Raw genomic sequence first — 115,343 nt, 5'->3', positions numbered from 1 at the left:
GCAGGACAAGACACTTGCTACATCTCTGATCATACAGACATTGGCCTTGGCATCAATTCAGCATCCAAGAATGTGAAAGCAGCCGAAACCTTCCTAAGCTGGATGGCATCTGCTGAAGCTGGCTCCATTTTCTCGAATGCCCTACCTGGATTCTATGCCCTGTCAAAGCACGAACTAACCATCAGCGACCCTGTTGCTCAGGAATTCGTGAGCTGGCGTGGCAAGTGTGAATCTTCTATCCGTAATTCCTATCAGATCCTTTCACGCGGCACACCAAACCTTGAAAACGATCTCTGGAATACCTCTGTTGGCGTTATTAACGGCAGCATGACGGCAGAAGAAGCAGCCAAAAAGGCACAGGACGGACTTGCTAGCTGGTATAAACCACAGCAATAAAAAGTCTGCTATAATAAAACGCCGGTGCCTTATCGGTACCGGCGTTTTGCATATAAATTACGTCCCAATCGAAGTGAGTACCTATCCATATGGCCTTAAAAAACCAAAGGGGATCGTTCTTTCGAACACATGTCTTAGTGTTCCTTTTGCCTGCGGCCCTGATCTATACCCTGTTTATGATCATCCCCCTGATCGATACAGTCAGATACAGTTTTTATGACGAAACGGCCGAGGGCATAACATCCTTTGTCGGTTGGGATAACTATGTTCTCATTCTCACCGATGAACGTTGGTGGACAGACTTCAGTAATGCACTAGAGAATAACTTTATCTTCTTTGTCATTCATATGTTTGTTCAAAATCCAATCGGGCTGCTTCTAGCCGCCTTGCTAAGCCTTCCAAGATTAAAGATGGCAAACAGCTATCGCACACTGATCTTTATGCCCACAATGCTATCAGTTGTAATCATTGGCTTTATATGGAAGTTAATTCTCAGTCCACTTTGGGGTGTTGGCGATACCCTTGTAGGCTTTGTCGGAATGACTGATGGACTGCCCTCTCTACTTGGCGAAGAGTCCACGGCTCTGATCACTCTGTCATTTATTTCCGTATGGCAATTCGTTGGTATTCCGATGATGCTGATCTACGCCGCCCTGCTTAATGTCCCTGATGATCTTGTCGACGCAGCCATTGTTGATGGCGCGAACCAGTGGACGGCTTTCTGGCGTATTAAATTACCCTTGATTTTGCCAACAATCGCAATGGTTTCTGTTTTAACCTTTGTAGCAAACTTTAACGCATTTGATCTCATTTATGCCGTCAAAGGCGCCCTTGCAGGTCCAAACTTCGAGACTGACATTATGGGCACAATGTTCTACCGCACGTTCTTTGGTTACCAGCTACAACCCGGCAGTGCCACATTGGGAGCCACTGTTGCCAGCTTGATGTTCCTGGTCATCCTTTGCGGTGTCATGCTCTATCTTTTTGTTATTCAACGTCGCTTACAGCGCTATCAACTTTAGGAGGACGGACAGATGAAACTCTCAAAACGCGTTGGCCCGTTAGGCGTTCATGCCGTCCTTATGTGTTACACACTCATTGCGCTGTTCCCTATTTACCTCGTGATCATGAATTCCTTCAAAAGCAAAAAAGGAATTTTCAGAGATCCACTCGCTTTTCCAACAGGAACGACTTTTGATCTTGTTGGTTTTGAAAAGGTTATCGCCAGATCATCATTTGACGTCTATTTCACCAACTCCATATCGGTGACAGTCATAAGTCTGATTTTTGTATTGCTACTGGGTGCAATGGCTGCATGGGCCTTGGCTGAATACGACTTCCCCGGTAGTAATATGATGGCACTTTACCTTGCTATCGGCATTATGATCCCCATACGCTTGGGCAGTGTTAGCTTGTTGAAGATGATTGTCGGCATGGGACTGGTGAACACGCTTACTGCTCTTGTTCTTGTCTACACGGCCCAGGGTCTGCCCTTGGCCATATTCATACTCAGGGAATTCATTGCGCAAATACCCAATGATCTGAAAGAAGCCGCCCGGTGTGATGGTGTATCCGAATACAGGATTTTCTGGTCAATTATATTGCCCCTTATACGTCCGGCACTGGCAACGGTAGCGGTCTTTACCATGATACCAATCTGGAATGACCTCTGGTTCCCGCTTATCCTCGCCCCAAGTCAGGAAACAGCAACAGTGACACTTGGTATCCAGCAATTCATCGGACAATATGTTACAGACTGGAATGCGGTATTGGCATCACTGACCCTGGCCATTGTCCCTATCCTGATCCTTTACGTTATCTTCTCTCGACAGTTGATACGTGGACTGACATCGGGGGCTGTCAAATGATCCGGACAAAACAAAAAACAAAAAACCTTATAATACTCATGACAACATGCACAGCTGTGCATCAGGAGAGGTAGATTCATGGCTGATATCAAACTTTCAGGTATCAAGAAATCCTATGGCAAAGCTGAAGTTTTGCACGGGATAGATATCGACATCAAAGATGGCGAGTTCGTGGTCTTTGTCGGCCCATCCGGTTGTGGAAAATCAACACTTCTTCGGCTCATTGCGGGTTTGGAAACCATTTCTGATGGCACACTTCAAATTGCCGGAGAAACAGTCAACGACATGACACCTTCTCAGCGCAAGATTGCCATGGTCTTCCAATCATATGCGCTTTACCCTCATATGACTGTATACAAGAACATGGCCTTTGGATTGACCCTTGGCAAGAAAGGTCCGCTTGGGGGACTTCTTGGCGGCGGTGAAAACAAAAAGCTGATTGATGAAAAGGTTCATAAGGCAGCAAAGAGTCTGAAGCTGGAAGATTATCTTCACAGATATCCTCGCGAACTTTCCGGTGGACAACGCCAGAGAGTTGCCATTGGTCGCGCTATTGTTCGCGATCCCAATGTCTTCCTCTTTGATGAGCCACTAAGTAACCTTGATGCTGCATTGCGGGTAAACACCAGACTGGAAATCGCCAAACTCCATCAGGATCTGGAAGCAACAATTATATACGTGACCCACGATCAGGTTGAAGCCATGACGCTGGCTGATAAAATCGTTGTCGTAAACGGTGGCCACGTCGCACAATGCGGCTCTCCGCTTGAACTTTATCACCACCCAGCCAATAAGTTTGTCGCAGGCTTTATTGGCTCTCCATCCATGAATTTCCTAGAGGGCACGGTTACTGCCACTCATGCAGGAAGCCTCGATGTGCTTCTGGATTATGATAACAGCACGGCAAGCATTCCGGTTCATCCTGATGAAACCAAAGTTGGTGACAAAGTTACCATCGGCATTCGCCCTGAACACATGAAAGAAGGTAATGATCAATCCTTCAAGCTCTCGGCTAGGGTAAATGTCGTCGAGCGACTTGGCGAAGCCAGCTATCTCTATCTGGAAAATGGAGACAACGATCCTCTTTGTGTGAAAACCGATGGACACAGCACAACAAAGGCAGGAGACAAGATCGAGCTCTGTACTGACTTTTCTGCCGTCCACGTTTTTAATGCCGAGGGTAATGCTTTGCCTCGCACAACCAGCGATGAAAAATATATCGCCCCCAAATTAACTGCCTAAATCAATCAAGTTTACCCTACCTTTAGCCCGGCTCTCTCATAGAGAGCCGGTTTTTCTATGTCCTTAACCCAATTTATGCACCTGCCCTTCATAAGAGGCATACTCAAGGTAAGTTTATTTGATCCATATCAAGGACATCAAATCTCACTTTTATATAATAATTAACATCAGGCGCGAATTAGATCTACTATTGCGTAAGAGATGAGACATAAAACAACTGAAAGGCGAATAGATCAGATCAAATCTGGCATCAAGCTTTTCATCTGTCGGTGGGTAATATTGATATGAAAAAAGAGTCAGAACTCTTCATTTCGAGCCATGTAGCGCAAATATCTCCAGATAATCTGGAAGCAGCGCTTACAGCAATCCTGAAACATCCCTTTGCAGATGTTCCCGTTGTTGATGACAAGGGCAAGGTCGTTGTCCTTATTGATGCCCCCACAAGTAAGGATGCTTTATCAACCATTGAAAGTATCCGATCCGCAGAGGAAATTCTCGCTCTCTCCCCCGTCTATCAGCACCAAGAAGACTAATCCTGGAATTTAGTACAAACTTTACTGTTACATTAAGGATCACGAGTCATGAAACTATCCAGACGTGACTATATCAAGGCAAATGCAGTTGCACTTGCAGCAGGTGTCGCCGGAATAGCCACACCAACAGCCGCCAGTAACCTGGTGACCGACAGCTCTAAAACCGAAATTAAATGGTCCAAGGCACCTTGCCGTTTCTGTGGAACAGGCTGCAGTGTTATGGTCGGAACAAAAGATGGCAGGGTTGTTGCGACCCATGGTGACGTAAAAGCTGAAGTCAATCGCGGTTTGAATTGTGTGAAAGGATATTTCCTGTCCAAAATCATGTACGGTAAAGATCGCCTGGAGCAGCCCTTGCTTCGTATGAGAGATGGCAGGTACCACAAAGAAGGTGAATTCACACCTGTATCATGGGATGTTGCCCTTGATACCATGGCGGATAAGTTCAAAGCGGCCATTAAGGCAAAAGGACCAACTGCGGTTGGTATGTTTGGTTCCGGACAGTGGACTGTTTGGGAAGGTTACGCTGCTTCCAAGTTTATGAAAGCTGGTCTCGCCACCAATAATATCGATCCCAATGCGCGGCACTGTATGGCCTCTGCCGTGGGTGGATTTATGCGTACCTTTGGCATTGATGAGCCAATGGGTTGTTACGATGACATCGAAGCCACAGACACCTTTGTTCTCTGGGGGGCAAACATGGCAGAAATGCACCCCGTTCTCTGGACAAGGGTAACAGATCGCCGCCTTAGCGCACCAAAGACAAAAGTTGCGGTACTCTCCACATTCGAACATCGTTGTTATGATCTTGCCGACATACCAATGATCTTCACCCCGCAAACAGATCTGGCAATCCTAAACTTTATCGCGAACTACATCATTCAGAACGATAAAGTGAACCTTGATTTCGTAAACAAGCACGTCAACTTCAGACGCGGTAATACCGATATCGGTTACGGCCTACGCCCAGAACACGAGCTCCAGAAAAAAGCGAAGAATGCTGATAAAGCTGGCGGTTCTTCCGAAATGACCTTTGAAGAGTTCAAGGCCTTTGTTGCAGACTACACAGTTGAGAAGGTATCCAAACTCTCAGGCGTATCTGAAGCACACCTGATTGAACTGGCTGAACTATATGCTGATCCAGATCGCAAGGTCGTTTCCTTCTGGACCATGGGTGCGAACCAACACACACGTGGTGTTTGGTGTAATAACCTGCTCTACAATGTGCATTTATTGGTTGGCAAGATTGCCACCCCAGGTAACTCTCCTTTCTCTCTCACAGGTCAACCTTCTGCTTGTGGTACTGCACGTGAAGTTGGTACTTTCGCACATAGGCTACCTGCTGACATGGTGGTTAAAAACCCTAAACACCGTGCCTACGCGGAGAAAATTTGGAAAATTCCATCAGGGGTTATTCCACCAAAGCCTGGGTATCACGCAGTTCTTCAAAATCGCATGCTCAAAGACGGTAAGCTAAATGCTTATTGGGTCATGTGTAACAACAACATGCAAGCTGCACCAAACCTGAATGAAGAAGGTTATCCAGGCTACAGAAACCCGGAAAACTTCATTGTCGTTTCTGACCCCTATCCAACAGTAACAGCTGAAGCTGCCGACCTTATTCTACCAACAGCAATGTGGGTAGAGAAAGAAGGAGCTTATGGTAATGCCGAACGCCGGACACAATTCTGGCACCAGCTGGTAGATGCACCAGGTGAAGCAAGATCAGATGTATGGCAGATCATGGAACTTTCCAAGCGTTTTAAAACGGATGAAACCTGGCCTGCTGAAGTTCTAGAAAAAAACCCGCAATACAAAGGCAAAACCCTTTATGAAGTGCTCTTCAAAAACGGTTCTGTTGACAAGTACCCGCTTGAGGAGACTCATGAGGATTACAACAATCAGGAATCAAAAGATTTTGGTTTCTACGTGCAAAAAGGCCTCTTTGAGGAATATGCCCAGTTTGGACGTGGTCACGCTCATGACTTGGCACCTTTTGAGGTCTATCACAATGAACGCGGCTTAAGATGGCCGGTTGTAAACGGCAAAGAAACCAAATGGCGCTTTAAAGAAGGCTCTGATCCCTATGTTAAGCCCGGAACTGGCTACGAGTTCTATGGTAAGCCTGATGGTAAGGCCGTTATCTTTGCCCTTCCATACGAACCACCCGCAGAAAGTCCAGATGAAGAATACGACCTATGGTTGTCAACCGGTCGCGTGTTGGAACACTGGCACTCAGGCTCTATGACACAGCGTGTGCCTGAGCTTTACAAAGCCTTCCCGGATGCTGTTGCCTTTATACACCCTGAAGATGCCACTTCCAGAGGCTTAAGACGAGGCCAGGAAATCAAGGTTATCTCCAGACGTGGTGAGATTGTCACCAGAGTTGAAACACGTGGCCGTAACAAACCACCAAAAGGCTTGATATATGTGCCTTGGTTTGATGCAAGTCAGTTGATCAACAAAGTCACCCTGGATGCGACAGATCCATTGTCTAAGCAGACCGACTTCAAAAAATGTGCTGTGAAAATTGTTGCGACAGGGAGGGCATAAAATGAGACGCTTTCTAGTTCATTTAACAACTGCCTTGGGCTTAATCGCTTTTACCAATGTTGCGCTTTCTGATGGAACAGCAACTTTGCGTCAAGGAGAGCCAATCTCCGTCGAAGCAGAAGCTCCCAAAATGACTAAGGTTGAAAACAACGATGTTAAGCGTGTGAGGAACTATCCAGAACAACCGCCAACAATCCCACACAAAACACGTTCGTATGAAATTTCTTTGAACGCTAACAAGTGCATGTCCTGCCACGCCAGAACACGCACAGGAGAATCACAGGCCCCGATGGTGAGCATTACCCACTATATGGATCGTGATAATCAAGTGTTGGCGACCATTTCTCCACGCCGTTATTTCTGTAACCAGTGTCACGTAACTCAGGTTGAAGCAGCCCCGCTGGTAGAAAATGAGTTTGTTGACGTTGAAGAACTCCTAAAAGGTGAATAGGCAAAACCATGTTGACACCTTTCAAAAAACTTTGGGGATTGGTTTACAGGATCTGGTCCAGCGCCAATCGCCCAGCCAAGCATCTTTCAATTGGCTTTCTGACCATTGGTGGTTTTGTTGCCGGGGTTATGTTCTGGGGTGGTTTCAACACTGCCCTTGAATACACAAATACGGAAGAATTCTGTGTCAGTTGCCATGAAATGGGCGACAACGTTTTTGTTGAGTTAAAACCCACCATTCACTACAGCAACAGATCAGGCGTAAGGGCAACATGCCCGGATTGTCATGTTCCACATAACTGGACAGACAAAATATCTCGTAAAATGCAGGCATCCAAAGAAGTGTGGGGCAAGCTGTTTGGTACGATCAACACCCGTGAAAAGTTCCAGGCAGAACGAAGACGCCTTGCCGGACATGAATGGGATCGCCTGAAAGCCAACAATTCATTGGAGTGCCGGAACTGTCATTCTACCGAATCAATGGACATTACTGCCCAATCGACCCGGGCAGCCGAAGCACATCAGACATTCCTCTTTACTGGCGAAAAAACCTGTATCGATTGTCACAAAGGCATTGCACACGAGCTACCTGATATGACTGGCGTTGAAGGTTGGAAATAAGACACACAACCTATAGCAAATACACTCCTAAAAAACGGGCCTACTAATGGCCCGTTTTTTAGTTCCTCATATAGATCAAATGAAAGACAACAAATATTCTAACGCAAAAGAAAAAAGCTTACTAAGTATTGATTGCAACTATCCGAAATTACACAACCAAAAGGACGCGAACATAAACAAAGTATTCATACTCTCTCATTAAATTGGTTTTATGAATAAAGTTTTCTGAAAATTGGATGCTTTAACAGCAGTATTTTGCGATAGGAAGCCTCAACATAATGTCAGATCCTTCACAAAAATCTCCCCTTTGGATTTTACTATCCACATTAATCATGACGATTATAGGGCTCTGTTGGGTTATCTGGTCTATTTATTCTGTAAACTTTCGTGATGCATCATTACAAAATGCATGGACATTAGAAGTAACAAGTTTACGTGGTGACATAATTTTACTTGATGAAATCCTCTCATCATCTGCGCGTCTTGCGGCAGAAACCGGAAACAAGGATTGGGAGAACAGATACCGAAAGTACGAATCTGAGCTAGGGCAGAAAATTGAACGTGCGATCGAGCTTGTTCCTGAAGTACAGAATATAGAAAATATATCTAATGTTGATGCTGCCAATATTGCCCTGGTTGAAATGGAAGAACAGGCTTTTACTTTCATTAAAAAGGGGCAAATATCAAAGGCTAAAGAACTCCTTTATTCAGAAGAATATGAAGCACAAAAAACAATTTACATCGCAGGCATGATTTCTTTTGAAAGAAGCCTATATAATGCCGTTACCAGAGAAGAAAATCAGCGACAACAAGATAGTCAGATACAAATTCTGGTCATCTCTGGGATAACCATAATTCTTAGCGTTGCCTGGATCATGGTCTTTCATTCATTTAAAAAATGGCAAACTAATATCAAGCGTGCAAATGAAGCTAAAACCAGCTTTCTTTCAACAATGAGTCACGAAATTCGTACACCATTAAATGGAATTTTGGGCGTTACGCAGTTGTTAGCAGATACAAAACTAAACAAGGATCAAAAGAATAAAATACAAACCATACAGTCTTCCGGACAAACTTTACTCGCCATAATCAACGATATCCTTGATATGAGTAAAATTGAAGCCGGTGCTGTGGAACTGGAAAATACTATTTTTAGCCTATCAGATTTTGCGTCAACAACAATGACAGCTGTTGAAAGTCTTGCCACAGAAAAGGGATTAAAATTTAGGCTTAATAAATCAGACGACTGTCCAGACTATTTGATCGGTGATCCGGTTAGAATAAGGCAAATTCTTTGGAACCTGATAAGTAACGCAATTAAGTTTACTGACAAAGGGAGTGTCACAGTAACCCTTACCACCGAGACGCCAGAAGAGCACATTACACCAAAAGATACCGTCATACGTCTCCGGGTTGAAGACACAGGTAAAGGTATAGAACCTGAACGCCTTCAAATGATTTTTGACCCTTTTACACAGGAAGATAGCACAATAACGAGAACACACGGAGGAACAGGATTGGGTCTTTCAATCGTCAGAAAAATGGTTGAATTAATGGGCGGCTACATTCAAGCAGAAAGCATTAAGAATAAAGGATCCTGTTTTGATGTTTATTTGCCGTTTGAAATAGCAACTGCTGCCCAACAACATGTATTTCTGAATCAAAAAGACCCTAATCAAATGGTACATCATCACGATCTTGATATTTTGGTTGCCGAAGACAACCCGGTAAATGCGATGATTGCGCGTGCTTTTTTGGAAAAATTTGGACACAAAGTACGCATTGCAGAAAATGGAAAATTGGCAATAGAGCAAATAGAAAACTCCATACCAGATATGATTTTTATGGACATCCACATGCCAGAGATGAACGGTCTTGAAGCTACCAAAAGTATACGACAACTCGATTTTGGAAGCGATATACCAATTGTGGGGTTAACAGCCGAAGCGTTTACTGAGCGGCATTCACAATTTATAGAAATGGGAATGGATGGCGTTTTATCAAAACCCTTTACCGAACAAGAATTACACTCAGCAATTAGCCAATACAGTAAAGCAAAAACGAAAAAAGCCTCTTAACTTTACATTTTAGCAAATACTTTTTTTGTATTCTATCAATAGATTACTGAGTTGGCGGACCTGAAACAAAAATTTGATACATCCAGATTGAAAAGCCATAGGCACCGACCAAGGCAATAGTTAGTGCAGGAATGAGACCTGCAGCCAAAAACATGAACAATGACACTTCTTGTGCCTTGGTTCTCTCATGTGTTGCAGTTGGAATTTCTTGCACCTTATATCCCTCTGGTTAACAGCGTTTTAGGAAACGTCTTTGCAGACGCATGAAAACGTTAAATCAGTCTCCAATAATACACTCACAGACAAAAGCTGTTTTGATTCATATCAATTTTCACTTAAAAAATCTATCTTTGGCGATAAATCTACCTTGGGCAAAGCTCAAAATCGTCGATAATTCTTACTGTAAAACAAATGCAAATATATAAGGTACACCTGATAAAATTTCTTGAGTCCAGTCATAACTTTCTTGTGTCTCGAAGTGCTATATTTTATAAACTTGAACTTCCTAGGGGTGCCTTTAGTAAAGGGCTGAGATTGCACTGATACTGTGCGGGATTCTTTGAACCTGATCCGGGTTATTCCGGCGAAGGGAAAGGATTTCGAGTTACTTGAGCTCCATTCCCTATAGGCCTTTCCTCTGGATCTGAATAGTTCTTGTCTTATCAAGAGGTCGACATGCAATACTGCAACGGCAAAGGCCGACACTACATAATCCTTGATCACCTACAGCTAGATCTGAGAGTTCAGTAATGCCGTCGATAGAGATTATTGGATCGGGTATTACCGGTCTTTCCTGCGCAGCATTTTTTGCTGAAAGAAACTGTGATGTTACGGTTATTTCATCAAGTAACGGACCAGATGAAAGTTGCTGTTCCTGGTGGGCTGGCGGTATGCTTGCCCCTTGGTGCGAAATGGAGAGTGCAGAACCACTGATAGGTGAGCTCGGCCTGGAAACTATGAAATTCTGGGAAAAGTTTACATCCTCCTACCAGAAAAAGGGCACATTAGTTGTCGCAACACCCCGGGATCTACCAGATCTGAAACGCTTTGGGCGCAGGACAGAAAACTGGCGACAGGTCAAAGAAGATCAAATAACAGCATTGGAACCAGACCTTGCAGGTCGCTTTACCACGGGTCTTTATTACCCGGAAGAAGCGCACTTTGATCCCAGACAGGTATTACCTGAATTGGTAAGCTACCTTGAAAGTAAAGGGGTTAAATTCCAAACGAATATCTCACTTTCAAACCAAGAACTTAATGTTCCTTCAAAAGCAGATCATAGAATTGATTGTCGCGGACTTGCCGCTCAAGATCACTTGAATGAATTACGCGGTGTAAAAGGCGAAATGCTATTGATCAAAAGTAATGAGGTAAAACTCTCTCGCCCTGTTCGTCTATTACACCCCAGAATTCCCCTCTACATCGTTCCTCGGGACAATGGCCTCTTTATGGTTGGTGCAACAATGATCGAAAATGAAAACCGATCTGGTGCAACCGTTCGTTCTGTTCTGGAACTTCTATCAGCCGCCTATGCATTACACCCAGCCCTTGGCGAAGCTGAAATTATTGAAATCGGTGTTGATGCCCGTCCGGCCTTTCCCGACAATCTCCCCCGCATTCTCCACAAGGGAAAAACAACCTATCTGAATGGCATGTATCGACACGGATATCTGGCAGCGCCGGCAATGGCAAAACGTCTTGTGGAACAAGTTCTAGGCGAGAACACAGCACCTGATCATTTCGAACAATTTTGTGAACCTGATCTATCAACAGGAAATATGTGATGAACATTGTAGTAAACGGGCAAAGAATTACGACACAAGCCGCTTCACTTTCCGAGCTTTTGTCTGAACAGGGATACGGAACTGCGAAAGTAGCGACTGCTGTTAATGGCACTCTTGCCCCGGCAAGTATGCGTCATGAACAAAAAATTGCCGATGGAGATCAAATTGAAATCGTCGCCCCCATGCAGGGAGGTTAAGAATGAGCAAGGTGGATAAGGATGACTATTAAATTTTATGACGACGAGATATCTTCACGATTTCTGATCGGCACAGCCCTATACCCCTCACCAGCAATCATGCTTGAAGCCATCAAAGCTTCCCAGGCTGAAATCGTCACAGTTTCATTGCGTAGAGAGTCAGGGACAGAACAATCCGGACAAAACTTCTGGTCTTTTATAAAAGACAGCGGGGCAAAGGTGCTACCCAATACAGCTGGATGCAAAAGCGTCAAAGAAGCTGTTACCACGGCGCACATGGCACGAGAGATATTTGAAACTCCTTGGGTAAAGCTGGAAGTTATCGGCGAAGATGACAGCTTGCAGCCGGATATTTTTGGCTTGGTCGAAGCAGCACGCATTCTAAACGAAGACGGTTTTCAGGTTTTCCCCTATACAACGGAAGATCTAGTTGTTGCAGAAAAACTCATCACGGCAGGGTGTGAAATTTTAATGCCTTGGGGGGCTCCTATTGGTAGCGGGCGGGGTCTCAACAATATCTATGGACTACGATCTTTACGGGCCCACTTCCCGAACATTCCATTGATTGTTGATGCCGGCATCGGCTTGCCATCACATGCCGCCGCCGCAATGGAGCTTGGTTATGATGCAGTCCTGCTAAATACAGCTGTAGCAAAAGCGGGAGATCCCGTTCTTATGGCCAAAGCCTTTGCGCTTGCAATTGAAAGTGGCCTGCAATGCTACCAGGCCGATCCCATTGAAAAGCGGGATATGGCTGCCCCTTCAACTCCGGTTGCCGGACTACCTTTCTGGAATCAAGATCATGCTTAATCCCTTTTATCAAATTGTTGATGATGCCAAGTGGTTGCCAAGATTTTTGCCTCTTGGACTTAAGCTTGTCCAGCTACGTATAAAAGACGCTTCTGAAGAACAGCTCAGAGAGCAAATTACTTATGCACAGGAACAGTGCCATGAGTATGGCGCGCAACTGATCATCAATGACTATTGGGAACTCGCAATTGAACTTGGTTGCGACTTCATTCATTTGGGGCAGGAAGATCTGGATGACGCAGATATCGGGTCTATTCGCAATGCAGGCTTAAAACTTGGCATCAGTACGCATGATGAAGACGAACTGGAACGCGCTCTGGATCTCGACCCGGAATATGTCGCATTAGGCCCCGTTTACCCAACCATCCTGAAAAAAATGCACTGGGCTCCACAGGGCGCTGAAAATGTTAATCGCTGGAAAGAAATGGTTGGCGACATCCCTCTTGTTGCAATCGGCGGACTATCCGTTGAACGTGCGCCGGATATCTATGCTGCAGGTGCTGATATTATCTGTGTCGTCACAGATGTTCTCTATAACGACAGCCCCGAGGAACGTCTTCAGGAATGGCTTGAACTGGGCGCATCACAACTCGAAATAGATTAGCTTTCAAAAATACCCTCATTCACAAACGTGAGTGAGGCTATACTTTCTAACCTTCAGTGATTGGCAATAAATCCTTGGTTTCGACCTTTCATTTCGGCATAACAAAGATCTTGCCCAACTGTACCTGACTTTTCTGCAAGTACAGAGTTTTGCATATTCATAGCCTTAATGAGTATAAAAACATCTCCTGTTCTACCAGGTCCTCTTCGCCAAGAAGATATTGTCACAAGCAAATCAGACATAGGGTCCACAATTGACCAGCATTACCTGAACCCGCTTTTGGGTGAATCTCTTTTGCAAAAGCTCGACGACGATCCAGAACCCTTACATTTCATGGCTGCACATTGAGTTCATAGAAAACAGTGCAAACACCCCGATCATCGGAATCACTGACCGCTCTGAAATGCGTGATCAGGTTTTCCCCTGATCAGCTTCTACAATAGTTCCAAGGATCATGTTTACATTTTGACCATCTGCTGCCAAAGGAAGCAGCAATCGCTTATAACTTTGATGTTCCCTGTTTTCTATGTCCCAGGTTATCTCACTAAAATGCGGGTTTCTCGTTTCGACCACGGCATTAAATGGTTGCTGCACAATTTGTAATTGTTGACCTGTGAAGAGATCATGAGCAAATTTTCCGGTACAATCCTTGCCGACTACTTCAGTCATAACTGATCCCCATAACCGATATTGAAACTGTTTTTCAGTACCAGTGTAGTGGACATCAACCAACGCAATCCGACTCAAAAGATCCGTTATCTCAGCAGGGTTAATATGCTGACGACCAGGCAGCGTCCTGTTGCTTGGGGTAACAGAGCGCCAATAATCATAAAGACGGCAAAAACTTTCCTCTACCGCCACTTCTTTGGGGAGTTCTTTTCCCCTGATTATATTTATCAACTATCTCATCCAATAAGACAGAAGTAACCCCACTACTTTTATAACATAACAAACACTAACAATAACTTACTTTTTGGATCAGCTCATAAAGTCACACAAATTTGTGATTTCAAATATCAAAAAAATCAATTCACACTATGGGAATGAGGCAAAGAATTTTACTGCTATTGATCCTTTTTACTTCGTCGGTATTCTCTTTTGAAAACAGCGCCAAAGCTGATCAAAAAGATAATCGATTACCAGTACTGTTTAACAACCTTCTTCAGGCGCCACCCGGTCCTTACAGTATCATCATTGAAAATAAAATTTGGGAAATTTGGCTGGAAAGCGCAGATCCTAAGATCACAGATTTAATGACACGGGCCTCAAAAGCCACGCAGAGTAAAAAATACACCGAAGCGCTGGATCAATACACTAAAGTCATTCAACACAATCCAAACTACGCTGAGGGCTGGAACAAACGCGCCCTCGTGAACTATCTGATAGGTAACTACGAGAAATCTTTATCAGACATCAACAGAACCCTGACTCTGGAGCCCAGACATTTCGGAGCAATTTCGGGACAAGGACTGATTTATTCTGCTCAGAAAAAATGGACGCTTGCCAAAAAATCCTTTGCAAAAGCGTTGTGCATTCATCCAAACATGGAAGGCCCAAAATTGAACCTGAAGATATTAAGTACCCAGGATATTGAAGCAGAGATCTAGGTTGCAAACAGCGGAATATTGTCAAACAAAATCAAAATCGCAATACCGATAGATACTCCATATGGAACACCACCGTCTCGTCGTAACCATACAGGTAAAACAAGATTAAATTTTGCGAGCAAATATTCTATCTGAGTAGAAAAGCGTCTCAAAATCAGTAGTAAAAGTACTTGCGCTCCTCCCACCAAAGAGAGGATCAATACATAAGAAGGTAACAAACCCAAACCAGTCCACAATGATAAACTTGCTATAAACTTGACGTCTCCCCCACCTAAAATCTTGAATGCGAAAAGTAACACCCCAACCCCAAGGACGACGAACATAGCTATAAGGTGATCCCAAATCACAATTGACGCATCACTTCCCCAATAAGCTACCGGGAAAAGAAGAATCATAGCCAAGGACAATATGTTCGGAATTCTCATCTGAATAAGATCCATTAGCATCGCCAAGACAACAAAAGAAACAAAAACAAGTTTTGTAAGGAAAAGGGGATCCATAATATTCCAAGCAAATAACCACTATCTACAAACCCAAAAGGCTATCCGGGCAAGATTCCTATCATCATATTAAGAAATAAAAGCATTATTAAATTTTTGGAGATTCATCACTTTTATTTTTATTGATTGAACGTCCAATTAAAATAAAATAGGCTTATTCGAGAAACTTAAACTTGTGAGACCCAATAAGATGCCCAAAGTGGGAATGGAAGCTATACGAAAAAAACAGCTTATCGAGGCAACCATCTCCTCAATTCATGAGCGAGGGTACTCGGATACTACCATAAGATTGATTAGCCAGAAAGCAGGTGTTTCAACAGGTATTGTTCACCACTATTTCAAAGATAAAGACGACCTGCTCAGAGCAACGATGCAAAGCATGCTGTCGGATCTCAGGCTTTCAGTTTTAAAATACCTGGAACAGGCAACGACCCCGAAAGAGCAAATAGAGGCCCTTATTTCAGCCTATCTTGATGCTCATTTATTTGAACCAGAGACTGTATCTGCCTGGCTGGCATTCTGGGCACATGTACCACATTCAAAAGATTTATCCCGCTTGCAGAATATATATGAAAAGCGCCAGATCAGTACCTTCAAACATATTTTTAAAAAGCTACTTCAACCTGAAAACGTTGAAAGTGCTTCTTTGGGGCTTGTAGCGTTAATTGATGGCCTGTGGGTCAGAACATCTTTGCTAGATAGTACTCAGGGACGCGAAATCGCCAAAACTGTCGCGCTCGATTACTTTGAGATGCTGCTACAGAAAGAAAACAGATAACAATCCTTTTGGGTCACGGCCCTTTGGACAAAAATGACAACGAAGGGGATTGAAATCCCCTTGATTGACTGGAGTTACGAACAATGTCGAACGATACCTTTGACTATATCATCGTCGGTGCTGGATCAGCGGGCTGTGTCCTTGCCAATCGTCTTAGCGCCGATCCTGACAACTCGGTCTTGCTGATAGAAGCAGGCGGCAGCGATAGTTCCATCTTCATTCAAATGCCGACTGCACTATCGATCCCGATGAATATGCAAAGGTACAACTGGGATTTTGAGTCCGAACCGGAACCCTATATGGACAACAGACGCCTTCACTGTCCACGGGGCAAAGTTCTCGGAGGGTCGTCGTCAATTAACGGCATGGTATATGTTCGCGGCCATGCCTGTGATTTTGACGAATGGGAAGAACACGGCGCAACGGGCTGGGGGTATAAAAACTGTCTCCCCTATTTCCAACGGGCGGAAACCTGGAAGGGCGACAGAGATGAATATCGTGGCAACGATGGTCCTCTGGCCACCTGTAATGGCAACGAGATGAAGAATCCGCTCTACGAAGCCTTCATCAAAGCTGGTGAAGAAGCAGGTTATGGCCCAACAGAAGATTACAATGGCTACCGTCAGGAAGGTTTTGGGCCTATGCATATGACGGTAAAAGATGGTGTGCGCTGGTCAACGGCAAACGCCTATCTCAAACCCGTCATAAAGCGACCAAACCTGAAAGTCATATCAAACGCCCTAACAAAACGCATCCTTATGGAAGGCAAAAAAGCAACAGGTATTGAGATAGAAGTCGGTGGTGTTAGCCAAACGCTTAAAGCTTCAACAGAGGTTATTCTTTCGTCCGGTTCTGTCGGCACGCCTCAACTTCTACAAGTGTCTGGTATTGGCCCGTCCGCCGTACTGAAGAAAGCTGGTGTTGAGGTTGTTCACGATCTACCCGGTGTTGGTGAAAACCTGCAGGACCATCTGGAAGTATATTTCCAGTTCCGGTGTAAAGAGCCCATCACGCTGAACGGTAAGTTGGATCTTTGGAACAAGTTTTTGATCGGCGCCCGTTGGATGCTGTTCAAAGACGGGTTAGGTGCCACAAACCACTTTGAATCCTGTGCTTTTATTCGATCAAAGGCCGGTTTAAAGTGGCCTGACATCCAATATCATTTCCTACCAGCAGCCATGCGATATGACGGACAAGCCGCTTTTGAAGGGCACGGAATTCAGGTCCATGTAGGTCCCAACAAACCCAAGAGTCGCGGCCACATTCGAATCAAATCTGGTGATGTAAATGACAAACCGGAAATCCTGTTCAATTACAACGAGCATGAAGATGACCGGGAAGCTTTCAGAGCCTGCATCCGCCTAAGCCGTGAAATCATGGAACAGCCATCTATGACTCCCTATTGCGAAGACGAAATCCAACCCGGTGCAGCCCTGCAATCGGATGAAGAACTCGACGCATGGATCAGGGAAAATGCCGAAAGTGCCTATCATCCTTCCTGTACTTGTAAGATTGGAGCTGATAACGACCCGATGGCCGTACTGGATAATGAGTGTAAAGTACGCGGCATCGAAAACTTACGCGTCGTGGATAGCTCTGTCTTTCCGACAATCACCAACGGTAATCTCAATGCCCCAACCATCATGGTTGCAGAGAAAGCAGCCGACATAATTCTGGGGATCAATCCACTACCAGCATCAAATGCGCCGACATGGATTCATCCGGAATGGGAAACTAAGCAGAGGTAAAGACCGTTACCCGACAAAGAATAAAGGCGGCCAAGTGCCGCCTTTTTCATATACAGTCCATTCGTAGCTATTATATTTGTAGTTACCTTGGAGCAATCTTGCCCATTACAGCCTGTTTAGCTGTATTAAACACAACCACAATCGGGGGAACCACAGCCCCGTGGTGCTTCATGATGATGTTCGACAACAGCGCCTTTTTGCTCTGTTTCCAAGCCCAATCTGGCAAATAAAGCCATGTCTTCATTTTCTTCCGGATTAGCCGTGGTTAAAAGTTTATCACCATAAAAGATTGAGTTAGCCCCCGCCATAAAGCACATGGCTTGCCCTTCGTCACCCAATGAACGACGGCCAGCAGACAGACGAACGTAAGATATGGGCATCATCAGACGCGCAACGGCAACTGTCCGGATCATCTCAAAGCTATCAATGCGCTGCATGTCACCAAACGGCGTTCCCTTGACAGGTACCAGCATGTTAATCGGCACAGACCCCGGGTGTTTTGGCAGATTGGCCAAAGCCATCAACAAACCAACGCGATCTTTTCGCTCTTCCCCCATACCGATAATACCGCCGGAACAAACGTTCAGCCCGGCATCACGCACATTACCCAGGGTTTCGATGCGATCTTCAAAAGATCGCGTTGTAATAACCTCGGGATAATATTCCGGGGAAGTATCAATGTTGTGGTTATAATAATCCAGACCAGCTTCTTTCAAACTGTCTGCTTGATCCTTATTCAACATGCCCAGCGTCATGCAGGTTTCCATGCCCAGATCTTTAACAGCCGATACAATCTCGGATATCTTGTCAATATCCCGGTCTTTTACATTGCGCCAAGCCGCGCCCATGCAAAAACGTCCAGATCCGTTTGCCTTGGCTTTTTTAGCATATTCAACAACGGTATCTTTATCCATCAGCTTACTGGCGCCGACATCCGTTTTATAACGCGAGGATTGTGAGCAGTATTTGCAATCTTCAGCACAGCCACCTTCTTTGATATTCAAAAGTGTAGAGAGCTGTACTTTATTCGGATCAAAGTACTTTCGGTGCATCGTCTGAGCACGGAACAGCAAATCCATCATAGGCAAATCATAAAGCGCTTCAATTTCCTCACGGGTCCAATTATATCGAACATCCGTAGATTGTGTATCAGCGCTATTATTCGTTCTGACTTCATCAGAAGATCCCTCAACTGAAGCAATCGTCACAGTATGTGGCGTTGCTTCAGGGGCTATAATATCAACTTCATTTTCCATGATGGATTTCACTTCCATATTTTTCTCTGACGCTGTTCTAGCTTGAGCCTGTCGTCTCGGCAAGTGCCCAGGTCTTCGGTCAACTTATTTTATCTTACAACCAATTTCGAACTATTGCCCAAAAGCGCCAACAAGATCTGCAAAAATCCCTGTAAGGCTTTTGACTTTTTCAATACGACTACGATAGTGAATTAAGCTCTTCCATTGCCAATGCCATGGCTTTCCAAGCGTCATCAATCTGTTGATCGGAAATGACATAAGGTGGCAAAAGATAAAGCACATTACCAAGCGGGCGGATCAACATATTACGATCCCAGAACCATTTTTTTAATTCGCCGCCAAGTGAAGACGTATAACCACCGTCATCCACAATCGCATCAAAAGCCCCTATCGTGCCCATTATGCGATGATGGCGTGTCTGCGGCAGCGCCCGGATATAACCCATCCCTTTATGATGGGCAGCTTCTATACGCTTGAAATTGTTCTGTGTTTCCGGGCTTTGCAAAAGCTTAATAGATGCCAAAGCTGCCGCACACCCCAAAGGGTTAGCGGTAAAGGAATGCCCATGACAAAAAGCTTTATCAAAGGTTTCCCCCAAAAAGGATTCATAAAGATGGTCCGTGGCGACTGTTACGGATAATGGCAAGAAACCACCTGTTAGCCCCTTTGAAATACAAATGAGATCAGGTGTTACACCGATCTTCTCACAGGCAAAGTTAGCCCCTGTGCGGCCAAATCCAGTCATGACCTCATCAAAGATAACCAGTATCCCCTGAGCTTGGAGTTTTTCAACAACGGTCTTGATAAATTCGGGGCGAACCATGCGCATTCCCCCTGCCCCTTGCACCAAAGGTTCAAGGATCATTGCGCAGACTTCCCTACCATGTTTTTCCAGATGAAGATCAATAGCTTCAAGTGCTATCGCTTCCTTGCTCTCTATAGCATCATCATTTTCCCAGGTGTGCGGATAGGGCATGATATCAACAGAAAACAATAAATCTTTCCAGGCATCAAACATATGCGAAGAAATACCCGCCGACATGGCCCCCACAGTATCCCCGTGATACGCGCCATCAAAGGTCATAAAGCGTGTGCGCTGTTCCTGCCCTGTATTACGGCAATGCTGGTAAGCGATTTTCATCGCAACTTCGACTGCTGTCGATCCATTATCGGAAAAGAAAACCCGGTTCAAATCCCCCGGTAAAAGGGTGCTGAGTTCTTGGGCTAACTTCACCGCAGGTTCATGGGTAAAGCCAGCAAAAATAACTTGTTCCAGCTTGTTAGCTTGCTCGGAAATCGCATTGGCAATCTTGGGGTTTGCATGTCCAAAAACATTCACCCACCAGGACGAGATATAATCAACAATTTCCCGCCCGTCCTTGGTTCTCAAAAGAACACCTTCGGCAGAATCAATAACCACAGGATCCGGCGCAGTTTGAGCTTGCGTGAAAGGGTGCCAGACGTGACGTTTATCCAGTTCAAGAAAATTGTCAGCCATTATTTCTACCCTTCACACTTTTGATTATACTTTTCATTACTAATCATCTTAATGGCAGCGATCCTAATTATGGCCCAAGCTCTCTGAAAAACGCTGTAATCGAGGCATAAGCTCGGTGATAACTTCAGCTGTTACATGCTCACATCTTGGCAGCTCTGCAACGACAGGTACTTTGCCATATTCTTCAATTGCTTCCCGATTTCCTCTATTCTCAGGCCCATTCATAATGACACCAGCCAGAGTTAACCTCCGATTTTTCAGGGCTTCAATTGTCAAGAGAGTGTGGTTGATCGTTCCCAACCCCGAGCGTGCCACAATAACCACAGGCAAGTTAACTTTGGCCATTAAATCAGTCATCAGAAACGCGTCATTCAAAGGAACCAAAGCACCACCAGCGCCTTCGACAATTAAAAATTCATCCTCAGAAATCGAAGGTAAATTAATGTCATCAAGATTAATTGTCTGACCGACACGTCTTGCCGCTTCATGAGGAGACAAGGGATCTGGAAAGTTGTAAGAACAGGGATAAATATTGCGATCGACTATCCCGGTTAATCGTTGGATTTCAGGCGTATCATGATCCTGATCCGGTCCTGTTTGCACAGGTTTCCAATAAGACGCCGTTAAACTTTTGACCAATGCTGCGGACACAAAAGTCTTACCGACTTCAGTATCGGTACCAGTGACAAACAAACCATTTATCTTAGATTTTTTAATCGAAATATCCTGCATGCCTCACCGGGATCAATGGTAACCTGTCGCAAAAGATGCTGTATCAACCTGTGCTACCTCTGCTGCACAGCACAAAAACCACATCATAATCAGCTTCTATATGGTCGCCTGTAAAGTAATTTTCATATTTTTTTAATAGAGAGCGCAGTTGCCCAACACTAAGTCGAGATCTTCCGATACGGCTTGAGTGCGCCCCGATTTCGCGCAGCGTCCCCAAGAAATCCAATCCGTCTTTATGGCACTGCACAAATTTTTGCTGCAACGTCTCAACATTTACCCCATTCAAGCAACGATGATAAAAAGCTGCATCCGGGAATTCCGGGGCAAGCCTTTCGATACCCAGTTCATTCTGACACTTATGCCATAACTCGAAAGTCCCCTGCGAAAGAGTACTAAAGGCGAGTGTTCCCTTTGAAGTCAAAAGATCATTTAATCTTCCCAATGTTCCTTCCTGGTCATGAAACCACTGAAAAGCCATATTAGAACAAATCAGATCAAATGGGCCGTCCAGATCGACAGCTTCACCATCCATTGTATGGAAATGAATTTTTGAGAGATCAAGATTATGGGGCAATTCGCCTGAACTACAGCCTGATGTATATTCAGGATTTATAATTTCATCTGATAAAGAGCTTTGACACTTCGCTAGCATGTCAGCAGAAATATCAGTAACCCACCACTGTGCGTCTGGATAGAGCTCTAACAGTTCGCGAGTTAAGTATCCTGTTCCGCAACCAATCTCCAAGATCCGAAGAATTTTTTTATTCTGAATTCTAGCTGCAATATGATCTGCCAACGCTTTCGCTGACTTTTGCTGTACTTCAGATTGAGTTTCATAACTTTCCGCAGCTGCGCCGAAACGCTGCGCCAAGTCTTTTTTCCAGGCGACTTCTATCATAGATCTGTAATTGCTCGCTTAATAACAGAATGGCACGCCACAGGATCAGTTAAAGGCAACAAATGTCCCTTGCCTTCTGTCCATTGTGAATTGCTTTTAAACAATTTAACTGTCATCGCCTCAGTAACAACCTGATCATCTTTATCTGCCAAGATATATGAACTTTCCTCGGTAAAATTCAAGCGTTGATCCTGTTCTCGTAAGAAATTAAGACCCCAAATAAGTTTGGATAGATCAGGCGTTTCTATCGCGTGGTAATCTGTTCTGCCACCTGGATCGCACAACTGATGGAAAGATCGCAAAACATCCACTGGGGCCTTGGGTAATTTGCGCAGCATTCGGTCAATGACTCTGGGGTGCATTCCTTCTGGAAAATCATCACAGGCAGAAAAGCGACTAAAGCCGTTTATTAAAACCGACTTTTCCCAGATAATATCAGTCTGGGATAATAGCCACTGGCATCCCATAGAGTGTCCGACTGCAATATCATAATGCCCCGCAGGGATACGTTCGGTTCCAGAAAAACCCAAATCAACCAGATCACACGATATATCGGGTCCCAGTAATCTTATAACCGATTGCCATATATCTGGGCCATATCCCCACCCGTGTACGAAGACAACCCGCATTACACTATGCCCTTTGCATCATTAATCATAGCAACGGCTTCAACAATTGCTCTGCCCAGATTTTCAATCTGTTTTTTTGTATGAACAGCACTTAATGTAACTCTTAATCGTCCAGAACCTTCCGGCACCGTCGGCGGGCGAATAGCACCAACCAGAAATCCTTTTTCTTCAAGCTCATAAGCAACAGCAAGAGTTTTCTTGTCACTTCCAATAATCACAGGAACAATTTGTGTCGATGACAGGCCTGTATCTATCCCCTCATCTTCAAGCATATTTCGGAAACTATTGCTACAATCTGCCAAATGCCTGCGTTCAGCATCCATTTCAGGGACAAGGTCAAGAGCTGCATCAATAGCCCCCAGAACCTGCGGCGGAAGTGCCGTCGCATAGATGAAGCCGCTACAGAAATTAACCAGATATTCTTTCATACTTTGTGAGCAGGCGACATAAGCCCCAAAACTTCCTAACGCCTTACCACATGTGCCCATAATCAACTCATTATCAGAGACCCCACCAGCACAAAGCCCCATGCCTTTTGCCCCTAATACACCTGTAGCATGCGCTTCATCTATATACAGAAAAGCATCGTAACGCTTTGCAAGTGACCTTATTTCAGAAACATGCAACTGATCACCATCCATGGAAAACACACTTTCCGTAACAATGATTTTGGCCTGTTCACTCTCTTTATGCTTTTCCAAAAGTTGAGCAAGATGCTTCAGGTCATTATGACGAAATCGTATTTGTTTTGCATTTGCAGCCTGAATACCAAAATGAAGACTGGCATGGTTTAACTTATCGCAAAAAAGTAATACTTCCGGCTTCCCCACACCACCATGAAGCCGTGTATTTAACAAGGCAGCCAGAACAGATGAATTTGTCTGAAAACCCGAATTCAAAAGCAAGGCAGCTTCTGATCCCTTCAATTGCGCCAGCTTCTTTTCGATAAGATCATAAGTAGAGTGATTACCCGTTATCAATCGCGAGGCACCAGTTCCAGAGCCATAGATCTTTGCCCATTCAGCGGCTCGCTCTCGAAGAGCTATATTTTGTGCTAACCCAAGGTAATCGTTGGATGCAAAATTAAGAAGCTTACGCCCGTTATGTTCGACGTAACCACCTTCCAAGAGGTTAGAGCATTTTAGTCTCCGTAACCTCTGGTTAGGCATAGCCTGAAGATGTGCATCAATTCTTTTGGAAAGGTTTGTCACCTTGAGTTACCTCAACAGGGAATACTCTACCTGGAGGACGGCAATCAAGGCCATAATCCAACCAGCAATGCTTCACCGCTGGTTTTAATATCAAATGCCTTTAAGAGCAACTCTTGTCTTCATCAAGCTCTGTTTTATAAACAACTTGTCTTACTTTTTCTGGCCCCGAAATAACACTCTCTATCAATTTGATATCAGAATGATTTCAGGGCCAGACTAAAAGCTACAAAAGGAAATTAAACACCTTTTTGCGGTCGCATGTCATCCGGGTTAATACCAGCAACTTGAACCGGCTTTGTCATCGCATCACGACGGAAAGGCTCTCCAAGCTCTTGGTTGAGAATAACCTCGATAAAGGTTGTTACCCCATCTTTTTGTGCTGCTGTTGCTTCCTGCAGTGTCGCGGTAAGTTCACTCTGCGTACGAACAGTAACACCTTTCAAACCACAACCCTCGGCAACCTTGGCATAGCTCAGGTGAGGATCCAGCTCTGTACCAACGAAATTGTTGTCGTACCACAAGGTTGTGTTTCGCTTCTCAGCACCCCATTGATAGTTTCGGAAAATAACCATTGTTATCGCAGGCCATTCGTCACGACCAACAGAGGTCATTTCGTTCATACTGATACCAAAGGCACCATCACCGGCAAAACCAACAACAGGTGTATCCGGGCAACCAATCTTGGCACCAATAATTGACGGGAAACCATAACCACAAGGACCAAAAAGCCCCGGCGCCAAATACTTACGACCTTTCTCAAAAGTTGGGTAAGCATTGCCAATCGCACAGTTGTTTCCGATATCACTGGAAATGATGGCATCTTGCGGAAGGCCTTCTTGAATAGCACGCCACGCCATACGTGGAGACATACGGTCTGCATCGCGACGACGAGAATCTTCGTTCCATGTTGTTCCCGGATCATCATCTTCATGATCCATGCTGCTGAGAGCCTGAAGCCATGATGATTTTGTATGATGAATAAGTGCTTTACGCTCTTCACGTCCACTGTCACCGGCTGTAGGGCTTAACTGAGACAGAATTTGCTGTGCGACCTGTTTGGCATCACCACAGATCCCGACATCGACTTTTTTGGTCAGACCAATACGATCTGAATTGATATCTACCTGAATGATACTAGCATCTTTAGGCCAGTAATCAATGCCATACCCCGGCAATGTAGAAAACGGATTAAGACGTGTTCCCAGCGCGAGGACAACGTCTGCCTTTGCAATCAGTTCCATTGCAGCCTTGGAACCATTATATCCAAGAGGTCCTGCTGCCAGAGGATGGCTGCCCGGGAAGCTGTCATTGTGCTGATAACCACTACATACTGGTGCATCAAGGCGTTCTGCCAAAGCCTGACAATCAGGAATAGCATTGCCAATTACGACACCTGCCCCTGAAAGAATAACAGGGAATTTCGCGCCTGATAAAAGCTCGGCAGCTTTAGTGATTGCAGTTGCACCACCTGATGGCAATTCAATATCAACCATCTGTGGAAGTTCAATATCAATGACCTGTGTCCAGAGATCACGTGGCACGTTGATCTGTGCTGGTGCCGACCCTCGTTTTGCTTTTTGGATAACGCGGTTCAAGACCTCGGCCATACGGGATGGATCTCGGACCTCTTCCTGATAACAAACCATGTCTTTAAAGAGAGCCATTTGCTCTACTTCCTGAAAGCCCCCCTGTCCGATTGTTTTATTGGCAGCCTGTGGTGTCACCAGAAGCATTGGTGTGTGATTCCAGTAAGCTGTTTTAATTGGAGTTACAAACCCTGTAATGCCTGGGCCGTTCTGTGCAATACACATACCGATTTTTCCGGTTGTACGTGTATAGCCATCACAAATCATTCCACCATTTGTTTCATGGGCAACGTCCCAAAATTTGATACCCGCTTTCGGGAACAAATCAGAGATTGGCATAAAAGCAGAGCCGATGATTCCAAAACCATGTTCGATACCGTGCATTTGTAAAACTTTTACAAAGGCTTCTTCTGTCGTCATCTTCATTGTTATCTATTCCTTATTTCAAAAATTATTCTCATCATTTAAGAGAAAATTCTCAAAGGGACTGATCAAAATCTTGATCAATTCCAGCCGTTTATATGTTTCGACTTTTGCTTTTAAAGTTCTGCCTTGCCTTCAAGTTTATGATCTTCGAGTTCCACAAACTAAAGGTTCGGGCAAAACGCAGGCTCGTCCTGACAACAGAAAAGCAACTATTTCCTTTTTCACATAGGTCCAGATTTACCCATCAATGATACCAGATTTAAGCGAATCTTTATACGTCTCCATCCTGCCTGGAAAACCTAGAGAAAATTATTTAAAAACAAAGAATTATGATTTTTCGTAAATAGATGGAAACTTTACTGAGATTACAGACAAAACCAGGACATTTTCCTCGAAATTTTCCTCGAAATTTTCGATAAAAAAAGGACTGACCACAAGATCAGTCCCATTAGAGTTTCATTTAGGAGACGTGTTAAATCTATCCACAGATTTTGGATAAAGCATTATCAATCGCTGTGACAATCTCATCCAATTCTGCTGTTGTACAAATCAATGCAGGACTCAAGCAGAGTGTATTATTGAATTCTCTAAAGCTCCGATTGGTTGCCCCGATAATCACCCCTTGGGCCATACATTCACCAACAACAGCCTGAGTAATACTTTCATCAACCGGTTGCTTTGTCTCACGATCAACTACCAACTCCAGTCCACAGAAAAGTCCCTTTCCACGAACATCACCAATAACCTGATGCTTTTCTTTCAACTCATGGAGCTTTCCAAGAAGGTAATCCCCCATCTTGGTGACATTATCAAGCAGGTTCTCTTCTTCGATAATCCGCATGTTTTCAAGAGCAGCTGCAGGACCAGCCGTACATCCACCAAAAGTGGATATATCTCTAAAGAAGCTCATTGGATCAGAAGGGTTGTTTTTGAATTGATCAAAAACCTCTTCTGTTGTCACCGTACAAGAAATCGCTGCATAGCCAGAAGCAACACCTTTTGCCATCGTGACAATGTCCGGCTTGATTCCATAGTGCTGATAACCAAACCATTTACCTGTTCTTCCCAAACCACAAACAACTTCGTCGATATGGAGCAGGATATCGTATTTTTTACATATTTCCTGTACCTTTTCCCAGTAACCTTCGGGAGGTGTAATTACTCCACCACCTGCTGTGATTGGCTCCAGAACCAAGGCACCAACAGTATCCGGTCCTTCACGAAGAATGACTTCTTCAATGGCCAAAGCTGCTTTCACACCATAATCACCATCATTTTCGTATTGGGAGCGATATTCGCAACAGTGGGGAACTTCGACGAAACCGGGGGTAAAGGGACCATACTGATCTTTCCGTTGTAATTGCCCGGTAGAACTCAGCGCTGTGATTGTCGTACCATGATAATCACGATCCCGGTAAAGAATTTTATGTTTCTTTCCACCGTATTTATTGTGTGCGATCTGACGTACAATCTTATAGGCTTTTTCGTTGGCTTCAGAGCCTGAGTTTGAAAAGTAAACCCGGCTCATACCCGGCATTTTATCGATAAGTGCCTTGGCAAAGTTTGCGCCAGGAATAGAGCCAGCCGAATTTGCAAAATAATTCAATTTTACAAGTTGTTCACGTACAGCATCTGCGATTGTTTCCCGACCATAACCAACATTGACAGTCCAGACCCCACCAGATACGGCATCAAGATATTTTTTACCCTTTGCATCCCAAACGTTCATTCCCTTGCCTTCAATAATAACAAGAGGATCAACGGTTTCATAACGTTTGTGCTGGCTGATATGGTGCCATACATGAGCCCGGTCATTTTCAATGACGTCGCTAAAATCGTTCATTTGTTCTGTTAATGTCATGATTCACTTCCAACACTAAAGGGCCTTACTGTCTTATTGCCTTAATTGTCCGGCAAATTGGGCCAATCTGATAACCTGGCCCCAAAAAGCTAGCTGGGCCACTATGTAGATGTTTTCCTTGATCGAAGTGTCACACGCGTTTTCATAACGGCGATAGTTCCAGTTGAACCAAATTGATAAAACCACCTGAACCAGAAACTACAATTTGGTGAGTCCAGATTTTACGATCCATAGAGCCTTATGCACTAACATGATAGGATGTGTCATAAATCGCTGTGATTCTTCCACGGCTTACCTTAGAATTTTAAGCCATAGAATTTAAAGATAGTTCACAAGCATAAAATTCTTGATATGAATGACTGCAGGGGAAAGGCCTATGATGCCAACAACCGTACATAGCATTTCGAAATATACAGTGCAGATTCTGAACACCAAATCTACCGCTGACAAACCAAAATCACAGATAATTATTAGATTACTGAATGAAAAAGGTAAAGACTGTGGACTTGCTGTATTCAAAGACTATGGCGATCAAAACGCCCAGAACCCTTATGGTGACCATAAGAAAGGAACTGCAACTGCTTATTTTGATATAAAGCACTATCAAGCATTTATTGAAATTCTAAGAATGGAAAAAGAACTTTATTGGAAAATTGCCTGGCAGCAAACAGGGCCGACAAAGACAGTTTCTGATGTCTCTCTCGATACAAAGGAAGAGATTATTGGCGAGCATTTTGGCAATGGCGGTGCATAGCTCTTTATATTAAGCGCAATTCAATAAAAATGGCGGTAAAGTTATAACTTTACCGCCATTTCTTTTACCTAGTCATCTAGACTTACTTAAACTGGGGCCATACCTTTATCTGCTGTATGGGCCGCTCTTTTTGCAGCTTCAGCAGCAAGTGCTTCTCGTCTCATTTCTCGACGACGGTAGATTTCATGCGTCACAGCACCGACCAAGGTAATACCAACAATCACAACAGCCAAGGCACTCAAGGACGGATTGGTCCCCAGCCTCACTTTACCAGCAAGAACAGTTGTTAGAGTACTTTCCGCCTGAATGGTAAAGAGTGTTGTATTGTAGTTTTCGAAACTGGTCAGGAAAGCCAGGAACGCAGCAGATCCAATCGCAGGTCTCAAGAAAGGGATCAGAATCTTCCAGAACACCTGAACATTTGTCGCCCCAAGGTCAAGCGCAGCTTCTTCCTGAGTACGATCAAAGCGTTGCAATCTGGAAAGGAAAATCAGCATACAATATGCAGAGATAAAGGTTGATTGCCCGATAACAGACAGGAAAATTCCACTGTAAAAAACAGAGTTATAATCCGCATCAACCCAAACACCCAGTCGATCCCAGAAAACCAATGTCGAGATCCCCAAGATAACACCCGGTGTCAATAGCGGAGACACAACAATCATATAGTAAATTGACTGAGCTTTCTTATGAACCTGTGACATCAGCAAGGCAGCCGCCAAACCAATAGGAACAGCCAGACAAACAACACCTAAACCGATCCAGAGCGAGTTCTTGATGCCCTGTATCATATCCTTGTCGTTGGCAAGTACTGAAAACCACTTCAAGGTCAGCTCATCAATGGGTATTGCTGTCGGAAAAGTAGGAGAGTTAAAAGCAGTCACTCCCATCAGGATCAACGGACCGAAAAGATATAAGAAGAACATCGCAATATAAAATCGCACCATGTACTTCTGAATAAGATCAGAGGTCATTTCGCAAGCTCCCCTAAATTAACCTTGAAGAACTTCATCACTGCCAAAACAAAGATAATGCAGGAGAAGAGCAAGACAAATGCGTAGGCAGATCCGCGCGACCAATCACCACCGGTAAAGAACCAGTCATAAATTATCTGGGTAAACCAGAGACTGCTAGGACCACCCAAGATCTGAGGCACAGCCAAGGCACCAGCCGAGAGCATAAAGACCATGGTACAGCCGGACGCAATACCTGGTTTTGCATAGGGAATAACGACACGATAGTGAATGCGCCACCACGGTGATCCCAAATCTCTGGCCGCCTCAATCTGATTGTGATCCAGGCTTTCAATCGCATTATAAATAGGGAAAACCATAAGCAGGATATAGGCATAACTTAAACCAGCATACATCGCGATATCTGCCTTGATGAAATCAATCGGCTCATCAAGAATTCCCATCCCCATTAAAGAGACATTGATAACACCACTGGATCCAAAAAGAATTCGGAAGGCAAAAGCCCGCAGAATTTCATTGACCCAAAACGGCAAGATCAAGGCGATCAGAAACAACCGCGTAGTTCCACCTTTCGTACTTTGAGCCAAGTAATAGGCAATGGGATAACAAAGCAAAAAAGCTAACAATGTTACACCAACAGATGCCAAGATTGTTTTCAGGAAAATTTGCAGATGGAGTAAATTAAAGAGGTTCTCGTCGCTATCACGCCCAAAAATCAGATAGGAATAATTTTTGAGTGTGTAGGCATCCGGGTCACCGCCAATCGCACCATCTCGGAACGAGAAGTCCACCATGTAAAGCTGGGGTGCGATGATCATTAAAACAACCCAGATAAAAACAGCGCCGATTAAATAGGTAGAAACCAGAACGCCGTTTTTCTTGACGAATGTAACCTGTCGCAAATTTGCCCAAACTGTATAGGTATTCTTTTGTAGCATTGGTGCGACAAGAAGAGCCAAAACAACGGCGAGAAATACGGACAGAAAATCACTCATCGGCCAAATCTCCTTCCGGCAGTACAATGGCCCGATCTACTTCAAAGCAAATCTTTGCAGTATCACCAACTTTCAAGTGCGTCCCCTTACCTTCGTTACTGACGGCAAACGATATGCGCTTTTCGGTTTCACCTTCCATATGAATATGGATAGAAGGTCCCTCAAATTCTTCAGAGAGGATTGTGCTTTCAACAACATTTTCAGCAGGGACATCACCTTCAACCAGAGAAAGCGCTTCAGGACGAACAAAAAGAATAGCAGCATCGCCCTCATTCAAACCTTGCGTATTTCGCCCTCTAAGTAAGCCGAATTTGTTTTGAATTTGTGCGTAATCACCATCAACCTTGACGACCTTGCCATAGAAAGGATTGTTTTCGCCGACAAATGAAGCAACAAATGCTGTTTCTGGTTCATTATAAATTGTGCTGCCATCGCCCACCTGCTCAATAACACCCGCAGACATAACAGCAATCCGATCAGACATTGTCAGGGCTTCGCCTTGATCATGTGTAATATAAATAAATGTAATGCCAACACGTTGCTGGATGTTTCTCAACTCACTGCGCATATGTTGACGCAATTTTAAATCCAACGCTGATAACGGCTCATCAAGTAATAACACTTCAGGCTCGACAGCTAACGCACGCGCAATAGCTACACGCTGTTTTTGGCCACCGGACAATTCCGAGACCATTTTGTCCCCTTGCCCGGACAGAGCGATGAGATCAAGCAGTTCTTCTGCCCTGCGGCGGCGCTCAACATATTTGATGCCTTCAACTTCCAAACCAAAGGCAATGTTGTCAGCCACTGACATCAATGGAAAAAGGGCCAAGTTCTGAAAGATCAATGCTGTCGGACGTTTGTTGGGTCCAATACCACGCATATCACTTCCGTTAATACGGATCGTTCCCTCTGTTGGTTCGTTGAAACCCGATACGGCACGAAGAATCGTCGTTTTCCCGCAACCAGAGGGGCCAAGAAAACTAAAAAACTCGCCCTTTCGGATTGCCAAATTAGCATCGTCTACGGCAGTAAAATCGCCGAAACGAATTGTTACATGTTCTAAATCTACACCTGAGCTCATGAGGACCCCACGACCACTCTCTCGGGTAAGAAAACCCGAAATTTATTATTTATAAGGATGAAGAGGAGCACAGAGAATTCTGTGCTCCCTTACCGAACTCAATTACAGATTATGCGGCGACGAATTTATCGCGGAATTCTGTACGAAGCTGTGCATACCATGTTGGCTCTGCAGGCCAAGCAAAGAGGTTATCCAAAGCATCACCCGGATAAGCTTCGGCAAAGTTCTTCTTGGATTGCTCGGTCAGATGAGCATCAGCACCGATCACAGCAGAGTTATACCCTGTCAGGTTCGCGGTCAGTCCGCCGTTTTCAGGACGGAATGAGAACTCAAGGAAGGCATAGATTTGATCAATGTTCTTCGCACCTTTCGGCATTGCAAGACCATCAACCCAAGCCAGTGCACCTTCTTTTGGTGCCTGATATTGGACCGGATTTCCTTCACCTTTCAGCGCCAGAATTGGTCCATCCCAAGTCTGTCCCAAAATAACATCTTCCTGCATCAAGCCATTTTTCTGACCATCCGCATCGTTCCAGAACTTTTTGACATTTGCTTTACGATCAATACAGAACTTAGTGATCTTGGACCATACGTCCTTCATATCATCTTCGCTGTTATAGGCTCGTTTCATATCGCCTGGCGCAAGTTCACCGATGGTTTCCATATAAAGGCCAGCACCAAGCATCATTGAATGCGGGCGGCCCATCATGGTGTTTTCGCCACCATCTTTCCAAAGATCCCCGTAGCTAGGAACGCCACCTTCAGGGGTCCACTTATCTGTGCGCCACGCAACAGCTTCTGTTCCCCAGAGTTGAGGCAGCCAATGAGATCCTTTACCAGCAAAGTTCCAATCAGTTTCACCGACCTCTGCCATTGCTGCATTAACACGATCAATTTTGACTTTGTTCATGTCAAAAGGTTGCAGCAGGTTCAGTGGTTCCCATTGTTGCGCACGCATATTTGTTGGCGAGATAACGTCAAACCCACGACCGCGTGTTGCACGAAGTTTATTGATAATTTCTTCGTTGGAGCCGATACCAGTGTGATTAATTGTAATTCCGGTTTCTTTTTTGAACGCTTCCTTGAATTCTTCAGGAAGGTAATCAGACCACATCATCACATTTAGCTCTCCGGAAGAGGAAAGCGCATTTTTGATAAATGCAGGCGCAGCCAATGTTGAAGCACCTGCAATTGCAGCACCTTTTAGAACTTTACGACGGCTTACTGTAGTTTTCTTAAGTATTGTCATTTTTTTCTCCCATGCTCCTTCATTTTGTCAACGAGGAGGGTCCCTGTTCACAGACCTGAACTTGCAACATAAGGCAATTCATGGCTGTTCTTAATGTTTATGACTTTGACTTCAGTTAAGATTAGTTTTAAAGGACAAACTTTCCTCGGCACCTCCCTGATATAGAGTTGATAAATTCGTTAAATAACTGGCTTTTTTTTCAAAACGGAAAAACTGATCGTATGTTGGAGAAGGCAAAAGCCATACAGGCGCTGAGAAGAAACGGATACACCTAAAAACTGGGTGAGTATTTTTCTTGATAAAGCACTCGCCTGCATCAAGAATATCCCCGAATGATATTTTGCTTTCTGGCAAAACCCATTTCTTGCTCCCCATACATAATCATTCACTTTAAAGCGGAATGACTAGTTGTACTTATCAATCAAAAGAATTGATTTCAGACTTGCCATCAAAATCAATTCAAACGCTGAATTATTCTTATCATTCGATGAACCAGCATTGCATACTTAAGGTATTGATACTGGCTCTCAAAACAACAAAACAGTTAAAGTACTCATTCTATTTCAATTGGTTACACAAGCTGAAACAGAACATAAAAGAAGTATTCTTAATAAGAGCCACAAAATCTAAAATACACTATTTTGATGATTATTCCTAAATTTATTTATATTAGCGATATATTTTCATCTAAATAAATTTAGGAAATTACCCTGTAACTATATCTAATTTTCTTTGTTTAGATTAATTACCTCACCAGTTTTTTTGCATTCTTCTCCTGAACTCTAAATCCCCAAACACTCCTCAATAATTCATAAATAATACGGTAAATGAATTAACCGTGGTTTATAGTACCAACGGGAAAAACTATATGAGTCCAAGCACTAGAAGGGCAAAATGCTGCTGAAGAGAACAAAGTCGTTAAATTTACTTGCGTATCTCAAGCATAAAATCATCAACTTCTTTTGATAGAGACAAAAGCTCTGCCGTCAACTGCTCGGAAGAATTAAGCACCACGCCTGCTGCCTGGCCTGTTTCCTCTGACGCACGCATCACATCGTTGATATTCTTGGAAACTTTGTTTGTACCATCTGCGGCCAACCTGACATTACGAGACATCTCGCCAGTCGCAGAGGTTTGCTCAGTTACTGCAGCGGCAATTCCTGCTGTAATTTCATCAACATTACCAACTGCCTTGGTAACTTTGGTTATTGCTTCTGCAGCAACGTTTACGGTGTCCCTAATTGTTATAACTTGGGATGAAATATCGTCCGTCGCAATTCCGGTTTGTGTTGCCAGATTTTTCACTTCTGACGCAACAACAGCAAACCCCTTACCTGCATCTCCGGCTCTTGCGGCCTCGATTGTCGCATTCAATGCCAACAAATTAGTTTGATCTGCGATCTCACTAATAAGGTCAACCACAGCGCCAATCTTTTCAGCGGCTTCGGAAAGACTGTCCACGGCTCTGTTTGTTGCCTGGGCATCAGCACTCACTTCTCTTGAAGCAGTTGCAGCCATTGATGTCTGTCGACTAATCTCTTCTATCGACGATGTTAATTCTTCTGAAGCGGCCGCCACAGATTCTACATTCACAGAAACATCAGAAGACGCTTCTGATGCCTGGGACGACTGATTTTGTGCCTGACTTGCCGTCGCATTCATTTCCTGCGCGGTTTGACCAAGCTGTGAAACAGAAGCCTGCACACTGGAAACAATTCCTTTAACCCGAACATTAAACTGATCAGCAAGCGCATCCATCTCTTCTTTGCGTTTCTGTTCAGCAAGCGCTTTTGCTTCTTCACGTTCTTTACGCAAACGCTCTACCTGTTGCGCATTTTCCTTAAAGACATTCAGCGCATTAGCCATATCCCCAATTTCATCTGCCTGCCCTGTTGGAACTTCAATCGAAAGATCTCCTTCGGAAATCTCTTTCATTGCTTCTGACAGAGATACCAATCGCGAGATAATCATTCTACTAACCACAAAATACATAACAGCAGCAGCAAGAGCGATAGAAATACCCAGAATAATCAAAAGCCATAATTTACCTTCTGTAATAGCATTACTGGATAATGAAACAGACGAAATTGCACCATCTTCTGCAGAAGCTGCAACCTGATGCACTAAATCTATTAATTTCAGGGATAGTTCTTCATTCTTCCTGAGCAGATCATTCGAGATATTATTCTCGGTTAATTGAGCTATTCTCAGGGAATATACATTTTCGTCACCCAATAACAGAGAATTCAGCTCTTTTGTTAACTGTCTTATCGCAATAGCTTCTTTTGAGACATCATCATCAATCAGAGAGACATTATCCTTATTGCGCAGAGCAGCTTCTTTGATACTTTTTTCTGCAGCAAGAATAAGGTCATTTTCTTGGAAAGTCGCAATTTCAGCCAATAAAGAGAAAATCTGATTTGTATCGACCTGCAAAGAAGAAGAGACTTGGCTTCTGGTGACTGATATCAAAATTTCGATAAGTTGATTAGTGACATCTGCACTCCCGAAAGAGGCATCGATCGTGTCTTCAACTGTTTTACGTGCCGCAGCCTGATAAGGCCCCACAATCCCATCAAATTCACGTTTGGTTGTCAGAAGCTCATTCATAAGTGCAAAGCTACGGGCGCTAAGATCCAATTGCTGCGCAACAGAGTTATTCAATGAAGACAAATTATTTTTAACATCTTCTGATGTTGCCGCTAGCTGCTTGCTAATTTCCTGATCAAAGCCACTTTCATCCAACGCACTAATCAAACTATCAAGTGAAGCTTCTTTTTCCTGGAGAGATATATAAAGCTTATTCTTTTCCTCTATCGACTTAACTGTAATCAATGCCGGAGCTGAAGATGCTATATCCGTTGCAATCTCGGAAAGCGTAAGCGCACTCGACATTTGGGGAACACTTTTCTTTGATATTTGATCAAAAGCACTGCTTACACCATCAAAGGAAAGCCATCCAACCAAACTGGCCAATAGCGTCGTGGAAACAATACTTCCAACAGCCAGCATCAGTTTGGTTTTTACACTTAAAGCTTTTTTGTCACTCGTGGCTTCTTCGTTATTCACTGACAGGTCTTCAACGATATCGTCTTCTTCGATTTGGTTATTAACATCCGTATCAGACACATCTCTCTCCTGTCAGGATTTATAAACCACTAAAAGGCAACATTATTTTGGGGTTATCACACTCTAAATAGGGCCAATTCAATATATTAATGAGTCCAATTCAGAAGCATGCTATGCTTTCGAAAAAGATAGCCTAGATTAGCATCCAACGATTCTAAAGATGCTTAATCAAAAGCATGACTTCAGGGAGAACGAGAGTTGGCGAGTGATATCCTTTTCCATCTAGAAAAAAAGAGTAGAGAATCTCTTCAAAGTCAGCTTCGCCGCGCTATCTTGAACGCTATTTTAAACAGCACATTACCTGCCGGGTTCAAGTTACCTTCCAGCAGAAAATTGGCCAATGATCTGGGGATTTCCCGCAACACAGCGATTTTGGTGTATCAAGGCCTGACAGATGACGGCTATCTCGTCACTCGGGAACGCAGTGGCATTTTTGTTAATGAAGAGTTTGTCGAGGGGTTGGAACAATCCAAGCTCTCTCAAAAAGAAACCCAAGCCATTGATAATAGCGAACTTGAAAAGCCGGATTGGACCAATCGCTTTTTTATGCGCCCGTCAGAGCGTCATTACCTCAATCTCCCCAAGAATTGGCGTGATATACCTTTTCCCTTTGTTTATGGGCAACCGGATAAACGACTATTTCCTCTTACGGCATGGCGGGAATGCAGCAGGTTAGCCCTAAGCACAAGGGACATGGCCGACTGGATCCATGATGATAAAATTTATGATGATCCTCAGCTTATCGAACAGATAAGAACCAGATTGCTTCCTGCCCGTGGTATCCATGTATCAAGTGATCAGATCCTGGTCACACTTGGGGGACAGAACGCGCTTTACCTTCTTGCCGGACTACTTGTTCGACAGCATACACGCGTTGGCATAGAAAACCCCGGTTATCCCGATGCCAAAAACATCATGCAGCTATTCACCAAGAATATTGCCCCGATCCCCCTAGATGAAAAGGGGATGGTTGTTGATAATAACCTGCGTGATTGTGACTATGTTTTTGTAACACCAAGCCATCAATGCCCGACGACAATCACAATGCCGCTTTCAAGACGAAACCGTCTGTTAGAGAAAGCCAATGAACAGGACTTTCTCATTATCGAGGATGATTATGAGAACGAGATTAATTACTTCAAATCAGCAAGCCCTGCCCTGAAGGCTCTGGATACAAGCGACCGGGTTATTTATACCAGTAGTCTCTCTAAAACCCTTTTCCCGGGGTTACGCATAGGATATATCGTCGCGGCCCCGGAACTGATAGAAGAATTAAAGTTTTATCGAAGACTGGTTGTCCGTTATACCCCAAGTAACAATCAGCGAACCGTCGCGCTTTTTCTATCCCTTGGATATTACGACAGCCTCATCTACAGCCTGCGTCGCAAATGGCATAACAGATGGAATTCAGTTCACAAAGCCTTGAAAACCTTTATTCCCGAATGCAGTTACTCTCACTCTTCCGGGGGAACATCTTATTGGATCAAAATACCCGAAGGCATAAGTGCTAATCAGCTCGTCAAAGAGGCTTATAAAGATGGCGTGTTAATTGAATCTGGTATGCCTTTCTTTCTGGAATCACCGGCACCAGATACACATATTCGTATCGGATTTACATCTATTGAAAACGCTAAAATCGAACTTGGCATCAAGCGATTGGGCAAAACAATTGATCGAATGCTCAAAGAGAAAAACACTCTCGGAAAGTAAAGTTAACCACCATATTACAAGCGACAAATCTTTGGACTCCTGCTGGACTCATCGAATGGGTCCAAATGGAGCTATCCCCTCTCCCTAAGACTATAAAGAATTACCTCGGAACCTTTTCATTCGATTAATGATCATACCTGCGCGGAATTTCGTCAGAGTATAAATCTCTTAATTGGCTGAAATTATTTAACAAACGAGGAATGTTTCATGTTGAGTCAGCAGCCAATAGAATGCCCCAATGCATTGCTTCATAACGCTGCTCAATATGCACCCGCCAGGACTGCGATTGTCAATGCGACCAGTGACATCGCGATGGAAAGCGCTTATCTGGCACAAGAAGCCGGGTTAGTAGAGCCTGTGCTTGTCGGCGACAAAACAATAATTTCTCAGTTATCCAAAGATCTTGGATGGGATTTGTCAGAGGTTGAAATTCACCACGCTGATGATGAAGAAACTGCTGCACAGAAATCAGTCCACCTCGCCCGGACAGGGAAAGTTAATGCAATCATGAAAGGGCAAATTCACACCGATACTTTCATGAAAGCCATCGTCAATCGCGACACAGGTCTTAGAACTGGTCGACGTTTATCGCATGCCTTTTACATGTCGGTTCCGGGATCTGATCGTACAATGATTATCACAGATGCTGCGGTTAACATTGCCCCGGACCTGAAAACCAAACAGGCGATCATTCAAAATTCAGTGGAAATGATGCACGCACTTGGCAATGAAAAGCCAAAAGTCGCGATACTTTCCGCGACTGAAGAAGTAAATCCGCAAATGCCATCCAGCACAGATGCTGCGACCCTTACTGATTGGGCAAAAGAAGAAATACTGGATGCTTTTGTCTTTGGTCCCATGGCTTTGGACAATGCGATATCTCCTGAAGCCGCTCGCATAAAAGGCATCGACAATCCTGTAGCCGGAAAGGCTGATATTCTAGTGGTTCCCAATATTGAAACCGGCAACGCGATGTTCAAGCAACTTGTCTATTGCGACAGTGCTTGCGCAGCTGGAATTGTATTGGGAGCAAGTGTCCCGATTGTATTGACCAGCCGGGCAGATCCACCCGCGGCCAGACTTGCATCCATGGCGTTAGCTGCCATTGTTGCCCATACTACGTAAAAAATATGTAGATTTAATAAAATATAACAATCTATAGTTAACCTAAAAACCAAATAAATAAAAAAATCACAACAGGATAGCGTCAAATTGGAGATGATTTATGGGCTTCTTTCCCACGTCCAAGCAAGAGGAAGTTGACACTTCCCCACACGTATCGGACGAAGTTAAGACCACAACATGTTACATGTGTGCCTGCCGCTGCGGCATCAAGGTACACCTGCGTGGCGATCAGATCCGCTATATTGAAGGCAATCCTGATCATCCGGTGAACAAAGGCGTTCTTTGCGCCAAAGGTTCAGCCGGAATTATGCAGCATAATTCCCCTGCCCGTTTGCAAAAGCCACTTCTTAGAATCGGTGAGCGTGGTTCTGGCGAGTTCAAGGAAATTGAATGGGATGAAGCTCTGGAACTTGCCGGGGTATGGCTTGGCGAGATCAGAGCAAAAGATCCATCAAAGCTTGCCTTCTTTACTGGTCGTGACCAATCACAAAGCCTGACTGGTTGGTGGGCCGGAAAATTTGGAACTAGAAATTTTGCCGCCCATGGTGGTTTTTGCTCCGTTAACATGGCTGCTGCTGGCTTATACAGCGCCGGGGGATCTTTTTGGGAGTTCGGTGAGCCTGATTGGGACCATACAAAATACCTGCTGATGTTCGGTGTCGCCGAAGACCATGATTCCAACCCGATCAAAATTGGACTGGGTAAATTAAAAACCAGAAAAGGCACCAAGTTCGTTTCAGTAAATCCGGTTCGCACAGGCTATTCGGGTATTGCCGATGAATGGATTGGCATTCGCCCCGGTACAGATGGTCTCTTTGTCTTTGCACTCATTCACGAACTCCTCAAGGCTGAGAAGATCGACTGGACTTACTTAACCCGTTACACCAATGCCCCTTGGCTTGTCATACAAGACACCGGTGCTGCAGATGACGGTCTGTTTGCCCGTGATGCAGAGGGAAATCCGCTTTGTTATGATGCAGAGACAAAAAAGCTCGTCTCGTCAACAAATGTAGAAGCCAAACCTGCATTGGCTGGAGAATATATTCTTCCGGATGGCCGTAAGGCTGTTCCGGCATTTCACCTGATGGCTGATCGTTATCTGGATCCTCAATATGCACCAGAAGTCGTTGCTGATCAGATTGGATATAGTGCTGCAAATATTCGCCGTATTGCCGCAGAGATCGCTCATGTTGCTTTCGAAGAAACAATCGAACTCAATGTATCCTGGACAGATTGGGCAGGACGTAAACAGGATAAAATGATCGGGCGCCCCGTTTCCATGCACGCAATGCGCGGAATCTCAGCCCATTCAAACGGTTTCCATACCTGTCGGGCAATTCATGTTCTGCAAATGCTCTTGGGCTCTATAGACGTCCCCGGCGGTTTCAGACACAAACCTCCTTTTCCACGCCCCTGCCCTCCGGGGCCAAAGCCTGCTGGGCATGAGTCCATCGCCAATACACCGTTACCCGGCATGCCGCTTGGCTTCCCAACTGGGCCGGAAGATCTACTGGTTGAACCTGATGGCACCCCAAAACGTATAGATAAAGCTTACAGCTGGGAATATCCACTGGCCTCTCACGGCCTGATGCACATGGTCATTCACAATGCCTGGAAAGGTGATCCCTATCCTGTGGATTTGCTTTTCATGTACATGGCGAATATGAGCTGGAACAGCTCTATGAATGTACCTGGAACGATTAAATATCTTACAGACAAAAACGAAGACGGTAGTTACAAAATTCCCAAGATCATCTATTCGGATGCCTACCATTCCGAGATGGTTCCCTATGCCGATCTTGTTCTGCCAGATACGACCTACCTTGAACGCTGGGATGCGATTTCTCTGCTTGATCGCCCAATATGCAGCGCACATGGCCCTGCTGATTCCATCAGGCAACCGGTTATAAAGCCAGATAGAGACGTGCGTCCGTTTCAGGATGTTCTGCTGGATCTCGGCGCACGGCTCGGCTTGCCCGGTATGATCAAAGAAGATGGCAGTGCCATGTACCCCGGGGGCTATTCTGACTACATCACAAACCACGAACGAACACGGGGTGTTGGCCCGCTGGCAGGTTGGCGTGGTAAAGATGGCAACAGCCACGGCAAAGGAGATCCCAATCCGGATCAGTTGCAAAAATACATTGATAACGGATGTTTCTGGTCAGATGAATTCACTCCGGAACAGTCCTATTATAAATTTGCCAATCGCTCTTATCTTGATCGATCTCATGAAATGGGATGGATCCCCAATGCGGAACGCATTGTGATGCACATCTATTCAGAACACATGCAAAAATTCCGCCTCGCGGCTCAGGGACATGGTGATATTCAACCGCCTGATGATCTGCGCAGTCGGATTAATGAAACTTTTGATCCTCTTCCAATCTGGTACATGCCTCTGGAAGAAAAAGCAGTGGATGGCAAAAAGTATCCTTTGCACGCTGTAACCCAGCGGCCAATGCACATGTATCACAGTTGGGGATCACAAAACGCCTGGTTAAGACAGATCACGGCCCAAAACCGTCTGTTCATCAACGAAGAAACTGCCCGGCAACATGGTATCGTCAATGAGGACTGGATTTGGGTTATATCGCCTCATGGGCGGGTGAAAACCCAAGTCAAGTTGATGAGCGGGGTTAATCCCCACACTATCTGGACATGGAATGCGATAGGTAAGCGTAAAGGTGCTTGGGGACTGGATGATAAAGCACCGGAATCTAACCGTGGCTTCTTGCTAAACCACATCATATCGGAACTGCTTCCCCCCAGAAAAGATGGCTATCGTTATTCAAATTCGGATCCCGTCACGGGTCAGGCAGCGTGGTATGATCTCAGGGTACGGATAGAGAAGTGCGATGCCATGGAAGAAGGTGCAACAGAACCGATGTTTGAGGCTTTTGCTCCTTTGCCCAATGCACCGGAACAAATGGCTGTTCTTCGTTATGGCGCAGACTTTGGGGATGACACCTCAAAATCACAAGATCCGACAGCTAAAGAGAAAAAAACATTTGTACCGGATGATACCTTGGCAGGAGAGAAATCATGACCTGTCTTCCACAAAATGGTGCACAAAAAAAGCTGGGTCTGGTTATTGACCTTGATATCTGTGTCGGCTGTCACGCCTGTGCAGTGAATTGTAAAGAATGGAATACTGGCGGTCACTCTGCCCCCCTGACGGATATGGATCCTTATGGTGCCGATCCCAATGGTGTCTGGTTTAATCGTATCCATAGCTTCGAAGTCGTTGATGACGACAACGACAGCCGAACCGTCCATTTCCCTAAAAGTTGTCTTCATTGTGATGATGCCCCTTGCGTTACGGTTTGTCCAACAGGCGCATCCTATAAACGCGAAGAAGACGGCATCGTTCTTGTGGACGCAGATAAGTGCATTGGTTGTAAACTTTGTTCATGGGCCTGTGCCTATGGCGCCAGAGAATACGATGAAGACGCAGGCATCATGAAAAAGTGTACGCTCTGTGTTGACCGAATTTACAATGAAAATCTGCCCGAAGCATCCAGAGTGCCTGCCTGTGTCGCAACTTGCCCAGCAGGCGCAAGATCTTTTGGCGATCTGGGTGATCCAAACTCTGATGTCAGTAAGCTTGTGTCAGAACGCGAAGGTTTTGATTTGATGGCAGAGCTTGATTACAAACCAACCAATAAATATTTACCACCACGCCCTAAACAAAATGAGAATACTGTTTCGGATAAACCCGTTAGCCTCGCCCCTGTTGAAACTGAAAAAGCTGGCCTGTTAGCACGATGGGCTGACAAAGTCTTATCGCTCTAGAAAGAAAGGAGTTTTCAAATGCATCCGGCAAAATCAGTCATTCTTTTCACTACCGCTTCAGGCGCAGGTTACGGACTTCTTTTCCTTCTTATCACCGGGCACATGCTTGGCATTATTCCAACCGATCAAACCTTGGCTCTCAGCGGGTTTGGCACGGCCTTCGCTCTTATTGTATTGGGGCTTCTGTCTTCAACATTTCACCTCGGTAGGCCAGAACGAGCCTGGCGCGCCCTGACACAATGGCGATCATCATGGCTAAGTCGCGAAGGTATTCTGGCAATTGTTACCTTCCTGCCCACAGGAATTTACGGTCTCTGGTGGGCATTTTTCTCTGGTAGCCAATTTGCCCTTCTGCCACTTATCGGCATCGCTGCGTTATTCTTATGCGCCGCAACAGTCTACTGTACATCAATGATTTATGCCTGTCTGAAACCTGTTGCTGCATGGCATAACAAGTTTGTACCCACGGGCTATCTGGTGCTATCTCTTTCTACAGGCGCTTTGCTCTTAAACGCCATTTTGCATTTACAAGGCAAAAACGATCAGCTGTTTGATATGATCACCATCGCTCTGATTATCCTTGCTGTTGTACACAAGTTTTATTACTGGCAGTACATCAATGAAAATGCAGGTCAAAGTACTGTTGAAAGTGCAACAGGGCTTGGACCAATGGGTAAAGTTCGCCTGTTGGAAGCCGCCCATACCGAGGCAAATTACCTGATGAAAGAAATGGGATTTAAAATTGCCAGAAAACATAGACAAAAGTTGAGAAATATCACCTTCATCTTTGGCTTTATTCTTCCCATATTTCTGATTTCACTTTCTGGAATGATATCAAGTGACGCTCTAAGTAACCTTGCAATCATAGTATCGATATTGTCTGGCGCACTGGGGATTGTCACCGAAAGATGGCTCTTTTTTGCAGAAGCCAAACATACTGTAAGTCTCTATTACGGCGCAGAGAAGGTTTAAACTGCATAAGCCCTGGATCATATCAAAGAGCTCCAGGGCTTGATAGTTGGAATGTTCAAGCTTTATATCTAGGCTACGATATCTTTTTTCAACTCAAGCCTTCCAGCCTTAGATGCCTTTGCAATTTTTTCTTGTGCAATAAGATCAGATATCATGCTTGTTGCGCCCTGTTCCTGATCAGCGCGCTTAAAAATATCCAATAGCACGTCGTAAATAGCAGCGACTTTTTCATCAACCCATTTACGATCATACTTTCCATCAATTTCTGCAGCCACGTTGATGATCCCGCCAGCATTAATCACGTAATCCGGCGCATAAAGAATATTATGGTCTCGTAGCAACATACCATCAGTATCTTTGGCAAGTTGATTGTTCGCAGCCCCGGCAATGATCTTCGCCTTCAACTTGGGGATAGATGTTTTGTTCAAAACTGCCCCCAATGCACAGGGGGCAACGACATCGACATCGGCAAAGAGTATTTCATCACAGGATACTGCTGTAGCACCGAATTCTTTAACCGCATGTTGAACAGCATCTTCGTTGATATCTGCAACAATTAACTTGGCTCCGGCGGCGTGCAGTTCTTTACACAAATGCCACCCAACATGACCAAGTCCCTGCACTGCGACAGTTAAACCAGCAACGTCGTCTTTATCCAGTTGATGCTTAACCGCAGCTCTTATGCCGTTAAAAGTACCGCGAGCGGTGAAGGGAGAAGGATCACCACTCGCGGCAAGTCCAGAATTTAACCCCGCAACATGAGGGGTTTCCTGGGAGACAACTTCCATATCTGAAACAGATATTCCAACGTCTTCGGCTGTAATGTATTGACCACCAAGACCATTAACAAAGCGCCCAAAGGAACGGAAAAGCTCTTCGGATTTATCGGTATTGGCATCCCCGATAATAACGGCTTTACCGCCACCCAGATTTAACCCGGCCATGGCGTTTTTGTAGCTCATTCCTTTTGAAAGCCTGAGAGCATCGTTTAAAGCCGAACCATTATCGCGATAATGCCACATCCGGCATCCACCAGCAGCAGGCCCAAGTGCTGTTGAATGGATTGCAATAATCGCCTTGAGACCGGTGGTTTCATCCTGACAGAACACGATCTGTTCATGATCGGAAAAGGCCTCGTGATTAAAGACATCCATGTTCGATGTATCAGACATAATCTATTCCCCAGTTCGTCTTAACCAGTTTGTCTGGTGACGCCTTAAATCTATAAACCCAAGTAACGTGGGGCGATAAATGCATTTGAGGTAATCGTTCACATATACCCGATAAAAAACCAAGCAATTGTAAGGCTCATGACCAAGTCATTAATCAGTGTCAATCACCACCTGAAATTCAATTAATCGGGTCAACGATGATCAAAAACACAAACCAATGTGCAGTTCTCTCCCAGAAAAAAATGCTTAAGCATCTTCTTAAAGCATGTTTCTCAAGCTCTGTTTATTTTTGCCAATTATTATTGTCTTTTTGGCTTTCTATTATTTTGCTTCAAGTGGAAAGAAATGTTCTTTCTTTTATCGCCATTAACTCACTACAATAGCAATCTGATTTCGAAATTTTAAAAATATGAGAAATATTTATGCTGCCAAAAATCGATAATACGGATAAAAAAATCCTCAAAATCCTGCAAAAGGATTCTGATATCAGTAATGCAGAACTTGCGGATAAAGTCGGTCTTTCTCCTGCGCCTTGTTGGCGACGGATAAAGCGTCTGGAAGAAAAAGGGATTATAAAACGCCGTGTTGCCATTATTGATTCCGATAGTCTTGGCTTGGAGATCGTCGTCTTTACTACCGTAAAGATCTCTGCACAGGCGCAACACGGCCTGGAAGATTTTGAACGCCGGGTAAGTCGATTTGACGAGATTACCGAGTGCTATACAGTTAGCGGTGGTATGGATTATATTCTAAGGGTTGTTACAACCGATATGCGTGCGTACGAGCGATTCTTGCGAGATCACCTGTTACAACTGCCTAACATCGCCGAAGTACATTCCAGATTTGCCGTCTCACAGGTTAAGTATACCACGGGCCTTCCTCTTGATTTAGTTGAAACCAAAGCTTCCTGAACCGAGAAGGGCTTAAACACGCTATTGCCATCCCATAATTTTTATTCTAGTGTCCGGCGCAAGGTACACAGGGGTGCCTCACCGCCAAAAGTCACAACACCCTGTTATTATCGAAGTAAACGATGCGTAATCACCCAAAGAATTCTCTGGATCGCGAGGAGCGGATAGATCCGGTACAAGGAGAAACTCTATGGCTGATATTATCCATGAGCTAAAACATAACGCGCGCATTCTTCACCGCAATCTCACGACGGGGAAACAAGCGAGCCTTGCTTTCATTAAAAAAAATCCGGATTTCAAAAACCTGTCTGACCTCGCAATTATCGAGACCGTTAAGCGCAAACATTGTTTGTCTCAAATAGCAAAAGCGCTTGGGTTTAAGGGGTGGTCACATCTATCTCAAATTATCCAGATGGAAACACCCCCCGTCCCGACGAGTGAAAGATCAGAACTCGATTATGGCAAGATTCTGTGTTCATCCCGATGTATGCCCTATACAAATTTCTGGACTGTATTCTACCTTGAAGCCAAAGAACACCGAGACCAAACCAACGGGTATCTGCTAACCTATGGCACCCAGTTTTTGGTAACAGAACAAGATTTTATCAAGACTCTGGGACTGGATCCTAAAGATCCTGATTGGAATCTCATAGAACGAGACTGGGCCAATCCTAAAAATATTAAGGCCAGAGACTGCCTCTATCAAAAACTGATTACCCGAAATCTGAAAAATCAGACTTGGTTGTAGATTAATGTACAGCATTGCCTTGATTTTCTTTTCAAGGCAATGCGTTTAACACGGGTTATATTTGATATGAATTTGCCCGATGCAAAATATTAGCACTGAATTACTTCGCCGTGCTTTCGATGCCATTCTTCATTTTCATAATAAATGCCTTTTTCATTAATACGGCAACACCACTTTACATAGGGATATAATTCCCCGCTATTTTTTTCAACAACACCATTAGCGATTAAATTACATTTGATCAAAAGGTCACCACGAGAGATACAATCTTCAACAAAGACAATCACTTCCATACCTTCATATAAGGTAATCAAGTTCTTAGAAGCATCTTCTCGAACATCTGTTTGTGACAAGAGTACAAGGTCACTCTCAATCAGTTCATTAAAATCGACCACTATACGGGGAATGCCCATTACCAAAAACCCTTAAATCATTTCCTGAAAATCGAGATAAAATAACATTTCGTTTACAGAAAGTAACATTCTTGCTGTAAATAATATGATTGAGCCTCACCCCAATTCTCTTAATTCACGCCGAATAATCTTGCCTGTTGTGGTCATGGGCAGAGCATCAACAAAAGCGACTTCGCGCGGGTATTCATGGGCGGCAAGTTGCTTTTTAACAAAGAGCTGGATTTCTGATACCAGTTCATCATCGCCCACAAAATTATCATTCAGCACAATAAAGGCTTTTACGATTTCGGTTCGCTGAGGGTCTGGTTTACCGACTACGCCTGCCATGCGCACAGCCGGGTGCCCCATCAGGCAGTCTTCTATTTCACCGGGGCCAATACGATAGCCGGATGAGGTAATGACATCATCGTCCCGACCAACAAACTGTATCCAGCCTTCCGTATCAAGAATGCCTGTGTCACCAGTCAGAAGCCACTGCCCCGCAAACTTGGCTTTTGTTGCATCCTGGTTATTCCAGTACTTGAGAAACATTACGGGGTCAGGCGATTTAACAGCAATATTACCCAGCGTCCCCTGAGGGAGAACATTCCCCTCGCCATCTACAATCGCCAAATTGTGCCCGGGAACAGCACGCCCCATAACACCTGGGCGTGCTTCCATGATTTTGGCACAGGAAGAGACAATCATATTACATTCGGTCTGTCCGTAGAATTCATTGATTGTCAGACCGAATGCTTTTTGCCCCCATTCGAGGAGCTCAGAGCCCAGAGACTCTCCCCCAGAAGCAATAGAGCGCATATTGAGATCCCAGCGAATTTCAGGATCAGAAACGGACCGCATCATTTTCAGGGCCGTCGGTGGAATAAAGGCATTCCTGATCCGCTGTTCCGCAAGCAGATCAAACGCAGCTTCCGCCGTAAACTTTTGAAAACGTCGGGCAACAACCGTTACACCATGATGTAGCGCGGGCAGCAAAACATCCAGAAGCCCCCCAATCCAAGCCCAGTCTGCGGGTGTCCAGATTTTATCGCCGGGTTGCGGAAAGAAATCATGCGACATTTCAACACCCGGCAAGTGTCCGAGCAGAACACGATGCGCATGGAGCGCGCCTTTAGGCTGCCCCGTTGTTCCAGAGGTATAGATAATCAAAGCCGGATCATCCGGCTTCGTCTGAACAGGTGTAAAATCAGTGGAATGACGCAACAAATCCCGGTGAAGATCTTCTGTCCCTGCGGAAGCCCCATCAATGGAATAAACGTGTTTCAGATCAGGAAGGCGATCTCTGATTGCATTTATTTTCTCGACACCTGCCTGGTTGGTGATAACGGCACGTGCGCCTGAGTTTGACAGCCGATATTCCAACGCCTCAACACCAAAGAGCATAAACAGAGGCACGGCAATACAGCCCATTTTATAGGCAGCAATATGCGAAAACGCTGTTTCCAGAGATTGGGGCAGTAAAATAGCAACTCTGTCACCTTGGTTGATCCCGGATGATGACAAAAGGTTCGCCATACGGTTTGAATAGTCTCTCAGATCACCAAAACTATAGTCAGCTACATTTCCATCTATATCAACAAAACTGAGTGCCAGGCGATCCGGAGAACGCTTGGCCCATTTGTCACAAACATCAACACCGATATTATAACGATCCGGTATATCCCACTCAAAGGCCTCTTTAACCGCGCGATAATCAGACCCGTGATTTAACATGGCTACCCCTAATTTGCATCGCCGTCGACAAAAGAGTTAACGAGACGATTTATTACTTATCGCCCTTTAAATGATTGATAATACCAGAAAAATCAATCCCGCTTCCGCCAGCATCATTAAAACTCTGATAGAGTTCTTCAGCATGGGATCCCAAAGGAGTTAAAACACCCGCTGATTTGGCAGCATCCTGAGAGAGCTTGAGATCTTTGAGCATCAAAGCAGCAGCAAAACCCGGCGCATAGTCATTATTAGCTGGGCTGGTCGGCACAGGTCCGGGAACAGGGCAATAAGTATTGATTGACCAACACTGGCCCGAAGATGTTGACGCAACATCAAACAGCGCCTGATGATCAAGCCCCAGTTTTTCTGCCAGATTAAAAGCTTCTGACGAGGCAATCATCGAAATACCAAGGATCATGTTGTTACAAATTTTTGCCGCCTGTCCATTGCCTGCACCACCACAATGAACAATCTTGCCGCCCATGACATCCAGAAGCTCGTGCGCTTTATCAAAGGCTTCTTTTGTGCCCCCAGCCATAAAAGTTAAAGTACCCGCGGTTGCCCCACCAACACCGCCGGAAACCGGTGCATCAAGAGATAGCATACCCGCTTTTGCAGCCGCGTCATGCGCCGTGCGAGAGCTATCCACATCAACGGTCGAACAGTCGATAAAAAGAGATCCGGATCTGGCAGCTTTCAGGGTTACTTCATAAACGCTGAGAAGATGCTTTCCTGCGGGAAGCATCGTGATAATGGCGTCAGAAGCCGCAACGGCTTCATCAACATTATCAACAACATCAACGCCGTCTTTTCTGGCCTGCTCCTTTGCCTGCTCCGACAGGTCAAAGCCTTTAACCACATAGTTGGCTTTGACCAGGTTGGCCGCCATCGGGCCCCCCATGTTTCCCAATCCGATAAATGCTACAGTTTTCATATTCTTTTCCTCTTCCGATTTACCGAATTATTCCAGATGCCAGCCCAAGTTCATTCGTTCCTAAACTTGCAAAACAATCGCTCACCATTGTCTCTGGCACCTCTTCCAAGGTTGCCGGAGACCATTGCGGATTGCCTGTTTTATCAATCACAACAGCCCGGACACCTTCGAAAAAGTCCTTCTGTTCAAACATGCGACACGCAAGTCGGTATTCCATATCCAGATCTTCTTCGATCCCGCCCAGCGTACTGGCTTTACGAATAGCAGCCAGCGTTACCTTCATTGAATGCGGTGCACGACTGGCAAGATCTTTAACGATTTTTTGTCCCAAATCACTATCGGCCTTTTCAGCGGCAGCAACAATTTTCTCGACAGTTTCAAAAGAGAAAATCGGATCAATCTGGCCCCGAATTTCAGCAAGTTGAGATTGTCCAGAGCTTACAGTGAAATTTCTAAGCAAACTATCAACATCAGCCCGCGTATCAGAACCATAATCAGCCTGAGACAACACTTCGATCAAATCGGGTAACTTATCGCTTTGAATTTCAACATCAGCCAACCCGGCATAAATAGCATCCTGTGCCCCGATACGGTGTCCTGTAATTCCCAAAAACGTGCCCACTTCACCCGGTGCATTTGCCAAAAGCCATGTACCACCAACATCCGGGAAAAGGCCAATTGCCGTTTCCGGCATGGCAATCATGGACCGCTCCGTCACCAGCCGATTACTGCCGTGCGCAGAAATACCGACACCGCCGCCCATAACAATGCCATCCATAACAGCAACATAGGGTTTGGGATAATTGGCGATAAGCGCATTGAGTTTATATTCATCGGCCCAGAATTTTTGGGCAACACCATCCTGTTCCTGTCCGGATTTATAAAGGGCGCGAATATCGCCCCCGGCACACAAACCGCGTTCACCAGCGCCATCAACAATAACAACCCGAACCGTTTCATCAGTTTGCCAGCTTTCCAAAGCCGCCAGCATTCCATGAACCATATCGAGTGACAGAGCATTCAAGGCTTTTGGGCGGTTAAGCGTAATACGCCCTGCACTGCCTTCCTGTCGAACGATCAGTTCCTCTGTCATGCTCTGTCTCCTTTCAACAGATCACGGGATATAATCAGTCGCATGATCTCGTTGGTTCCTTCCAGAATTTGATGAACTCTGAGGTCCCGGACAATCTTTTCGATGCCATAATCCGCCAGATATCCATAACCACCATGGATTTGGAGGGCCTCGTTTGCCACGGTAAAACCTGTATCTGTTGCAAAACGTTTTGCCATTGCACACCAACGCGTGGCATCGTGTGTTTTTGCATCCAGCTTGGTTGCTGCTGTATACAAAAGCGTACGGGCCGCGGTCAGTTCTGTTTCCATATCAGCAACTTTGAACTGCAGTCCCTGAAACTGGGCAAGTGACTTCCCAAAGGCTTTGCGTTCGCCCATATAACCAATAGCTTTATCCAGCGCAGATTGCGCACCACCAAGGGAACAGGCGCCGATATTCAAACGACCACCATCAAGCCCCATCATGGCAATCTTGAAGCCCTGTCCTTCTTCACCGATCATATTGGCGGCAGGAATGCGCACATCTTCCATAACAACGGTTCGTGTCGGCTGCGCTTTCCATCCCATTTTCTTTTCGTTCGCGCCAAAAGAAACGCCCTCGACATCTTTCGGTACCAGGAAGCAGGAAACACCACCCGCCCCATCACCACCTGTTCGGGCCATCACCAGATAAAGATCAGATGTTCCCGCGCCCGAAATAAACTGTTTCGCACCATTAAGAACAAAATCATCTCCATCCCGGACCGCTTTGGTTTTCAAAGCTGCGGCGTCAGATCCTGCAGAGGGTTCGGTCAGGCAGTAGCTCGCAATCAGATCCATGGTCATCATTTGCGGCAACCATTTTTGACGCTGTTCTTCGGTGCCAAATTGGTCAATCATCCACGATGCCATATTATGGATGGAAATAAAGGCAGATACAGCTGGACAGCCCGAAGATAGCGCTTCGAAGATCAACGCTGCATCCAAACGCCCCAAGCCAGAACCACCGACATCATCACGAACATAAATCCCGCCCATGCCAAGGGCTGCAGCTTCACGCATGACATCAACAGGAAAATGTTCTTTTTCGTCCCATTCCAAGGCAAAGGGAGCGATCTTGTCACGGGCAAAATCCTGCGCCATTTCTTGAATAGCACACTGTTCTTCATTCAGTTCAAATTGGCTCATCAGCTTATCTTTTAGTCAGAAAAAGAGAGCGGGATGCCCCATAATCCCCCTACAGTGATTAACTGTAACAGCAATCAGGAAACATCCCGTATTCAATATCAATCCATTGTTGGAATTGAGAACTCGGCACCTTCTTTTACACCGGAAGGCCAACGCTGGGTCACAGTTTTGGTCTTGGTGTAAAAACGAATTGCATCCGGGCCATGCTGGTTCAGATCACCAAAACCAGAACGCTTCCAACCACCAAATGTGTAGTAGGCAAGCGGCACAGGAATAGGTACATTCACACCAACCATGCCAACATTCACCTTGGTCATGAAGTCACGTGCTGTATCACCGTCACGAGTATAGATCGCAACGCCATTACCATATTCATGCTCGCTTGGAAGACGCAGCGCTTCTTCATAGTCCTTGGCACGTACAACCGATAGAACCGGGCCAAAAATCTCTTCTTTATAGATACGCATATCAGGGGTCACGTTATCAAACAGACATCCGCCCATATAGAAACCATCTTCATAGCCCTGCATCACAAAATCACGACCATCGACGACCAGTGTTGCACCTTCTTCAATACCAAGATCAACATAACCTTTGGTACGATCAACAGCCTCAGCAGTCACCATAGGACCAAAATCGGCATCAGGATCAGTTGACAGACCAATTCTCAGAGCTTCAACACGAGGCGTCAGTTTTTCGATCAAACGGCTTGCCGTTTCTTCGCCCACAGGAACAGCCACAGAAATTGCCATACAGCGCTCACCCGCAGAGCCATAACCAGCACCAATCAAAGCATCTGCAACCTGATCCAGATCCGCATCAGGCATAATGACCATGTGGTTTTTAGCGCCACCGAAACAATGTGCGCGCTTACCAGAAGCAGTCGCACGTGTATAGACGTATTCAGCAATAGGCGTGGAACCAACAAAGCCGACAGCTTTGATATCCGGGTCATCCAGAATGGCATCAACGGCAACCTTGTCTCCGTTCACAACGTTCAGGATACCTTTTGGCAGACCAGCTTCCAGCATCAGTTCTGCCAAACGCAGTGGTACCGATGGATCTCTCTCGGATGGTTTCAGGATAAAGGCATTCCCGGAAACAATTGCAGGGGCAAACTTCCACATCGGGATCATCGCCGGGAAGTTAAACGGCGTGATACCTGCGACAACCCCCAAAGGCTGACGCATGGAGAACATATCGATACCCGGTCCGGCACCTTCGGTAAACTCGCCTTTTTGCAGGTGTGGAATGCCACAGGCAAACTCAACGACTTCCAATCCGCGCTGAATGTCCCCTTTGGCATCAGGAATGGTTTTTCCGTGTTCACGTGCCAACAGCTCTGCCAGTTCATCATAATTTTCCTGACAAAGATGCAGGAACTTGAGCATGACACGCGCGCGCTTTTGCGGATTGGTTGCCGCCCATGCTGGTTGAGCCGCTTTGGCATTTTCTACAGCAGCTCTCAATTCATCTTCAGAAGCCAGAGGCACCTTCGCGGCGATCTCTCCGGTCATTGGCCAGAAAACATCGCTAAAACGTCCGGAAGTACCTTTTACTTTTTCACCGCCAATCAGGTGATAGAGTTCAGCGGTCATACCGCATCTCCTTCAAATAGTGATCGCGCCTGATCATATGTGAAAACACAGAACCAAAACGCGGTAAATTGGTTAAAAGAGCATCTGCCAGTAAATTCAGAAATCTGTAAATTCAGAAATCTGTAAATTCAGAAATCTGTAAATTCAGAAATCTGTAAATTCAGAAATCTGTAAATTCAGAAATCTGTAAATTCAGAAATCTGTAAATTCAGAAATCTGTAAATTCAGAAATCTGTAAATTCAGAAATCTGTAAATTCAGAAATCTGTAAATTCAGAATTCGATTGGAATCGTCTGAATAAAAGATGCCAGCTTCTTGATCTTGTCACATAGACTTGCATTGTTTTTTTTGCACAGCTATAGGTAATAGCGACAAACCAGTGTGCGAAAATACATTATGAACCCTACTTTTGACTGGAATGACCTCCGCCCATTCCTCGCCGTCGCGCGAACAGGAAAACTGACGATAGCTGCAAAGCGCCTGAAAGTGGATCACACCACAGTCAGTCGTCGCATTCAGGCCCTCGAAACCGCGTTGAACGCAACCCTGTTTGAACGCGGTCCCCAAGGCTATGCCTTGACAGAAATCGGACAGCGCTTGCTTGGCGCAGCAGAGTCTATGGAAACCATGGCAATGGGCGTTCAAAACGAGATTGCCGGGGCCGATTTGGACTTGACCGGAGCCGTCAGAATTGGCGCACCGGATGGCTTTGGTAGCTATTTTCTTGCCCCAAGAATTTGCGACCTTTGTCGATCACATCCGGGATTGGAAATTGATCTGGTCGCAATGCCACGCATGTTCAGCCTTTCAAAACGTGAAGCAGACATCGCCATCGGCCTTAGCCGCCCCACAGAAGGGCGCTTGCGATCACGTAAACTCACCGATTATCGCCTGGGGCTTTACGCATCACCGGAATACCTTGAACGCCGAGGACCAATAACCCACAAAGACCAGCTGAAAGAACATCGTCTCGTTGGCTATATCGAAGACCTGATCTTCTCTCCGGAATTGAACTATGTCCCTCAAATTGGAAAAGAATTACGCCCTCAACTCCGCAGCACGAACCTGATCGCCCAGATGCATGCAACCTCAACAGGGGCTGGTATTTGTATCCTGCCCTGCTTTATGGCGGATAATCAGGAAAACCTCGTCCCGGTATTGCGCGAAGAAGTCAACTTTATGCGCACCTTCTGGCTTATCTATCACGCCGACCTTCAGGGCTTTGCCCGCATACGAGCAGCCGTCGATTTTATTGTTGAAAAGGTAACCCGTGAGCGAAAAGTGTTCCTGCCAGAAACTTAGCCCCTAACCCTGCTCCGCATAAACGAAAAGCCCCAATCACAAAGATCGGGGCTTTGTACGAGATCAGATTATCAGATCTACTGGCTTGCAAGAACCTTATCAATAGGTCCAAGGTTCAGGAACAGAGTTTCCCCCGTTGAATCATCCACACCGTCGTTGTCTGTCACCGCATAAACGGTTCCATCAGCCGCAACAGTCAAGCCTTCAAGTTTGTCAGGTGTCCATCCGTTGGCGCGGTTCAGATCAGCAAGAACATCTCTGATCAGAGTTTTACGTAAAACCGGGATTTCCTGTGCGCCTAACTCGGCGGCGGCAGTGTGCTTTACAGATACGCGGTAGATACGTTTGATCGCCGCGTCGGGGCCACCTTTGTTATCACGCTCTACAATCGCCAGATCACCATTGCCAAGGCTTGTGATTTCACTCAAACCAACCCAGCCACCTGCAGAACTTTCCGGTTCATCCAATCGATAGGCATTCACCCCCCAGGTTCCGGCCTTCAAATCATGAGAAATGATCTTGGTATAGCCTTTGGCATCATCTTTCCATGCTCTTTGCACCGCGACATAAAGCGTATCGTTGTAAAGCGTCACACCTTCAAGACCGTGCTTTTTCATCTGGCCTTCAAGCTCGACGGGCAGGGCAACTTCGCGCACAACCTGCCCCGTTGGCAAGACATGCAACAACTTGCTTTCACGCTTTTCCGGCTTCCCCTCGGAAACAACCCAGAAACTACCATCCGGTGCCGCAACGATCCCCTCAAGATCAAGATTCTCGACAGGCTTCCCAGATTTGGTAATACGGCGCGAAGAAACGATACGAGCCGGACGGGATGCCACATCAATTGTGAAAATATCCGCTGTAGAATAAAAGCTATCATTCACAGCATAGAGGATTGACGGATCCGTCGCATTTGCGGTCAGGCCTGATAGTGCCCCCCACCCAATTGGTGTACCATTCGACCCATCAACAGACACGATTTGCGGCAGGTTTACGCCCTCATCACCTTGTTTATAGATCGTCAGGTTTGAACGATATCCGTCTTTGATATCATCTTTTTCGTTTGCGATAACGACAAGCCCACGGGATGGAATGGTAACAATTCCCTCAGGCCCAACGCCCCCAGATGGCAATGCCTGAATAAAGTCAAAGCGATTGTTCAGGCCTTCGTCTGTTTTCACATCCTGATAAACTCCGACCAGATTTGCACGCTCCAGCCCGACAAAAACAAGGCGATCTTCACCATAGGTTCCAACCGTTACACCTTCCGGCTCGGTCCCTTTTTTATGCGACCGCTTTTCTGGATAGTGCCCCATAGAAACTGCAAGACGTTCTGTTTGTGATCCACTGTCGAACAATACAGAACCTGATTTGGAAAACACGGTAAAGCCACGTGATCCACCTTCGTAATCACCTTCGTTTGCAGTTACAAAACGATTGTCATCAATCCAGGAAACAGCATCCGGTTCACGCTTAAGATCAGCCAGATTTTCCGTTAGAGATATTGCTTTATCCTTGGTGTTATCAATGCCAGTGAGTGACGATGTTCCCGCAGAGTAGTGGTTGACGACTTTATTGTTTTCCAGATCGACAATAACAATATGATTGTTTTCCTGAAGCGTCACAACAGCTTGATCTAGCGCGTTAATAGAAACGAACTCAGGCTCGGGATCAGTTGGTGCAATGTCCGCCAGACCTGTTAAGTTAGTAACAGCAGCATTATCACAATTTGAAAGCAATCCCTTATCATTCAAACGAAATGACGCAAGATGTCCAGCCGGGTTTTGCGGAATAACACCATCGTTCAAGTCTTCATCACGTTCGTTCTCAATAGCAACCGCAAGGTATTTACCGTTCGGACTAAGGGCGACACTGTCTGGCTGTCCGGATACATTACACTTTGCGATAACTTTATCCGCTTTCAGATCAACAATCGCCATATAGCCGGAAGGCTTTACATAGCTTTTAGAGGTATTAACTCCGACATAAGCATAATTACCCTTCACAGTGACAGATGTCGGCTCACCACCAACCTTCACAATACCCGCAGGTTTAGGGCTTGCAGGATCAAAGATATCAACTTTACCAATGGCTTCCAGTTCAGAGTCTGTGTAAACAAGCATCGTCCCCTTCATTGCCGGTGCAACAATCTCGGCAACAGTTTCCGTCGCTTTTTCTTTGCCTTTGGGCAGATTTTCATAAATAGGAAAAGAAGACAGGCGACTAAAAGGCTCAACAGCATACGCCGATGTAGCAAGACACATAGCCACAACGGCCAGACTTGCGGATTTACCAAGATTTTTCATTACGTGAACTCCCGATGGGTGGTATTTATTCTCCCTCTGCTATGCAGTGTTCTGATTTCAAAGGCATGACAAATTCATGTCAGTTTTGGGAAGTTCCAGTAATTTTCACCATTTAAACCTTCATCATTTCAGACCGCGTTCAAAGTCATTTTTAAGGTCGTGTTTCAGGCCATTCCGAATTGCGCATGGCAAAAATCAACTCGCTTGTCCATTCTCCTTTTGCCCAAACATTGTCGATAAGATGCGCTTCCTGCTTCATACCTAGCTTACGCAATAATCCCGACGAAGCTTTGTTTCTGGGATCGCAACGGCCAATGATGCGATGTAACCCAATGTGTTTAAAACCAAACTCTACGAGTACTCGCGCAGCCTCATAACCATACCCCTTGCCATGGTGATGAGGATTAAAAACAAAACCTATTTCTCCCTGACACGAAGCTTTATCCACTAAGAAAAGAACAAGATCTCCAACAAAATCACCTGTTTGTTTTTCTTCAACAGCCAAAACAATCTGGTCACCATCTTGGTCGAAGCTTTTGATTCCTACGCGACGCTCTAATTCAACTTGTGTCACTTCATCTGTATAAGGTTCGCCGTAAAGATATCGCATGACCTCTTCCCGACTGCGCATTTCATAAAGCGCTTGATAATCATCTGAGGTAAAGCGTCGTAATCTTAACCGTTCTGTCTCAAAGCTCACCCGAAGAACATCCACCTCCGATAACTTCGGGGCTGATCCTCCTAAGGGTGTATTCTCTGTCTTAGATGAAGATCCCATTTCTTTTTCCCTACTTTGTAGAAGCCAAGCACAGGTTTACACCATACTTAAAGCACCTCACTGTAACCAGCGACAATAAAGTCATTAGATTCTTAGATTTTTAAATAATATCACTATGTTTTAATTAATAAATTTAAATTATGTTGACGTTTACGTAAAATGCGTAAATACTAATTTGATGACAAAAAGGCGCTACTACACCATCACGGAACTCACCACGGAATTTGGGATTACAACGCGTACGCTCAGATTTTATGAAGATGAGAAACTTCTTAACCCCGAACGGCAAGCTCGGAAGCGTCTGTACACACCAAGGGACAGAACCCGGTTAAAGCTTATCTTAAGGGGAAAACGTCTGGGGTTCAGCCTGGCAGAAGTCAGAGAGATCATCGAAATGTATGATCATGCCCCGGGGGAACGTGGGCAACTTGAAAAACTACAAGGCCGCATTGCTGAACGACAGGCAGAGCTGGAACAAAAACAAAAAGACATTCTGGAAACGCTGGAAGAACTTAATCAGGTGAATGTTTCCGTTCAACAACGTCTGAATGAATTAAAATAAAAAACGAACTAAAATATAAAACACTGGGAACAACAGATGGCTAAAACACACTTTGAACCAAGAAACCCGAACTATGCAGATCTCATTCGTGATAGTTACAACAATACAGGTTTCGGCAAAACACTGGGTGCTGAGTTAACCGTCATTGAACCTGGGTATGTGGAAATGGAATTGCCATTTCGCCCAGAACTATCCCAACATCATGGTTTCTTTCAAGGCGGCGTTATCGGTGCGCTTGCAGATTACGTCGGAGGATACGCCACATATACGTTGATTGAAGAGAATGATTCAATCCTTACTGTTGAATACAAAATCAACATGATGGCCCCCGGCGCTGGAACAAAACTAATTGGAAAAGGTACCGTCCTGAGAGCAGGTCGACGTGTTACGATTGCCCGCATGGATGTCTATGCCCTGCAAAACGATAATACAGAAATTCATGTCGCCGCAGCTCAAGGCACCTTTATGCGTATGGAAAACAAACCTGACGTTGCTGCGACAATCGCAAAAATTCAAAAAGCAAAAACAGAAAACTAAGTTTCCTCATTGGAGATAAATATCATGAGTACAGGCCATAACTTCCCTAGCTTAAACTTCAACCTCGGTGAAGAGATCGACATGCTTCGAGACAGTGTCAAAGCCTTTGCTAATGCAGAAATCGCCCCTCGCGCAGCCGAGATTGATGAAACCAACGAATTCCCAATGGATCTGTGGCGTAAAATGGGGGACATGGGACTATTGGGAATTACAGCAGATGAAAGTTATGGCGGCAGTGGCATGGGATACCTCGCCCATATTGTCACGATGGAGGAACTCAGTCGTGCTTCTGCTTCTGTTGCCCTTTCCTATGGTGCCCATTCTAATCTCTGCGTTAATCAGATTAAACGTAACGGGACAGACGCACAAAAGTCCAGGTACTTACCAAAACTAATCACCGGCGAACACGTTGGCGCCTTGGCTATGTCCGAACCCGGTGCAGGTTCAGATGTTGTGTCTATGCGTTTGAAAGCCGAAAAGAAAGGTGATCGCTATGTTCTGAACGGGAACAAAATGTGGATCACCAACGGACCAGACGCCGATACTCTGGTTGTCTATGCCAAAACAGATCCTGAAGCAGGCCCCAAAGGGATCACAGCATTTATCATCGAAAAGAATTTCCCTGGTTTTTCAGTAGCGCAAAAACTGGACAAGCTTGGCATGCGTGGCTCAAACACCGGCGAACTCGTTTTTCAGGATTGTGAAGTACCCGAAGAAAACATCCTTGGTGAGTTAAACGGCGGCGTACGTGTTCTTATGTCTGGTCTGGACTATGAGCGTGCAGTTCTTTCCGGTGGCCCCTTAGGTATTATGTCGTCCTGTCTGGATGTTATCGTTCCCTACATTCACGAACGCAAACAGTTTGGCAAAGCCATCGGTGAATTCCAGTTAATGCAAGGGAAAATGGCTGATATCTATGCAACATGGAATGCCTGCCGTTCCTACGTCTATGCTGTCGGGCAAGCCTGTGACCGCGGCGAAACAACACGAAAAGATGCCGCAGGTGCAATCCTCTATTCCGCAGAAAAAGCCACATGGATGGCCGGAGAGTCTATTCAGGTTCTGGGCGGTAACGGATATATTAACGAATTCCCGACGGGTCGTTTATGGCGCGATGCCAAGCTCTATGAAATTGGCGCAGGTACCAGCGAAATCCGAAGATACCTGATTGGCCGCGAACTTTTTGGGGAGACAGCATAATGTCTGTCATCCGTTCGAAAATATCACCACGATCAGATGAATTCAAAGCCAATGCAGCTCATATGCAGGGCTTAGTAGATAGCCTGAACAACATTTTGGCAGAAACAGCAAAAGGCGGCCCAGAAAAAGCACGTGAAAAACATCTCGCGCGTGGAAAAATGCTCCCGAGAGAGCGAGTTGAGGCTCTATTAGATCCCGGATCACCCTTCTTAGAGATCTCTCCGATCGCTGCCCATAACATGTACGATGCCAACATTGCCGCCGCAGGTGTTATCGCAGGTATCGGTTTGGTATCTGGCGTTGAATGCATGATCTTGGCGAACGATGCAACAGTCAAGGGCGGTACTTACTACCCCATGACGGTTAAAAAGCATCTTCGCGCTCAGGAGATTGCTCAGGAAAACAGGCTCCCCTGTATTTATCTGGTTGACTCAGGAGGCGCAAACCTTCCCAATCAGGATGAGGTCTTTCCCGATAGGGATCACTTTGGCCGAATATTCTATAATCAGGCCCAAATGTCTTCCATGGGAATTCCCCAAATTGCCGTTGTCATGGGATCTTGTACTGCTGGTGGCGCTTATGTTCCGGCCATGTCTGACGAAACAATCATTGTCAAAGAACAAGGCACGATCTTTTTAGGTGGCCCTCCCCTCGTAAAGGCGGCAACCGGTGAAATTGTCTCGGCCGAAGATCTTGGCGGCGCAGATGTTCATACCCGCCTCTCTGGTGTCGCAGACCATATGGCTGAAAACGACGCCCATGCCCTGACCATTGCCCGACATGTGGTTGACAACCTGAATTGGCAAAAGCCAAATCAGCTTAATCTGTCAAAGCCGGAAGATCCGCTGTATGACCCCAAGGAAATTTATGGTGTTGTTCCAAGTGATCTGAAAACCCCCTATGATGTGCGCGAGGTCATTGCCCGCATTGTTGACGGATCGCGTTTTGACGAATTCAAAGCCCGTTACGGCACCAGTATCGTCTGTGGCTTTTCACGTATATGGGGATATCCTGTCGGTATTGTTGCAAACAATGGCATTCTCTTTTCAGAAAGCGCACAAAAGGCAGCACACTTTATTGAACTCTGTGCACAGCGAAACATTCCTCTTGTCTTCCTGCAGAACATTTCCGGTTTTATGATTGGTCGTAAATACGAAACAGGCGGGATTGCAAAAGATGGTGCCAAGATGGTCACCGCTGTTGCCACAGCAAATGTACCTAAGTTCACCGTTCTGATCGGGGGCAGCTTTGGGGCTGGTAACTACGGTATGTGCGGCAGAGCTTATCAACCTCGCTTCTTATGGATGTGGCCCAATTCACGCATTTCAGTTATGGGCGGCGAACAGGCTGCTTCAGTCATGTCCACACTTCGTCGGGATAATATCGAAGCAAAAGGTGGTACGTGGTCAGCGGAGGAAGAAAAGGAATTCAAACAGCCAATGCTGGACATGTTCGAAGAACAAAGTTCACCTTATTATGCGTCAGCACGTCTGTGGGACGATGGTGTTTTTGATCCCGCACGGACGCGACGTGTACTGGCCTTGGGCCTGTCTGCTTCCCTTAATGCGCCAATAGAAGACACCAAGTTCGGTGTCTTCAGGATGTAATGATATGACCTATCAAACGCTTGAAATAGAAATTAAATCATCGAATGCATGGGTATGGATGAACCGCCCGGAAGTCCACAATGCCCTTGATGAAGTTATGATCGCAGAATTAACCCAGGCTTTTAACGAACTGGGCAAAAATTCTGATATCAGAGCTATTGTATTGGGTGGTAGAGGTAAAAGTTTTAGTGCAGGTGCTGATCTCGGCTGGATGAAACGCTCCGCAAACTTTACCGAAGAAGAAAACCGGGTCGATGCGCTCAAACTGGCCAGAATGCTAAATACCATTGCTGAATGCCCCAAACCCGTTATCGCACGCGTACAAGGAGCAGCCTTTGGCGGCGGCGTTGGTCTTACAGCCGTCGCTGATATCGCCATTGCTGGTGAATACGCCAAGTTCTGTTTGTCTGAAGTAAAGCTCGGATTGGTTCCTGCGACCATAGCCCCCTATGTGGTTACTGCGATGGGGGAAAGGCAAGCTCGCCGATATTTCCTGACTGCCGAAATATTCAGATCAGAAAAAGCTGCCGATATTGGCTTTGTTCACGAAAGTTGTCGCAACGAACAACTAGATCAAATCATAGATGATCTCTTAGCTTCTTTGAATTTTGCCGCCCCTGATGCCCTGCGCGTAGCAAAGGAGCTTATAAAAACGGTCAGTCATCGACAACTTGATGATAACTTGATGAACAAAACCGCTGAATTAATCGCTCAACAACGGTTAAAACCCGAAGGACGCGAGGGCCTCTGTGCCTTTTTCGAAAAACGCAAAGCTAATTGGGTCGCCTAAACCGGACTTGGATCAGGAAAAATTGAATGTTTAACAAAATCCTTATTGCAAACCGCGGCGAAATTGCCAGACGTATTATAAGAACAGCGCATCTGATGGGTATTAAAACCGTTGCCGTCTATTCAGATGCCGATCAGGATGCGCCCTTTGTACAAGAAGCCGACGAAGCCGTGCATATAGGCCCTCCTGCACCTTCTGAAAGTTATCTTCTCGCAAATCGAATACTTGACGTTGCGAAAACGACAGGCGCTCAGGCAATCCACCCGGGCTATGGCTTTTTGTCTGAGAATGCCAATTTTGCAGATAGCTGTGCCCAAAATGATATTGTCTTTATCGGCCCGCCAGCTTCTTCAATTATCGACATGGGGGATAAATCTGCTTCCAAACGCCTGATGCGTGAAGCTGGCGTCCCTTTGTCTCCAGGGTATGAAGAAGAAAATCAGAACACGGCTCATCTTGTTGAGCAAGCAAAGAAAATTGGCTATCCCGTGATGATTAAAGCCTCTGCCGGTGGTGGCGGTAAAGGTATGAGGATTGTACAAAAAGCCGAACAATTTGAAGAAGCACTTGCATCCTGCCAGCGAGAATCAAAAGCAGCTTTTGGTGATGACCGGGTTCTTATTGAGAAGTTCATTAAAAACCCCCGCCATGTGGAAATACAGGTTTTTGCTGATAACCATGGCAATACCATACATCTGTTTGAGCGTGACTGTTCCTCGCAACGTCGTCATCAAAAGGTTATCGAAGAAGCACCCGCCCCCGGATTAAGTGATGAAACCCGCGATGCCATGCACAAAGCAGCAATCGCAGCTGCAGAAGCTGTTGGGTATCGTGGTGCGGGTACTGTTGAATTCCTTCTCGCGCCTAATGGCGAATTCTATTTCATGGAAATGAACACACGCCTTCAGGTAGAGCATCCCGTAACAGAACTGATCACAGGTCTGGATCTTGTAGAATGGCAGCTACGTATCGCAGCAGGAGAACCTCTTCCTGCAAAGCAGGATGAAATATCACTCTCCGGTCATGCTTTTGAAGCCCGGATCTATGCAGAAGATCCTGACAATGGTTTTCTCCCTGCCACAGGAAAACTGGTTCGCCTGACATTTCCGACTACTTCGGAACACATCCGCATTGATGCCGGTGTTGAACAAGGCGGCGTTGTCTCTCTGCATTATGATCCCATGATCGCCAAGCTAATTACATGGGATGAAACACGCGGAAAAGCATTAGACAGGCTTAGCGCTGCCCTCAATGATACACATATCGTAGGACTTGAAACCAACGTTGCTTTCCTTAATCGACTTGCCAATGTTCCGCCCTTCAAGGCTGCACAACTGGATACAGGCTTGATCGAACGGGAACAGAAGAACCTGTTCCCCGAAAAATCAACAGCTTCAGATCTCGCCCTAATTCTCGCTTCTCTGGTAGAGTTACAAGGGCATACGCTACAAGTTCCACAAACAGATCCGCATTCCCCCTGGGGTTCTCAGGATGGGTGGCGTTTAGGTGGCAGAGCGCAAAAGAAATTACGCTTCACTGAAAACGATCAAGAACATAACGTCATTGCTACATATCACGCGGATGGGTACAGCTTCTTGATCAACAACAGAGAGTACAACGTTTCTGGTCAGGTTAAAGACGATAGCGTAACAGTTACAGTTGATGGAAAAATTACCAAAGCTTCTGTGGTCTGCCACGAATTGGAACGCCACATATTCCTAGATAATCAGCATTACCAAATTCACCTCTTTGATCCTTTGATAGCTGCCGAAAATCTGGAAGAGGATACCGGTGGTCTTCGCGCCCCGATGCCAGGGAAGATAATCAAGGTATTCGCGTCCATCGGAGACAAAGTTTCAGCTGGCGATCCCCTGATGGTTCTCGAAGCCATGAAAATGGAACACACCATTGTTGCCCCGACCGAAGGCACCGTGAAAGCGTTTCTGGGGCAGGTTAATGATCAAGTCAACGAAGGCGATGTACTCGTTGAATTGGATAGCGAGGAATAAGATGCACCCTACTCCTCCCCAAACAGTTAAACTTGTAGAAGTCGGTCCTCGTGATGGACTCCAGAACGAAAAAAACCTTGTGCCAACCAAGGCAAAAATTGAGCTCATAAACCGCTTGTCAGATACGGGTCTAACAGCGATTGAGGCATCTGCTTTTGTTTCACCAAAATGGGTACCACAAATGTCTGACGCCAATGAAGTACTCTCAGGGATTACGCGCAAGCCCGGCATCAATTATCCTGTATTAACGCCAAATCTCAAGGGATTGGCACGGGCAATTGAAGCAGGCGTCGAGGAAGTTGCTATATTCGGGGCAGCCTCTCAAAGTTTCTCTCAGAAAAATATCAACTGCTCTATTCAGGAAAGCCTTGAAAGGTTCCAGCCTGTTGTTCAAACAGCCCAGGAAAAGAACATCAAAGTAAGGGGCTATGTATCTTGCGTGCTGGGATGCCCATACGAAGGAGAGATTGCACCGCAAAAAGTAGCTGACGTTGCAAAGGCTCTTTTTGAAATGGGCTGCTATGAAATCAGTCTTGGTGATACCATTGGCACAGGAACGCCACTTGCAACCCAACAGATGATTGAAACTGTTTCAAAATCGGTTCCCGTAAAAAAGTTGGCCGGACACTTTCATGATACCTATGGACAGGCTTTGGCAAACATTTTTGCTGCTTGGCAGTGCGGTGTTTCTGTTTTTGATACCTCTATCGCAGGCCTTGGTGGGTGTCCTTATGCTCGTGGAGCATCCGGTAATGTCGCGACAGAGGATGTGGTGTATATGTTCAATGGTATGTCTGTAAAAACCGGGGTCGATATTAACAAGCTGGTAGAAACAGCTTGGTTCATTGCCGATAAATTAGATCGCAATCCTAATTCCAAAATCTCTTTAGCGATGAGAAAACACTAATCTCATCCCTTTGTATTACATAGTCAAATTTGGTCTTTGATAAGAGGAAACAAGTTATGAAGTTATCTGGTCTTACAGCGCTGATCACAGGCGCAGGTTCCGGATTAGGTGAAGCCGTTGCAAGGCATCTGGCCTCTCAAGGTGTACGATGCGGTCTTGTGGATCTCAACGATGAAGGGGTAAACCGCGTCGCTACTGATATTGATGCCGTAGCTGTTACAGCGGATGTCACTGCCCCTGATGCTGTTAAATCAGCAGTTAAAGTTATCGAAGACACTCTTGGTCCCATCAGAATTGTTGTGAACTGTGCTGGCATTGCCCCCGGAGCAAAGCTGGTAGGTAGAGACGGTGCTCATGATCTGGATCTTTTCCGCAAAACGATCGATATCAATCTCGTCGGTGCCTTCAATGTGATGCGTCTAGCTGCGGAACGTATGGTGCAATACGATGAAATTGACGGCGAGCGTGGTGTTATTATCAACACGGCATCTATCGCGGCCTGGGAAGGTCAAATTGGTCAGGCAGCCTATGCTGCGTCCAAAGGTGGTGTCGCGTCTCTGACCTTGCCGCTATCCAGAGAACTCGCCCGGAGTGCTATTCGCGTCATGGCGATTGCACCGGGAATCATGGAAACCCCAATGATTGCGGGCATGTCCGACAAGGTGAAAGAAGCTTTGGTCGAAAAAAGCCTTCACCCCAAAAGGCTCGGACAACCAGAAGAATTCGCAAGCCTTGTTGCACACATTTGTGAAAACGCCTTCCTTAACGGTTCCACCATTCGTCTTGATGGTGCTGTTCGTCTTTCCTAAATCAAAAGCACCAACACTTATTTAACTGGGTAATACCCAGGTCACAATACTGGGAACAAAATCATGTCTGATCCAATCGTTATCGTTTCTGCAGTTCGGACCCCCATGGGTTCTTTTCAAGGAGCATTATCTCCGCTTTCAACCACTGATCTTGGTGCTGAGGCAATTAAAGCCGCTGTAGCAAGATCTGGAATGTCTGCTGAAGACATTCAGGAAGTTATGATGGGATGTGTTCTTCCCGCTGGTCTGGGTCAAGCCCCTGCACGGCAGGCGGCAATCAGGGGTGGACTTCCGCTGTCTGCGGGCTGCACAACGGTCAATAAAGTCTGTGGATCTGGTATGAAGACCGTAATGCTGGCCCACGATGCCATTTCATCAGGTAGCGTTGATATTGTCGTTGCCGGCGGTATGGAAAGCATGACAAATGCGCCCTATATACTTCCAAAGGCACGTGGTGGTATGCGCATGGGCCATGGTACTGTTGCTGATCATATGTTTATGGATGGCCTGGAAGATGCTTATTTTGATAAAGGCGGTTTGATGGGTACCTTTGCCGAAGCGACAGCAGACAAATACAAAGCCACCCGTGAAGAGCAGGATGCATTTGCAATCGAGAGCCTTAATCGCGCCAAACAAGCAACAGAAGCAGGTTACTTCAAGGAAGAAATAGAACCGCTAACAGTTAAAAATCGCAAAAGTGAAACTCTTGTTGAAAATGACGAGCAGCCTTTTAAAGTTGATACCGACAAAATTCCCAAGCTTCGCCCGGCCTTCCGATCTGACGGAACAGTTACGGCGGCCTCTTCATCCTCTATTTCTGATGGCGCAGCAGCCTTGATATTAATGCGCAAATCGGAAGCCGATAAAAGAGGTTTAAAACCTCTTGCGTCAATCAAAGCTCATGCAACCCATTCTCAGGAACCTTGCTGGTTTACGACAGCGCCAGTTGGCGCAATTGAAAAAGTTCAAAACAAAGCGGGTTGGTCTACTGATGACGTAGATCTATATGAAATTAATGAAGCTTTTGCCATTGTCACACTGGCCGCCATTAAAGATCTTAATCTTGATCCTGCCAAGGTAAACGTTAACGGCGGTGCCTGTGCATTAGGGCATCCAATTGGAGCTTCAGGGGCAAGGCTAATTGTAACCTTGTTGCATGCTCTGAAACGGACTGGTGGTTCAAAAGGAATTGCAAGCCTGTGTATTGGTGGAGGAGAAGCCACCGCTTTGGCTATTGAACTTCATTAAACTATCAAAAGATCATAAAAATCCGGTATTACATTTAATATAACGAATGGGTACCGGATTTTTTTGTTTCTACCATAAGTTTTTCAAAATATTTTCGACTCTTGAGCGCTTTACGAATAATTAAATTTTATACACGACCATAGATGGTATCAATGTCATAATTACTACCTTACGAGTTAATATGACCAATTATATAAACACAAAAAAATACTCCATCGGCTATCTATATAATAAAGCTGATCACATAAGAAAATCTCCTTATCCGGAAAAGGGGATGTAAGTGAGTAAAACACTTCTCAAAAGTGCCATCATTATTTTTGGCTTAAGCCTTTGCGCCATCCTGATCTTTACATATATTGAAACCAGGCGAACCTACCCTGTTGATATGCAGAGGTTGAGCCTGATGCTTCAAGATTTAAAAACAAGCGAAACCAATATTAAAGAAGAAATTTTGAAGCAACGCCTGGGCACCAGATTAAGCTTTGAAGCCTATGATAAAGCGGATCATAGAATTGATCAGGTTCTTACCAACCTCGAAAACAACTTTGAAATCAATGAAATAAGTAACCCGGAATTTCACACACTATTCCGATCCTACAAACGTAATCATCTGAAACGAAAGAACTTCGTTAAAATATTTAAAACCCAGAACGCTCTTTTCCGAGATATTGAGGTATTTTTCCCACAGGCTTTAATTACCTTTTCAGAAAATTACCGCAGCAATGAAGCCAGCCAAGAGATACTCAAAAATCTCATAAATCTTGTCGCTTTTGTGAACAATGATCAGTCCTATACTCCTATCGAAGTCCGCATCGGTTTATCTCGGATAATTGGCAACCTCAAAAAACTCTCTAATACCGCTGATAATGTTGAAAATCATGAACTAAAGACCATTATAAACTATGCAGAACAGTTAACTTCGCTGGATGGTGAGCTTTCTGTTTTGACGAAAGATCTTACAGATTCAAAAAGTCTTTCTGTTCTTAATATTCTTATTGAAACACAAGACAATCAATTCAAGATTTATTATCAGGAAGCAGAGAACAATACCCGCATCATGCTTGCTGGATCATGTATTCTCGCGCTTGGTATTGCGATTGCTTTTATGGTTCTCTTCAAAACGACAAAGTCTCTTAATAAAGCTAAAGAAAATTTAGAAGCAAGGGTAAAGGACCGCACTGCAGAACTTGAAAATGCCAAACACCAGGCAGAAGCTGCCAACCTGGCCAAATCCAGATTTCTTGCCTCTATGAGCCACGAAATCAGAACCCCCATGAATGGAGTTCTGGGTATGGTCAGTTCATTATTGGGCAGCAACTTGACAAGCGAGCAACACAGTAGTGTTTTCACCATTAAGGAGTCAGGCGAAGCTTTACTTTCTTTACTCAACGATATCCTTGATCTGTCAAAAATTGAAGCAGAGAAAATTGAATTAGAAAACATTGATTTCTCTCTCAAAAAATTATTGGAAACGACAGAAGCACTTTGGGAATCAAGGGCACGAGCAAAAAACCTGAGATTTCAAGTTCTCAACTCCCCTAAAAACACGGACATAATCAAGGGTGACCCCGGAAGAGTCAGGCAAATTCTTTATAATCTGATCGGAAATGCCCTCAAATTCACTCAAACGGGCAAGATTTCGATTATCATCGAACAGCTTGAAACCACAGATAACAAAATCAAATTTAGATTTGAAATTGAAGACACGGGCTCCGGTATTTCGATGGAGAAACAAGACAATTTGTTTAAGGCTTTTTCCCAAGCTGACTCTTCAACAACTCGAAAATATGGTGGCACAGGCCTTGGACTTGCCATATGTAAAGAGCTTACACACTTGATGGGAGGCGATATCGGCGTTGAAAGTGTAAGCGGTATGGGATCAACGTTCTGGTTTACCATTCTGGTAGAAAAAGGAGACGAAAAGAAAGTCCGCGCAGAAGAAGAAGCTGAACGTACCCGAGGTATGATCCCTGATTACATAGGCAAAACTATAAAAATTCTGGTGGCCGAAGATAATCTTATAAATCAAAAAGTTATTCAATCTCTCTTAAAATCATTGAACTGCAAAATCCATATGGTGAACAATGGCCTGGAAGCCTATATGATTGCCCAGAAGCAAGAGTTTGATGTCATTCTAATGGACGTTCAGATGCCTCAGATGGATGGCCCAACAGCGACAAAACGTATTCGCAGTCTTCCGCCACCAATCTCGGGCATTCCAATCATCGCGTTGACCGCGAATGCCATGAAGGGAGACAGAGAATTTTATCTGGCGTCCGGTATGGATGATTATGTTTCTAAGCCAATCGACCGAAAGGCTTTGATCGGTGCAATATCCAGATGGGTAAGTGCCTCGCACATCGGCAAACCAAGCTCTTCAGGCTCACCGGATCTGAAAGTTATCGAGAAACCTAGTACCCTGAGTAAAAAAGCTGAAGATGAAATGAGAAAACTACAAAGTGATCTGGATGACATGTTACCCTAGTTTTTCTATGAACCTGTAATCGGGCGCGTATCGTTAATAACCTTGCCATCGTTAGGTAATGTGCCAATTTCTGAGAAGACCACTTTTCCGCGTAAACGGCATTCAGCACGTATTGTGCCCTCCAAACGTTCTTGCAACTCATCCTGATCACACCCGGTAACAACCTCACACTGTAACGACATACTATCACGTCCGGCGTTCTCGCTTACTTCCAGACGCGCTTTGACAACTTCGGCGTACTTTTCAACAATGCGAGCAACCTGTTCTGGGTGTATAAACATGCCACGTACTTTTGTTGTTTGATCTGCGCGACCCATCCATCCTTTAATTCGACGGTTCGTTCTGCCGCAAGAACTTTGCCCCGGCATAAGTGCTGACAAGTCACCCGTTGCAAAACGTATCAACGGATAATTAGGATTAAAGGAAGTCACCACGACTTCCCCAACCTCACCCTCTGTAACAAGATCACCTGTGCCAGGGCGTACAATTTCGACGATGACATCTTCGTCCAAAATCATCCCCTCAAGGCTCTCACTCTCATAGGCAATGAGACCAATATCAGCAGTTGCATAACATTGCCTGATATAAATATTGCGACCCTCGTAATAGCGTCTTAGATCAGGGAACAAAGGCCCACCGGTTACCAATGCACGTTTAATTGACGATATCGGTGTTTCCAGAGTGTCTGCTTTTTCAAGTATGATTTTCAAAAAATCAGGTGTTCCCATATAGGTATCAGCTTGAAAACGATTTATCGCCTGAACCTGGCCTTCAGTTTGCCCGACACCACCAGGAAAAACAGCGCACTCTAAGGTACGCGCTGCAAAATCAAACATTATCCCTGCAGGTGTGAAATGGTACGCAAAGCAATTATGAGCAACCCCGCCTTTGCGCAAGCCAACAGCATGTAAAGCACGCGCAACCCGCCAAATATCACCATCAATACCCTGTGGTTCAACAATAGGCCCCGGCGAGAGAAACAAACGTGCCATTTCACCTGTTGAAACCTGGCCCAATCCACCAAATGGAGAGGCGGAACTTTGCATCTCTATCAAATCAGATTTTCGAACCACAGGTAATGAAGCAAGATCAGCTATAGAGGTAATTTTTTCTGGATCGACCCCAGCAAGAGTATCACCGTAAAAGGGTGCTTTTTCTTTGGCATCTAGAAGGCAGCTTTGAAGCTTTTGCAACTGATCATTTTCTCGTTCGTCCTGACTTCGAGTTTCTTTATGATCAAAATAATCAGTCATTAAAAACAATCCAATTCAAAATCTGGTCAATCAAATAACGAAGAGTGTAAAAATTCTAAAGCCAGCGCTTGCGCCTTTTAAAAGACTTGATGTTCTTAAATGACTTGCGTTCATTGCCCCCGCCGCCGAGATAAAACTCTTTGACGTCTTCGTTATTCATCAATTCGTCTGCGGTTCCATCAAGCACAATTTTACCGTTTTCCATAATATACCCGTAATCAGCGGCACGAAGGGCCATATTAGCATTCTGTTCAACAAGCAGAACGCTAATTCCAAGCTCTTCATTCATACGCTTGATAATGCCAAAAACTTCTTTAACCAGAAGTGGTGAAAGCCCCATTGAAGGCTCATCCATCATGATAAGATCCGGACGGGCCATAAGGGCGCGACCAATCGCCAACATTTGCTGCTCGCCACCAGACAGGTATCCGGCAAGTCCTGTTCTTTCCTTCAAGCGAGGGAAATAATTGAAAACCTTTTCCATGTCTTCAGCCACATTTTTCTGAGGTTGGGTAAAAGCACCTAGACGAAGATTTTCTATCACTGTCATATCATGAACAATACCCCGACCTTCCATCACCAGAAAGGTCCCGTTTCGAACACGCTGTTCAGGTGGCATCTGGGTAATATTCATACCATTATAAACAATATCACCGCGACTGACCTCACCGTCCTCGGATCCCAACAAACCGGCAATTGCCTTAAGTGTTGTTGACTTCCCTGCACCGTTTGCTCCCAATAAAGCAGTAATTTTCCCACGCTCTGCCGTAAGGTTCAAACCTCTGAGGACGAGGATAACGTCATTAAAAACTACCTCGATATTATTGACGGCAAGAATAGTTCCATCCTGCGTCGGACTTTGAAGTTGAGAAACAGAACTCATATTGGAGATCCTTAGATTAAGGCCAAATTTTAAATTCAGGTATTAAATGCAGTGTCTCAGGCCTGCCTGAAGACAGGCCTGAGAAAGTATGATTAGTAACCAACCCAATCATCACGACGTGGAAGCGTCATTTCGGCAATGCGCTCAATATTTACAGCACCATCTTCGAAAGAACCCTTGTTGATAGAAACAACAGTGCTTCCGCGATGATCTTCCGGTGACCAGCTGGATGGCAAACAAACACCTTCAAGGCCTTTAGGCGTCCAGTTCTGGTTCACATACATACCCTTTTTAATGTTTTCCCCAGTCAGACCACCATTGGCTTTGGCCCACTCCATCGCTTCTTTCATGTAGTATGCTGAGCAAACACCACGAATGTAGTGATGTGTTGGTTTTGCATCTTTAGAGAAACCACTCTCATCCGCAATTTTATAAACAAGTGCCATCCCATCCGCGGCAGCATCCCAGAAAGGCGTTGCCGTCGGGAAAACATAATCTTTTGCTTCTGCAGCCTGAATAGTCAGGTAATCGCCGGCCCAAACATTTCCCATATAGGTCACATCAGCCCCAACAGTGTTACAGGATTTCAAAAGAGAAATCACAGAGCCACCAAGGTTACCAACATAAGCGTAGTTCGCACCGGACTCTTTAATGGTTAAACATTGTGCTTTAAAGTCACCGGGACCAAGTGGAACAACAACCGGAGGAAGAACCTCTAAACCCAATTCTGCTGCATACTCACCGCAGCCTTCTTTGGGCGCATTTGGATAGGGATGATTATCTCCAGTGTGGACAAATTTCGGATTAGAAATGCCTTTTTCTTTCGCGTCACCCGCAGCCCACTGTACAAGCGCACGGCAAGCATCCGTATAAGACGGGCCATAAAAGAAGTTGTAAGGTGCTGGTTTTTTGGTTTTAGGATTCTTACCCATTGGGTCAGTCAAATGTCCCGAATAGGATGCAGACCAAACAGGAACCTGATCTTTCGCTACAAATGAGATCAAAGCTTCCGTATCACCAGTTCCCCAGCCTTGTAGTGCAATCATGCCCTTTGATTTCCACTTTTTATAGTTCGCAATCGCTTGCGGTACTTTGTAAGCGTAATCAATTGTCTCCATTTCAATCTTGGTGCCATCAATTCCCCCAGTCGAATTGATGTAATCAACGGCATCACGGACCCCAGGACCGTAGAATTTACTAACAAAAGATGTTGGACCTGTGTAATCAACAAGATGGCCAACAAATACAGAATCTTCTGCCAAGGCCGGGCTACTAGCTGCCGCCAGGGCAAGTGTTGCTGCGAGAATACGCTGCTTCATATCTTCCTCCCTTTTAGCGGCATCATTATTATGCCTCCATTCCGGCCGCCACGGAATGGACTGCTCTCCCTTAATGAGAGAATGGATAAAGTTTCCAGCTCGCCCGGATAAGACGCCAACGATGAATAAGTCCTTCTGGTTCAAAGATAAGAAACAGAATAATCACAGCGCCAACGGACATTTCTTTGATGTAAGCTTTACTTTGCTCAATACCTTCAAAAATCACGGCAGCTCCACTCGCAACCTCTTCCATGAACTGGGGTAGCAGCAAAATGAAGATTGCCCCAAGCAAAGAGCCTGAAACGGATCCAAGACCTCCAATGATGATCATTGCCAAGAATTGAATGGATAGTAGTATTGTGAAACCTTCGACAGAAACATATTGCAGATAGTGCGCATAGAGAGCACCACCAAGACCAGCAAAGAAGCTTGAAACACCAAAAGACATAATCCTGTATCGGGTTAGGTTGATACCCATAATTTCAGCGGAAAGATAATGATCACGAACAGCAACCAATGCCCGTCCATCTCTGGAACGACGCAAGTTACTTACCGCGAGAAACGAAACAACAACCCAAAACAGAACGAGATAAAAATACTTCTGATCAGTATCCAGATCGATACCGAAAAAGTTCACAACTTCTGCTGCAGATCCGTAAGCCCCGCCGGAAAACCAGTCAGCACGAGCAAAGAAATCTTGCAAAATAAACTGGGATGCCAGCGTAGCAATTGCAAGATAAAGCCCCTTGAGACGTGCTGCAGGAATACCAAATATCATACCGATCGCTGTGGTCATCAAACCTGCAAGTGGGATGCAAATAAAGACAGGTATGCCAGTCGTATTATTTAACCAGGCGGATGCAAAGGCACCAAAGCCGAAAAAGGCAGAATGGCCAAGGGAGATTTGTCCTGTGAAGCCAACCAGAACATTCAAGCCAAGCGCTGCAATTGCATAAATCCCGATCAAAATCATCTGACTGATATAAAAATCATCAAAAACCAAGGGTGTAAATAACAGCGCAAAAATACCTAAATATATGGTCCAGCCTTCTACTTTCGTGCGAAACAACGATGTGTCTGCGCTATAGCTGGTTCTGAAATCACCACAAGGGCGCGGATGAGGAACATGTGACATAACTTAACCGCTCCCTTTCTTAGATGCGTTCAATATCTTTGGTGCCGAAAAGACCATAGGGTCTTATCATCAGAATAATGATCAGCACATAAAATGGTGCAACAGTATACATGTTGCCAATGTGGAAGAACTGACCATCAAAGAATTCCGCCAGATTTTCCAGAAGACCGATAATGACACCACCGATGACGGCACCCACGATTGAATCAAGTCCACCAACAATAACAGCAGGAAAAACTTTAATCCCGATAATCGCCAACGAGTTAGAAACAGCATTCACAAGCCCCAGAACAACACCTGCAATACAAGACACCAGCGCAGAAATAGCCCAAGCCATTGCAAAAACTTGCTTAACTGAAATCCCAAGAGACTGCGCCACCTGTTGATTAAAGGCAGTCGCACGCATTGCCAGGCCATAGCGGGAAAATTTGAAGAAGTAATAGAAAAGCCCCATCACGACCAAAGAAAGTACCAGAGACATCAAATAAGCCGTTTCGACCTGTAATCCCCCAATAGATATTGTTTCATCACCGAAAACTGATGGAAATCTCTCAGCTGAATTACCAAAAACCCAATTCATTAGAGCTTGCATAAAGATCGAGAGCCCAATGGTCACCATTATCACTGAAATAATAGGTTCACCAATCAATGGTCTGAGAATAACCATTTGAACCAGAATGCCAAAGATCGTCATAAAGGCCATGGCGAAGATAAAGGCGAGAACAAAGGGCAATTGCCATTTCATGACAAAAAACCAGCACACCCATGCCCCTAGAACAAGAAACTCACCCTGAGCAAAATTTACAACCTGTGTAGATTTATAAATCAACACAAAACACATGGCGACAACACCATAAAGCAAACCAACAATGATGCCATTGACCATGAGTTGGAACAAAAGATCCCAGTTCATCTTAACGCCCCCCAGCCAGCTGTTTTTCCGGGCGAGGACTTGCGCCATCAGACCCTAGGTTTTCAATATTAAGCGTGGTAACAATTCGTTGTTTTGAGCCATCCTGAAAATGAATCACGGTATCAATATCAACATGATCATCATTAGAATAAAGACGGTCAATAATATCCCCGTATTTATCCGCAATCACACCTCTGCGTACCTTTCGTGTTCTTGTTAGCTCCCCATCATCGGCATCCAGTTCTTTGTACAACAACAAAAATTTCTTGATCTGCTGCGCTGGTGGCAAGGTCGCATTGACCATTTCAACTTCGCTTCGGATCTGTTCATAAACAGCAGGCTGTGCAGATAAATCAGTATAGGTCGTGAAACGCAGACGACGTTTTTCCGCCCACTTGGATACGATAGGATAGCGGATACATATCATTGCAGTCAGATATGGTTTATCTGCACCTAAAATAACGGCTTCCGCAACGTAAGTCGAAAATTTCAATTTGTTTTCAATATATTGCGGGGAAAACTTCACACCAGAAGTCGTGCTTGCCAAGTCCTTGATACGGTCAATAACAACCAAATGCCCGTCATCATTAAAATACCCCGCATCCCCGGTCAGGAACCAACCATCGTTTCCAAAAGTTTCTTTGCTGGCTTCCTCATTTTTATAATAACCACGCATCATATTGCCGTGGTTAACAACAATCTCACCAAGGCCTTCTTTATCGGGGTTATCAATTCTAAGTTCGACACCTGGCATCGGTGAACCAACTGTTTCATGATTGACGTCATCAGCTTTGTGAATAGTATGTGCCCCCAGTGCTTCAGTTTGGCCATAGAGTTGGCGCAATGGAATACCCATAGAGAGGAAAAATTTAAAAGTGTCCGGCCCCATAGCCGCGCCACCAGTGGCGGCGGATTTAAGATTTTTAAAGCCCAGACGGTCACGAAGAGCACGCATCAACAACCATTCGGCAGCAGAAGATTCTTGCCCCTTTTCCAGCGCATCTAATGCTTTTTTAGCCCCCCAATCATACATCTTTTGTTTCCAGGGGCTTGAGTCCATCATTCGAGCTCTGACATCCGCGGCAATTGTCTCCCAGACTCTGGGGGCTAAAAGGACAAAACTTGGACCTACCTCTCGCAAATCAGCCATAACAGTCGACTGTTCTTCTGGGAAGTTGACCTTCATTCTTGAAATTAAGTTCCAGGCCACGGAATACATCTGCTCCATCACCCAGCTCAGAGGAAGAACGGCAAGATATTCATCATCAGCTGTCTTCGGGTCCGCCCGAAGATACGATTCCGCATGACCAAGAAATGCGCGGTGCGGCCACATGGAAAGCTTTGGATTGGATGTGGTGCCGGATGTTGTGCACAAAACAGCAACATCATCGGTATCTGTTGCGCTAATCAAAAGATCGTAGGCGTCAGTATTTTTATCCAGGACATCCTGACCAATCTTCTCTAACTCTTCCAGAGACAGCAATCGAGGATCGTCGTATTTACGCATTCCCCTCGGATCGGTGTAAACAATGTGTTTGATAGAGGGAATGCGGTCTTCCAGATTAAGAAATTTATCAACCTGTTCCTCATCTTCTGCGATGACAATTTTTGGTTCCGTATAATCGGTCAGATATGCAATTTCGTCTTCCAGTGCATCCCGATAGATACCCATGCTCATTGCACGACAGGCATGTGCAGCCACTTCACCCCAAACCCATTCGACCCTGTTATCACCAATCAAGACAACAGTATCGCCTTGGCCAACTCCCAATTCACTCATGCCAAGTGCCATCCGGCCAACATGGTCGTTAAAATCTTTCCAGGTAAAGCGGTTCCAGATCCCGAACTCTTTTTCCCGTTGTGCGACCACATCTGGAAAATGCGTTGCATTATAGGCGAGAATTTTGGGCAGTGTATCATAAAGCTCAAGATCGACCTGATCCCCAGCCTTCTTTTTCCAAGCAATATCATCCCCGGAAATGACATGAGCATTTTTAACTACGCTTAGATTTGGCTTTTTATCAGTCTCACTCATAGCGCAACCGCCTCTGCTTCTTCATCGTGAAGGAGATCGTCCTCTTCCCCAAGATAAGCATGCTTAACGTGTTCGTTTTCCATGACTTCATCCGGCAAGCCCTCTGCGATTTTTTTACCAAAATCCAAAACCATGACCCGGTTTGAAATGTCCATGACAACCCCCATGTCATGTTCAATCATTACAACCGTCACACCCAATTCTTCATTGAGATCAAGAATATAGCGCGCCATATCCTCTTTTTCTTCAAGGTTCATGCCCGCCATTGGTTCATCGAGCAAAATAAGATCCGGATTAATTGCAATTGCCCGGGCGAGCTCAACACGTTTACGCAAACCATAGGATAAAGTACCCGCAGGCTCATTTCGAACATGTTGAATTTCCAGAAAATCAATAATGTCTTCAACGTCGCGTCGGTGTTTCAACTCTTCTTTTCGTGCGCCGCCAATCCAATAGAGCATCCCGGTAAAGAAGTTGTTTTTCAGCAGGTGATGACGCCCCACCATAATATTGTCCAGAACGGACATATGGCTAAATAGGGCCAGGTTCTGAAAGGTTCTCCCAATCCCCATAGCAGCACGATCATTAATTGATCGTCCAATCAGACTTTTGCCATTATAAACAATCTCGCCTTCCTGCGGTTTGTACCGACCGGAAATACAATTAAGCATAGAGGTTTTACCAGCCCCGTTGGGACCGATGATAGAGAAAACTTCCCCCTTACGAACGGAAAAACTCACATCCGTTAAGGCTCTTATTCCGCCGAAGCGAAGGTTAACACCTTTCGCCTCGAGCAACATGTCGCCCGATTGAACCAAACAACTTCTCCCTGTCCGCGACAAATTTTGCCACTATCCCGTTGGTATTCAGCAACTTTATTACCCAAACTACTGAATGTAGATTTGTTGCACACCACTAGTTGATCAAAAGATCATATTTCATCAGTTTGAACAGTGTTATTTTTTATTTCATCCAAACGTTGTGATGCCACTGCTGTTACCCGCGCCATTTCAGAGAGAATTTCATCAATATCCTCTCTTTTTTCAACAAGCTTGGAACGATGTTTAGCAATACATTCGAGCAAACGTTGAATTTGACCACTCTCCCCCGGCTCCAAATCATACATCTCGATGATTTCGCGGATCTCGGCCAAAGAGAACCCCAAGCGCTTTCCTCGCAAGATCAAAATCAATCTCGCACGATCACGCGAAGAGTACAGCCTCTTACGGCCTTCCCGATGTGGGTTGAGTAACTTTTCGCCCTCATAAAACCTCAAGGTTCGGGTTGTAATCCCAAACTCATGTGTAAGTTCTGTGATGCTATACAATCCCTGTCCATTCATACTTTATTTTTGTAACATCTTACGTAAAGGTCAATTAAATTATTTATCCATCAGACAATATTTTAAAGAACAAGCCTAAAACAATAGCTTTCAATCTCCTTAAAACATCGAATTAAATGATTGATAACAAATATTATTTAAGATTCCCAATTACAACTTCGTGTTACTTCAGCAGGATAATGACATCTGCTTATTTGCAGATAAACGTACAATTTCGCATCCAAGATCTGCAAAATAGCAGAACTAAGTTTAATGCACATGCCTGAAATCAGTATAAACCTATTAAATTTAACGATATTTCCCATCTAATATCATCATATACAGCGAATTGTTTGTAATATTATTTCTTATTATTTAATATTAAGGCACTCATCTTTACAAAGAACAAAACCACGGAAGTCAGGTTGTAAATTCAACCCGATTTCCGCAATTTCAGAACTCCCGACATCCTACGATGGCCTCTTCCCTGCGATGATCATATAACTCAAAAATGATCATACGGAAAAGGCCGCCTTGGAGGATCCGGATCTGTCGGCAACCCAATGTCTTTACGAACAGATGCCGGCAAATCCCGAATACAGTTTTCAACAGATTTCCTCTGAAAACACTTTATAATACAACGAAATAGCTTGATAACTATAGTCATGGCTTACTCCAAAAAAATGAACGCATGACTGTCTTGATGGTAAATAGTTACTCGTACACATTCAAAGTTCGAATACAGTTTTCACGGCAAAAAAGCTACCGTGAAATCCACACTCAATAACCACGGACAAGATTAAGAAAATCTAGCCGCAAGGATGATCAATGCGTCACAATCGCGACAAACAAAGATCTTATGCCGAATGATCGAATTTGTAATGAAAGGTGAACACTATTTTCAGACAGTCAGTGCCGAAAGATGAGGCATCAAATGGATTTATCCCTGATAACTTCCATAGAATGCTGATCCGAAAAGACGAGTAACATAAGCCGGAAGCGAACACATCCCGTATGCACTCGTGCGGATATATGCAGAGGCCGATTTACGAGTCATGAAACGTTCCTTGTTAAAGCTTAAAGTAGTTCACATCCAGATAAATACCCGCTTTAGATTTTTTTGCCAAGTATCGTATCGAACCCAAACCCAATTAATCTGGAAACGTTGCAAAACAGCAACAGGCTATATTGTCACCATTTACAATTCTCGTTCCGGCCAGGCCTGACAGCTGCCCTATTTTGATGTTGCTTTCCATCAACATCAAAATCGACAACTCATATTCATAAAACTTCTTTTGATATTACTGACTGCATGATCTCACCGGAACTTGTTTAATTTAGGTAGAGTAAATATTTACACCACCTAAATCTTCAAAACCGATAAGCGATCACCGATAATAAGATCAACTCTTACCCAGAGTAATCTTCTTCTGCTTCTCTCTGATCTGCTGTTTTTCTTCGCGGCGCTTTTCAATAATGGAAGCCACCTCGCCCCCAATATGATCAATCCCGCGCTGTTCCGAAAGTACGATCTGTTTCTCACGCTCTTCAAAGCGCTTTAATTGCTCATCAGTCAAATTTTCATGACAATGATGGCAGGAAACACCTTTGCGATAGTGTTCACTTTGCTTGTCTTCTTCGGTAATTGGCATACGACAGGCAAAACACTGATCATAAACACCTTTTTCCAGGTTATGTTTCACCGCTACGCGGCTATCAAAAACAAAACATTCACCTTCCCACAAAGATTCTTCTTCCGGTACTTCTTCGAGATATTTAAGAATACCGCCTTCAAGATGATAAACATCTCTGAAGCCCTGTTCTTTGAGATAGGCAGTCGATTTTTCGCAACGAATACCGCCCGTACAGAACATCGCAACTTTTTTATTTTTTGCGTCTGACAGGTTTTCCTCAACATAAGCTGGAAACTCTCTGAAGGTTGCTGTCTTGGGGTCAATGGCATTTTTGAAAGTACCGATACCAACCTCGTAATCATTACGGGTATCGACCAAAACCACATCAGGATCTGAAATCAATGCATTCCAATCCTGTGGCTTGACATAGGTACCGACGATCTGATTAGGGTCAATGCCTTCGACACCCATCGTAACAATCTCTTTTTTGAGCTTTACCTTAGTGCGATGGAACGGCATCTCGTCGTGATAAGACTCTTTTGTCACCACATTCTTTAGGCGTTCATCTGCACGAATATAAGCGTGAAGCGCATCAATTCCTTCCTGGGAAGACGCAACAGTGCCGTTAATACCTTCGCGTGCAAGCAATAATGTCCCTTTGACATCGTGATGCAGCATAAATTTATGAAGAGGTTCCCGAAGACTTTCAAAGTCTTCTAAAACGGCAAAGTGGTACAGTGCCGAAACAACAATCTTTGACATTCTCTTTCCTTGTGCGGGCTGGAACGTAAAACCAGAGCTACAATATGTGGTGGCTATATATCAAAGGTGAAAAAAAACATCAAGAACATGAGGCATCATAGCAGAGTTGCAGTATTCCCTTTGTCTTGCTCCCCTCGCGTTCAATATACGCTGAATTATGCTGTATCCAGTTTATATTTTTCAAAAACGGCCCCTTCCAGCTCTATCTCTTCAATAAATTCAGCACCAAGCCGCTTAAGAGCGGCTGTTTTTGTTCGGGATAAAGGTAGTAAAAACGTTACAAAGGGGATGCGATTGTCAGCCTTTGCAAAAGCCAGCGCTTTTCTGGTTATTCTCTGTCCAAGACCAAAGCATTCAGGCTTTAAAACCAATCCAAAATCCCATTCATTATCTTCTTTTTGAAATCCACCCCAGCCAACATAGGTCTCTTCATGCAATATGGCCCAATGCCCAAGGCCATCACGACACCAGCACTCTTCTTTGGCCTCAATAAACCTTACAAGAGCATCTCTATCCCATTTAAATGTGAGCAGCGGCATGTGCTCTGCCACACGCGGATCAGACATATGAGACATGATCTCATCCTCTGGTACATCACGTAATTGTACGAAGCTAATCTGATCTTCTGATTGATCTTTGAACTGTCTTGGCATGTTTATCTATATGAATAAGACTAAAGAGGTAAGAATTTCATCAACTTATCATAGTTGCATCAAATCACAACTTTGTGCTGAAGACATACCACGATCATCATTCGATGTTGTGCACATGATAATCGGCAATGATTTGATTTTCTCGTCTTTACGCAGGTTCTGTAAAAACTCAAACCCATCCATAATCGGCATATTGATATTTAGAAGAATAAGATCAATCACAGGATTTTCTGATGATTTTAAAACCGTTAGGGCTTCCGCCCCGTTTCTTGCCAAGTGAAGTTGGTAGCTAAGGCCATCCCGCTCAAAAAAGAAGTGCTTGCTGCGTCAATCTGATATCAAGATCGTCATCTTCAACAAGCAGAACATTTGCCAGTACGGTTTCATCCTGATTTTTTTTCAGTCGATACAAGTTTATTATGTTGATTTGCCAGTTTTTTATCTTTTGAACGACCATTCATCTGCAATGTAAATCTAAATACACTGCCGCCCTTGTCAGATTGCTCGTACCACATCTGTCCATCGTGGCGTTCTATGGGCTTTTTACAAATGGCAAGGCCAAGGCCTGTCCCCTTTTTCTCCTCACTAAATCGCGCAAACGGTTCAAAAATACGCTCGGCATATTCCAATGAAATTCCGGGACCATTATCAGCAACAGAAACGGTCGCAAACTCAAACTCCTCTTTAATCGAAATGGTAATTCTCGGGCTTTTCTTATCATTATGAATGATGGCATTCATCAGCAGGTTTTGAAACAACTGCATTAATTGCGTTTCATTACCATGAACTGAAAGGTTTTCATCATTCACAAGAGTAATCGTATCATCCTTGAAAATACGCTTGAGATTGCTTTGCGCACGTTTGATAACAGTGTCCAGAGAAATTGGTTCTTTTTCATAATAATCATCAAGAGCATCCAACTTGGTATAACAACGCACCATATCAATCAGGCGATCCATATTATTTGTCGCCGTAATAACGTGAGAAAAATACTCCTGATTTTGAGTGGTTTAATCCTGTGTTGTATCAATAAGCTGAAGGAATGATCGGATCATTCGAACAGGTTCTTTCAAATCATGTGCAAGCGCACGGTTGAAAGTTGTCAGAGAATCACGTTGCAGGGCAACTTCTTTGGCCAGAAAAGCGCGTTCGATCGCACATTTGATGACGCGGTTAAGAACTTCTGCGTTGATTGTATCTTTGGTTAGGTAATCCTGAGCCCCATTTTTCATGACCTCAACGGCGACTATTTCATCACCAAATCCCGATCCTGCTCAACAAAATGCTGAGAAAAAGAAGTAAAGGATATGTTGATGAAATCATTAACACTTGAAAGGTTTCGACCTGATACCGCCCCACCAGCAAAAGGATAAAACCATTTGGTCATCGCGTTATTCATAAATAAAGTATCGCCGTTCAAGGATACCTGCCAAATGGCTAACCGATCTTCCTTTTGTAAATCATGTAAATCACTACAGGAAAGAGAAGTATGCTCTCTAAGTTTATCTATTTTCTCAAGGGCAGTTTCCGTTAAATGTTTAGCAAGTTTAGCAATACTCAGATTTTGCGCTTCCTGCCGCATTTGTGCACGCTTTAATTCATTGTTTTTCTGCCGGAGCATCTGGGAACCTGATCCTGTTCAATCGCATAGCGAATGGTCCGTTCCAATAAAGCTCCTGTCATTTCATTTTTAGGGATAAAATCTGCCGCACCAGCCTCCATCGCCGCATGATCGATTCAGTACTTTCCATGCCGGTCATTACAATACAGGGGCATTGGTCATTTTGATTGGATTGATGTTCTAAAAGTTCAATTCCTTTACCGTCATGGAGGTTATAATCAACCAACGCAGCTTGAAAACTAGCGTTATTCTCCAGCGCTGTTTTTGCTTCGGTAATAGAACGCGTCCATTGCAAATCAAACCGACTATGTGAACGAGATAGCAGCGCTTCAATAAGCAGCTTATCCCCTTCATTATCATCAACAATCAGGATTTTTGTCTTTGAATCGCCTGTGAATTGTTCCATACAGACTTTCCTTCAAATATTGCGAGCCACATTAAATCAAAGATCTGCTACCAATACTGAACAAACAATCATAAATGGAAATATTAACGATTTCATAAAGAAAGAAATTATACACAAAATCAGTGTATCATATGTACATAACGCATCTTAACTTTCTAGGTTAATCGCATTATGTATATGGATGAATACATGTATATGGATGAATACAGCATCAAAAATCCCCCGTTAAATTAACCCCAGATCAAGAGTTTCGCAAAGAATCGACCACAACCATAGGAGTTATTTTCATATTTGACTGTTATTTAAGAAAGCCATCGAAACCTTGATTGGTTTCGAACACTACCGCAGATCCCTGGGGTTTTTTACAATTCACAGAAATACGAGAAATCGTATCTGTCTTATAATTAAACTGGCGCTTGCTAACGCTGTAAAATCGGGCAAGAGAAAAAGTGCGGCTTTCTCCTTTTTTAAATTCTGATCTCTCGGGTTCATGCCAAAATCCGCTCGCACCATTCAAAAGAACAACACACCCCTCAAGCTTTCGGGTATCAAGATTCTTCACCCCCACACTCGTTTTACTCAAGCCAGTCATCTTCATATCAAAAGCGTTGCTATTTTCCTTGCATCCCCATAAAAACAAAGAAACAACGAATAGTACCCCTACTTGTATAATCGTCCTCAATTTATTCCCCCCGCCTACGCAATGAATATTTGCGCAACCAACACTCGACGAACTAAAGATAGAAAAACCCTGAAAACTATCTATTCTAATAATATTAACAAAATCAAAACTCTCAGGAGTTTTCTACAACTTTTTGAAATTAAAAGCATTGCTATGAATTTACGCCAGATGAAATCATCCGATCACCCGGATCTTATAACTCTTTTTGAAGCAACCCCGGGTGTTGCTTTACGCGATGCAGACTCTTATGAAGCAACCAGACAGTATCTTGAGCGCAATCCGGGATTGAACTTTGTCATTGAAGATAAAGAAGAAATCATTGCCTGCGTTATGTGTGGACACGATGGTCGCCGAGGCTACCTTCAGCATCTGATTGTAAAACCGGATTACAGAAAGATGGGGTTGGGTGAAAGGCTTTTCACCGAGTGCCTTACAAAGCTGAGCCAAATAGGAATAGAAAAAACTCATATCTTTGTTTTCAAAGATAATGGAATTGCCAACGCTTTCTGGCTCTCTAAAGGTTGGATCTTAAGAGAGGACGTCAATCACTATTCCTATACCTCGTCCACCAGCATCAATGCCTGATTTTTGAATTGTACAGGAGAGCAAAAATTTTCGCCCTCCTGTAAGGACGTATCAGAACTTATATTTTTGAATAGTCAATGACCTGATTTTTATCCAAGGTTCGAGAGATAGGCGGCATTGGATACTTTAACCCGGTTGCACAGTTATAAAGGACTGCCCTATCAGTCTCCTTGATACGACCATCTGCCAATGACTGCTTATAAGCCGCATAGGTTGCAGCCCCTTCCGGGCAAAGCAAGACACCTTCTTTTTGTGCAACCTCTGCCTGAGATTGAGTAATTGTCTCGTCCGTGACCGCAATAGCAAAACCACCGCTCTCTCTGACAGCCCTTAAGATCAGAAAATCACCAACTGCGACTGGCACACGTATACCAGATGCATAGGTAAAGGCGTTTTCCCACAGAGGTGCATGCTCTTCACCGTCTTCGTACGCTTTAACAATCGGCGCACATCCCGTAGATTGTACAGCAATCATTTTTGGGCGTTTAGATCCAATCCAGCCAATAGCCTCTAACTCGTCAAAAGCTTTCCACATACCAATAAGGCCAGTACCGCCACCCGTGGGGTAAAAGATAACATCAGGAACATCCCATCCCAGTTGTTCAGCAAGCTCCAGTCCCATCGTCTTTTTACCTTCAATGCGATAAGGCTCTTTCAAAGTTGAACAGTCAAACCATCCGATTGACTCTTTTCCTTCACCAACGATTTTACCGCAATCGTTAATCAATCCGTTGACACGATAAACCTTCCCGCCTTGATACTCGATCTCGGATACATTCACTTCAGGGGTATCATCCGGGCAAAATATCGTCGTTTCCATTCCGGCCCGGGTCGCATAGGCCGCCATAGCTGCGCCCGCATTACCATTTGTCGGCATTGCAAGACGATTAACCCCGAGTTCTTTAGCCATTGAAACAGCCAGCGCCAATCCACGCGCCTTAAAAGAACCAGTCGGGAGACGCCCTTCATCCTTTACAATGAGCTCTCCACCCTTACCTGCCAGACTGGGCAAAGAGAGCAAGGGGGTCATAACTTCCCCAAGGCTGACAACGTTTTGGGCCTGTCGCACAGGCAGGAATTCCCGATAGCGCCAAAACCCTCCGGGCCTTGTAGCCAACGCATCCTTCGAAACAGCTTTGCTCAACGCTTTGAGATCATAGCGAACCAGAATGGGTTTCCCTGCGGGTGAAAGTCCGTGTAATTGTCCTGCTTCCAATCTCTCTCCTGTGTACGAGCACTCAAGATGTGTAACAAAATTTGGAAATTCATCGGTAATTGCGGGATCAAAAGAAGATTGTGGCTGCATCGAATTTCTCCTGGCGGGTCGCTGACAGAGCTGAAAATGTATTTACCAACATTGATCATGCCAAGGTAGTATGAGAAAAACCAACCCTTTTCATCTTCGTCATAAAAACCAATAGATAAGTTCAATTTTTCTTATGATATACTATTCAAGTTATTATTTTTAGAAATAATCTTTAAAAGGCAAGGCACAAGAAGAGGCCAAGCTCCTTAAAACGGAATCAATATTTAACAAATTATATTTAGTAATTTTTAATTCATTGATGCTAAAATACGAACTTAAATTACCGCATAACGAGAGTTTCCAAAATGGAAATAACAAAAGGATTAAATCTACGAGCTCTGGAAATCTTTGTAACCGTGGTTGAGAAAGAAAGCATGTCAAAAGCTTCACAACAACTTGGCATGACACAATCCTCAATCTCTCAGCACATTACCCATCAAGAACAACTCTTTTCTACCCTATTGTTCGACAGATCAGTTCGCCCGATAATCCTTACTCCTGTGGGCCGGATATATTATGAACATGCCCTTCGAGTACTTGAAACCGTGACTGAGATGTGGGGAACCTTGCATAACATTGATACTGCCCCGCTGAAGAAGATCAGAATTGCTGTTATTGATACTCTTGCTGATACATTAATTCCTGAGCTAACTCATTGTGTTGGCGAATTATATCCCGAGGGAAGCGTTACCATTACAAGTGGGCAAACTGATGATCATAGAGAAGCACTGTTAAACAGAAAAACAGACATCATTATTACTATGGATCCCATGGATGATATTGATCAAATGGAACGCTATCCCTTGTATCAAGAGCCTTTCCTTTTGGTGTTCCCCAAAGATTTTCCATATGAAAAGAAAGCATTTGATCATCTAAAAGCAACATTGCCATTTATCAGGTACACGCCAAGACTTCCGATCAGCCGCTTAATAGAACAACACTTAAGACGGCTTCGTCTTAACCTTCGTCATCGTTATGAACTGGATACCACCCGCGCCATAATTCCCATGATTGCCGCCGGGCATGGCTGGACATTAACAACACCGTCAGGGTTACTGGACTGCCGACATTTATTGGACAATGTTAAATTGTCCCCCTTGCCTTTTACAAATCTTTACCGGACGATATCCCTTGTCGCACGTGAAAAAGAACTCGGAGACTTGCCGTTACAACTCTCGAAATTCAGTATTCAATATATACAAAGCAATAGAATATTAGGGATTACAAACGATTCAGACTGGATGCTGAGGAATACAACTTTTTACTGATGTAGCTTTTCCCCCAAATAAAGACAGATATCAGCCAGACATCAGGACGGATTGCCATATTTTTGAAGCGTTGTGTCCAATTGTTCTTCTGTAAAGGGTTTGGTGATCACACAATTCATACCGGCAGCCCTAAACTCTTTATGTCTTTCTTCGAAAGCTTCGGCCGTCAAACCAATGATTGGTAAATCTTTGGAGTTATTCGTCTTCCTGATAATATTAGAAGCTTCCATACCGTTCATCTCGGGCATGTGAACATCCATCAAGACAACATCAAAGTTCTGCTGTGTAACAGCATCAACAGCAAGCTGTCCGTTTTCAACGTGGACCACATCATGCCCGAATTTATTCAAGAAAGCTTTAGCAATAACCGCATTCATCATGTTGTCTTCTGCCAATAGAATCTGTAACTTTTTTCTTTGAATCTCAATGACATTGTCCGAAGCATTCTCCTTGCCCTGATCATTCTTTCCTTCCTTGACTGCAATTTCATCAGCATCAGGCAAAACAAAAGGAATAACGAGATGACAATGTGTCCCCACGCCTTCTTCACTGGTGATGATAATGGAACCGCCCATTAACTCAATGAGTTGCTTTACAATAGACAACCCCAAACCTGACCCGCCAAACTTCCGAGTGATGGATGTATCTTCCTGAGTAAAGGGATCAAAAATTGTTTCCAGCTTTTCGGACGATATACCTTTTCCTGAATCTTTAACACTCAACGCAATTACGCAATCAGCCCCATGGATAAAATTACTCGCACTACCTTGAAGTTCGTTCACACTCAAAGAAATCTCTCCTTCGGATGTAAATTTAAAGGCATTGCTCAGCAAGTTGAGTACAACCTGCTGTAAGCGTGTTCGATCACCAGCAACCCAAAACACGTCATCGATTTTCATATCAAGTGAAAAGGTCACACCAGTTTCTTTGGCATCTGAATTAAAAGGCAATACTGTGGCAGATATAGTTTCTGCAAGGTCAAATATCGCCATTTCCAATTCCATGCTACCTGCTTCAATCTTGCTCATATCAAGAACATTATTGACGATGTCCAGCAAGGATGAACCGGAAGAAAGTATCCCGGCAACTTTCTTGTTTTGATCTTTGCTCAGGGTAGTATCATTTAAAAGCTGTGCCATCCCCAGAATTCCATTCAAAGGAGTTCGAATCTCATGACTCATTGTTGCTAAAAAATTTGTCTTGGCCTCACTCGCCACTTCTGCTTTTCGGGCTATGATTTGAGCCTGTTTTTCTTTTTCGGATAAAAGTGCTGTTTTTATTCGCACCTGTTCAGCGGCAAATGCTTCTCGATTAACCAAAGCCTGAACCATGGCCATTAACATAACTGTCATGACCAAACCAGTAACAAGCACGTACCAGACGCTTAAATAACCCGGCATAAACATAGATGTACGTTTTTGCACGCTCAGGGACCACTTGCTTGTTTGAAATGGCAGTGGGATTTCATACCTTGGCTTTAAATCAGTTTCATAAAATGATGTTGCTATATCGGTAGAATTTAAAAAATTATTTGAGAATAATTTCTTTTCACTTCCCGGTACACTTACATCAATGATTTCCAGCCCCGTACTTGCACCAAGTGGATGCATAGCGAGAACGGAACCAATAATATGATCTAAACGGAAAACCCCCAGAATAAAGCCACGCAGAGCTTTATGGCGTCCCAGTAATGTTGTATGAGGAATATCAGATTCATAAACAGGTAACATCACAAGAACACCGTCAGCGCCCTGAGCTAACTTAATAGGCCCGACCGTAACTGTCTTGCCCGTATCTCTTGCAAGGAAAAGTCCGCGTCTTCTTGTTGTTTCAGAAGCAAGATCCAGCCCAAAGGCTTGCTGATTTTCTGGAAAAGGCTCAACGAAATAAACCGGATAGTATTCCTTGCGGTCTTTAGCACGAATAATGTGTCCGTCACGATCAAACTGTCGGAATTCAAAGTCAGAAAATCCGTAAAACCTTACGACATCTTCGGCCCCTCTTCGCTGATTGTGCAGTATCCTTGGTATCCATTCCAGCGCCTGTATGCCCTTTGCATCTTGTAACAACACATCAGTGAAGTGCGTAAAGTTATCACGGGTTACATTATCCGCAGTATCAAAATAAGCCTTGAGGCCGACAAGCTTGTTATAATTCTCAAGAACAGAGGCAGAAATCGCGTCTTTTAGTACTGTTGTATTCGCCTGTAATTCCTGTTGTTCATGCTCTCTATAATTTTGAAACACCATAAAAGCAGAAGTAAATGACAATCCACCCCCGATAAACAGGACTATTAATAATGTTCTATACCGTCCAATGTTCACGCACAAACTCACAACCATGAATAGCAGCAACAATCCTACACGATTAAAGGTAAACAAATTCTATTCAAAAGATCAAATTAATTTACACACAAATTATATGTGAATACCTGGTATTCACATATTGAATTGTTAAATAACTTGAAAGCGATATTCAATTAGTACATATCAGCGGTAATCAAATCTTGTTTAGCTAATAAAAAGTGAAGTATTATGAGTTACATAAATATCAAAAACATTCTTGCAGCTGCGACTTTTGCCGCAACGACATTCGGTCTCTCATTTACTGCTGCCAATGCAGAAAACGAAGAAAAACTGTTATCAACCATCAAAGATCGCGGCACGATCTTGATCGGATTGGAAGCGACTTATCCTCCTTTTAACTATCAAGACGAAAATGGCGAGCTTGTTGGCTTTGAAGTTGATGTCGCCAAAGCTGTCGCAGAACGTATTGGCGTCAATGCAGAGTTCGTTCCAACCAAATGGGATGGCATGCTTGCCGGACTGGAAACCGAGCGCTTTGATATTATCGCCAATCAGGTGACAATCACTGAAGAACGCCAAAAGAAATATGACTTCACGCGACCCTATACTGTATCAGGTATTCAGGTCATCACCCGCGAAGACAAACAAGCCGATTTCAATAGCCCAGCAGATCTTTCCGGTAAAACTATTGGTGTTGGTTTGGGTAGTAACTACGAAGAGTGGTTAACTCAGAACGTACCCGAAGCAAATGTTTCTACCTATGACGACAATGCTACAAAATTACAGGACCTTCTGGTTGGGCGTCTTGATGCATTTCTGAATGATCGTTTGGCTGCAACCTATCTGCTTGAAAATTCTGGTGGCCGCATTGTTGCTGCTGGCGAACCATTTGACAAACAACGCATGGGTATAGCACTCCGCAAAGGTAACTCTGATCTTCTCGACGCTTTGAATAAAGCATTAGATGAACTACGCGCAGATGGTACACTCGCAAAGATTTCCCAGAAATGGTTCAAATTAGACGCAACAAAATAAACAGATAAGCTAACCCAGATTTAATCCGATACCGCTGACGCCTAGCCAAATAAAATGGTAAATTCATGGATGCAATAATCGACCTTATCCTGAAATCAGTTCCTTTCTTGATGAAAGGAACTGCCTTTACCGTAGGCCTCAGCCTTGGGTCAATGATCCTCGGGTTAAGTCTGGGATTTCTTATCGCGTTCATGCATCTCTCTCCAGCAAGGTTCATTCGTTGGCCAGCGATGTTCTTTGTTTCCTTTATTCGGGGAACGCCACTTATCGTACAGCTTTTCCTCATCTATTACGGATTACCTGAATTTGGCATCCGACTGGACCCAATTCCTGCAGCTCTGCTCGGCCTTAGCTTGAATGTAGGTGGGTATACCGGGGAAATTTTACGAGGCGCCATCCAGTCCGTTGATAAAAACCACTGGGAAGCTGCCTATTCCATTGGCATGACCCCGGCACAGGCAATGAGGCGGTCCATCTTGCCACAAGCAATCCGTGTTGCCTTACCTGCCCTTGGCAACACATTCCTCAGCCTTATAAAAGATACTGCGATTGCTGCAACAATTCAGGTACCAGAGCTATTCCGTCAGGCACAGCTCATTTCAGCCCGGACTTACGAAGTCTTCGCAATGTATCTTAGTGCAGCCGCCATATACTGGATCCTCTGTATCATTCTCTCCAGACTGCAAAGCAAAATGGAACAACGATCAAACCGTCACTTGAGAGCAAACTAAGATGGACAATAACAACAAAGAAACAATGATTGCTGTCAAAGGTTTGCAAAAATCCTTTGAGAACAACCACGTCCTCTCTGACATTGATCTGAACGTACATAAGGGGGAAGTTCTGGCCATTATTGGACCTAGCGGTTCAGGCAAAACGACCTTATTACGCTGCCTGAACTTTTTGGAAACACCAAATAGTGGCAATATACGGATATCGGGCACAACGGTTGACGCATCACAAGACCTGAAGAAACAAAAAAAAACCATTCGTGCTTTAAGGAAGTCCGCTGGCTTTGTCTTCCAGAACTTTAACCTCTTTCCACACAGAACGGTTCTGGAAAATATTACCGAAGGCCCGGTTATTGTAAAAGGCGAAGAGCCCGGTTCCGCAGCAAAAAAAGCACGTAAACTTTTGAAAAAGGTTGGTCTGGCAAATAAGGAAGATGCCTATCCTTCTGCGTTATCAGGTGGTCAACAACAAAGAGTAGCCATTGCCCGCGCGCTTGCCATGGAACCGGATGTGATCCTTTTTGATGAACCGACATCAGCCCTGGATCCTGAATTGGTTGGCGAAGTTCTAAACGTCATGAAAGAACTCGCAACCGAAGAAAGAACCATGGTCATCGTGACCCATGAAATGGCCTTTGCCCGCGATGTCGCAGACCGCGTCATCTTCATGGCCGATGGTCAGATCGTCGAAGAAGCACCGGCTGAAGAGCTTTTTTCAGCCCCCAAACGCGAAAGAACCAAAAAGTTTCTTAAAAAGATACTCGAGAAACAATAGAACAAAGCTTTCACTGATTACTAATCAGAACCTTATATTGATCGGTCAGGATTAAATAAAAACCGCCACGCCTACTACGTATCATCAGTCGTCATGTGTCCATAACCTGAAATAACGGAAGCAAGCTGTTGTTCCGTAAAAGGTTTTGTGAGGATATCGTTCATGCCAGAATTTTTGAATTCCCGATGACGATCAGTAAAAGCTTCTGCGGTTACACCAATGATTGGCAGTACATCAGAACCTTTTGACTTACGAATAATAAACGTTGCCTCCATACCATCCATTTCTGGCATATGGATATCCATAAGCACCAAATCATACGCCTTATTTTCTATCGCATTTACGGCAAGTCGCCCATTCTCAACGTGCTCTACCTCATGACCAAATTTTTTGAGAAAAGCCTTCGCAATAACGGCATTTACCATATTATCTTCTGCTAATAATATTTGCAGCTTTTCATCATGAACGTTCTCGACAGACTTGGATTTGTCCTTATAACTCTCCGCTTCTTCTTTCGTAGGGAACTCAAAAGGTATCAACAATTTGAATTTGGTTCCCGCCCCCTCCTCACTGATAACAGATATACTCCCGCCCATAGATCCAGTAAACTCTTAACAATTGAGAGACCAAGGCCTGAACCGCCAAATTTACGTGTAATAGACGTATCTTCTTGAGTAAAGGGATCAAAAATCGTTGCCACTCTATCCGCTGCAATGCCTTTTCCTGTATCTTCTACAAGTATTTTAACCGTACATGCCGCGTTCTCAACAACATCAACATCATCGGTTTCCAGCTGAGAAATAGATAATCGCACCTCCCCTTCCTTGGTAAACTTGAAAGCATTACTCATCAGGTTCAGTACAATCTGGTTCAATCGAGTTCGGTCCCCTTTAAGCAGGGTAGATTGATCCACATTGATATTAACAATAACCTCAATCGCCTCTGCAGTTCCCATAACCTCGAAAGGTGCAGTAACAGCCAACGCAAGCTCTCGTAGATTAAAAATCGTGGCCTCCAATTCCAGGTTACCAGTTTCAATCTTGCTCATATCCAGAACGTTATTAATTATCTCTTGCAAAGATTGCCCAGAAGACAGAATTATTTCTATTTTGTTCTGTTGATCGGTATTGAGCTGACTATTTTTCAATAACTGTGCCATACCAAGAACACCATTTAAGGGCGTTCTAATTTCGTGGCTCATTGTTGCCAAGAAATTTGATTTCGCTTTATTGGCCAGCTCAGCCTGTTCTTTCAACAGGCTTTCACGCTCGGCTAACGTCTGCATTTCATTTCGAGAAACTGTAATTTTGGACAGGTTATCAGCCATTCTGTTGATCGACGTTGATAACCCACCAATTTCATCCTTCCCCTCGTACTCAAACCGCTTAGAAAAATCACCTCTCCCGATTAGTTCTGCTACTCCAGATAATTCATTCAAAGGGCGTGTTAGTTTAGAAGCAAAAACAAAAGCGGCAAAAACGCTTAAAATTAAAGCAGGTATAAGCACAATAATCTGGTTACGAAGTGATGTTTCCAAGGAAAGATTGAATTTATCCTGATCGACACCAAAGATGACATACCCCAAGTTTACTTTGTCTGTAAGGATCACCGGCCCCGCAATCCATAAATATTCATCGTCTTCAGCCGAGATTTCCCTTTTTTCAGAAAGCAACTTTGTAATCAGTGGTATATGTTCTGGAATCTTGTTCCGTAAATCATTCCCTCGCAACCCATTGGTTAGCACGCGTCCCTCTTTATCCAGGGCAAGAATAATATCAACATCACCGTGTTGCAGGTTGGCTGAAATAATGGAGCGAAGTTCTCGGATATCCAGCGTGTAGATTGAATTTTCAACAGCAAGTATGGTTCGCTGCAGTAGATTTGAGAGCCTTGTCAAGCTTGCTTCTTTACTTGATACTTTTACCTTGTAATAGGTAATAGAAAAAAGAGCGAGCGCAATGGATACAACCAATGTGGTCGCAAACAGGATTATTTTGTTTTTAAGCCCGAACTTCATTCTCCTGTCCTATTGCCCAGCACTTTGATTAATGGACACATCCCCTAAAAAAGGTTCCAGTCTTTTAATCTCCTGTAGTAAATCATCCGGAATTTCATCAAACTTTGTGGTTCTCTCAAAACGATTTAGAACTTCAGCACCTTCCTTATCTTCATGAGCAGTCTTCAACACTTGCCTGATACGCTTAATTAAATTCTCTTCAAGTCCAGAACGATGAACGACAACATGATAAGGCACATAAGCCGTTGTATGTAAAACCCTCATGGGTATCAATACGCTCTGAACGTATTCCAGATAATCATCCTCTGACATTGCTGCCGCAGCAACCAGATCACGTTCAAGCCACACCATTTGAGTTTCACTATCATAAGCCATGATAAACCCTATCTCTTCAGCGACAGGAAAAGAGCTCAGGCGTTCCAACTGATGAAGTTGATTTTGAGATTGTAATATTGCCAGAGCCGGAAGAACGTAACCAGATGTAGAAAAGGGTTCTTCAAAAGCGATAATCTTCCCGCGCAAGTCACTGATCTGTTGAATATCGCTACTTTCTGCAACGAAAATTACACTTCGATATTTAGCCCGCCCTTTCTTCCAACGTCGAAGCATGAATTGGGATCCAGACAATTTGTTGATAATCGAAGCTGTTATCGAACTATCAATAAAAAGATCTATTTCCTGCTGCTTCAACATCCCAACCATTTGTTTAATATCAGGCGCAATTACGACTTGGACTTCGTCAACACCATCATCGATCAGTTTCTCGGCAAGGAAATTTGCAAAGGGTGCGAAAGTTTTAATATCACCAACAGGTTCTGAACTAATCGTTCCAATCGTAAGGGTATCACTTTGCACCGTATGGGTGAGACCAAAAAACATTGCCAGTAAAACGAAAGTAAAACGGCAATAAGTTTGCATCCATAAATTTATCAAATTCAATCTCCGCCACGAAACAATGTCTCAACCATGAGTTAAAACTATTAAATTATAATTGAGAAAAGCGAGTTAGAGATAAACTTTATTTAGATTTCCACTGAAATTACTGCCCCATAAGTAAAACACTGATAAGGATAAATAAGCGAAACAATCATCATTATGCCTTAAATGATCTTTGCCCGTGACATTGCAAACCACGTTATTTTTATGGCTAATGGCCAAGTTGTAGTAGAAGCCCCAGCTGAAGCGCTTTTTCAATATCAAAACCGCGAAAGAGCCAAGGAATTTCTGAAGAAATATTCGAAAAACAGTAGTTCACGTATAGACACTTTATAAATACCTTCAATCCAAAGCTTTGTATTCACTGGCAAGAATTGCGTATAGTACTTCATCCCACCATGTACCATCTGGCCTTGGAATACACTGTAAAAAAAGGCCTTCTCTGCGCATACCAATCTTTTCCATAACGCGCCAAGACGCTTGGTTTTCTGGCTGTGCCATTGCCACGATCCTTTGAAGTTGCATTTCTTCAAATCCAATTTTTATCAACGAATTAGCAGCTTCGCTCGCATAGCCCTTCCCTTGGAATTCAGGCAAGATGAGCCATCCCATCTCCCAAGTTCTCTCCACGAACCAGAGATGAAAGGTCATTTCACCAATAATTTTCCCCGTAATTTTATCTTCAACAACAAAATCTTTTGTATCAGGACCTGAGCTAATTCGCACATACTCTTCATGCTCTTTATCGCTATACACACCGGATATAAGCCATTTTCGTAACTCAGCATCCTGGCTCATCTGTCTCGTTGTTTCGAGATCAGTGTGACGATACTGACGAATACGTAATCTTGAGGTCTCAAGCGGCAACAGATCTAAAAAAGAGGTGGTCATAAATCTATTTTCTACGCAATAGAAAGGAATAAAGAAGGCATTAGATAACAAATCGTTACGCTCTATTCCAGAATATTTCAATTACACTTCTTGGGGTAACTTCTGCTGTTCAATACTTTGCTGAAGCCCTGAACTGTAGGCATACCAAGCGATTAAATGAGACAAAAGCTGAACAGCACACAAAGTTCCGATGCCGCATGAGGAGCAAAAGAACTGATAACCCAGAGAGCATTACATTAGAAGTCACAGACAAAGCCCAACTTTAAATGCTTCCCCCACTATAGAGCACAACAATGTTTCAGGAGCACCACGAAATAAATATCGCTAATGACTGTCATCACAAATTTTCATTTAAAATATCACACCTCTTTCCTATATCATTGTATAATACGAATTCTGGATAGACACATTCCCGGTTACTATCCAAGAAAAGGAACAAAGAAATGGCCTATGTAGCAGAGCAAGCTGACACAACAGATCTCATCTGGTCCTATATTCGTAAAGAAGCCAATGAAATGCTCGCCAAAGAACCTGTGCTATCAGGGTTCCTGCAATCTTCCATGCTCAATCATAACAATCTGGAAGATGCAATTAGCTACATGCTTTCAGAAAAACTGGGCAATAATTCGGTTCCGGCTCGACTTCTAGGCCAAGTGTTTGAGGATGCTTTCTCTGCAGACCCTAGCATAGCGCAATCTATCAGATCAGATATTGTTGCCGTTTTTGAAAGAGATCCCGCCTGCACATCCCATCTGGAACCTTTACTATACTTCAAAGGTTTCCATGCCTTACAGTGCTACAGATTAAGTCATTGGTTATGGAACAATGACCGACAGGCTCTCGCACTATTCTTGCAAAACCGGATCTCTGAAGTTTTTGGCCTCGACATCCACCCGGCGGCCCAAATTGGCAAAGGCATCATGATTGACCACGGTACAGGCGTTGTTATAGGTGAGACCACGGTTGTTGAAGACAACGTTTCTCTGCTGCAAAATGTAACGCTTGGCGGTACGGGCAAAGGCACTGGAGATCGGCATCCTAAAATTCGTCAAGGGGCGCTTATTTGCGCCGGGGCAAAGATACTTGGCAATATTGAAATTGGTGAGTGTGCCAAGGTCGGTGCAACATCGGTTGTACTGGAAGATGTCCCGGCGCATTGCACCGCAGTCGGTGTTCCCGCAAAAGTCGTCGGAAGTTGCTGCCCTCAGCCCGCCCGTGAGATGGACCAGAGCCTACCCAAAATTGACTGACCTTGCTCAATGTTAACTAATAAAAACAGATAATCTCGACCACAACATCCAGCATTGATTTTCCAACATTCAACAGCACAAATTCTGTTGCTTCTCGAACACTAGATCAAAAACGCTCTGCGCCTATTGCTGCCTTGTGGGTTTCCATTGCTCTGTCTGCTCTTGTTGGCAATATGACTTTCTCATCGCACTGATAAATACGGCAAAAGAAGACGCTCAAGTAAAAGCAATCTAGGAAGGTACCATCACCCCCGCCCATGCCGCTCTGCCTCGGGTTCAACATCACATCGGCAGCAAGATCTCATGCGAATTGTTAAAGTGAAATAAAGGCCTTACACATTATGATCAAACTCCACATTTCAAAGGGCCTTCCATTTCACTTATTTTGTAATCTTCACATAATACATCCAGCACAACATCTCCCTCAATATGTAGCCAATAAGCTTTTTTGTTTTGGATATTAGGCCTCCCATCCTTCATCAATCGATAATTCAGTTTTTCCAAAAGGGTATAATCAGTACCCTTTACTTCAGTAATATTGGCTTCAGTTATTAAATAAGTACCATCTTCATCTGGATAACGTGCTAATGTAAACAACATAAGCTTATCAGTTCGAATTTTAACTCCTGATCGTTCTGTGATCCAAAAATTCAAAACCAACAGGTTTAAGTCTTCACTTTCCAAAAGCACTTCATATAGCTGACCATTACAATCCGTAATCGTCTCCAATAAATCCATTTGCTTAATCAATAATAAGTACTCCTCAGTATTATGACTATCTCCAAGTCCAATTCTCTTTCCCTCTTGATCAAGAGGTGGCGCCCCCCGATGTACCAGTAATGCGATTTCCGCCAGCTTTTGACCTAACTCTTCAAGGTCATCAAACCTCCTCCGGCGCTGCATAAGCATAGGTATTCACGCCTCCCGCCAATCCAATGGGGTTGACCTGTGGTAGGATCGTAGTCGCGGCTGTATTTGTAATAGAGAGGATAGGTCAGATTTAATCCACTGCCGCGTCCGGCTTCTTCGTCTACGTATTGGCAGAGCATGCGAGGATTCATTACCGCAGAAGCAAGGATAGATTTCTCAGTCCCATAGTACTTTAACGTCTTATCTAAGACATCCTACCCAATTAAATTTCTACTTTTAATTATGGGATGTGATTTTTAAATATTCTACTCTAGCTTTTTTCAATTCTTGAAAGTAGCTATCAATGTCTATGATATACTGGCATTGCTTAAAATCATCATTTGCTGAAAATTCATACTTTCCATCAGCCAATCCCATAAGCCCATCCGTAATTTCCTGCCCTCTCAGGACCCAAGCAATCCCATGAGAGCTTCTATAATTAAATATTTTATCATCCAATTCGTCCTCTTCTACAGTTCCTTTTACGTTCTCTCCTAACTCATCATAACGTTGAATCTGTAACTCATAAAACTTATCAATTGAATCTACTATCGATAAATTTGGAACTATAGGAACAGGAGAAACCTCATTACGTATGTTCTTTTCATAGCCAATTAGTTGATCCAACTCATTAACACTATCTAAAACACATTCCAAAAGAGTATCAGGATCTTTGTTATCATTAAAAATCACTTGCACTACCATACGAACTGATTTTTCTTGATCGAGGCTGTTTTTTACAAGAGAAATTTTAATTTTATTCACTTAAGTATTTTTCCTACTTTTAGAATTCTTTATCCTGTCTCTTAGTTTACGTAATACTGATTCAAGTGCTTTAGTTCCTCCCACCGGGAAACCATGATATGCATTTTAAAGAGGTATCCCACAGGATACAGGAAATCTATTACGCATCATTTTATACAAAACATGCCACATCAACCTTGCTATCGGCAACCGCCGTTCTGGACTCGCAAGACAGGAATAATATCAGATAAACTTTTTGAACATCTTGGTTTGATCAAAAAGTTCCTCCAGGGTTTTCATCCTGCTCTTTGTTTCATCCCAGGTTTGTGCCTGCACGCCTGCAATAACCGCTTCGACCAAGAACAGTGTGACCACAAGTGAATCCCAGGCAGATGGTACTTCGATCCGGGTATTCAAACTATAAGTGGCCAACTTCGCAGCCGGTGACCCCCATTGATCGGTAAAGAGTATCAACGTAACGCCACGAGATTTGGCGACTTCGGCCAAACGGAGAATATCGTGCTCGTAACGCCTGATATCAAAAGCAACGAGTACATCACCTTCATTCATATTCAAGACATAATGCGCCCAGGTATTAGAGTTCGGAGCAACGAGTGTTACGCCAGAACGCATCACCTGCATATGGGTGAAAAAGTTATCTGCCATAGAACGGGTAATCCGCCCGCCGACCACATGGATTTCACGCTTAAGATCTGACAGCAAATCAACAACGGCATTAAACTCTTCGGGATCAATCTGTTTTAACGTCTGCCGCATATTTTCAGAAACGGCATCCGCAAAACGATTAAGGATATGTGTATCCGGCGCACTTTCAGACCACAAATCATGCTTGGCAATGGGGCTTGATATCGTGGCCTTTAGCTCGGTGTGTAGTTGCGCCTGCATTTGAGGGAAACCACCAAAGCCAAGCTTCTTCGCCATTCGAGCCACCGTTGGTGTCGAAACACCGGAACTCTCGGAAACAGCAGTAATACTGCCCAGACCAGAAACCGGATAATCTTCTAGTATGGCGTTTGCCAGCTGTCTTTCTGCACGGGTTAAGCTGTCAAATTTCTTTCGAATTCGTTCCGCAACAGTCAGATTCTGATTTGTACCCATTTTCAGCTTCTATTCCACCCGTGGCTTTATCGGCACCCTGTAATTATACCAATAGATTGATAATCAATACCTACTTTAAACACAAATGAAGAAAATTCTCCACATGTAATTCTTCTGAAATAATATTTTCAGAAAATATCTTGACTTATTTTGCAATTCTGAAAATATAATTTCAAAATAAATTATAAAAAAATAAAATATAAGAATACCTGGGGTAAGGTTCTTGTCGAACGAGTTATTAAATTCCGTTGATAATTCTTCACCTGAAAGCGTGGTTAAAACAACCAACCTTTCAGGCCGTGGAGACTATGTAATTATCTGCGAGCATGCCTCTAACCATATTCCTGATGAATACAACAAGCTTGGTCTTAGTGACGATGCCATACTGCAGCATATTGCATGGGACCCTGGCGCACTTGCTGTTGCACAACAGCTTTCAAAACAACTGGACGCTCCGCTTGTAGAACAATGTATATCAAGACTGGTATATGACTGTAATCGCCCACCCGAAGCGTGGAATGCAATGCCCTTTCAAAGTGAAGTCTTTGAAATTCCAGGCAACGTAAATCTTGGTGAAGAAGAGCGCGACAACAGAATAAACAAAATTTACAAGCCCTTTAAAGACGCTGTAACAGCATGTCTCGATCACAAAACAACTGAGACACATAAACCTGTAGTCATAACGGTTCACTCGTTCACCCCAGTGTACAAAGGGCAAAAAAGAGACGTTGAAATTGGATTTTTACATGACAAAGACGATCGTTTTGCGGGCCAGCTTATAAAATCCTTTGCGTCAGAAACAACCGAGTATGACTTAAGGCTGAATGAGCCTTATGCTCCCGTTGATGGCGTCACACACACCCTGACAGAACATGCTCTTCCACGCGGATTAATGAATGTCATGCTGGAAATCAGGAATGATCTGATTTCTGATCAAGATACACAAAAACATATAGTATCCTTACTGGTCAAAGCTATCGGGAAAGCAAAAGAAGCTCTGGATAAACAACAAAACCAATCAACTTCTGCAACGAAACAAACGAGCCTGGGAAACTGAAATGCCCAATATAATAAAGTCCTACGTCAGAGGGGTAGATACATTGAACCGGTTTACAGGGCTGGTTACGATGCATCTCATCTTCGTCATGATCGGGCTGCTTCTCTATTCCTCAATTTCCAGAACACTGTTCGATACACCAATCAATTCAGTCGTGACGATATCTCAATTTCTTATGTCTGCGTATTATCTTCTTGGTGGTGGTTTTTCCATGCAGGAAGATGCTCACGTTCGCATGGACCTCTTCTACAGTAGCTGGTCTAAAAAGGGAAAAGCCAAGGCAGATGTCCTGACCTCTGTTTTCCTGATCTTTTATCTCGTGGTTCTCCTGATCGGTGCCATATCCAGTACAATGTACACCATCGAAGTTGGTCAAAAGACCCGGACACTGGTTCCCTACCCACTGACACCTATTAAAGTTCTCATGACTCTTGGTGTGTTTCTTATGCTTCTACAAGCAACTGCAACTTTCTTTAAAGATCTGGCCAAAGCCAGAGGAGTGACGCTGTAATGAGTTATGAAATGATCGCATTACTGATGTTCTCAACCATGATGGTCATGATGCTAACTGGCCAGCGTGTTTTCGGGGCTATCGGTTTTGTTGCCGCAGTTGCAGCACTCTTTCTATGGGGCGAAGGCGGTGTAGAAATGCCGTTTACGGCAGCCTCAAAACTAATGAGTTGGTATCCTCTGCTCACACTGCCTCTTTTTGTATTCATGGGCTATATGCTTTCTGAATCTGGGATCGCCAGTGACCTCTATAAAATGTTCCACGTCTGGATGGGGCCTCTTCACGGTGGTTTGGCTATTGGAACCATCTGCCTTATGGTTCTCATTTCTGCAATGAACGGTCTATCTGTCGCCGGGATGGCAATCGGCGCTACCATTGCATTGCCTGAAATGCTACGGCGCGGCTATGACAAGGTCATGGTGACTGGTGTTATTCAAGCAGGAAGCTCACTCGGTATTTTGGTACCGCCAAGTGTTGTTCTTGTTCTCTACGGTATGATCGCACGTCAACCTGTCAGTGATCTATGGCTAGCTGGTGCTATTCCGGGCCTGATGCTGGCGGCAATGTTTGTGATCTACATCGTTGTCAGATGCCGTTTACAGCCTGAACTTGGCCCCGTGCTGCCAAAAGAAGAACGACAGATGCCCTTGGGCGAAAAGATCGCATTGCTAAAAGCTGGTATCTTGCCGCTATTGATTTTTGTTTTCATGACGGGTTTCTTTGTTGCGGGCATCACCAGCCTTGTTGAAAGTTCAGCAGTCGGTGCAACAGCAGCAATGCTCGCAGCACTCTTTAGGAAGCGACTGACTTTCAAAGTTCTGGAAACCACGATCAGACAAACGCTGGGTATCAGCTGTATGTTTATGTGGATTATTCTGGCCGCGCTTGCTTTTGGCGCAGTCTTTGACGGACTTGGCGCAGTAAGAGCAATCGAAAATCTCTTCCTTGAAAAATGGGGTCTAAGCCCGTGGGAGATCCTTATCCTGATGCAGCTTTCCTATATCGTTATGGGAATGTTCCTGGATGATACTGCCATGCTGGTGATTGTTGCCCCACTCTACATTCCACTAGTTATTGCCCTCGGCTTTAACCCAATCTGGTATGGCGTGCTCTATACCATCACAGTTCAGGTTGCCTATATGACACCGCCTTTCGGCTACAACCTCTTTTTGATGAAGGCCATGGCGCCACCTGAAATTTCACTAGTCGATATCTATCGCTCGGTGATCCCTTTTGTCCTGATCATGATTTTCGCATTAGTGATTGTTATGTCATTCCCTGAAATTGCTCTTTGGTTACCTCAGTATTTCAAAGGCTAGCAAAGCGGGATGATGAAAAATATGATTTTTGACAGGAGGTTAGATAAATAAAAAGTGAAGACCAAACTACACGAATAAAGTGAAAGAGCTTAAACCGCCCGAACCTTTCTCGGGATATTAATAAGTTTAAACAGGGAGTATCTATACGATGACGAATAGACGCGATTTTCTTAAAAAAGCTGGTTTGGCAACCGTTGGTGCCGCTGGCGCATCCGCTTTGGCAGCACCTGCTGTCCACGCGCAATCTACCATCAAATGGCGCCTGCAAACCTATGCGGGTCCTGCACTGGGTGAGCACGTAATCAAACCTGCTATTGATGCTTTTAACAAAGCAGCAAACGGTGAAATGGTTATCGAGCTGTTTTATGCGGATCAGTTGGTTCCGACTGGTGAACTCTTCCGTGCCATGCAAAAAGGTACAATTGATGCAGTACAGAGTGATGACGATTCAATCGCTGCACCAGTAGATGTATCAGTCTTTGGTGGATATTTCCCATTTGGCACACGTTACAGCCTTGATGTACCAGTTCTTTTCAACCAGTACGGTCTGAATGAAATCTGGGAAGAAGCCTATGACGAAGTTGACGGTGTTAAATGGTTGTCTGCTGGTGCATGGGATCCATGTCACTTCGCAACAAAAGACCCGATCCGTAGCCTTGCAGACCTGAAAGGCAAACGCGTATTCACCTTCCCGACTGCTGGTCGCTTCCTGTCCCGTTTTGGTGTTGTTCCTGTAACTCTGCCTTGGGAAGATATCGAAGTTGCCATGCAGACTGGCGAACTCGACGGTATCGCCTGGTCCGGTATTACCGAAGATTATACTGTCGGTTGGGCTGACGTAACAAACTACTTCCTCACCAACAACATTTCTGGTGCCTGGTGTGGTTCTTTCTTTGCAAACGAAGACCGTTGGAATGAAGTGCCTGAGCACCTCAAAACGCTCTTCAAGCTTTGCATGGATAGCTCACACTACTACCGTCAGCACTGGTATTGGGGCGGCGAAGCACAGTTACGTACCGAAGGCACCAAGCTTGAGCTTACAACTATTCCTGATGAAGAGTGGGCAACTGTTGAAGCAGAAGCTTACAAGTTCTGGGACGAAATCGCAGAACAGAGCGAACGCTCCAAACGTGTTGTTGATATTCTTAAAAAATACGCAAAAACAATGGAAAAAGCTGGTAAACCTTACCGTTACGGCTAATTCTATATTTATTATGTCACAGCCCGGCAATCGGGCTGTGACACCTTTATACAACATCTTAAAACAAGAGTGTAACAATGTCCGGCAATCTTTCCTTTGAAGATCTGAAAAAAGCCGTCTCCAGCGGCGAGATTGATACCGTCCTTGTCTGTCAGGCCGACATGCAGGGTCGCCTAATGGGCAAAAGGTTTCATGCTGATTACTTCGTCAATGGTGGCCATAAAGAAACCCACAGCTGTAACTATCTTCTGGCAACAGATATGGAGATGGAAACCGTAGAGGGCTACAAATCCACCAGCTGGGAATCAGGTTATGGCGACTACACCATGAAACCGGATCTGAGCACTCTGCGTCGCGTTCCATGGCTCGAAGGCACAGCCTTTGTCATGTGCGATGTCCTTGATCACCACACGCATGAAGAAGTTCCCCATTCACCGCGTGCCATTCTCAAGAAACAGGTCGCACGCCTGGAAGCAATGGGGATGAAGGCCTATATGGCCTCTGAACTTGAATTTTTCCTCTTCGAAAACTCATTCGAAGAAGCCCAAAAAAATGGTTACCATTCTTTGGAAACGCTAGGGAAATACAACGAAGATTACCATATCTTCCAGACCACCAAAGAAGAAGATGTCATGCGCGCAATTCGGAATGGATTGCATGATGCAGGCATCGTTGTTGAATGCTCAAAAGGTGAAGCCTCTGCTGGTCAGGAAGAGATCAACGTCAAGTATGATAACGCCCTGATTTCAGCTGATAACCATGTTTTCATCAAAAATGGGTGCAAGGAAATTGCCTGGCAAAAAGGCAAGGCCCTCACCTTCCTTGCCAAATGGCATAACGATGCAGCTGGAAGCTCTTCCCATGTTCACCAGTCCCTCTGGTCTGCAGACGGAAAAGAAGCGCTCTTCCACGATCCTAAGGGCCAATACGGTATGTCAGAACTGATGCGCCAGTATGTTGCTGGTCTCTTGCACAATGCCAGTGACTTGACCTATTTTCTCGCCCCTTATATCAACTCTTACAAACGCTTTGCAGAAGGCACTTTTGCTCCGACTAAAGCAATCTGGAGTAAAGACAACCGCACGGCAGGCTATCGTTTGTGCGGCGAAGATACCAAAGCCATTCGTATTGAATGTCGCGTGGGCGGTTCTGACCTCAATCCATACCTTGCCATGGCAGCCCTTCTGGCCGCGGGCATTGATGGTATTGAAAACAAGCGTGAACTTGAAGCCGAATTCAAGGGTGATGCCTACGCATCTGAAAATGCACGCTCCATTCCGAACACCTTACGCGGCGCAGCGGAAGCCATGAATAACTCTGCCATGCTCCGTGCCGCGATGGGAGACGATGTCATCGACCATTACACCCGTGCTGCTGAATGGGAACAGGAAGAGTTTGATCGCCGCGTCACCGACTGGGAAGTCGCTCGTGGTTTCGAACGCGCATAAGAAAAAACCAAACACCTTTTAAGCGTCTGAGTAAGCCGTCTTCCTAAACAAATAAGCAAACCAGACGCAAAGCCCTCACTTTAATAGTGGGGGCTTTTTCTTTCACACATTATTTGCCTAAGTTAAGCAATATCAGCGAGGATATCTCTCTCGGTGTCGCTCAAAAGCGGGTTTTCAATATCCTTACGAAACCAAATGTAGAAACAGCTACCAAAACCGGAACGCGACCGAACTTCAATTTCCGCCTGAAAACGCTGTAAAATACCGTAACTGACAGAAAGCCCAAGTCCCGTACCACTATTGGAACTGGTAAAAAAGGGATCAAAAATACGTGGTAAAACCTCTGGATTAATTCCGGATCCATTATCACGCACCACCAAAAGAACACCCTGATCTTTCCAATCTCTGGTCCGGATCGTAATGGTTCCGTTTTTATCCGTAGCGTTTGTTGCATTCACAATTAGATTAATCAGCACCTGTTGAAATTGCTGATGATTTCCGCCAACACTATGTTTCGCTTTCAAATCAAGCCTTAGGTCAACATCTTTTCGATCGAGGTCGTGTTGAACGAGTACTCGGGTATCTTCAACGACCTGATTAATATCCACCGCAATTGGGTGATTTTGGAAATCAGACGGCCTGGAATACTGTAAAAGATTATTGATGATAGAACGGATACGATATACCTGCTGAATAATTAGGCGCGTTTCCTGCTCTACACTGGCGGCATCTTCCCCAAGTTCTGCTGTCATTAAATCCATGTTGCCAAGAATAACCGCAGTTGGATTATTTATTTCATGTGCAATACCCGCTGTTAGCTCCCCTATAGCAGCCAGTTTCTCTTTGGCTATTAACTGCTCTCGGGTTCGTTCAAGCAGTTTGATATTTCGTTCCAATGCTTTTGTGCGCTGTTGAAGCTCTGATGTTCTTTGATCAACCTTACGTTCTAATTCATCAGCACCTTCTTGAATTTGATCTCGTTGATATTGAAGCTGATCCAGCAAAGCATCAAATTGATTGGCAAGAGTTGCAACTTCATCTTTTGCTTTAATCCACCCTATACGGAGATCATCGCCTTTTTGTACACGCGAGATCACATTTGCCATCGCCTCTATCGGTTTAAAAATAGAGCGAGCAACCAACATTGCACCGACGACACAAAATAACGTTACAGCCACAAAAAGAAGAAGCAGCTTAAACAAGCCTTCGAGATAAACATCGATAAATGGTGCCTCCAGAAAGCCCGCATAGAGCATCCCAACCCTTTGACCGTTAATATCTGTAATCGGCTCGTAGGCTGAAATATACCATTCACTAACAACAAAAGCCCGATCAATCCAACTCTCTCCCCTATCCAGAACCTTATGCCGAACCTCTTCTGAAACACGAGTTCCTAGCGCACGTTTTGTTGGGGACTGCAAAAGCCGGGGAACATTTGTGTTAATACGAACATCTTCCAGAAAAACCGTAATAGTTCCCAGGCTATCATCCGCAAGACTTCCCGTGCTGTAGACGATGTCTCGCAAACGATCGACAAATGCGAAATCTTTATTCACCAAAACACCACCAACAAGCAATGCTTCTACTTTGCCACTCTTATCACGAATTGGATAATAGCTATGTATTACCATACCGCGATCCTCAAATGTTCGGTCTGTTGGTTTCGCGCGAGGGGTCGGGGTCAAAGGCAAATATACTTTTTCAGGTAACTCCACATCAATAATACCGAGTTCGTCTGAGCTAAAGATTTCTATGCCCGTAGACGGTCCATTTAATAACGACCTTTCAAGAAGAGAACTTTTTTTGAATTCACATTGACTATCATCCCAATAATCACAACCTCGTGCATTAGCCAGATAAAGAAAATCAAATCCTTCCTGATATTTAAATTCCTCTAAAAGCGGGTTTATCGTTTCTGTCTTTCTCTGATCCGATAACTGTGCTTCCAAGGCAGTACGAAACGAATGGGATTCAGCTATTAAAGATAATTTTGCCAGATATCCTTTTTGCGCCCGTAAAAAGGATTCATGTGCAACGGACAGGTCACCGTTAACTTTCATCAAAAGTTGACGATAGCTGATCTCGTTACTCCAAATGTACGCCATACCAATAACTGTAGGCATCACAATTAAAACAGGCATAAGCACAAGGAGTAACACCTTATATCGCAAGCTTTGCGTTATAAGTGCGTACAGCCGCCTAAACACTTTTCAGCCCTTCATTTTCAAGCTTTTGCCAGAATTGAATTTTCCGTGTCAAAGTCTTCCGGGATACACCTAATTTTTCAGCGGCTTGTGTTTTGTTACCTGCCGACAGAGCAAGAACTTTCTCTATATGGTCCCTCTCGATTGTTTCCAAGTTCCAATGAGCAGGATAGCCCAGAGCATTTCCACTTTGCTCATCTTTTGCACTCAACATATCTTTCGGGAACACGCCAAGTAACAAACATCTTTCAACAAGGTTTTTAAGTTCTCTGACATTACCAGGCCAGCTATGCGTCTCCAACTCAAGCCAGTCAGCCTGATCAAAAGGAATGGTCTGCATTCCAAGTTGTCGCGCCAGCATTTGCGAAAAGTGTTGGACCAACGGCACAATGTCTTCCCTTCGATCTCTGAGAGGTGGTATCGCCAATTTGACAACATTTAATCGATAAAAAAGATCTTCGCGAAACATTCCATCGACCTTGGCCTGCTCTAAATTTCGGTTTGTCGCAGCAACAATACGTACATCAACAGAAATTTCCCTCTCACTTCCAACCGGGCGAATAGATTTTTCTTCAAGAGCTCTTAAAAGTTTGGCCTGCATAAGTAATGGCATTTCAGATATCTCATCTAAAAATAACGTGCCGCCATCCGCATAGGAAAACAGTCCATCACGAGCTTTTTGTGCCCCGGTGAATGCGCCCTTCAAATGCCCAAAGAGTTCGGACTCAATCAACTCTGGCGAAATAGCTCCGCAATTTACAGGAACAAAGGGACCTTTTCGGCCACTTTCCTTGTGAATTGCACTAGCAACCAATTCTTTTCCGGTTCCTGTTTCTCCTTCTACCAAAACAACAGAAGGTGTTGGAGCTACACGGGTAATCATTTGGCATAATTGCAAAAACAGATTGCTATGGCCAATCATACCTTCAGGGGAATAGAGATTATCTATCCGTCGTTGCAGGACAAAGTTTTCTCGCATAAGCCGACGTTTTTCAACGCACCTTTTCACCGTAGAAATCATTTGTTCCAGACGAAATGGCTTCAAAATAAAATCTGATGCCCCCAGACGTAATGCCTCGATTGCTTTATCAACATCCGCAAAGGCAGTCATGAAAATCACATCAGACTGCCAATCTTGTTCAACGAAATTTTTAAGCCAATCAACACCGGAACAACCTGGCAGACAAATATCAACAATGAAAAGATCAAAATGATGTTGCTGCCTAAGCTCTTCAGCCTCTTCAGCAGAGGAAGCAACAATCACATGGCTGTACGCTTTCCGAAGAGATCGTTCCAGAAAGTCTCGGATACCAGCTTCGTCATCAACGATGAGTATAGAATATGTCGTTTTTTCTATTTCTTTCTTCTTTTCACTATTACGATAAACAGAATATTCAGTATCTAGATTTTCGACTGCATCTTTCTCATGAATTGAACACATCGCCATATGATCCCCTGTGTAATTTTAGACCATATTTAACGGTATCTATAAACGTACCAATCAGTCTAATTACTTTATTTTTAGCGGCTTTTCAGCTCTTTGTCATCTTCAGCCCTGTTGGACAGAGCAAAACACTATCGCATCTGATTATCTATCAAAATCATTATTTGGGACAAAATGTCTCAATCATTAATTTATTAGCATCAAAAAGTCCCATATTCAAAAATCACGCTCTCTTCAGCAATAAGTTGAAAGTGGCTCAAATAGTCCCTTTGATCCGCATTTACAATGTTTGGCACAACACTTGCGCTTGGGTGCGAAGATCTAGCGACAATCAATTCCTATAATTCTGTTGCGAGATTCATAAACAGGGAGACTGCTTCGCCAAGAATCCGACATCAATCGAAGCAGCTAATAATATATCGATATGAGGAGATCTCTACCATGTCCGGTTTCAAGGCCATGTTAAGTAAAGAGCGAATAATCGCTACGCCCGGGTTTAATCGCTGGCTTGTTCCCCCCGCATCTATTGCGATTCATCTTTGTATAGGATCCGTTTATGCTTGGAGTATTTTTAATGCACCATTGGTTAAAGAATATGGCGTGGTAACAGGAGCTGCTGATGATTGGAGCCTGAGTTCAGTTGTCTGGATTTTTTCAACAGCTATCGTCTTTCTCGGGTTAGCTGCTGCAATTGGCGGTAAATGGCTGGAACGTGTTGGTCCTCGCGCCGTAGGCGTACTCGCAGCCTGTTGTTGGGGAGGTGGTTTCCTGATTGGTGGCTTGGGTATTTCCACACACCAGCTCTGGTTGATTTATCTCGGCTATGGCGCCATTGGCGGTGTTGGTCTTGGCCTCGCTTATGTTTCACCGGTCAGTACTCTAATACGCTGGTTCCCGGACCGTCGTGGCATGGCTACTGGAATGGCAATTATGGGTTTCGGTGGTGGTGCTATGATTGGGGCTCCTCTTAAAACCTATCTCTTGGAATTATTTTATAAAGCACCGGATTATTTGGGCAAAGTTACAGACATTGATTTGATTACCCAGGGAGGACGCCGTTTTGCCGAAGTTGCAGGTAGCCAGGTAGAAGTGGTTGTAGCTTCTGTATCAGATATGGCTAAAACGCCTCTTGCTGGCCCCGAAGGTGTTTATGTAGTGGGAACTGGTGACACAGGCGTCGCTGGTGTGTTTCTGACACTCGGCATTGCCTATTTTGCAATTATGATGATCGCTGCCTTTTCGTACCGCATTCCTGCCCCAGGATGGAAACCGGAAGGATGGGTCGCTCCTTCTGCCAACGAATCAAACAAGCGTATGATAACGAACGACGATGTACACATTGATCAGGCAATCAAAACACCACAATTCTATCGTCTGTGGATTGTCCTATGCTTTAATGTAACAGCTGGTATTGGTGTCATTGGTGTCGCGAAAACAATGATGACAGAGATATTCGGATCGACACTTCCGGGTATTGTCGATGCCAGCTTTGCGGCGACCTATGTTCTGATGATTTCAGTATTCAACATGTGTGGCCGGTTTATCTGGGCTTCGATGTCAGATTTTATCGGGCGCAAAAACACCTATCACTGCTTTTTTGTCCTTGGAACGCTTTTATATATCTCAATCCCCTTTGTTGCGAACCAGGTTAGCGTAAACCCGGCCATTATGTGGCTTGTGCTGTTCTATGGGGCGACAATGGTGATCTTCACCATGTATGGCGGTGGATTTGCGACCATTCCTGCCTATCTCGCTGATGTTTTTGGCACCCTCCATGTTGGCGGAATCCACGGACGTTTGTTAACGGCTTGGAGCACAGCTGGTGTCCTAGGGCCTTTTGCCATTACTTACCTACGTCAGTTATCACTTGATAATGCTTTGATTGATCTTGCCGGAAAAGTTGATCCAGCTGCCTTCCAAGCCAAATTCGGGGCAAGTATGGATAAGTTGCAGGAACTGATTGCCGCCAAAACTGTCACAATTACAAAGCTCATGGAAATTGCGCCTGAAGGTACTGTTGATCCGACACCAAGTCTTTACAATACAACGATGTACGCAATGGCTGCTTTACTCGTAATCGCATTTTTCGCAAACCTTGGGGTTAAGCATGTTGAAGACAAACACCATGTCCACAACACACATCCTGAATTATCAAAGGAAGTGCAAAAAGCAGCATAAAGTAATCAAATAATAATGTCTCCGGCGAAGAAGAAGTTTCCCCTTCCCTGTCACGCCGGCCATCCTAACCCTTGGAGAACATCGAACATCTCCAGGGGTTCTTTTTTAACTTAATTAGCTTAATTTAGAAGAACACTGTTGTATTAAAACAATCATGAGCTTTGCTCTATCACTCTTGATCAGTTTTTTGAATCTTTGTATCCAGGAACCCATTCCAGAGGACGATCAGGTTTGCCGTTAAAAGTATAAGCGGTTAAACATTTATATGTCGCCGTTTTTAAATCGGAAGGTGTGTAAAGTTTTGAGCCGATGTACCTTATAAAATGCTTCAATGGGTTATTTTTTAAGATTTTTGAGTATCTATAAGAACGAGAACAAGCCCGTTTATAAACAGATTTCGACACATCGCGTCTTTCCGGCATTAACTCAAATGCCAAGGAATAAATTGCCATAACAGAGTCATAACGACTGCGCCTTATCTGGGAAGATAACCTGCCAGGAGCCTCATCAACCATCTGAGTTACATTGCCGCGGAAACGAACAATTTTATCTGTTATGGCAACAGCTCTTAATGCCATAGAATAATCTGGTGACATTAATCGGGTATCGGCACCAGAAAACGTCAAAAACAATCTTTTACTTAAAAGCATACAGCTGGAATTATGGGAAAAGTTTTTAATGAAGCGTTTAAGACAATCTTCTTGCGTCATGACAACATAATTATTCTCATCAACAACTTCGATCTGTGGAATTAACTCTTCATCTCTAGAGAAATAGCTATAACTGCCTATAACAAAATCAACGTTCTCCTGTTGAGCCACATTGTACATAACAGCGGTAGAATTTTTACAAACGATGTCATCACCGTCCAGGAGTCTGATCCATTCATATTTAGCTGCCTCAACACCAATATTCGTTGCTTTAGCTGCGCCTGAATTTTCTTGCTCCAGAATTTTCACATCTCCATTGAGCAAGCTTTTACCCTGGCGAATAACTTCGACAGAATTATCCGTTGAGCCATCATCCACAAAGATATATTCAACAGTATTATAAATACCGTCATTTTCAACACAAAGACTTTCAATAACATTGGCTATATATTCAGCCTTGTTATACACTGTTATTACATACGATATTCTCATGAAATATATCCGTAAGACTCAAAATTACCCGAAGTAGAACTACATATTTTTTTTAACCTTGTCACCCACGGTTATTCTTTATAAACCAAAGACGTCATCACGAAATATTCTATAGTTAAATAATAAACAACACACTTGTATTTCGTTTCGATGTTTGCCGTCTGTTTCAGTTTCTTAAGCTAAGGCCAATTTGAATGTGTGGAATTTTTGGACATACAAATCTTGACCAAGAGAGCATTGCTTCCTCACATGAGGCTCTTCATACGCTCACTCATCGTGGCCCCGATAGTTGGCATCATGAAATAAAAGACAGCGTTTATCTCGGGCATAGAAGGTTAAGTATCTTAGATCTTAGTGAAAATGGCCGACAACCAATGGTCGCCCAAGGTGTATACTTAACGGTTAATGGTGAAATTTATAATTATCTCTCACTAAGGGAAAATTTAATTCGCGATCATGGAGTAAATTTTTTTAGTGACAGCGATAGTGAAGTCTTGCTTCATGGATATATCCATTGGGGGATTGATCGTTTACTTGATCGTATAGATGGTATGTTTGGGCTTGCGATATACGATCAAAATAAGAAAACCGTCTTACTTGCTCGCGATCACGCAGGAATTAAACCACTTTATTATAGCTTGAATAAGCGTAATTTTTCATGGGCTTCAGAACTTAAAGCCCTAGAGCACTTTTATGGTAAGAATGCATTAACGGTTGATACAACCGCTATATATGATTTTATGACTTACCTCTATATTCCCTGCCCAAAAACAATGTATAATGAAGTACGGAAACTAGAACCAGGCACCTACCTAACTTACGATCTGAAAACTCAAACTTCAGAGACCACAAGATATTGGTCTCTTAAAGAGCAAAACAGTAATTTCTCATCATCTAACTACCAGGATTATATAAAATCATCCCTTCATACCGCGGTCAGTGAACAACTCGTCTCGGATGTACCTGTCGGTTTCTTTCTAAGTGGCGGAGTTGATTCAAGTATTGTTTGTTATGAGGCCAGTACTTGCCTGAAAACAATCGCAACCTTTTCAATTGGGCACGTTGACAAAGAATCTGACGAATCACCTTTTGCAAAGCAAGTTGCCGAGACAATCGGATCCCTTCATCAAAGTATGAATTTCAGCCAGAAAATTGCCAATGAAAACTTCTCTTTAATTAAAGAATTCTATGACGAACCATTTGCAGATGTCTCTGCCCTTCCTACAAATGAAGTCTGTAAGTTAGCAAGACAAAAAGTAACCGTCGTTTTAACTGGTGACGGGGGTGATGAGCTTTTTGGTGGATACCAACATTATGAAAAAGCAAACTGGGTTTTTGCCACTCAACGCAAGAACACTACTTGGCTACGTCCTTTCTTAACAGCTATAAAAACCTATGCTCCTCATAGATACATTGCCAAAAAGGCGCAACGCTACGAAGTGAAGACGATCACTGATCCAATGGAAAAATGGGCGAAAATCAAAGGGGGCTTATTAAAAACAGATATATTCAAACGTAAATGGGCGAAAGTTCATTCAATACCAACTAACTATGATGATTATTGGTATTATCGTCAAAACGACAATCCTGAGTTAACACCAAGAACACGCGCTCAATATATAGATTTCAACACCTACATGCATGATTCTGTTCTAACGAAAGTTGACAGGGCCAGTATGGCAGTCGCGCTTGAGACAAGGGTCCCTTTTTTAAGCAAAAAAATGATCAATGCTGCTTGGGCAGTACCTGAATCTGAACGATACCTGGAGGGTGAATTAAAAGGAATACTAAAGAAAACCTACAATACAGTACTCCCAAAAGAAGTACTATATCGTAAGAAACAAGGGTTTGGTATCGGCCGCATACATAAAAAAGATAAACTGTATGACAGGACTAAAAACCTCCCCAAGCAAATCCTGTCAAAACTCTTTCCGCAAATTCTGAAAACAGATTCACTTGGAAAATAACCACGAATTATCTATCGCGTTAATGAACGACAGAGGGCTTTTTTTCCTCCACGTATCCAACGCCCAAATCCGGGGCGGGCTTCTTTTAGTTTCTGTCTAAATAAATCCGGGTGGATCAAATCAGCAAGGTCCGAGCTTTTAACAGGCGTGTAGTTTTTCAAGCCTTCCAGCTTATCCAAGTACGTGTTTTTGACATAAACAACAGCATTTTGCTTGTACCACCAAGTAACATCACTGTTTTTCCAAACTTTCGGTCTGATTATATCAAATGCTGTATATCCATTATCTTCAAACAATTTTGCCCAATAAGCAGGCCACTGTTCATTATAATGATTAACGCCCCCCTGACCGGGTATCGCGGCGCCAAGAAATACAGCAGGAGCTATCTGACAAATATCACGAACAAAACTTACCGCTCGTTCCTCAGGTAAATGCTCGGCAACTTCAAGATTTATTGCCA

The 115,343-nt window shown here is 44.3% G+C and carries 102 protein-coding genes, 1 pseudogene and 1 riboswitch (2 of these 104 only partly in view); of the genes and pseudogenes, 49 read left to right on the top strand and 54 right to left on the bottom strand.

What is annotated here, in order from left to right:
- The 9 genes from D9A03_RS04165 to D9A03_RS04125 all read left to right on the top strand — a co-directional run.
- A protein-coding gene (locus D9A03_RS04165) for an ABC transporter substrate-binding protein (protein ID WP_120495965.1) crosses the window boundary here: on the top strand, positions 1-396 show its end. 876 nt of this gene lie to the left of the window's left edge; only the last 396 of its 1,272 coding nucleotides appear in the window; the start codon falls outside the window, past its left edge; its stop codon occupies positions 394-396.
- A gap of 137 nt (positions 397-533) precedes the next feature.
- Positions 534-1,418: a carbohydrate ABC transporter permease gene (locus tag D9A03_RS04160; protein ID WP_254054982.1), complete on the top strand. Its 885-nt coding sequence runs from the start codon at positions 534-536 to the stop codon at positions 1,416-1,418.
- Positions 1,419-1,430: 12 nt separating this feature from the next.
- Positions 1,431-2,264: a carbohydrate ABC transporter permease gene (locus D9A03_RS04155; RefSeq protein WP_120495963.1), complete on the top strand. Its 834-nt coding sequence runs from the start codon at positions 1,431-1,433 to the stop codon at positions 2,262-2,264.
- Between the two features lie 78 nt (positions 2,265-2,342).
- Positions 2,343-3,506, top strand: coding sequence for an ABC transporter ATP-binding protein (locus tag D9A03_RS04150; RefSeq protein WP_120495962.1), 1,164 nt, complete (start codon positions 2,343-2,345; stop codon positions 3,504-3,506).
- A gap of 284 nt (positions 3,507-3,790) precedes the next feature.
- On the top strand, positions 3,791-4,039 hold the full coding sequence (locus tag D9A03_RS04145) for a chaperone NapD (RefSeq protein WP_162937965.1): 249 nt from the start codon (positions 3,791-3,793) through the stop codon (positions 4,037-4,039).
- Positions 4,040-4,087: 48 nt separating this feature from the next.
- On the top strand, positions 4,088-6,592 hold the full coding sequence (gene napA / locus D9A03_RS04140) for a nitrate reductase catalytic subunit NapA (protein WP_120495960.1): 2,505 nt from the start codon (positions 4,088-4,090) through the stop codon (positions 6,590-6,592).
- 1 nt (position 6,593) lies between these two features.
- Complete coding sequence (locus tag D9A03_RS04135; RefSeq protein ID WP_120495959.1) at positions 6,594-7,043, top strand: nitrate reductase cytochrome c-type subunit; 450 nt, start codon at positions 6,594-6,596, stop codon at positions 7,041-7,043.
- An 8-nt stretch (positions 7,044-7,051) separates the two neighbouring features.
- Positions 7,052-7,663, top strand: coding sequence for a NapC/NirT family cytochrome c (locus tag D9A03_RS04130; RefSeq protein WP_120495958.1), 612 nt, complete (start codon positions 7,052-7,054; stop codon positions 7,661-7,663).
- A gap of 278 nt (positions 7,664-7,941) precedes the next feature.
- Entirely contained in the window at positions 7,942-9,741 is a 1,800-nt protein-coding gene (locus tag D9A03_RS04125; protein ID WP_120495957.1) for an ATP-binding protein, read from the top strand.
- Between the two features lie 43 nt (positions 9,742-9,784).
- Here D9A03_RS04125 and D9A03_RS20035 read toward each other — a convergent pair whose 3' ends face one another.
- Positions 9,785-9,955 (bottom strand): periplasmic nitrate reductase, NapE protein, encoded by a 171-nt coding sequence (locus D9A03_RS20035; RefSeq protein ID WP_254054972.1) that lies wholly within the window; start codon positions 9,953-9,955, stop codon positions 9,785-9,787.
- A gap of 283 nt (positions 9,956-10,238) precedes the next feature.
- Positions 10,239-10,351, top strand: a riboswitch (TPP riboswitch).
- Between the two features lie 139 nt (positions 10,352-10,490).
- Between D9A03_RS20035 and D9A03_RS04115 the strand changes: the two genes are divergently transcribed.
- From D9A03_RS04115 to D9A03_RS04095, 5 genes are all read left to right on the top strand, one after another.
- Positions 10,491-11,525 (top strand): FAD-dependent oxidoreductase, encoded by a 1,035-nt coding sequence (locus tag D9A03_RS04115; RefSeq protein WP_120495956.1) that lies wholly within the window; start codon positions 10,491-10,493, stop codon positions 11,523-11,525.
- The gene (gene thiS / locus D9A03_RS04110; RefSeq protein WP_120495955.1) at positions 11,525-11,722 is read left to right on the top strand and encodes a sulfur carrier protein ThiS; all 198 of its coding nucleotides are present in this window, start codon (positions 11,525-11,527) and stop codon (positions 11,720-11,722) included. The genes D9A03_RS04115 and thiS overlap by 1 nt, the downstream gene beginning before the upstream one ends.
- A gap of 27 nt (positions 11,723-11,749) precedes the next feature.
- The gene (locus D9A03_RS04105; protein WP_120496376.1) at positions 11,750-12,532 is read left to right on the top strand and encodes a thiazole synthase; all 783 of its coding nucleotides are present in this window, start codon (positions 11,750-11,752) and stop codon (positions 12,530-12,532) included.
- The gene (locus tag D9A03_RS04100; RefSeq protein ID WP_216825375.1) at positions 12,525-13,136 is read left to right on the top strand and encodes a thiamine phosphate synthase; all 612 of its coding nucleotides are present in this window, start codon (positions 12,525-12,527) and stop codon (positions 13,134-13,136) included. The genes D9A03_RS04105 and D9A03_RS04100 overlap by 8 nt, the downstream gene beginning before the upstream one ends.
- 168 nt (positions 13,137-13,304) lie before the next feature.
- On the top strand, positions 13,305-13,484 hold the full coding sequence (locus tag D9A03_RS04095) for a hypothetical protein (RefSeq protein WP_120495954.1): 180 nt from the start codon (positions 13,305-13,307) through the stop codon (positions 13,482-13,484).
- A 63-nt stretch (positions 13,485-13,547) separates the two neighbouring features.
- Here the strand turns inward: D9A03_RS04095 and D9A03_RS04090 are convergent, their stop codons facing one another.
- On the bottom strand, positions 13,548-14,036 hold the full coding sequence (locus D9A03_RS04090; RefSeq protein WP_120495953.1) for a PAS domain-containing protein: 489 nt from the start codon (positions 14,034-14,036) through the stop codon (positions 13,548-13,550).
- 167 nt (positions 14,037-14,203) lie between these two features.
- On the opposite strand from D9A03_RS04090, the gene D9A03_RS04085 reads away from it, so the two are divergent.
- Entirely contained in the window at positions 14,204-14,743 is a 540-nt protein-coding gene (locus D9A03_RS04085; protein WP_162937964.1) for a tetratricopeptide repeat protein, read from the top strand.
- On the opposite strand, the gene D9A03_RS04080 is transcribed toward D9A03_RS04085, so the two are convergent.
- Positions 14,740-15,243, bottom strand: a complete 504-nt coding sequence (locus D9A03_RS04080) for a prepilin peptidase (protein ID WP_120495951.1) — start codon at positions 15,241-15,243, stop codon at positions 14,740-14,742. The two genes, D9A03_RS04085 and D9A03_RS04080, sit on opposite strands and share 4 nt — an antisense overlap.
- Positions 15,244-15,433: 190 nt before the next feature.
- On the opposite strand from D9A03_RS04080, the gene betI reads away from it, so the two are divergent.
- Positions 15,434-16,021, top strand: coding sequence for a transcriptional regulator BetI (gene betI / locus D9A03_RS04075; protein WP_120495950.1), 588 nt, complete (start codon positions 15,434-15,436; stop codon positions 16,019-16,021).
- Positions 16,022-16,104: 83 nt separating this feature from the next.
- Positions 16,105-17,769 carry a choline dehydrogenase gene (betA, locus tag D9A03_RS04070; RefSeq protein ID WP_120495949.1) on the top strand — a complete coding sequence of 555 codons (1,665 nt, stop codon included), beginning with the start codon at positions 16,105-16,107 and terminating at the stop codon, positions 17,767-17,769.
- Positions 17,770-17,894: 125 nt separating this feature from the next.
- Here betA and bioB read toward each other — a convergent pair whose 3' ends face one another.
- From bioB to D9A03_RS04030, 8 genes are all read right to left on the bottom strand, one after another.
- Entirely contained in the window at positions 17,895-19,043 is a 1,149-nt protein-coding gene (gene bioB, locus D9A03_RS04065; RefSeq protein ID WP_254054971.1) for a biotin synthase BioB, read from the bottom strand.
- A gap of 160 nt (positions 19,044-19,203) precedes the next feature.
- A complete protein-coding gene (bioA, locus tag D9A03_RS04060; protein ID WP_120495948.1) occupies positions 19,204-20,523 on the bottom strand; it encodes an adenosylmethionine--8-amino-7-oxononanoate transaminase in 1,320 nt (439 codons plus the stop codon).
- Positions 20,524-20,586: 63 nt separating this feature from the next.
- Positions 20,587-21,255, bottom strand: a complete 669-nt coding sequence (gene bioD, locus D9A03_RS04055; protein ID WP_120495947.1) for a dethiobiotin synthase — start codon at positions 21,253-21,255, stop codon at positions 20,587-20,589.
- 43 nt (positions 21,256-21,298) lie between these two features.
- Positions 21,299-22,153, bottom strand: a complete 855-nt coding sequence (locus D9A03_RS04050; protein ID WP_120495946.1) for a methyltransferase domain-containing protein — start codon at positions 22,151-22,153, stop codon at positions 21,299-21,301.
- A complete protein-coding gene (locus tag D9A03_RS04045; protein ID WP_120495945.1) occupies positions 22,150-22,782 on the bottom strand; it encodes an alpha/beta fold hydrolase in 633 nt (210 codons plus the stop codon). Before D9A03_RS04045 ends, D9A03_RS04050 begins: the two co-directional genes overlap by 4 nt.
- Positions 22,782-23,993, bottom strand: a complete 1,212-nt coding sequence (locus tag D9A03_RS04040; RefSeq protein ID WP_254054970.1) for an 8-amino-7-oxononanoate synthase — start codon at positions 23,991-23,993, stop codon at positions 22,782-22,784. Before D9A03_RS04040 ends, D9A03_RS04045 begins: the two co-directional genes overlap by 1 nt.
- A 236-nt stretch (positions 23,994-24,229) precedes the next feature.
- On the bottom strand, positions 24,230-26,005 hold the full coding sequence (gene xsc, locus D9A03_RS04035) for a sulfoacetaldehyde acetyltransferase (protein ID WP_120495944.1): 1,776 nt from the start codon (positions 26,003-26,005) through the stop codon (positions 24,230-24,232).
- A gap of 478 nt (positions 26,006-26,483) precedes the next feature.
- Positions 26,484-27,866 carry an aspartate aminotransferase family protein gene (locus D9A03_RS04030; protein ID WP_120495943.1) on the bottom strand — a complete coding sequence of 461 codons (1,383 nt, stop codon included), beginning with the start codon at positions 27,864-27,866 and terminating at the stop codon, positions 26,484-26,486.
- A 376-nt stretch (positions 27,867-28,242) separates the two neighbouring features.
- Here D9A03_RS04030 and D9A03_RS04025 point away from each other — a divergent pair, with 376 nt between their 5' ends.
- Entirely contained in the window at positions 28,243-28,620 is a 378-nt protein-coding gene (locus D9A03_RS04025) for a hypothetical protein (protein ID WP_120495942.1), read from the top strand.
- Between the two features lie 86 nt (positions 28,621-28,706).
- Here the strand turns inward: D9A03_RS04025 and D9A03_RS04020 are convergent, their stop codons facing one another.
- The 6 genes from D9A03_RS04020 to D9A03_RS03995 all read right to left on the bottom strand — a co-directional run bounded on the left by D9A03_RS04020 (position 28,707) and on the right by D9A03_RS03995 (position 36,051).
- Complete coding sequence (locus tag D9A03_RS04020) at positions 28,707-29,594, bottom strand: ABC transporter permease (protein WP_120495941.1); 888 nt, start codon at positions 29,592-29,594, stop codon at positions 28,707-28,709.
- Complete coding sequence (locus D9A03_RS04015) at positions 29,591-30,589, bottom strand: ABC transporter permease (protein WP_216825374.1); 999 nt, start codon at positions 30,587-30,589, stop codon at positions 29,591-29,593. The genes D9A03_RS04020 and D9A03_RS04015 overlap by 4 nt, the downstream gene beginning before the upstream one ends.
- Positions 30,582-31,673 (bottom strand): ABC transporter ATP-binding protein, encoded by a 1,092-nt coding sequence (locus D9A03_RS04010; protein ID WP_120495940.1) that lies wholly within the window; start codon positions 31,671-31,673, stop codon positions 30,582-30,584. The genes D9A03_RS04015 and D9A03_RS04010 overlap by 8 nt, the downstream gene beginning before the upstream one ends.
- Positions 31,674-31,782: 109 nt before the next feature.
- Positions 31,783-32,922: an extracellular solute-binding protein gene (locus tag D9A03_RS04005; RefSeq protein ID WP_174233628.1), complete on the bottom strand. Its 1,140-nt coding sequence runs from the start codon at positions 32,920-32,922 to the stop codon at positions 31,783-31,785.
- 111 nt (positions 32,923-33,033) lie between these two features.
- On the bottom strand, positions 33,034-33,297 hold the full coding sequence (locus D9A03_RS04000) for a hypothetical protein (RefSeq protein WP_120495939.1): 264 nt from the start codon (positions 33,295-33,297) through the stop codon (positions 33,034-33,036).
- Between the two features lie 549 nt (positions 33,298-33,846).
- Entirely contained in the window at positions 33,847-36,051 is a 2,205-nt protein-coding gene (locus D9A03_RS03995; RefSeq protein ID WP_120495938.1) for a methyl-accepting chemotaxis protein, read from the bottom strand.
- 198 nt (positions 36,052-36,249) lie between these two features.
- Between D9A03_RS03995 and D9A03_RS03990 the strand changes: the two genes are divergently transcribed.
- From D9A03_RS03990 to D9A03_RS03970, 5 genes are all read left to right on the top strand, one after another.
- Positions 36,250-37,761 carry a PLP-dependent aminotransferase family protein gene (locus tag D9A03_RS03990; RefSeq protein ID WP_120495937.1) on the top strand — a complete coding sequence of 504 codons (1,512 nt, stop codon included), beginning with the start codon at positions 36,250-36,252 and terminating at the stop codon, positions 37,759-37,761.
- 207 nt (positions 37,762-37,968) lie between these two features.
- Entirely contained in the window at positions 37,969-38,886 is a 918-nt protein-coding gene (locus D9A03_RS03985; RefSeq protein ID WP_120495936.1) for a bifunctional enoyl-CoA hydratase/phosphate acetyltransferase, read from the top strand.
- A 100-nt stretch (positions 38,887-38,986) separates the two neighbouring features.
- A complete protein-coding gene (locus tag D9A03_RS03980) occupies positions 38,987-41,935 on the top strand; it encodes a molybdopterin oxidoreductase family protein (protein ID WP_120495935.1) in 2,949 nt (982 codons plus the stop codon).
- Entirely contained in the window at positions 41,932-42,681 is a 750-nt protein-coding gene (locus D9A03_RS03975; RefSeq protein WP_120495934.1) for a 4Fe-4S dicluster domain-containing protein, read from the top strand. The genes D9A03_RS03980 and D9A03_RS03975 overlap by 4 nt, the downstream gene beginning before the upstream one ends.
- Before the next feature lie 18 nt (positions 42,682-42,699).
- The gene (locus D9A03_RS03970) at positions 42,700-43,653 is read left to right on the top strand and encodes a DmsC/YnfH family molybdoenzyme membrane anchor subunit (RefSeq protein WP_120495933.1); all 954 of its coding nucleotides are present in this window, start codon (positions 42,700-42,702) and stop codon (positions 43,651-43,653) included.
- A gap of 68 nt (positions 43,654-43,721) precedes the next feature.
- Here the strand turns inward: D9A03_RS03970 and D9A03_RS03965 are convergent, their stop codons facing one another.
- A complete protein-coding gene (locus D9A03_RS03965) occupies positions 43,722-44,825 on the bottom strand; it encodes a Glu/Leu/Phe/Val dehydrogenase (RefSeq protein ID WP_371682938.1) in 1,104 nt (367 codons plus the stop codon).
- 422 nt (positions 44,826-45,247) lie between these two features.
- Here D9A03_RS03965 and D9A03_RS03960 point away from each other — a divergent pair, with 422 nt between their 5' ends.
- Together D9A03_RS03960 and D9A03_RS03955 are read left to right on the top strand one after the other, a co-directional pair.
- A complete protein-coding gene (locus D9A03_RS03960) occupies positions 45,248-45,736 on the top strand; it encodes an Lrp/AsnC family transcriptional regulator (RefSeq protein WP_120495932.1) in 489 nt (162 codons plus the stop codon).
- Positions 45,737-45,926: 190 nt separating this feature from the next.
- Complete coding sequence (locus D9A03_RS03955; protein ID WP_120495931.1) at positions 45,927-46,484, top strand: hypothetical protein; 558 nt, start codon at positions 45,927-45,929, stop codon at positions 46,482-46,484.
- Between the two features lie 89 nt (positions 46,485-46,573).
- Here the strand turns inward: D9A03_RS03955 and D9A03_RS03950 are convergent, their stop codons facing one another.
- The 6 genes from D9A03_RS03950 to D9A03_RS03925 form a co-directional block, all read right to left on the bottom strand.
- The gene (locus D9A03_RS03950; protein WP_120495930.1) at positions 46,574-46,897 is read right to left on the bottom strand and encodes a hypothetical protein; all 324 of its coding nucleotides are present in this window, start codon (positions 46,895-46,897) and stop codon (positions 46,574-46,576) included.
- 96 nt (positions 46,898-46,993) lie between these two features.
- Positions 46,994-48,610, bottom strand: coding sequence for an acyl-CoA synthetase (locus D9A03_RS03945; RefSeq protein WP_120495929.1), 1,617 nt, complete (start codon positions 48,608-48,610; stop codon positions 46,994-46,996).
- 52 nt (positions 48,611-48,662) lie between these two features.
- On the bottom strand, positions 48,663-49,544 hold the full coding sequence (gene mmsB / locus D9A03_RS03940) for a 3-hydroxyisobutyrate dehydrogenase (RefSeq protein WP_120495928.1): 882 nt from the start codon (positions 49,542-49,544) through the stop codon (positions 48,663-48,665).
- 19 nt (positions 49,545-49,563) lie between these two features.
- Positions 49,564-50,637: an enoyl-CoA hydratase/isomerase family protein gene (locus D9A03_RS03935; RefSeq protein WP_120495927.1), complete on the bottom strand. Its 1,074-nt coding sequence runs from the start codon at positions 50,635-50,637 to the stop codon at positions 49,564-49,566.
- On the bottom strand, positions 50,634-51,785 hold the full coding sequence (locus tag D9A03_RS03930; protein WP_120495926.1) for an isobutyryl-CoA dehydrogenase: 1,152 nt from the start codon (positions 51,783-51,785) through the stop codon (positions 50,634-50,636). Before D9A03_RS03930 ends, D9A03_RS03935 begins: the two co-directional genes overlap by 4 nt.
- Positions 51,786-51,883: 98 nt before the next feature.
- A complete protein-coding gene (locus tag D9A03_RS03925; RefSeq protein ID WP_120495925.1) occupies positions 51,884-53,383 on the bottom strand; it encodes a CoA-acylating methylmalonate-semialdehyde dehydrogenase in 1,500 nt (499 codons plus the stop codon).
- Positions 53,384-53,779: 396 nt separating this feature from the next.
- Here D9A03_RS03925 and D9A03_RS03920 point away from each other — a divergent pair, with 396 nt between their 5' ends.
- Positions 53,780-54,685, top strand: a complete 906-nt coding sequence (locus D9A03_RS03920; RefSeq protein ID WP_085900417.1) for a LysR family transcriptional regulator — start codon at positions 53,780-53,782, stop codon at positions 54,683-54,685.
- Positions 54,686-54,762: 77 nt separating this feature from the next.
- On the opposite strand, the gene D9A03_RS03915 is transcribed toward D9A03_RS03920, so the two are convergent.
- Both D9A03_RS03915 and D9A03_RS03910 read right to left on the bottom strand, forming a co-directional pair.
- Positions 54,763-56,991 carry an esterase-like activity of phytase family protein gene (locus tag D9A03_RS03915; RefSeq protein ID WP_120495924.1) on the bottom strand — a complete coding sequence of 743 codons (2,229 nt, stop codon included), beginning with the start codon at positions 56,989-56,991 and terminating at the stop codon, positions 54,763-54,765.
- Positions 56,992-57,142: 151 nt separating this feature from the next.
- Positions 57,143-57,769, bottom strand: coding sequence for a GNAT family N-acetyltransferase (locus D9A03_RS03910; protein WP_120495923.1), 627 nt, complete (start codon positions 57,767-57,769; stop codon positions 57,143-57,145).
- A 178-nt stretch (positions 57,770-57,947) separates the two neighbouring features.
- Here D9A03_RS03910 and D9A03_RS03905 point away from each other — a divergent pair, with 178 nt between their 5' ends.
- From D9A03_RS03905 to D9A03_RS03860, 10 genes are all read left to right on the top strand, one after another.
- Entirely contained in the window at positions 57,948-58,331 is a 384-nt protein-coding gene (locus D9A03_RS03905; RefSeq protein ID WP_120495922.1) for a MerR family DNA-binding transcriptional regulator, read from the top strand.
- 36 nt (positions 58,332-58,367) lie between these two features.
- Positions 58,368-58,868 carry a PaaI family thioesterase gene (locus D9A03_RS03900; protein WP_120495921.1) on the top strand — a complete coding sequence of 167 codons (501 nt, stop codon included), beginning with the start codon at positions 58,368-58,370 and terminating at the stop codon, positions 58,866-58,868.
- Between the two features lie 24 nt (positions 58,869-58,892).
- A complete protein-coding gene (locus D9A03_RS03895; protein ID WP_120495920.1) occupies positions 58,893-60,068 on the top strand; it encodes an isovaleryl-CoA dehydrogenase in 1,176 nt (391 codons plus the stop codon).
- A complete protein-coding gene (locus tag D9A03_RS03890) occupies positions 60,068-61,675 on the top strand; it encodes a carboxyl transferase domain-containing protein (protein ID WP_120495919.1) in 1,608 nt (535 codons plus the stop codon). Before D9A03_RS03895 ends, D9A03_RS03890 begins: the two co-directional genes overlap by 1 nt.
- A 4-nt stretch (positions 61,676-61,679) precedes the next feature.
- A complete protein-coding gene (locus D9A03_RS03885) occupies positions 61,680-62,465 on the top strand; it encodes an enoyl-CoA hydratase/isomerase family protein (protein WP_120495918.1) in 786 nt (261 codons plus the stop codon).
- A gap of 26 nt (positions 62,466-62,491) precedes the next feature.
- On the top strand, positions 62,492-64,474 hold the full coding sequence (locus D9A03_RS03880; protein ID WP_120495917.1) for an acetyl/propionyl/methylcrotonyl-CoA carboxylase subunit alpha: 1,983 nt from the start codon (positions 62,492-62,494) through the stop codon (positions 64,472-64,474).
- A 1-nt stretch (position 64,475) separates the two neighbouring features.
- Positions 64,476-65,381 carry a hydroxymethylglutaryl-CoA lyase gene (locus tag D9A03_RS03875; RefSeq protein ID WP_120495916.1) on the top strand — a complete coding sequence of 302 codons (906 nt, stop codon included), beginning with the start codon at positions 64,476-64,478 and terminating at the stop codon, positions 65,379-65,381.
- 56 nt (positions 65,382-65,437) lie between these two features.
- Positions 65,438-66,190: an SDR family NAD(P)-dependent oxidoreductase gene (locus tag D9A03_RS03870; RefSeq protein ID WP_120495915.1), complete on the top strand. Its 753-nt coding sequence runs from the start codon at positions 65,438-65,440 to the stop codon at positions 66,188-66,190.
- 63 nt (positions 66,191-66,253) lie between these two features.
- The gene (locus D9A03_RS03865; protein WP_120495914.1) at positions 66,254-67,438 is read left to right on the top strand and encodes an acetyl-CoA C-acyltransferase; all 1,185 of its coding nucleotides are present in this window, start codon (positions 66,254-66,256) and stop codon (positions 67,436-67,438) included.
- A 280-nt stretch (positions 67,439-67,718) separates the two neighbouring features.
- Positions 67,719-69,923: an ATP-binding protein gene (locus D9A03_RS03860; protein ID WP_120495913.1), complete on the top strand. Its 2,205-nt coding sequence runs from the start codon at positions 67,719-67,721 to the stop codon at positions 69,921-69,923.
- Positions 69,924-69,928: 5 nt separating this feature from the next.
- On the opposite strand, the gene D9A03_RS03855 is transcribed toward D9A03_RS03860, so the two are convergent.
- From D9A03_RS03855 to D9A03_RS03785, 15 genes and pseudogenes are all read right to left on the bottom strand, one after another.
- On the bottom strand, positions 69,929-71,176 hold the full coding sequence (locus D9A03_RS03855; RefSeq protein ID WP_120495912.1) for a phenylacetate--CoA ligase family protein: 1,248 nt from the start codon (positions 71,174-71,176) through the stop codon (positions 69,929-69,931).
- Positions 71,177-71,231: 55 nt separating this feature from the next.
- Positions 71,232-72,059 (bottom strand): ABC transporter ATP-binding protein, encoded by an 828-nt coding sequence (locus tag D9A03_RS03850; RefSeq protein ID WP_120495911.1) that lies wholly within the window; start codon positions 72,057-72,059, stop codon positions 71,232-71,234.
- 92 nt (positions 72,060-72,151) lie between these two features.
- The gene (locus tag D9A03_RS03845) at positions 72,152-73,378 is read right to left on the bottom strand and encodes an ABC transporter substrate-binding protein (RefSeq protein ID WP_120495910.1); all 1,227 of its coding nucleotides are present in this window, start codon (positions 73,376-73,378) and stop codon (positions 72,152-72,154) included.
- Positions 73,379-73,448: 70 nt separating this feature from the next.
- Positions 73,449-74,513, bottom strand: coding sequence for a branched-chain amino acid ABC transporter permease (locus tag D9A03_RS03840; RefSeq protein WP_120495909.1), 1,065 nt, complete (start codon positions 74,511-74,513; stop codon positions 73,449-73,451).
- 19 nt (positions 74,514-74,532) lie between these two features.
- Entirely contained in the window at positions 74,533-75,426 is an 894-nt protein-coding gene (locus D9A03_RS03835; RefSeq protein ID WP_120495908.1) for a branched-chain amino acid ABC transporter permease, read from the bottom strand.
- A 1-nt stretch (position 75,427) separates the two neighbouring features.
- Positions 75,428-77,461, bottom strand: a complete 2,034-nt coding sequence (locus D9A03_RS03830) for a long-chain fatty acid--CoA ligase (protein ID WP_120495907.1) — start codon at positions 77,459-77,461, stop codon at positions 75,428-75,430.
- Positions 77,458-78,261, bottom strand: a complete 804-nt coding sequence (locus D9A03_RS03825) for an ABC transporter ATP-binding protein (protein WP_120495906.1) — start codon at positions 78,259-78,261, stop codon at positions 77,458-77,460. The genes D9A03_RS03830 and D9A03_RS03825 overlap by 4 nt, the downstream gene beginning before the upstream one ends.
- A 131-nt stretch (positions 78,262-78,392) precedes the next feature.
- Complete coding sequence (locus D9A03_RS03820) at positions 78,393-78,788, bottom strand: MerR family DNA-binding transcriptional regulator (RefSeq protein WP_254054969.1); 396 nt, start codon at positions 78,786-78,788, stop codon at positions 78,393-78,395.
- 1,397 nt (positions 78,789-80,185) lie between these two features.
- Positions 80,186-81,178 carry a rhodanese-related sulfurtransferase gene (locus D9A03_RS03815; protein ID WP_120495904.1) on the bottom strand — a complete coding sequence of 331 codons (993 nt, stop codon included), beginning with the start codon at positions 81,176-81,178 and terminating at the stop codon, positions 80,186-80,188.
- A gap of 155 nt (positions 81,179-81,333) precedes the next feature.
- Positions 81,334-81,831 carry a GNAT family N-acetyltransferase gene (locus tag D9A03_RS03810; RefSeq protein WP_120495903.1) on the bottom strand — a complete coding sequence of 166 codons (498 nt, stop codon included), beginning with the start codon at positions 81,829-81,831 and terminating at the stop codon, positions 81,334-81,336.
- A 48-nt stretch (positions 81,832-81,879) separates the two neighbouring features.
- Positions 81,880-82,128: pseudogene (locus D9A03_RS03805) on the bottom strand (response regulator); the annotation flags it as partial.
- An 86-nt stretch (positions 82,129-82,214) separates the two neighbouring features.
- A complete protein-coding gene (locus D9A03_RS03800; protein ID WP_120495901.1) occupies positions 82,215-82,790 on the bottom strand; it encodes an ATP-binding protein in 576 nt (191 codons plus the stop codon).
- A 51-nt stretch (positions 82,791-82,841) separates the two neighbouring features.
- Entirely contained in the window at positions 82,842-83,063 is a 222-nt protein-coding gene (locus D9A03_RS03795; RefSeq protein ID WP_120495900.1) for a hypothetical protein, read from the bottom strand.
- Between the two features lie 14 nt (positions 83,064-83,077).
- Positions 83,078-83,452, bottom strand: a complete 375-nt coding sequence (locus tag D9A03_RS03790) for a hypothetical protein (RefSeq protein ID WP_120495899.1) — start codon at positions 83,450-83,452, stop codon at positions 83,078-83,080.
- Positions 83,453-83,510: 58 nt separating this feature from the next.
- Positions 83,511-83,858, bottom strand: a complete 348-nt coding sequence (locus D9A03_RS03785; protein ID WP_120495898.1) for a response regulator — start codon at positions 83,856-83,858, stop codon at positions 83,511-83,513.
- An 835-nt stretch (positions 83,859-84,693) separates the two neighbouring features.
- Here D9A03_RS03785 and D9A03_RS03775 point away from each other — a divergent pair.
- A complete protein-coding gene (locus D9A03_RS03775) occupies positions 84,694-85,125 on the top strand; it encodes a GNAT family N-acetyltransferase (RefSeq protein ID WP_120495896.1) in 432 nt (143 codons plus the stop codon).
- Between the two features lie 58 nt (positions 85,126-85,183).
- Here the strand turns inward: D9A03_RS03775 and D9A03_RS03770 are convergent, their stop codons facing one another.
- Entirely contained in the window at positions 85,184-86,431 is a 1,248-nt protein-coding gene (locus tag D9A03_RS03770; protein WP_120495895.1) for a threonine synthase, read from the bottom strand.
- A gap of 305 nt (positions 86,432-86,736) precedes the next feature.
- Here D9A03_RS03770 and D9A03_RS03765 point away from each other — a divergent pair, with 305 nt between their 5' ends.
- Positions 86,737-87,699, top strand: coding sequence for a LysR family transcriptional regulator (locus tag D9A03_RS03765; protein ID WP_120495894.1), 963 nt, complete (start codon positions 86,737-86,739; stop codon positions 87,697-87,699).
- Between the two features lie 41 nt (positions 87,700-87,740).
- Here the strand turns inward: D9A03_RS03765 and D9A03_RS03760 are convergent, their stop codons facing one another.
- The gene (locus D9A03_RS03760; RefSeq protein ID WP_162937961.1) at positions 87,741-89,969 is read right to left on the bottom strand and encodes a CHASE domain-containing protein; all 2,229 of its coding nucleotides are present in this window, start codon (positions 89,967-89,969) and stop codon (positions 87,741-87,743) included.
- 264 nt (positions 89,970-90,233) lie between these two features.
- On the opposite strand from D9A03_RS03760, the gene tcyJ reads away from it, so the two are divergent.
- The 3 genes from tcyJ to tcyN all read left to right on the top strand — a co-directional run bounded on the left by tcyJ (position 90,234) and on the right by tcyN (position 92,546).
- The gene (gene tcyJ / locus D9A03_RS03755) at positions 90,234-91,040 is read left to right on the top strand and encodes a cystine ABC transporter substrate-binding protein (protein ID WP_120495892.1); all 807 of its coding nucleotides are present in this window, start codon (positions 90,234-90,236) and stop codon (positions 91,038-91,040) included.
- A 65-nt stretch (positions 91,041-91,105) separates the two neighbouring features.
- On the top strand, positions 91,106-91,771 hold the full coding sequence (tcyL, locus tag D9A03_RS03750; protein ID WP_120495891.1) for a cystine ABC transporter permease: 666 nt from the start codon (positions 91,106-91,108) through the stop codon (positions 91,769-91,771).
- Positions 91,772-91,796: 25 nt separating this feature from the next.
- Positions 91,797-92,546, top strand: coding sequence for an L-cystine ABC transporter ATP-binding protein TcyN (gene tcyN, locus D9A03_RS03745; RefSeq protein WP_120496369.1), 750 nt, complete (start codon positions 91,797-91,799; stop codon positions 92,544-92,546).
- 74 nt (positions 92,547-92,620) lie between these two features.
- Here the strand turns inward: tcyN and D9A03_RS03740 are convergent, their stop codons facing one another.
- The 4 genes from D9A03_RS03740 to D9A03_RS03725 form a co-directional block, all read right to left on the bottom strand.
- Positions 92,621-93,088: a response regulator gene (locus D9A03_RS03740; protein WP_162937960.1), complete on the bottom strand. Its 468-nt coding sequence runs from the start codon at positions 93,086-93,088 to the stop codon at positions 92,621-92,623.
- Positions 93,082-94,563, bottom strand: coding sequence for a histidine kinase dimerization/phospho-acceptor domain-containing protein (locus D9A03_RS03735; protein ID WP_120495890.1), 1,482 nt, complete (start codon positions 94,561-94,563; stop codon positions 93,082-93,084). Before D9A03_RS03735 ends, D9A03_RS03740 begins: the two co-directional genes overlap by 7 nt.
- 9 nt (positions 94,564-94,572) lie before the next feature.
- The gene (locus tag D9A03_RS03730) at positions 94,573-95,496 is read right to left on the bottom strand and encodes a phosphate/phosphite/phosphonate ABC transporter substrate-binding protein (protein ID WP_162937959.1); all 924 of its coding nucleotides are present in this window, start codon (positions 95,494-95,496) and stop codon (positions 94,573-94,575) included.
- A gap of 345 nt (positions 95,497-95,841) precedes the next feature.
- Positions 95,842-96,390 carry a GNAT family N-acetyltransferase gene (locus D9A03_RS03725; protein ID WP_120495888.1) on the bottom strand — a complete coding sequence of 183 codons (549 nt, stop codon included), beginning with the start codon at positions 96,388-96,390 and terminating at the stop codon, positions 95,842-95,844.
- A gap of 443 nt (positions 96,391-96,833) precedes the next feature.
- Between D9A03_RS03725 and cysE the strand changes: the two genes are divergently transcribed.
- A complete protein-coding gene (cysE, locus tag D9A03_RS03720) occupies positions 96,834-97,640 on the top strand; it encodes a serine O-acetyltransferase (RefSeq protein WP_120495887.1) in 807 nt (268 codons plus the stop codon).
- 345 nt (positions 97,641-97,985) lie between these two features.
- On the opposite strand, the gene D9A03_RS03715 is transcribed toward cysE, so the two are convergent.
- The 3 genes from D9A03_RS03715 to D9A03_RS03705 all read right to left on the bottom strand — a co-directional run bounded on the left by D9A03_RS03715 (position 97,986) and on the right by D9A03_RS03705 (position 100,412).
- Positions 97,986-98,549: a hypothetical protein gene (locus D9A03_RS03715; protein WP_120495886.1), complete on the bottom strand. Its 564-nt coding sequence runs from the start codon at positions 98,547-98,549 to the stop codon at positions 97,986-97,988.
- A 237-nt stretch (positions 98,550-98,786) separates the two neighbouring features.
- Complete coding sequence (locus D9A03_RS03710; RefSeq protein WP_120495885.1) at positions 98,787-99,314, bottom strand: hypothetical protein; 528 nt, start codon at positions 99,312-99,314, stop codon at positions 98,787-98,789.
- 222 nt (positions 99,315-99,536) lie between these two features.
- On the bottom strand, positions 99,537-100,412 hold the full coding sequence (locus D9A03_RS03705; RefSeq protein WP_120495884.1) for a MurR/RpiR family transcriptional regulator: 876 nt from the start codon (positions 100,410-100,412) through the stop codon (positions 99,537-99,539).
- 223 nt (positions 100,413-100,635) lie between these two features.
- On the opposite strand from D9A03_RS03705, the gene D9A03_RS03700 reads away from it, so the two are divergent.
- From D9A03_RS03700 to D9A03_RS03680, 5 genes are all read left to right on the top strand, one after another.
- Positions 100,636-101,469, top strand: coding sequence for an N-formylglutamate amidohydrolase (locus tag D9A03_RS03700; protein ID WP_120495883.1), 834 nt, complete (start codon positions 100,636-100,638; stop codon positions 101,467-101,469).
- A gap of 43 nt (positions 101,470-101,512) precedes the next feature.
- Positions 101,513-101,980 (top strand): TRAP transporter small permease subunit, encoded by a 468-nt coding sequence (locus tag D9A03_RS03695; RefSeq protein ID WP_254054968.1) that lies wholly within the window; start codon positions 101,513-101,515, stop codon positions 101,978-101,980.
- Positions 101,980-103,299: a TRAP transporter large permease subunit gene (locus D9A03_RS03690; protein WP_120495881.1), complete on the top strand. Its 1,320-nt coding sequence runs from the start codon at positions 101,980-101,982 to the stop codon at positions 103,297-103,299. Before D9A03_RS03695 ends, D9A03_RS03690 begins: the two co-directional genes overlap by 1 nt.
- Before the next feature lie 148 nt (positions 103,300-103,447).
- Positions 103,448-104,500, top strand: coding sequence for a TRAP transporter substrate-binding protein (locus D9A03_RS03685; protein WP_120495880.1), 1,053 nt, complete (start codon positions 103,448-103,450; stop codon positions 104,498-104,500).
- Positions 104,501-104,577: 77 nt separating this feature from the next.
- The gene (locus D9A03_RS03680; protein ID WP_120495879.1) at positions 104,578-105,948 is read left to right on the top strand and encodes a glutamine synthetase family protein; all 1,371 of its coding nucleotides are present in this window, start codon (positions 104,578-104,580) and stop codon (positions 105,946-105,948) included.
- A gap of 122 nt (positions 105,949-106,070) precedes the next feature.
- Here D9A03_RS03680 and D9A03_RS03675 read toward each other — a convergent pair whose 3' ends face one another.
- Both D9A03_RS03675 and D9A03_RS03670 read right to left on the bottom strand, forming a co-directional pair.
- Positions 106,071-108,089 (bottom strand): HAMP domain-containing sensor histidine kinase, encoded by a 2,019-nt coding sequence (locus D9A03_RS03675; protein ID WP_120495878.1) that lies wholly within the window; start codon positions 108,087-108,089, stop codon positions 106,071-106,073.
- A gap of 58 nt (positions 108,090-108,147) precedes the next feature.
- Positions 108,148-109,599, bottom strand: coding sequence for a sigma-54 dependent transcriptional regulator (locus D9A03_RS03670; RefSeq protein ID WP_254054967.1), 1,452 nt, complete (start codon positions 109,597-109,599; stop codon positions 108,148-108,150).
- 438 nt (positions 109,600-110,037) lie between these two features.
- On the opposite strand from D9A03_RS03670, the gene D9A03_RS03665 reads away from it, so the two are divergent.
- Positions 110,038-111,774: an OFA family MFS transporter gene (locus D9A03_RS03665; protein ID WP_120495877.1), complete on the top strand. Its 1,737-nt coding sequence runs from the start codon at positions 110,038-110,040 to the stop codon at positions 111,772-111,774.
- 179 nt (positions 111,775-111,953) lie between these two features.
- Here the strand turns inward: D9A03_RS03665 and D9A03_RS03660 are convergent, their stop codons facing one another.
- Positions 111,954-112,916 (bottom strand): glycosyltransferase family A protein, encoded by a 963-nt coding sequence (locus D9A03_RS03660; protein WP_120495876.1) that lies wholly within the window; start codon positions 112,914-112,916, stop codon positions 111,954-111,956.
- Between the two features lie 194 nt (positions 112,917-113,110).
- Here D9A03_RS03660 and asnB point away from each other — a divergent pair, with 194 nt between their 5' ends.
- On the top strand, positions 113,111-114,883 hold the full coding sequence (asnB, locus tag D9A03_RS03655) for an asparagine synthase (glutamine-hydrolyzing) (RefSeq protein ID WP_120495875.1): 1,773 nt from the start codon (positions 113,111-113,113) through the stop codon (positions 114,881-114,883).
- Positions 114,884-114,894: 11 nt separating this feature from the next.
- On the opposite strand, the gene D9A03_RS03650 is transcribed toward asnB, so the two are convergent.
- Positions 114,895-115,343, bottom strand: the 3' portion of a protein-coding gene (locus D9A03_RS03650) for a bifunctional 2-polyprenyl-6-hydroxyphenol methylase/3-demethylubiquinol 3-O-methyltransferase UbiG (protein ID WP_120495874.1). The gene runs 286 nt beyond the window's last position; the window shows 449 of its 735 coding nt (coding positions 287-735); its start codon lies beyond the right edge, outside the window; the stop codon is at positions 114,895-114,897.

Source organism: Kiloniella sp. EL199, assembly GCF_900313065.1.
GTDB lineage: Bacteria > Pseudomonadota > Alphaproteobacteria > Kiloniellales > Kiloniellaceae > Kiloniella.
Note: the sequence above shows the minus strand (reverse complement) of the source record. Positions and strands in the feature narration are given on the sequence as shown.

What these genes read in the sequence shown, in the direction of transcription:
- D9A03_RS04155 (WP_120495963.1), top strand. Translation starts at nt 1,431, where the DNA reads ATGAAACTCTCAAAACGCGTTGGCCCGTTAGGCGTTCATGCCGTCCTT.
- D9A03_RS04150 (WP_120495962.1), top strand. Translation starts at nt 2,343, where the DNA reads ATGGCTGATATCAAACTTTCAGGTATCAAGAAATCCTATGGCAAAGCT.
- D9A03_RS04145 (WP_162937965.1), top strand. Translation starts at nt 3,791, where the DNA reads ATGAAAAAAGAGTCAGAACTCTTCATTTCGAGCCATGTAGCGCAAATA.
- napA (WP_120495960.1), top strand. Translation starts at nt 4,088, where the DNA reads ATGAAACTATCCAGACGTGACTATATCAAGGCAAATGCAGTTGCACTT.
- D9A03_RS04135 (WP_120495959.1), top strand. Translation starts at nt 6,594, where the DNA reads ATGAGACGCTTTCTAGTTCATTTAACAACTGCCTTGGGCTTAATCGCT.
- D9A03_RS04130 (WP_120495958.1), top strand. Translation starts at nt 7,052, where the DNA reads ATGTTGACACCTTTCAAAAAACTTTGGGGATTGGTTTACAGGATCTGG.
- D9A03_RS04125 (WP_120495957.1), top strand. Translation starts at nt 7,942, where the DNA reads ATGTCAGATCCTTCACAAAAATCTCCCCTTTGGATTTTACTATCCACA.
- D9A03_RS04115 (WP_120495956.1), top strand. Translation starts at nt 10,491, where the DNA reads ATGCCGTCGATAGAGATTATTGGATCGGGTATTACCGGTCTTTCCTGC.
- thiS (WP_120495955.1), top strand. Translation starts at nt 11,525, where the DNA reads ATGAACATTGTAGTAAACGGGCAAAGAATTACGACACAAGCCGCTTCA.
- D9A03_RS04100 (WP_216825375.1), top strand. Translation starts at nt 12,525, where the DNA reads ATGCTTAATCCCTTTTATCAAATTGTTGATGATGCCAAGTGGTTGCCA.
- D9A03_RS04095 (WP_120495954.1), top strand. Translation starts at nt 13,305, where the DNA reads ATGAGTATAAAAACATCTCCTGTTCTACCAGGTCCTCTTCGCCAAGAA.
- D9A03_RS04080 (WP_120495951.1), bottom strand. Translation starts at nt 15,243, where the DNA reads ATGGATCCCCTTTTCCTTACAAAACTTGTTTTTGTTTCTTTTGTTGTC.
- betI (WP_120495950.1), top strand. Translation starts at nt 15,434, where the DNA reads ATGCCCAAAGTGGGAATGGAAGCTATACGAAAAAAACAGCTTATCGAG.
- betA (WP_120495949.1), top strand. Translation starts at nt 16,105, where the DNA reads ATGTCGAACGATACCTTTGACTATATCATCGTCGGTGCTGGATCAGCG.
- bioB (WP_254054971.1), bottom strand. Translation starts at nt 19,043, where the DNA reads ATGGAAGTGAAATCCATCATGGAAAATGAAGTTGATATTATAGCCCCT.
- bioA (WP_120495948.1), bottom strand. Translation starts at nt 20,523, where the DNA reads ATGGCTGACAATTTTCTTGAACTGGATAAACGTCACGTCTGGCACCCT.
- bioD (WP_120495947.1), bottom strand. Translation starts at nt 21,255, where the DNA reads ATGCAGGATATTTCGATTAAAAAATCTAAGATAAATGGTTTGTTTGTC.
- D9A03_RS04050 (WP_120495946.1), bottom strand. Translation starts at nt 22,153, where the DNA reads ATGATAGAAGTCGCCTGGAAAAAAGACTTGGCGCAGCGTTTCGGCGCA.
- D9A03_RS04045 (WP_120495945.1), bottom strand. Translation starts at nt 22,782, where the DNA reads ATGCGGGTTGTCTTCGTACACGGGTGGGGATATGGCCCAGATATATGG.
- xsc (WP_120495944.1), bottom strand. Translation starts at nt 26,005, where the DNA reads ATGAAGATGACGACAGAAGAAGCCTTTGTAAAAGTTTTACAAATGCAC.
- D9A03_RS04030 (WP_120495943.1), bottom strand. Translation starts at nt 27,866, where the DNA reads ATGACATTAACAGAACAAATGAACGATTTTAGCGACGTCATTGAAAAT.
- D9A03_RS04025 (WP_120495942.1), top strand. Translation starts at nt 28,243, where the DNA reads ATGATGCCAACAACCGTACATAGCATTTCGAAATATACAGTGCAGATT.
- D9A03_RS04020 (WP_120495941.1), bottom strand. Translation starts at nt 29,594, where the DNA reads ATGACCTCTGATCTTATTCAGAAGTACATGGTGCGATTTTATATTGCG.
- D9A03_RS04015 (WP_216825374.1), bottom strand. Translation starts at nt 30,589, where the DNA reads ATGAGTGATTTTCTGTCCGTATTTCTCGCCGTTGTTTTGGCTCTTCTT.
- D9A03_RS04010 (WP_120495940.1), bottom strand. Translation starts at nt 31,673, where the DNA reads ATGAGCTCAGGTGTAGATTTAGAACATGTAACAATTCGTTTCGGCGAT.
- D9A03_RS04005 (WP_174233628.1), bottom strand. Translation starts at nt 32,922, where the DNA reads ATGACAATACTTAAGAAAACTACAGTAAGCCGTCGTAAAGTTCTAAAA.
- D9A03_RS04000 (WP_120495939.1), bottom strand. Translation starts at nt 33,297, where the DNA reads ATGGGGAGCAAGAAATGGGTTTTGCCAGAAAGCAAAATATCATTCGGG.
- D9A03_RS03985 (WP_120495936.1), top strand. Translation starts at nt 37,969, where the DNA reads ATGTTGAGTCAGCAGCCAATAGAATGCCCCAATGCATTGCTTCATAAC.
- D9A03_RS03980 (WP_120495935.1), top strand. Translation starts at nt 38,987, where the DNA reads ATGGGCTTCTTTCCCACGTCCAAGCAAGAGGAAGTTGACACTTCCCCA.
- D9A03_RS03975 (WP_120495934.1), top strand. Translation starts at nt 41,932, where the DNA reads ATGACCTGTCTTCCACAAAATGGTGCACAAAAAAAGCTGGGTCTGGTT.
- D9A03_RS03970 (WP_120495933.1), top strand. Translation starts at nt 42,700, where the DNA reads ATGCATCCGGCAAAATCAGTCATTCTTTTCACTACCGCTTCAGGCGCA.
- D9A03_RS03965 (WP_371682938.1), bottom strand. Translation starts at nt 44,825, where the DNA reads ATGTCTGATACATCGAACATGGATGTCTTTAATCACGAGGCCTTTTCC.
- D9A03_RS03960 (WP_120495932.1), top strand. Translation starts at nt 45,248, where the DNA reads ATGCTGCCAAAAATCGATAATACGGATAAAAAAATCCTCAAAATCCTG.
- D9A03_RS03955 (WP_120495931.1), top strand. Translation starts at nt 45,927, where the DNA reads ATGGCTGATATTATCCATGAGCTAAAACATAACGCGCGCATTCTTCAC.
- D9A03_RS03950 (WP_120495930.1), bottom strand. Translation starts at nt 46,897, where the DNA reads ATGGGCATTCCCCGTATAGTGGTCGATTTTAATGAACTGATTGAGAGT.
- D9A03_RS03945 (WP_120495929.1), bottom strand. Translation starts at nt 48,610, where the DNA reads ATGTTAAATCACGGGTCTGATTATCGCGCGGTTAAAGAGGCCTTTGAG.
- mmsB (WP_120495928.1), bottom strand. Translation starts at nt 49,544, where the DNA reads ATGAAAACTGTAGCATTTATCGGATTGGGAAACATGGGGGGCCCGATG.
- D9A03_RS03935 (WP_120495927.1), bottom strand. Translation starts at nt 50,637, where the DNA reads ATGACAGAGGAACTGATCGTTCGACAGGAAGGCAGTGCAGGGCGTATT.
- D9A03_RS03930 (WP_120495926.1), bottom strand. Translation starts at nt 51,785, where the DNA reads ATGAGCCAATTTGAACTGAATGAAGAACAGTGTGCTATTCAAGAAATG.
- D9A03_RS03925 (WP_120495925.1), bottom strand. Translation starts at nt 53,383, where the DNA reads ATGACCGCTGAACTCTATCACCTGATTGGCGGTGAAAAAGTAAAAGGT.
- D9A03_RS03920 (WP_085900417.1), top strand. Translation starts at nt 53,780, where the DNA reads ATGAACCCTACTTTTGACTGGAATGACCTCCGCCCATTCCTCGCCGTC.
- D9A03_RS03915 (WP_120495924.1), bottom strand. Translation starts at nt 56,991, where the DNA reads ATGAAAAATCTTGGTAAATCCGCAAGTCTGGCCGTTGTGGCTATGTGT.
- D9A03_RS03910 (WP_120495923.1), bottom strand. Translation starts at nt 57,769, where the DNA reads ATGGGATCTTCATCTAAGACAGAGAATACACCCTTAGGAGGATCAGCC.
- D9A03_RS03905 (WP_120495922.1), top strand. Translation starts at nt 57,948, where the DNA reads ATGACAAAAAGGCGCTACTACACCATCACGGAACTCACCACGGAATTT.
- D9A03_RS03900 (WP_120495921.1), top strand. Translation starts at nt 58,368, where the DNA reads ATGGCTAAAACACACTTTGAACCAAGAAACCCGAACTATGCAGATCTC.
- D9A03_RS03895 (WP_120495920.1), top strand. Translation starts at nt 58,893, where the DNA reads ATGAGTACAGGCCATAACTTCCCTAGCTTAAACTTCAACCTCGGTGAA.
- D9A03_RS03890 (WP_120495919.1), top strand. Translation starts at nt 60,068, where the DNA reads ATGTCTGTCATCCGTTCGAAAATATCACCACGATCAGATGAATTCAAA.
- D9A03_RS03885 (WP_120495918.1), top strand. Translation starts at nt 61,680, where the DNA reads ATGACCTATCAAACGCTTGAAATAGAAATTAAATCATCGAATGCATGG.
- D9A03_RS03880 (WP_120495917.1), top strand. Translation starts at nt 62,492, where the DNA reads ATGTTTAACAAAATCCTTATTGCAAACCGCGGCGAAATTGCCAGACGT.
- D9A03_RS03875 (WP_120495916.1), top strand. Translation starts at nt 64,476, where the DNA reads ATGCACCCTACTCCTCCCCAAACAGTTAAACTTGTAGAAGTCGGTCCT.
- D9A03_RS03870 (WP_120495915.1), top strand. Translation starts at nt 65,438, where the DNA reads ATGAAGTTATCTGGTCTTACAGCGCTGATCACAGGCGCAGGTTCCGGA.
- D9A03_RS03865 (WP_120495914.1), top strand. Translation starts at nt 66,254, where the DNA reads ATGTCTGATCCAATCGTTATCGTTTCTGCAGTTCGGACCCCCATGGGT.
- D9A03_RS03855 (WP_120495912.1), bottom strand. Translation starts at nt 71,176, where the DNA reads ATGACTGATTATTTTGATCATAAAGAAACTCGAAGTCAGGACGAACGA.
- D9A03_RS03850 (WP_120495911.1), bottom strand. Translation starts at nt 72,059, where the DNA reads ATGAGTTCTGTTTCTCAACTTCAAAGTCCGACGCAGGATGGAACTATT.
- D9A03_RS03845 (WP_120495910.1), bottom strand. Translation starts at nt 73,378, where the DNA reads ATGAAGCAGCGTATTCTCGCAGCAACACTTGCCCTGGCGGCAGCTAGT.
- D9A03_RS03840 (WP_120495909.1), bottom strand. Translation starts at nt 74,513, where the DNA reads ATGTCACATGTTCCTCATCCGCGCCCTTGTGGTGATTTCAGAACCAGC.
- D9A03_RS03835 (WP_120495908.1), bottom strand. Translation starts at nt 75,426, where the DNA reads ATGAACTGGGATCTTTTGTTCCAACTCATGGTCAATGGCATCATTGTT.
- D9A03_RS03830 (WP_120495907.1), bottom strand. Translation starts at nt 77,461, where the DNA reads ATGAGTGAGACTGATAAAAAGCCAAATCTAAGCGTAGTTAAAAATGCT.
- D9A03_RS03825 (WP_120495906.1), bottom strand. Translation starts at nt 78,261, where the DNA reads ATGTTGCTCGAGGCGAAAGGTGTTAACCTTCGCTTCGGCGGAATAAGA.
- D9A03_RS03815 (WP_120495904.1), bottom strand. Translation starts at nt 81,178, where the DNA reads ATGTCAAAGATTGTTGTTTCGGCACTGTACCACTTTGCCGTTTTAGAA.
- D9A03_RS03810 (WP_120495903.1), bottom strand. Translation starts at nt 81,831, where the DNA reads ATGCCAAGACAGTTCAAAGATCAATCAGAAGATCAGATTAGCTTCGTA.
- D9A03_RS03800 (WP_120495901.1), bottom strand. Translation starts at nt 82,790, where the DNA reads ATGGATCGCCTGATTGATATGGTGCGTTGTTATACCAAGTTGGATGCT.
- D9A03_RS03795 (WP_120495900.1), bottom strand. Translation starts at nt 83,063, where the DNA reads ATGAAAAATGGGGCTCAGGATTACCTAACCAAAGATACAATCAACGCA.
- D9A03_RS03790 (WP_120495899.1), bottom strand. Translation starts at nt 83,452, where the DNA reads ATGCTCCGGCAGAAAAACAATGAATTAAAGCGTGCACAAATGCGGCAG.
- D9A03_RS03785 (WP_120495898.1), bottom strand. Translation starts at nt 83,858, where the DNA reads ATGGAACAATTCACAGGCGATTCAAAGACAAAAATCCTGATTGTTGAT.
- D9A03_RS03775 (WP_120495896.1), top strand. Translation starts at nt 84,694, where the DNA reads ATGAATTTACGCCAGATGAAATCATCCGATCACCCGGATCTTATAACT.
- D9A03_RS03770 (WP_120495895.1), bottom strand. Translation starts at nt 86,431, where the DNA reads ATGCAGCCACAATCTTCTTTTGATCCCGCAATTACCGATGAATTTCCA.
- D9A03_RS03765 (WP_120495894.1), top strand. Translation starts at nt 86,737, where the DNA reads ATGGAAATAACAAAAGGATTAAATCTACGAGCTCTGGAAATCTTTGTA.
- tcyJ (WP_120495892.1), top strand. Translation starts at nt 90,234, where the DNA reads ATGAGTTACATAAATATCAAAAACATTCTTGCAGCTGCGACTTTTGCC.
- tcyL (WP_120495891.1), top strand. Translation starts at nt 91,106, where the DNA reads ATGGATGCAATAATCGACCTTATCCTGAAATCAGTTCCTTTCTTGATG.
- tcyN (WP_120496369.1), top strand. Translation starts at nt 91,797, where the DNA reads ATGATTGCTGTCAAAGGTTTGCAAAAATCCTTTGAGAACAACCACGTC.
- D9A03_RS03735 (WP_120495890.1), bottom strand. Translation starts at nt 94,563, where the DNA reads ATGAAGTTCGGGCTTAAAAACAAAATAATCCTGTTTGCGACCACATTG.
- D9A03_RS03725 (WP_120495888.1), bottom strand. Translation starts at nt 96,390, where the DNA reads ATGACCACCTCTTTTTTAGATCTGTTGCCGCTTGAGACCTCAAGATTA.
- cysE (WP_120495887.1), top strand. Translation starts at nt 96,834, where the DNA reads ATGGCCTATGTAGCAGAGCAAGCTGACACAACAGATCTCATCTGGTCC.
- D9A03_RS03715 (WP_120495886.1), bottom strand. Translation starts at nt 98,549, where the DNA reads ATGCTTATGCAGCGCCGGAGGAGGTTTGATGACCTTGAAGAGTTAGGT.
- D9A03_RS03705 (WP_120495884.1), bottom strand. Translation starts at nt 100,412, where the DNA reads ATGGGTACAAATCAGAATCTGACTGTTGCGGAACGAATTCGAAAGAAA.
- D9A03_RS03690 (WP_120495881.1), top strand. Translation starts at nt 101,980, where the DNA reads ATGAGTTATGAAATGATCGCATTACTGATGTTCTCAACCATGATGGTC.
- D9A03_RS03685 (WP_120495880.1), top strand. Translation starts at nt 103,448, where the DNA reads ATGACGAATAGACGCGATTTTCTTAAAAAAGCTGGTTTGGCAACCGTT.
- D9A03_RS03680 (WP_120495879.1), top strand. Translation starts at nt 104,578, where the DNA reads ATGTCCGGCAATCTTTCCTTTGAAGATCTGAAAAAAGCCGTCTCCAGC.
- D9A03_RS03675 (WP_120495878.1), bottom strand. Translation starts at nt 108,089, where the DNA reads ATGCCTGTTTTAATTGTGATGCCTACAGTTATTGGTATGGCGTACATT.
- D9A03_RS03670 (WP_254054967.1), bottom strand. Translation starts at nt 109,599, where the DNA reads ATGGCGATGTGTTCAATTCATGAGAAAGATGCAGTCGAAAATCTAGAT.
- D9A03_RS03665 (WP_120495877.1), top strand. Translation starts at nt 110,038, where the DNA reads ATGTCCGGTTTCAAGGCCATGTTAAGTAAAGAGCGAATAATCGCTACG.
- D9A03_RS03660 (WP_120495876.1), bottom strand. Translation starts at nt 112,916, where the DNA reads ATGAGAATATCGTATGTAATAACAGTGTATAACAAGGCTGAATATATA.
- asnB (WP_120495875.1), top strand. Translation starts at nt 113,111, where the DNA reads ATGTGTGGAATTTTTGGACATACAAATCTTGACCAAGAGAGCATTGCT.